Origin of the sequence: Neobacillus cucumis (assembly GCF_002860255.1) — a bacterium.
GTDB classification, from domain to species: domain Bacteria; phylum Bacillota; class Bacilli; order Bacillales; family Cytobacillaceae; genus Neobacillus; species Neobacillus cucumis_A.
On record NZ_PGVE01000064.1, the window covers coordinates 115,344 to 230,686 of the forward strand.

General features: G+C 37.2%; 123 protein-coding genes and 1 other annotated feature (2 of these 124 cut by a window edge). Of the genes, 43 read left to right on the forward strand and 80 right to left on the reverse strand.

Annotation, left to right across the window (positions count from 1 at the left end):
• A protein-coding gene (locus CVD27_RS17075; protein WP_101649099.1) for a UvrD-helicase domain-containing protein crosses the window boundary here: on the forward strand, positions 1-1,060 show its 3' portion. 1,241 nt of this gene lie to the left of the window's left edge; 1,060 of the gene's 2,301 nt are visible here — the last part of the coding sequence; the start codon falls outside the window, past its left edge; it ends in the stop codon at positions 1,058-1,060.
• A gap of 22 nt (positions 1,061-1,082) precedes the next feature.
• Here the strand turns inward: CVD27_RS17075 and CVD27_RS17080 are convergent, their stop codons facing one another.
• From CVD27_RS17080 to CVD27_RS17110, 7 genes are all read right to left on the reverse strand, one after another.
• The gene (locus tag CVD27_RS17080; RefSeq protein ID WP_101649100.1) at positions 1,083-1,337 is read right to left on the reverse strand and encodes a stage VI sporulation protein F; all 255 of its coding nucleotides are present in this window, start codon (positions 1,335-1,337) and stop codon (positions 1,083-1,085) included.
• 175 nt (positions 1,338-1,512) lie between these two features.
• On the reverse strand, positions 1,513-1,629 hold the full coding sequence (locus tag CVD27_RS17085) for a YjcZ family sporulation protein (RefSeq protein WP_101649101.1): 117 nt from the start codon (positions 1,627-1,629) through the stop codon (positions 1,513-1,515).
• Positions 1,630-1,738: 109 nt separating this feature from the next.
• Complete coding sequence (gene spoVAE / locus CVD27_RS17090) at positions 1,739-2,095, reverse strand: stage V sporulation protein AE (RefSeq protein ID WP_101649102.1); 357 nt, start codon at positions 2,093-2,095, stop codon at positions 1,739-1,741.
• A 4-nt stretch (positions 2,096-2,099) separates the two neighbouring features.
• Positions 2,100-3,125: a stage V sporulation protein AD gene (spoVAD, locus tag CVD27_RS17095; protein WP_101649103.1), complete on the reverse strand. Its 1,026-nt coding sequence runs from the start codon at positions 3,123-3,125 to the stop codon at positions 2,100-2,102.
• The gene (gene spoVAC, locus CVD27_RS17100) at positions 3,126-3,602 is read right to left on the reverse strand and encodes a stage V sporulation protein AC (protein WP_101649104.1); all 477 of its coding nucleotides are present in this window, start codon (positions 3,600-3,602) and stop codon (positions 3,126-3,128) included.
• A 16-nt stretch (positions 3,603-3,618) separates the two neighbouring features.
• Positions 3,619-4,086 carry a YhcN/YlaJ family sporulation lipoprotein gene (locus CVD27_RS17105; RefSeq protein ID WP_101649105.1) on the reverse strand — a complete coding sequence of 156 codons (468 nt, stop codon included), beginning with the start codon at positions 4,084-4,086 and terminating at the stop codon, positions 3,619-3,621.
• A 312-nt stretch (positions 4,087-4,398) separates the two neighbouring features.
• Complete coding sequence (locus tag CVD27_RS17110; RefSeq protein ID WP_101649106.1) at positions 4,399-4,752, reverse strand: DUF1360 domain-containing protein; 354 nt, start codon at positions 4,750-4,752, stop codon at positions 4,399-4,401.
• 143 nt (positions 4,753-4,895) lie between these two features.
• Here CVD27_RS17110 and CVD27_RS17115 point away from each other — a divergent pair, with 143 nt between their 5' ends.
• On the forward strand, positions 4,896-5,411 hold the full coding sequence (locus CVD27_RS17115) for a CotY/CotZ family spore coat protein (protein WP_101649107.1): 516 nt from the start codon (positions 4,896-4,898) through the stop codon (positions 5,409-5,411).
• 102 nt (positions 5,412-5,513) lie between these two features.
• Here the strand turns inward: CVD27_RS17115 and CVD27_RS17120 are convergent, their stop codons facing one another.
• The 3 genes from CVD27_RS17120 to CVD27_RS17130 form a co-directional block, all read right to left on the reverse strand.
• Entirely contained in the window at positions 5,514-6,023 is a 510-nt protein-coding gene (locus CVD27_RS17120; RefSeq protein WP_101649108.1) for a CotO family spore coat protein, read from the reverse strand.
• A gap of 114 nt (positions 6,024-6,137) precedes the next feature.
• A complete protein-coding gene (fabI, locus tag CVD27_RS17125) occupies positions 6,138-6,902 on the reverse strand; it encodes an enoyl-ACP reductase FabI (RefSeq protein WP_101649109.1) in 765 nt (254 codons plus the stop codon).
• A gap of 108 nt (positions 6,903-7,010) precedes the next feature.
• Entirely contained in the window at positions 7,011-8,870 is a 1,860-nt protein-coding gene (locus CVD27_RS17130; protein ID WP_101649110.1) for a monovalent cation:proton antiporter family protein, read from the reverse strand.
• Between the two features lie 98 nt (positions 8,871-8,968).
• On the opposite strand from CVD27_RS17130, the gene prpE reads away from it, so the two are divergent.
• A complete protein-coding gene (gene prpE, locus CVD27_RS17135; protein WP_101649111.1) occupies positions 8,969-9,706 on the forward strand; it encodes a bis(5'-nucleosyl)-tetraphosphatase PrpE in 738 nt (245 codons plus the stop codon).
• Positions 9,707-9,749: 43 nt separating this feature from the next.
• On the opposite strand, the gene CVD27_RS17140 is transcribed toward prpE, so the two are convergent.
• From CVD27_RS17140 to CVD27_RS17155, 4 genes are read right to left on the reverse strand one after another with little or no spacing between them, the layout of a single operon-like run.
• Entirely contained in the window at positions 9,750-10,652 is a 903-nt protein-coding gene (locus CVD27_RS17140) for an RluA family pseudouridine synthase (RefSeq protein WP_101649112.1), read from the reverse strand.
• Positions 10,653-10,669: 17 nt separating this feature from the next.
• Entirely contained in the window at positions 10,670-11,464 is a 795-nt protein-coding gene (locus CVD27_RS17145) for an NAD kinase (RefSeq protein WP_101649113.1), read from the reverse strand.
• 44 nt (positions 11,465-11,508) lie between these two features.
• Positions 11,509-12,147 (reverse strand): GTP pyrophosphokinase, encoded by a 639-nt coding sequence (locus CVD27_RS17150; RefSeq protein WP_101649114.1) that lies wholly within the window; start codon positions 12,145-12,147, stop codon positions 11,509-11,511.
• Positions 12,148-12,204: 57 nt separating this feature from the next.
• Positions 12,205-12,573 carry a UPF0738 family protein gene (locus tag CVD27_RS17155; RefSeq protein WP_101649115.1) on the reverse strand — a complete coding sequence of 123 codons (369 nt, stop codon included), beginning with the start codon at positions 12,571-12,573 and terminating at the stop codon, positions 12,205-12,207.
• Positions 12,574-12,730: 157 nt separating this feature from the next.
• Between CVD27_RS17155 and CVD27_RS17160 the strand changes: the two genes are divergently transcribed.
• The 3 genes from CVD27_RS17160 (at position 12,731) to CVD27_RS17170 (ending at position 14,721) form a co-directional block, all read left to right on the forward strand.
• A complete protein-coding gene (locus CVD27_RS17160; protein WP_101649116.1) occupies positions 12,731-13,321 on the forward strand; it encodes a CYTH domain-containing protein in 591 nt (196 codons plus the stop codon).
• Positions 13,322-13,448: 127 nt separating this feature from the next.
• Positions 13,449-13,859: a globin domain-containing protein gene (locus CVD27_RS17165; RefSeq protein ID WP_101649117.1), complete on the forward strand. Its 411-nt coding sequence runs from the start codon at positions 13,449-13,451 to the stop codon at positions 13,857-13,859.
• Positions 13,843-14,721 (forward strand): ClpXP adapter SpxH family protein, encoded by an 879-nt coding sequence (locus CVD27_RS17170; protein WP_374703081.1) that lies wholly within the window; start codon positions 13,843-13,845, stop codon positions 14,719-14,721. Before CVD27_RS17165 ends, CVD27_RS17170 begins: the two co-directional genes overlap by 17 nt.
• A 690-nt stretch (positions 14,722-15,411) precedes the next feature.
• Here CVD27_RS17170 and pepF read toward each other — a convergent pair.
• The 5 genes from pepF to spxA all read right to left on the reverse strand — a co-directional run bounded on the left by pepF (position 15,412) and on the right by spxA (position 21,595).
• Positions 15,412-17,232 carry an oligoendopeptidase F gene (gene pepF / locus CVD27_RS17175; RefSeq protein WP_101649118.1) on the reverse strand — a complete coding sequence of 607 codons (1,821 nt, stop codon included), beginning with the start codon at positions 17,230-17,232 and terminating at the stop codon, positions 15,412-15,414.
• 133 nt (positions 17,233-17,365) lie between these two features.
• Entirely contained in the window at positions 17,366-18,559 is a 1,194-nt protein-coding gene (locus tag CVD27_RS17180; protein ID WP_101649119.1) for a competence protein CoiA, read from the reverse strand.
• A 106-nt stretch (positions 18,560-18,665) separates the two neighbouring features.
• Positions 18,666-20,177, reverse strand: a complete 1,512-nt coding sequence (gene cls, locus CVD27_RS17185) for a cardiolipin synthase (protein ID WP_101649269.1) — start codon at positions 20,175-20,177, stop codon at positions 18,666-18,668.
• 75 nt (positions 20,178-20,252) lie between these two features.
• A complete protein-coding gene (mecA, locus tag CVD27_RS17190) occupies positions 20,253-20,924 on the reverse strand; it encodes an adaptor protein MecA (protein ID WP_101649270.1) in 672 nt (223 codons plus the stop codon).
• Positions 20,925-21,199: 275 nt separating this feature from the next.
• Positions 21,200-21,595: a transcriptional regulator SpxA gene (spxA, locus tag CVD27_RS17195; RefSeq protein WP_101649120.1), complete on the reverse strand. Its 396-nt coding sequence runs from the start codon at positions 21,593-21,595 to the stop codon at positions 21,200-21,202.
• Between the two features lie 563 nt (positions 21,596-22,158).
• Here spxA and CVD27_RS17200 point away from each other — a divergent pair.
• Positions 22,159-22,344 (forward strand): hypothetical protein, encoded by a 186-nt coding sequence (locus CVD27_RS17200; protein WP_101649121.1) that lies wholly within the window; start codon positions 22,159-22,161, stop codon positions 22,342-22,344.
• Positions 22,345-22,388: 44 nt separating this feature from the next.
• Here CVD27_RS17200 and CVD27_RS17205 read toward each other — a convergent pair whose 3' ends face one another.
• The 5 genes from CVD27_RS17205 to CVD27_RS17225 all read right to left on the reverse strand — a co-directional run bounded on the left by CVD27_RS17205 (position 22,389) and on the right by CVD27_RS17225 (position 28,172).
• The gene (locus tag CVD27_RS17205; RefSeq protein ID WP_101649122.1) at positions 22,389-23,330 is read right to left on the reverse strand and encodes an ABC transporter ATP-binding protein; all 942 of its coding nucleotides are present in this window, start codon (positions 23,328-23,330) and stop codon (positions 22,389-22,391) included.
• Positions 23,331-24,401: an ABC transporter ATP-binding protein gene (locus CVD27_RS17210; RefSeq protein ID WP_101649123.1), complete on the reverse strand. Its 1,071-nt coding sequence runs from the start codon at positions 24,399-24,401 to the stop codon at positions 23,331-23,333. It abuts the gene before it with no gap.
• Between the two features lie 17 nt (positions 24,402-24,418).
• On the reverse strand, positions 24,419-25,447 hold the full coding sequence (gene opp3C, locus CVD27_RS17215) for an oligopeptide ABC transporter permease (RefSeq protein WP_101649124.1): 1,029 nt from the start codon (positions 25,445-25,447) through the stop codon (positions 24,419-24,421).
• Entirely contained in the window at positions 25,444-26,376 is a 933-nt protein-coding gene (opp3b, locus tag CVD27_RS17220) for an oligopeptide ABC transporter permease (RefSeq protein WP_101649125.1), read from the reverse strand. Before opp3b ends, opp3C begins: the two co-directional genes overlap by 4 nt.
• Positions 26,377-26,486: 110 nt before the next feature.
• A complete protein-coding gene (locus tag CVD27_RS17225; RefSeq protein WP_101649126.1) occupies positions 26,487-28,172 on the reverse strand; it encodes a peptide ABC transporter substrate-binding protein in 1,686 nt (561 codons plus the stop codon).
• 223 nt (positions 28,173-28,395) lie between these two features.
• On the opposite strand from CVD27_RS17225, the gene CVD27_RS17230 reads away from it, so the two are divergent.
• Positions 28,396-28,761 (forward strand): hypothetical protein, encoded by a 366-nt coding sequence (locus tag CVD27_RS17230; protein WP_101649127.1) that lies wholly within the window; start codon positions 28,396-28,398, stop codon positions 28,759-28,761.
• Between the two features lie 47 nt (positions 28,762-28,808).
• Positions 28,809-29,059 (forward strand) — a binding site (T-box leader).
• 48 nt (positions 29,060-29,107) lie between these two features.
• On the forward strand, positions 29,108-30,100 hold the full coding sequence (gene trpS, locus CVD27_RS17235; protein WP_101649128.1) for a tryptophan--tRNA ligase: 993 nt from the start codon (positions 29,108-29,110) through the stop codon (positions 30,098-30,100).
• Positions 30,101-30,637: 537 nt separating this feature from the next.
• Here the strand turns inward: trpS and CVD27_RS17240 are convergent.
• The 4 genes from CVD27_RS17240 to CVD27_RS17255 all read right to left on the reverse strand — a co-directional run bounded on the left by CVD27_RS17240 (position 30,638) and on the right by CVD27_RS17255 (position 34,716).
• A complete protein-coding gene (locus tag CVD27_RS17240; RefSeq protein ID WP_101649129.1) occupies positions 30,638-31,384 on the reverse strand; it encodes a YjbA family protein in 747 nt (248 codons plus the stop codon).
• 135 nt (positions 31,385-31,519) lie between these two features.
• Entirely contained in the window at positions 31,520-32,314 is a 795-nt protein-coding gene (locus CVD27_RS17245; protein WP_101649130.1) for a DUF2268 domain-containing protein, read from the reverse strand.
• 180 nt (positions 32,315-32,494) lie between these two features.
• Positions 32,495-33,733 (reverse strand): beta-ketoacyl-ACP synthase II, encoded by a 1,239-nt coding sequence (gene fabF / locus CVD27_RS17250; RefSeq protein WP_101649131.1) that lies wholly within the window; start codon positions 33,731-33,733, stop codon positions 32,495-32,497.
• Positions 33,734-33,783: 50 nt separating this feature from the next.
• On the reverse strand, positions 33,784-34,716 hold the full coding sequence (locus CVD27_RS17255; RefSeq protein WP_101649132.1) for a beta-ketoacyl-ACP synthase III: 933 nt from the start codon (positions 34,714-34,716) through the stop codon (positions 33,784-33,786).
• A gap of 205 nt (positions 34,717-34,921) precedes the next feature.
• On the opposite strand from CVD27_RS17255, the gene CVD27_RS17260 reads away from it, so the two are divergent.
• A complete protein-coding gene (locus tag CVD27_RS17260; RefSeq protein WP_101649133.1) occupies positions 34,922-35,197 on the forward strand; it encodes a hypothetical protein in 276 nt (91 codons plus the stop codon).
• Positions 35,198-35,216: 19 nt separating this feature from the next.
• Here the strand turns inward: CVD27_RS17260 and CVD27_RS17265 are convergent, their stop codons facing one another.
• From CVD27_RS17265 to CVD27_RS17280, 4 genes are all read right to left on the reverse strand, one after another.
• On the reverse strand, positions 35,217-35,417 hold the full coding sequence (locus CVD27_RS17265; protein ID WP_257984406.1) for a ComZ family protein: 201 nt from the start codon (positions 35,415-35,417) through the stop codon (positions 35,217-35,219).
• A 22-nt stretch (positions 35,418-35,439) separates the two neighbouring features.
• Positions 35,440-36,387: a BMP family ABC transporter substrate-binding protein gene (locus CVD27_RS17270; RefSeq protein ID WP_101649134.1), complete on the reverse strand. Its 948-nt coding sequence runs from the start codon at positions 36,385-36,387 to the stop codon at positions 35,440-35,442.
• A gap of 165 nt (positions 36,388-36,552) precedes the next feature.
• Positions 36,553-37,389, reverse strand: coding sequence for a hypothetical protein (locus CVD27_RS17275; RefSeq protein ID WP_101649135.1), 837 nt, complete (start codon positions 37,387-37,389; stop codon positions 36,553-36,555).
• Between the two features lie 80 nt (positions 37,390-37,469).
• Positions 37,470-38,192, reverse strand: a complete 723-nt coding sequence (locus CVD27_RS17280; RefSeq protein WP_101649136.1) for a hydrolase — start codon at positions 38,190-38,192, stop codon at positions 37,470-37,472.
• A gap of 183 nt (positions 38,193-38,375) precedes the next feature.
• Here CVD27_RS17280 and CVD27_RS17285 point away from each other — a divergent pair, with 183 nt between their 5' ends.
• On the forward strand, positions 38,376-38,561 hold the full coding sequence (locus CVD27_RS17285) for a YjzD family protein (RefSeq protein ID WP_101649137.1): 186 nt from the start codon (positions 38,376-38,378) through the stop codon (positions 38,559-38,561).
• Positions 38,562-38,603: 42 nt separating this feature from the next.
• On the opposite strand, the gene clpB is transcribed toward CVD27_RS17285, so the two are convergent.
• Both clpB and CVD27_RS17295 read right to left on the reverse strand, forming a co-directional pair.
• Positions 38,604-41,207 (reverse strand): ATP-dependent chaperone ClpB, encoded by a 2,604-nt coding sequence (gene clpB, locus CVD27_RS17290; RefSeq protein ID WP_101649138.1) that lies wholly within the window; start codon positions 41,205-41,207, stop codon positions 38,604-38,606.
• 119 nt (positions 41,208-41,326) lie between these two features.
• Positions 41,327-41,506, reverse strand: coding sequence for a YjzC family protein (locus tag CVD27_RS17295; protein WP_101649139.1), 180 nt, complete (start codon positions 41,504-41,506; stop codon positions 41,327-41,329).
• A 273-nt stretch (positions 41,507-41,779) separates the two neighbouring features.
• Between CVD27_RS17295 and CVD27_RS17300 the strand changes: the two genes are divergently transcribed.
• A complete protein-coding gene (locus CVD27_RS17300; RefSeq protein ID WP_101649140.1) occupies positions 41,780-42,472 on the forward strand; it encodes a Crp/Fnr family transcriptional regulator in 693 nt (230 codons plus the stop codon).
• 35 nt (positions 42,473-42,507) lie between these two features.
• On the opposite strand, the gene CVD27_RS17305 is transcribed toward CVD27_RS17300, so the two are convergent.
• From CVD27_RS17305 to CVD27_RS17315, 3 genes are all read right to left on the reverse strand, one after another.
• Positions 42,508-43,236, reverse strand: coding sequence for a YwiC-like family protein (locus tag CVD27_RS17305; protein WP_101649141.1), 729 nt, complete (start codon positions 43,234-43,236; stop codon positions 42,508-42,510).
• 196 nt (positions 43,237-43,432) lie between these two features.
• Complete coding sequence (gene mobB, locus CVD27_RS17310; RefSeq protein ID WP_257984407.1) at positions 43,433-43,942, reverse strand: molybdopterin-guanine dinucleotide biosynthesis protein B; 510 nt, start codon at positions 43,940-43,942, stop codon at positions 43,433-43,435.
• Between the two features lie 17 nt (positions 43,943-43,959).
• The gene (locus CVD27_RS17315; RefSeq protein WP_101649143.1) at positions 43,960-45,225 is read right to left on the reverse strand and encodes a molybdopterin molybdotransferase MoeA; all 1,266 of its coding nucleotides are present in this window, start codon (positions 45,223-45,225) and stop codon (positions 43,960-43,962) included.
• 395 nt (positions 45,226-45,620) lie between these two features.
• On the opposite strand from CVD27_RS17315, the gene ric reads away from it, so the two are divergent.
• The gene (ric, locus tag CVD27_RS17320; RefSeq protein ID WP_101649144.1) at positions 45,621-46,319 is read left to right on the forward strand and encodes an iron-sulfur cluster repair di-iron protein; all 699 of its coding nucleotides are present in this window, start codon (positions 45,621-45,623) and stop codon (positions 46,317-46,319) included.
• Positions 46,320-46,384: 65 nt separating this feature from the next.
• Here the strand turns inward: ric and moaA are convergent, their stop codons facing one another.
• Positions 46,385-47,401: a GTP 3',8-cyclase MoaA gene (moaA, locus tag CVD27_RS17325; protein WP_101649145.1), complete on the reverse strand. Its 1,017-nt coding sequence runs from the start codon at positions 47,399-47,401 to the stop codon at positions 46,385-46,387.
• Positions 47,402-47,795: 394 nt separating this feature from the next.
• On the opposite strand from moaA, the gene CVD27_RS17330 reads away from it, so the two are divergent.
• Entirely contained in the window at positions 47,796-48,494 is a 699-nt protein-coding gene (locus CVD27_RS17330; protein ID WP_101649146.1) for a Crp/Fnr family transcriptional regulator, read from the forward strand.
• Between the two features lie 58 nt (positions 48,495-48,552).
• Here CVD27_RS17330 and CVD27_RS17335 read toward each other — a convergent pair whose 3' ends face one another.
• Both CVD27_RS17335 and CVD27_RS17340 read right to left on the reverse strand, forming a co-directional pair.
• Positions 48,553-49,680, reverse strand: a complete 1,128-nt coding sequence (locus tag CVD27_RS17335) for a TIGR04053 family radical SAM/SPASM domain-containing protein (protein WP_101649147.1) — start codon at positions 49,678-49,680, stop codon at positions 48,553-48,555.
• A 185-nt stretch (positions 49,681-49,865) separates the two neighbouring features.
• Positions 49,866-50,174, reverse strand: coding sequence for a metal-sulfur cluster assembly factor (locus CVD27_RS17340; protein ID WP_101649148.1), 309 nt, complete (start codon positions 50,172-50,174; stop codon positions 49,866-49,868).
• A gap of 312 nt (positions 50,175-50,486) precedes the next feature.
• On the opposite strand from CVD27_RS17340, the gene CVD27_RS17345 reads away from it, so the two are divergent.
• The 3 genes from CVD27_RS17345 (at position 50,487) to CVD27_RS17350 (ending at position 51,783) form a co-directional block, all read left to right on the forward strand.
• The gene (locus tag CVD27_RS17345; protein WP_101649149.1) at positions 50,487-51,296 is read left to right on the forward strand and encodes a Cof-type HAD-IIB family hydrolase; all 810 of its coding nucleotides are present in this window, start codon (positions 50,487-50,489) and stop codon (positions 51,294-51,296) included.
• 147 nt (positions 51,297-51,443) lie between these two features.
• Positions 51,444-51,596, forward strand: a complete 153-nt coding sequence (locus tag CVD27_RS28235; protein WP_180960333.1) for a hypothetical protein — start codon at positions 51,444-51,446, stop codon at positions 51,594-51,596.
• 1 nt (position 51,597) lies between these two features.
• The gene (locus CVD27_RS17350) at positions 51,598-51,783 is read left to right on the forward strand and encodes a DUF3813 domain-containing protein (protein WP_101649150.1); all 186 of its coding nucleotides are present in this window, start codon (positions 51,598-51,600) and stop codon (positions 51,781-51,783) included.
• Between the two features lie 69 nt (positions 51,784-51,852).
• On the opposite strand, the gene CVD27_RS17355 is transcribed toward CVD27_RS17350, so the two are convergent.
• Positions 51,853-52,695, reverse strand: coding sequence for a YitT family protein (locus CVD27_RS17355; protein ID WP_101649151.1), 843 nt, complete (start codon positions 52,693-52,695; stop codon positions 51,853-51,855).
• 117 nt (positions 52,696-52,812) lie between these two features.
• Between CVD27_RS17355 and CVD27_RS17360 the strand changes: the two genes are divergently transcribed.
• Positions 52,813-53,661, forward strand: a complete 849-nt coding sequence (locus CVD27_RS17360) for a DegV family protein (RefSeq protein WP_101649152.1) — start codon at positions 52,813-52,815, stop codon at positions 53,659-53,661.
• Positions 53,662-53,702: 41 nt separating this feature from the next.
• On the opposite strand, the gene CVD27_RS17365 is transcribed toward CVD27_RS17360, so the two are convergent.
• Positions 53,703-53,834 carry a DUF3941 domain-containing protein gene (locus tag CVD27_RS17365; protein WP_081810752.1) on the reverse strand — a complete coding sequence of 44 codons (132 nt, stop codon included), beginning with the start codon at positions 53,832-53,834 and terminating at the stop codon, positions 53,703-53,705.
• Between the two features lie 71 nt (positions 53,835-53,905).
• Positions 53,906-54,769: a CvfB family protein gene (locus tag CVD27_RS17370; RefSeq protein ID WP_101649153.1), complete on the reverse strand. Its 864-nt coding sequence runs from the start codon at positions 54,767-54,769 to the stop codon at positions 53,906-53,908.
• 259 nt (positions 54,770-55,028) lie between these two features.
• On the opposite strand from CVD27_RS17370, the gene CVD27_RS17375 reads away from it, so the two are divergent.
• Complete coding sequence (locus CVD27_RS17375; protein WP_101649154.1) at positions 55,029-55,520, forward strand: YajQ family cyclic di-GMP-binding protein; 492 nt, start codon at positions 55,029-55,031, stop codon at positions 55,518-55,520.
• Positions 55,521-55,670: 150 nt separating this feature from the next.
• Complete coding sequence (locus tag CVD27_RS17380; protein ID WP_101649155.1) at positions 55,671-56,543, forward strand: SDR family oxidoreductase; 873 nt, start codon at positions 55,671-55,673, stop codon at positions 56,541-56,543.
• 32 nt (positions 56,544-56,575) lie between these two features.
• On the opposite strand, the gene CVD27_RS17385 is transcribed toward CVD27_RS17380, so the two are convergent.
• Positions 56,576-58,075, reverse strand: coding sequence for an alpha-amylase family glycosyl hydrolase (locus CVD27_RS17385; RefSeq protein WP_101649156.1), 1,500 nt, complete (start codon positions 58,073-58,075; stop codon positions 56,576-56,578).
• A gap of 125 nt (positions 58,076-58,200) precedes the next feature.
• A complete protein-coding gene (asnB, locus tag CVD27_RS17390) occupies positions 58,201-60,048 on the reverse strand; it encodes an asparagine synthase (glutamine-hydrolyzing) (protein ID WP_101649157.1) in 1,848 nt (615 codons plus the stop codon).
• Between the two features lie 234 nt (positions 60,049-60,282).
• Between asnB and CVD27_RS17395 the strand changes: the two genes are divergently transcribed.
• Positions 60,283-60,846, forward strand: coding sequence for a DUF2777 domain-containing protein (locus tag CVD27_RS17395; RefSeq protein ID WP_101649158.1), 564 nt, complete (start codon positions 60,283-60,285; stop codon positions 60,844-60,846).
• Between the two features lie 36 nt (positions 60,847-60,882).
• On the opposite strand, the gene CVD27_RS17400 is transcribed toward CVD27_RS17395, so the two are convergent.
• A complete protein-coding gene (locus CVD27_RS17400; RefSeq protein ID WP_101649159.1) occupies positions 60,883-61,914 on the reverse strand; it encodes a ThiF family adenylyltransferase in 1,032 nt (343 codons plus the stop codon).
• Positions 61,915-62,119: 205 nt separating this feature from the next.
• Here CVD27_RS17400 and CVD27_RS17405 point away from each other — a divergent pair, with 205 nt between their 5' ends.
• Positions 62,120-63,949: an aldehyde ferredoxin oxidoreductase family protein gene (locus CVD27_RS17405; protein WP_101649160.1), complete on the forward strand. Its 1,830-nt coding sequence runs from the start codon at positions 62,120-62,122 to the stop codon at positions 63,947-63,949.
• A gap of 44 nt (positions 63,950-63,993) precedes the next feature.
• Here CVD27_RS17405 and CVD27_RS17410 read toward each other — a convergent pair whose 3' ends face one another.
• The 4 genes from CVD27_RS17410 to CVD27_RS17425 form a co-directional block, all read right to left on the reverse strand.
• Positions 63,994-64,266, reverse strand: coding sequence for a hypothetical protein (locus CVD27_RS17410; protein ID WP_101649161.1), 273 nt, complete (start codon positions 64,264-64,266; stop codon positions 63,994-63,996).
• Position 64,267: 1 nt separating this feature from the next.
• The gene (locus CVD27_RS17415) at positions 64,268-64,540 is read right to left on the reverse strand and encodes a ubiquitin-like small modifier protein 1 (protein WP_101649162.1); all 273 of its coding nucleotides are present in this window, start codon (positions 64,538-64,540) and stop codon (positions 64,268-64,270) included.
• 175 nt (positions 64,541-64,715) lie between these two features.
• The gene (locus CVD27_RS17420; protein ID WP_101649163.1) at positions 64,716-65,075 is read right to left on the reverse strand and encodes a YisL family protein; all 360 of its coding nucleotides are present in this window, start codon (positions 65,073-65,075) and stop codon (positions 64,716-64,718) included.
• A 94-nt stretch (positions 65,076-65,169) separates the two neighbouring features.
• Positions 65,170-66,078 (reverse strand): fumarylacetoacetate hydrolase family protein, encoded by a 909-nt coding sequence (locus CVD27_RS17425; protein ID WP_101649164.1) that lies wholly within the window; start codon positions 66,076-66,078, stop codon positions 65,170-65,172.
• 190 nt (positions 66,079-66,268) lie between these two features.
• Here CVD27_RS17425 and CVD27_RS17430 point away from each other — a divergent pair, with 190 nt between their 5' ends.
• The 6 genes from CVD27_RS17430 (at position 66,269) to CVD27_RS17455 (ending at position 68,345) form a co-directional block, all read left to right on the forward strand.
• Positions 66,269-66,490 (forward strand): spore germination protein, encoded by a 222-nt coding sequence (locus CVD27_RS17430; RefSeq protein WP_101649165.1) that lies wholly within the window; start codon positions 66,269-66,271, stop codon positions 66,488-66,490.
• A gap of 18 nt (positions 66,491-66,508) precedes the next feature.
• On the forward strand, positions 66,509-66,754 hold the full coding sequence (locus CVD27_RS17435) for a spore germination protein GerPB (RefSeq protein WP_101649166.1): 246 nt from the start codon (positions 66,509-66,511) through the stop codon (positions 66,752-66,754).
• 115 nt (positions 66,755-66,869) lie between these two features.
• Positions 66,870-67,496 (forward strand): spore germination protein GerPC, encoded by a 627-nt coding sequence (gene gerPC, locus CVD27_RS17440; protein WP_101649167.1) that lies wholly within the window; start codon positions 66,870-66,872, stop codon positions 67,494-67,496.
• Entirely contained in the window at positions 67,493-67,699 is a 207-nt protein-coding gene (locus CVD27_RS17445) for a spore gernimation protein GerPD (RefSeq protein WP_101649168.1), read from the forward strand. The genes gerPC and CVD27_RS17445 overlap by 4 nt, the downstream gene beginning before the upstream one ends.
• Positions 67,680-68,069 carry a spore germination protein GerPE gene (locus CVD27_RS17450; protein ID WP_101649169.1) on the forward strand — a complete coding sequence of 130 codons (390 nt, stop codon included), beginning with the start codon at positions 67,680-67,682 and terminating at the stop codon, positions 68,067-68,069. Before CVD27_RS17445 ends, CVD27_RS17450 begins: the two co-directional genes overlap by 20 nt.
• 57 nt (positions 68,070-68,126) lie before the next feature.
• Complete coding sequence (locus CVD27_RS17455; RefSeq protein WP_101649170.1) at positions 68,127-68,345, forward strand: spore germination protein; 219 nt, start codon at positions 68,127-68,129, stop codon at positions 68,343-68,345.
• Between the two features lie 38 nt (positions 68,346-68,383).
• On the opposite strand, the gene addA is transcribed toward CVD27_RS17455, so the two are convergent.
• The 5 genes from addA to CVD27_RS17480 all read right to left on the reverse strand — a co-directional run bounded on the left by addA (position 68,384) and on the right by CVD27_RS17480 (position 77,988).
• Positions 68,384-72,160, reverse strand: coding sequence for a helicase-exonuclease AddAB subunit AddA (addA, locus tag CVD27_RS17460; RefSeq protein WP_101649171.1), 3,777 nt, complete (start codon positions 72,158-72,160; stop codon positions 68,384-68,386).
• A complete protein-coding gene (gene addB, locus CVD27_RS17465; RefSeq protein ID WP_101649172.1) occupies positions 72,153-75,647 on the reverse strand; it encodes a helicase-exonuclease AddAB subunit AddB in 3,495 nt (1,164 codons plus the stop codon). The genes addA and addB overlap by 8 nt, the downstream gene beginning before the upstream one ends.
• A gap of 155 nt (positions 75,648-75,802) precedes the next feature.
• Complete coding sequence (gene lepB, locus CVD27_RS17470; protein ID WP_101649173.1) at positions 75,803-76,357, reverse strand: signal peptidase I; 555 nt, start codon at positions 76,355-76,357, stop codon at positions 75,803-75,805.
• Positions 76,347-77,012: a TVP38/TMEM64 family protein gene (locus CVD27_RS17475; RefSeq protein WP_101649174.1), complete on the reverse strand. Its 666-nt coding sequence runs from the start codon at positions 77,010-77,012 to the stop codon at positions 76,347-76,349. Before CVD27_RS17475 ends, lepB begins: the two co-directional genes overlap by 11 nt.
• Before the next feature lie 22 nt (positions 77,013-77,034).
• Positions 77,035-77,988 (reverse strand): LCP family protein, encoded by a 954-nt coding sequence (locus CVD27_RS17480; RefSeq protein ID WP_257984408.1) that lies wholly within the window; start codon positions 77,986-77,988, stop codon positions 77,035-77,037.
• Between the two features lie 248 nt (positions 77,989-78,236).
• Here CVD27_RS17480 and CVD27_RS17485 point away from each other — a divergent pair, with 248 nt between their 5' ends.
• Positions 78,237-78,602 carry a hypothetical protein gene (locus CVD27_RS17485; protein WP_101649175.1) on the forward strand — a complete coding sequence of 122 codons (366 nt, stop codon included), beginning with the start codon at positions 78,237-78,239 and terminating at the stop codon, positions 78,600-78,602.
• Positions 78,603-78,607: 5 nt separating this feature from the next.
• Here CVD27_RS17485 and CVD27_RS17490 read toward each other — a convergent pair whose 3' ends face one another.
• Positions 78,608-79,168, reverse strand: a complete 561-nt coding sequence (locus CVD27_RS17490; protein WP_180960334.1) for a competence protein ComK — start codon at positions 79,166-79,168, stop codon at positions 78,608-78,610.
• A gap of 196 nt (positions 79,169-79,364) precedes the next feature.
• On the opposite strand from CVD27_RS17490, the gene CVD27_RS17495 reads away from it, so the two are divergent.
• On the forward strand, positions 79,365-79,601 hold the full coding sequence (locus CVD27_RS17495) for an IDEAL domain-containing protein (protein ID WP_101649177.1): 237 nt from the start codon (positions 79,365-79,367) through the stop codon (positions 79,599-79,601).
• 76 nt (positions 79,602-79,677) lie between these two features.
• On the opposite strand, the gene CVD27_RS17500 is transcribed toward CVD27_RS17495, so the two are convergent.
• From CVD27_RS17500 to hemE, 8 genes are all read right to left on the reverse strand, one after another.
• Positions 79,678-80,949 carry a M48 family metallopeptidase gene (locus tag CVD27_RS17500; RefSeq protein ID WP_101649178.1) on the reverse strand — a complete coding sequence of 424 codons (1,272 nt, stop codon included), beginning with the start codon at positions 80,947-80,949 and terminating at the stop codon, positions 79,678-79,680.
• 151 nt (positions 80,950-81,100) lie between these two features.
• The gene (locus CVD27_RS17505; protein WP_101649179.1) at positions 81,101-81,877 is read right to left on the reverse strand and encodes an enoyl-CoA hydratase-related protein; all 777 of its coding nucleotides are present in this window, start codon (positions 81,875-81,877) and stop codon (positions 81,101-81,103) included.
• 73 nt (positions 81,878-81,950) lie between these two features.
• The gene (locus CVD27_RS17510) at positions 81,951-83,546 is read right to left on the reverse strand and encodes a fatty acid--CoA ligase family protein (RefSeq protein WP_308301803.1); all 1,596 of its coding nucleotides are present in this window, start codon (positions 83,544-83,546) and stop codon (positions 81,951-81,953) included.
• Between the two features lie 95 nt (positions 83,547-83,641).
• On the reverse strand, positions 83,642-84,631 hold the full coding sequence (locus CVD27_RS17515; RefSeq protein WP_101649181.1) for a lipoate--protein ligase: 990 nt from the start codon (positions 84,629-84,631) through the stop codon (positions 83,642-83,644).
• 16 nt (positions 84,632-84,647) lie between these two features.
• Positions 84,648-85,382: an MBL fold metallo-hydrolase gene (locus CVD27_RS17520; RefSeq protein WP_101649182.1), complete on the reverse strand. Its 735-nt coding sequence runs from the start codon at positions 85,380-85,382 to the stop codon at positions 84,648-84,650.
• Positions 85,383-85,464: 82 nt separating this feature from the next.
• On the reverse strand, positions 85,465-86,907 hold the full coding sequence (gene hemY, locus CVD27_RS17525; RefSeq protein WP_101649183.1) for a protoporphyrinogen oxidase: 1,443 nt from the start codon (positions 86,905-86,907) through the stop codon (positions 85,465-85,467).
• Between the two features lie 37 nt (positions 86,908-86,944).
• Positions 86,945-87,877: a ferrochelatase gene (hemH, locus tag CVD27_RS17530; protein WP_101649184.1), complete on the reverse strand. Its 933-nt coding sequence runs from the start codon at positions 87,875-87,877 to the stop codon at positions 86,945-86,947.
• 146 nt (positions 87,878-88,023) lie between these two features.
• Positions 88,024-89,070, reverse strand: coding sequence for a uroporphyrinogen decarboxylase (gene hemE / locus CVD27_RS17535; protein WP_101649185.1), 1,047 nt, complete (start codon positions 89,068-89,070; stop codon positions 88,024-88,026).
• A 246-nt stretch (positions 89,071-89,316) separates the two neighbouring features.
• On the opposite strand from hemE, the gene CVD27_RS17540 reads away from it, so the two are divergent.
• Positions 89,317-89,811, forward strand: coding sequence for an antibiotic biosynthesis monooxygenase family protein (locus CVD27_RS17540; RefSeq protein ID WP_101649186.1), 495 nt, complete (start codon positions 89,317-89,319; stop codon positions 89,809-89,811).
• A 133-nt stretch (positions 89,812-89,944) separates the two neighbouring features.
• Entirely contained in the window at positions 89,945-91,342 is a 1,398-nt protein-coding gene (locus tag CVD27_RS17545; RefSeq protein ID WP_101649187.1) for a hypothetical protein, read from the forward strand.
• Positions 91,343-91,359: 17 nt separating this feature from the next.
• Here the strand turns inward: CVD27_RS17545 and CVD27_RS17550 are convergent, their stop codons facing one another.
• Positions 91,360-91,995: a phosphatase PAP2 family protein gene (locus CVD27_RS17550; RefSeq protein WP_180960335.1), complete on the reverse strand. Its 636-nt coding sequence runs from the start codon at positions 91,993-91,995 to the stop codon at positions 91,360-91,362.
• A gap of 147 nt (positions 91,996-92,142) precedes the next feature.
• Between CVD27_RS17550 and CVD27_RS17555 the strand changes: the two genes are divergently transcribed.
• Positions 92,143-93,318 (forward strand): M20 family metallopeptidase, encoded by a 1,176-nt coding sequence (locus CVD27_RS17555; RefSeq protein WP_101649189.1) that lies wholly within the window; start codon positions 92,143-92,145, stop codon positions 93,316-93,318.
• A 19-nt stretch (positions 93,319-93,337) separates the two neighbouring features.
• Here CVD27_RS17555 and CVD27_RS17560 read toward each other — a convergent pair whose 3' ends face one another.
• From CVD27_RS17560 to CVD27_RS17570, 3 genes are all read right to left on the reverse strand, one after another.
• Positions 93,338-94,060 carry an EcsC family protein gene (locus CVD27_RS17560; protein WP_101649190.1) on the reverse strand — a complete coding sequence of 241 codons (723 nt, stop codon included), beginning with the start codon at positions 94,058-94,060 and terminating at the stop codon, positions 93,338-93,340.
• A 90-nt stretch (positions 94,061-94,150) separates the two neighbouring features.
• Entirely contained in the window at positions 94,151-95,362 is a 1,212-nt protein-coding gene (locus CVD27_RS17565) for an ABC transporter permease (protein ID WP_101649191.1), read from the reverse strand.
• Complete coding sequence (locus CVD27_RS17570) at positions 95,355-96,095, reverse strand: ABC transporter ATP-binding protein (protein ID WP_101649192.1); 741 nt, start codon at positions 96,093-96,095, stop codon at positions 95,355-95,357. Before CVD27_RS17570 ends, CVD27_RS17565 begins: the two co-directional genes overlap by 8 nt.
• A gap of 641 nt (positions 96,096-96,736) precedes the next feature.
• On the opposite strand from CVD27_RS17570, the gene CVD27_RS17575 reads away from it, so the two are divergent.
• A complete protein-coding gene (locus tag CVD27_RS17575; RefSeq protein WP_101649193.1) occupies positions 96,737-97,156 on the forward strand; it encodes an HIT family protein in 420 nt (139 codons plus the stop codon).
• Positions 97,157-97,312: 156 nt separating this feature from the next.
• The gene (locus CVD27_RS17580) at positions 97,313-97,840 is read left to right on the forward strand and encodes a tryptophan transporter (protein ID WP_101649194.1); all 528 of its coding nucleotides are present in this window, start codon (positions 97,313-97,315) and stop codon (positions 97,838-97,840) included.
• A 58-nt stretch (positions 97,841-97,898) separates the two neighbouring features.
• Here CVD27_RS17580 and CVD27_RS17585 read toward each other — a convergent pair whose 3' ends face one another.
• Complete coding sequence (locus CVD27_RS17585; protein WP_101649195.1) at positions 97,899-98,087, reverse strand: hypothetical protein; 189 nt, start codon at positions 98,085-98,087, stop codon at positions 97,899-97,901.
• 172 nt (positions 98,088-98,259) lie between these two features.
• Here CVD27_RS17585 and CVD27_RS17590 point away from each other — a divergent pair, with 172 nt between their 5' ends.
• Together CVD27_RS17590 and CVD27_RS17595 are read left to right on the forward strand one after the other, a co-directional pair.
• Complete coding sequence (locus CVD27_RS17590; RefSeq protein WP_101649196.1) at positions 98,260-98,622, forward strand: YtxH domain-containing protein; 363 nt, start codon at positions 98,260-98,262, stop codon at positions 98,620-98,622.
• A gap of 173 nt (positions 98,623-98,795) precedes the next feature.
• Entirely contained in the window at positions 98,796-99,371 is a 576-nt protein-coding gene (locus tag CVD27_RS17595; protein WP_101649197.1) for an HTH-type transcriptional regulator Hpr, read from the forward strand.
• 10 nt (positions 99,372-99,381) lie between these two features.
• Here the strand turns inward: CVD27_RS17595 and CVD27_RS17600 are convergent, their stop codons facing one another.
• The gene (locus tag CVD27_RS17600) at positions 99,382-99,720 is read right to left on the reverse strand and encodes a DUF1878 family protein (RefSeq protein ID WP_101649198.1); all 339 of its coding nucleotides are present in this window, start codon (positions 99,718-99,720) and stop codon (positions 99,382-99,384) included.
• A gap of 263 nt (positions 99,721-99,983) precedes the next feature.
• Between CVD27_RS17600 and CVD27_RS17605 the strand changes: the two genes are divergently transcribed.
• A complete protein-coding gene (locus CVD27_RS17605; protein ID WP_098529757.1) occupies positions 99,984-100,163 on the forward strand; it encodes a hypothetical protein in 180 nt (59 codons plus the stop codon).
• A 100-nt stretch (positions 100,164-100,263) separates the two neighbouring features.
• Here CVD27_RS17605 and CVD27_RS17610 read toward each other — a convergent pair whose 3' ends face one another.
• Together CVD27_RS17610 and CVD27_RS17615 are read right to left on the reverse strand one after the other, a co-directional pair.
• Positions 100,264-100,356 carry a YjcZ family sporulation protein gene (locus CVD27_RS17610; RefSeq protein ID WP_040204450.1) on the reverse strand — a complete coding sequence of 31 codons (93 nt, stop codon included), beginning with the start codon at positions 100,354-100,356 and terminating at the stop codon, positions 100,264-100,266.
• 33 nt (positions 100,357-100,389) lie between these two features.
• The gene (locus CVD27_RS17615) at positions 100,390-100,476 is read right to left on the reverse strand and encodes a YjcZ family sporulation protein (protein WP_180960339.1); all 87 of its coding nucleotides are present in this window, start codon (positions 100,474-100,476) and stop codon (positions 100,390-100,392) included.
• Positions 100,477-100,699: 223 nt separating this feature from the next.
• On the opposite strand from CVD27_RS17615, the gene CVD27_RS17620 reads away from it, so the two are divergent.
• Positions 100,700-101,575: a peptidylprolyl isomerase gene (locus CVD27_RS17620; protein ID WP_101649200.1), complete on the forward strand. Its 876-nt coding sequence runs from the start codon at positions 100,700-100,702 to the stop codon at positions 101,573-101,575.
• 93 nt (positions 101,576-101,668) lie between these two features.
• Here the strand turns inward: CVD27_RS17620 and CVD27_RS17625 are convergent, their stop codons facing one another.
• The 4 genes from CVD27_RS17625 to CVD27_RS17640 all read right to left on the reverse strand — a co-directional run bounded on the left by CVD27_RS17625 (position 101,669) and on the right by CVD27_RS17640 (position 107,217).
• Positions 101,669-101,857 carry a sporulation YhaL family protein gene (locus tag CVD27_RS17625; RefSeq protein ID WP_101649201.1) on the reverse strand — a complete coding sequence of 63 codons (189 nt, stop codon included), beginning with the start codon at positions 101,855-101,857 and terminating at the stop codon, positions 101,669-101,671.
• Positions 101,858-101,980: 123 nt separating this feature from the next.
• Positions 101,981-102,925 carry a 3'-5' exoribonuclease YhaM gene (gene yhaM / locus CVD27_RS17630; protein WP_101649202.1) on the reverse strand — a complete coding sequence of 315 codons (945 nt, stop codon included), beginning with the start codon at positions 102,923-102,925 and terminating at the stop codon, positions 101,981-101,983.
• 55 nt (positions 102,926-102,980) lie between these two features.
• A complete protein-coding gene (locus CVD27_RS17635) occupies positions 102,981-105,980 on the reverse strand; it encodes an AAA family ATPase (protein WP_101649203.1) in 3,000 nt (999 codons plus the stop codon).
• Positions 105,981-105,996: 16 nt separating this feature from the next.
• A complete protein-coding gene (locus CVD27_RS17640) occupies positions 105,997-107,217 on the reverse strand; it encodes a metallophosphoesterase family protein (protein WP_101649204.1) in 1,221 nt (406 codons plus the stop codon).
• Between the two features lie 462 nt (positions 107,218-107,679).
• Between CVD27_RS17640 and CVD27_RS17645 the strand changes: the two genes are divergently transcribed.
• Positions 107,680-107,865: a YhzD family protein gene (locus CVD27_RS17645; RefSeq protein ID WP_101649205.1), complete on the forward strand. Its 186-nt coding sequence runs from the start codon at positions 107,680-107,682 to the stop codon at positions 107,863-107,865.
• A 34-nt stretch (positions 107,866-107,899) separates the two neighbouring features.
• On the opposite strand, the gene CVD27_RS17650 is transcribed toward CVD27_RS17645, so the two are convergent.
• The 4 genes from CVD27_RS17650 to CVD27_RS17665 all read right to left on the reverse strand — a co-directional run bounded on the left by CVD27_RS17650 (position 107,900) and on the right by CVD27_RS17665 (position 111,870).
• The gene (locus CVD27_RS17650; protein WP_101649206.1) at positions 107,900-108,691 is read right to left on the reverse strand and encodes an enoyl-CoA hydratase; all 792 of its coding nucleotides are present in this window, start codon (positions 108,689-108,691) and stop codon (positions 107,900-107,902) included.
• 115 nt (positions 108,692-108,806) lie between these two features.
• The gene (locus CVD27_RS17655; RefSeq protein ID WP_101649207.1) at positions 108,807-110,318 is read right to left on the reverse strand and encodes a coproporphyrinogen III oxidase; all 1,512 of its coding nucleotides are present in this window, start codon (positions 110,316-110,318) and stop codon (positions 108,807-108,809) included.
• Positions 110,319-110,534: 216 nt separating this feature from the next.
• A complete protein-coding gene (locus CVD27_RS17660) occupies positions 110,535-111,404 on the reverse strand; it encodes a Cof-type HAD-IIB family hydrolase (protein WP_101649208.1) in 870 nt (289 codons plus the stop codon).
• Positions 111,405-111,522: 118 nt separating this feature from the next.
• Positions 111,523-111,870, reverse strand: a complete 348-nt coding sequence (locus tag CVD27_RS17665) for a YlbF family regulator (RefSeq protein WP_101649209.1) — start codon at positions 111,868-111,870, stop codon at positions 111,523-111,525.
• 149 nt (positions 111,871-112,019) lie between these two features.
• On the opposite strand from CVD27_RS17665, the gene CVD27_RS17670 reads away from it, so the two are divergent.
• The 3 genes in view from CVD27_RS17670 to CVD27_RS17680 are tightly spaced (at most 1 nt apart) and all read left to right on the forward strand, a layout consistent with a single transcriptional unit that may run on beyond the window.
• A complete protein-coding gene (locus tag CVD27_RS17670; protein ID WP_101649210.1) occupies positions 112,020-113,399 on the forward strand; it encodes a YheC/YheD family endospore coat-associated protein in 1,380 nt (459 codons plus the stop codon).
• A gap of 1 nt (position 113,400) precedes the next feature.
• On the forward strand, positions 113,401-114,504 hold the full coding sequence (locus tag CVD27_RS17675) for a YheC/YheD family endospore coat-associated protein (protein WP_101649211.1): 1,104 nt from the start codon (positions 113,401-113,403) through the stop codon (positions 114,502-114,504).
• Positions 114,482-115,343 carry the 5' portion of a YheC/YheD family endospore coat-associated protein gene (locus CVD27_RS17680; RefSeq protein WP_101649212.1) on the forward strand. It continues 503 nt past the right edge of the window, so only the first 862 of its 1,365 coding nucleotides appear in the window; the start codon lies at positions 114,482-114,484; its stop codon lies off the right edge, out of view. The genes CVD27_RS17675 and CVD27_RS17680 overlap by 23 nt, the downstream gene beginning before the upstream one ends.

The window sequence follows — 115,343 nt, forward strand, 5'->3', positions numbered from 1 at the left end:
TCGTTCTTCACATGAAATTGTTTCAGCCGCTAATCAAATGATTGCTTTAAATAAAAAACGCAGATTGAAACGAATGGAAGCTCAATACGCTTCTGGTATTCAACCTCAGCTGTTTTTTCCATTTGATGAAGAGGAAGAAGCTACGATGATTGTAACAGATATCCAGGAGAAAATTTCAAAAGGTGCGAAACCTGGAGACTTTGCCATTCTTTATCGAACTAATGTCAGTTCACGGGCGATCTTTGAAAGATTAGCCGCCTCGAACCTGCCTTTTAAAATTGATCAAGATGCTGAAGCCTTTTATGATCGATTTATTATCCGAAGTGCCTTAGCCTTTTTAAAGGTAAGCTTAAATGAAGATGACCCAAATGCACTGAACGATTTATTACCTTTATTATTTTTAAGACAAACCGTCTTAAAGGACATAAAGGCTGAGAGTATTCTAAAGGATTGCAGCCTCCTGGAGGCACTTTCACATATAAAAACGGCGCATGCTTTCCAAGAGAAAAAATTAAAAAAAGCAGTCGTGCTCATACGTGGGCTGAAGCATTTATCCCCTGCTGCTGCCATTGAACAAATTGAGAAGGAAATTGGATTTCTTGATTTTATAAAAAAACGAGGGAATGAATCGAACAAGCTTGAAAAAGGTTCTGATGACCTGAAGGATTTAAAAGTAGCTGCCAAAAGTTTTACAGCCATAGAAGCATTGTTAGAGCATGCTCAGCATATGTCTGCCATGAATAAGGAAATTAAGAATATGAGCAGGCATTTCGCCGATGCCATTACACTTAGTACGATCCACCGTGCTAAAGGCCTGGAATATCAAGCCGTTTATCTAGTCGGAGCAGTTGATGGCAGTTTGCCCCACGATTTTGCCCTTGAATCTTACCGCGCGGGGGATGATGCCCCGCTTGAAGAAGAAAGAAGATTATTCTATGTAGCAATGACTAGAGCAAAGGAGAAGCTATTTATTTCTATTCCGAATTATAGACGGGGAAAAAAGGCTCATCGCTCCAGATTTTTAGCTCCCATCAATAAAAAGAGAAAGACCAATTTGTAAGAACAATTGGTCTTTCCTCTTTTTATTTTTTATTCATCATATTGGCAATTGTATTAAAATCAAGCGACTTGCCATCATTAACGATAGATTTTACAATTTGGTCTTCCATTTCTTTGCTTACCGGTTTATTGGCGATTTGCGATACCCTCTTAATGACATTACGGACTGTTTTCTCATCTTTGAAATTCGCGTTTTGTAAGGAATTAGCTAAATCAAAAATATCTTTCATATTTACGCCTGTTTTCTTTTCAATGTTCTTAAAGAACCCATTATCCATGTTAAATGTTCACGCTCCTTCATAAACTACTTTATTCTATGAAGGATGAGAAAAAATGTGATGAAATGGAATGAAAACCCTGTTTATGGTACAACAGCTTAGATCCTAATAAATAATTTACATATGTACAGAAAGGGCTGGCCTGACTAGGCCACCCCTTCCTTATCATTGTCTATTAATAGAAGCTTGCGCCAACAATGATTAGAAGGATAAATAATACTACGATAAGCACGAATGTGGAACCGTAGCCATAACCTCCGCCGTAGCCATAGCCGCAATATCCGAAGCCCATTGACTGTCACCTCACCTTCGGTAATCTCATTAATAACATATGAAATTACCTTATCATGTGTACTAGGCATGACAGCCTATTGGGAATATTGGCTATAAAAATGAGCATTTCACCCTTTTGGCTTAAATATAAGTGCTCCGATAAACCCAAATATAATGGCAGCGGAAATTCCGGAACTTGTCACTTGGAACATTCCTGTTAATACGCCTATAATCCCGTGTGCGTCAGCATCCTGTAGCGCTCCATGAACAAGTGAATTTCCAAAACTCGTTATTGGAATCGTGGCCCCAGCACCGGCGAAATCCATTAGTGGCTCATATAAACCAAATCCATCTAATACCGCTCCCATTACTACCAGCAAGCTCATTGTATGACCTGGTGTAAGTTTAGCAACATCAAATAACAATTGACCTACAACACAAATTAACCCGCCAACAACAAATGACCAAAAAAACATCGCAAGCATGGACTCACCTCTTTTCACCATTCATCTCAATTGCGACCGCATGGGCAATACATGGAATAGATTCTTTTTGCTGAAAGCTTAGCGGGGACAATAACGCTCCTGTTGCTGCGACTAATATACGTTTATATGTGCCCTTTTTCATTTCATTTAGTAAATGGCCATACAAAACAGTTGCAGAACACCCAGCTCCGCTTCCACCTGATTGAACAGGCTGATCACTTTTGTACATCATTAATCCACAATCCTGAAATTGATTTTTCTCCAATTTCAAGCCGCTTTTATTTAGTAATTCAAAGGCAGTATTATGACCAATTCTTCCTAGGTCTCCAGTTACAATCAAATCATAATAAGAAGGATCTATTTGCAGGTCCCGAAAATGTGCAAGGATGGTATCTGCAGCAGCAGGAGCCATGGCCCCGCCCATATTAAATGGATCTGATAATCCCATATCAATGACTTTTCCTATCGTTGCGGAGGTTGTAACCGGATGATTTTTTCCAGGTTGATTCGGTTCAATAAGTGCGGCACCCGCACCTGTAATCGTCCACTGTGCAGTCGGTGGCTTCTGACCGCCATATTCAGTTGGATAACGGAATTGCTTTTCCACAGCAGAATTATGGCTAGATGCACCAGTTAACACGTAGTTGGCGCCTTGGTGATTAACAACAAATGACGATAGTGCTAAGCCCTCCATGGAAGTGGAGCAGGCACCAAAAAGACCAAAGTAGGGTATCTGCATGGTCCTTGCAGCAAAGCTGGTTGGGGTAATCTGATTAATTAAATCACCGGCAAATAAAAACTGTACTTGTTCTTTTTGAATATTCCCTTTTTCTAAAGCCACCTTCATCGCTTCTTCTAACAATAAACGATGAGCTTTTTCGTAGGATTCCTGTCCCATCCATAAATCATCGTATAATAGATCAAAATCTTTCGCCAAATTCCCGTTCGCTTCAAACGGTCCCCCTGTTACACCTGTTGCAGTAATCATTGGCCGATTTTCAAATACCCATGATTGGTGCCCCTTTAACAATTACAAAACCCCCCACATGACAAGTAGCGTCCTAATTAGTGCAACAACAAAAGCAGAAAATACTCCGAATAAAATAACTGAGCCAGCAAGTTTGAACATATTTCCTCCTACACCAAGGACAAATCCTTCCGTCCGATGTTCGATAGCTGCAGAAATGACTGAGTTACCGAAACCTGTCACAGGTACTGCACTCCCTGCACCGGCAAACTGGCCAATATGGTCATATACACCTAACCCTGTTAAAATCATCGAGAAGAAAACCATTGTTGCGACGGTTGGGTTCCCAACATTCTGCTCGGTAAAATTAAAGAAATATATGTAAAAATAACTAACAGCTTGGCCAATCATGCAAATAAGACCGCCAACCCAAAATGCCTTGATACAATTTTTCAGAACTGGACGCTTCAGTTCATGTTTTTGTTGAAGTGTTTGATAGCTTTTCTGCTGAGGGGTCATTTTTTTCTGCTTGTTAGCCATTCTGATACATCCTTTCTTACTTCATATCATCTGTCATCTTAACAATTTCATTTAATCGTTTTTCAGCTTTTGAGTGAGATAAACGTCCGGATTTCATCCCTTCATTCAGCCTCACGGCCTCCAGGAAGATCTTATAGTCGCTAGAAACCGTAAAGTTTTCCTTCGAATATTTTTCTTCCAGCTTTTTATTTATACTCTTTTCGATACTTTTCATTTTAAAGCGGTGCAAGTGCTTTACCTTATAGGCAACTAAAGTATCTTTCTTCCCTTTTACGACCGCGACGTCATACAGTTCCGGTAAAGAACTTACATCTTTTTTAATATCCTCTACCTCATCAGTATTTTTTTTTCGCTCCGTACTTAGTGGGGCCGGATTTGTTGTTTTCATTAATGCCATTTGGCTCTCTTTATTCGTCTGGTTTTGCGAACATGCCGTCAAGAATAATAAACCCAAACATACAATCAATTGATATGCAGCTTTCATATGCTCACTTTCCTTGTCCCGTTAAGTGTTTGAATCCTATATTAGTTTTTTCGATATATAGCAAAATTATGACTGAATAACTTTTTGAACCTAATGAAAAAAACTGCCAGATTTTCCAGCAGTTTTTTTTCGTTACTTTGTTGTTTTTTTTCCACAGCCGCAGCCTTTATTCTTCTTAGTAGTAGTAGCTTTTCTTACAGGCTGTGTCATTTGTTTGCTTTGTTTTTTATTGTTCATTTCTACCATCTCCTTTAATTACTATACTACTAGTTAGAATATGAGCCGATTATCAACCTTGTCTCCACGAAAGTATTATTTTTCGATAAAATATTGGACAAATAATTCTAACAAAGATGCCAAACCTGCAACAGCTAAAATTAAGATAATTAGTCCAGAAAAATCTGGGCAGATATAATAAAATCCAACAATAAAGGCAGATGCCCATACCCCGGTACACCAATAACAACTAAGCAGTTCACCTATAAACTTTTTAATCCCTGTTTTCTTTGGAACGTAATAGACGTCCACCTCTCCATCATGTTCCTCTTTTACTTCATCAAAAAATGGTTCTCGAATAAACTCAAAAATTTTATCAAATACAAGCAATCTCGTCAGCCGAAAACTTGCTAGTGATAAAATGAGCAAAGTTAAAAAGGTTATGCTCATATCGGCGAATATCCTTTCTGAAAGTAATTAGATAGTTGACCAGCCTAATTTTGACAAACAAGGCGTTTGTCCGTTACCCAAAAGTACACTTTGCAATATGTTATTACTGTAAGATATATCACGGATTAAGGAGGAAAAAATTAATGGGTTGTGGAAAACATAATAACAACTTTAGCAGTGAAAACTGCGTATGCGAAGTGGTTCGTGCGATTAAAGATATTCAAGATAATGCAATTCAGCCAGAGGAATGTACTGAGTGTACCAGCTGTTTCACTGAGCCGCTAGGATCGATGGTGTCACCAACAAGGAGAGATCCAGTTGATACGCGTGTATTTGTTCTAAGTACTGCTGATGGTACTCCATTTCATGCATTCTTAACGGATGAATGTGATGCATGTGTATCTATCTTCTTCCGCGTAGAAGAAGTATTTGATAACTGCTGTGCTACCCTTCGTGTGTTAGTACCTGGTCATCGTGACAATAACGGCCAATTTGCTCCAATTAACCTTGTTTCAAGTGGAGACAAATGCTGCATCGATCTTAAAAAGGTTTGCCAAGTTGACAGATTCCGCGCAACTAGAGATTGCATCACTGTTGACCTAAGCTGCTTCTGTGCAGTACAGTGTATCGCTGATGTTAACCTTGGAATTTGCAATTAAGAACGTAACACAGGTCAAGTCTATCATTAATAAATTTGGAATAAGCATATAACAAATGAGCCAGTCGTAAAATCGGCTGGCTTTTTATTTGTTTTTAGGTTTTTAAGTTTTAATACCTATCATGATCACATTAGTTAATTGCTCTAATGGGATTGTATTATATGTTTGATCGTGGAATCGTACGGTTACATGTTTGTCAGTGTATTCTGTTAAATAACCTTGTATATTCCCTTCTGTAGTATAAAATACGCATGGTACAGGTGGAAGAACTTTTGGAAAGTTAATGAGATAGTCTAAGCGTTCGAACAGGTCCATCTCTTTAAATGGTTTCACCCTTTTTAGTGAAGACCTCTTATTTCCCTTAGGTTTAACAGTTGGGATCACTTCTTTGGGTTCAGGCTTAACCACTTCTTCAAGAATAAGCTCCTTTTTATCAAGGGATATCGTTTTTTCACTTTCCTCTTCCACGGGCTGTAGCTGTGGCTGCTCCTCTTCGGTTATTTCCAGCTCCCTTCGACTTGTATACACTTCTTGCATATTATTATTAGAAGGAGCTCTATTAAACGCTTGATGGATATATAACAGAGGACCCTGACTTTTCTTCGTCGACAAGCATATTCACCTCCTCGTTACGTAATCCCACACGTTATATATATGGAGATATGCCTATCTTGGTTCATTTAGAAAAACAAAAAAGCCTGCTAAAAAGCTAGCAGGCTTGGTTTATTATAGAATATGGTAACCGGAGTCAACGTGGATATTTTCACCCGTAATCCCGCGGGATAGATCACTGAATAGGAATAGAGCAGTGTCACCGACCTCTTCTGGAGTAGTCGTTCTGCGTAATGGTGCTTTTTCTTCAATCTCATTTAAAATTGAATTGAATTCACCAATAGCCTTAGCAGATAAAGTACGAATCGGACCTGCTGAAATAGAATTCACACGGATGCCTTCTTTTCCTAGGTCAGAAGCTAAATAACGGACACTAGCATCCAAAGAAGCTTTCGCAACACCCATAACATTATAATTTGGTATAGCACGCTCACCGCCAAGATAGGTTAAGGTTACGATGCTGCCCCCTTCTGTCATTAACGGACGTGCTTCTTTAGCAACAGCTGTTAACGAGTATGAACTGATATTTTGGGCAAGAAGGAATCCATCTCTGGATGTGTTGATAAATTCACCCTTTAAATCTTCAGTTTTTGCGAATGCAATACAGTGTGCAACCCCATGAATTGTACCCACTGCTTCTTTAATCTCTGCAAAACAGGCAGCTATCGCTTCATCACTAGTTACATCACAGGGCAGAACTAAAGTTCCCTCGGCCTCTAAAGAGTTAGCTAAATCACGAACACTGCTTTCAATTCTTTCTCCTGCATATGTAAAAATTAATCTGGCCCCTGCAGTGTGAAGCGAACGGGCAATTCCCCAAGCAATACTGCGTTTATTTGCTACACCCATAACAACAAATGTTTTTCCAGAAAGATTCATATTGGAATAGTCCTCCTACTATAATTACATGATATTAGTACTTGGTACTAATTTTACACTAATTCACTATAATTGAAAAGGTTTCGATACTATTCTTTCCCAAACTCTTTAACAGATCTCACAAAATTCCAATTCCCTTTTCAATTCATCCACATACTCTTTTGACCCGGTTACAATCAAGCGGTCACCCATTTGTAATTCTGTATCACCATGTGGAACAATGGAATCTTTTCCTCTAAATATACGAACAAAAATGACATCACCCGTAAAAGGAAATTGACGTAACGGCATTCCACTAAAGTGTGTATTCAGCATAATAATTTCATACAATCCTGTCTCTTGATTCGTTAAGATATTGATCACCGTTGGCGATTCAATTAACGCCCGAAGTAAGGTCTTAGTTGACATAAAGGAAGAGAATACTTCAATATTTTGTTCGCGTAAGGATTGCTCTAGTTCTGGACTTTCAATTCGGGCAATCACCCTAGAAACACCTTTATTCTTAGCCGCTATGGATAAACTAGCATTTTGTTTTTCATCACCTGTTAAAATGACAACAATCTCTGATTGAAACACATTCGTTTTCAAAAGGGTTTCAAGGGAATAATCCGGTATTTCTACAACCTCAAAAAGTGAATCAGCAATCTGTTTATCCGATTTTTCCATTATCGTATGATATAGAACAGGATCATACAGTCCCGACTTTAACTCTTGTGATAAAGACATGGTGACCGTGTTTACTCCTAAAAATGCTACGCTAACCTTTCTATTTGCCACCGCCTCCATTGGAAAGAGCTTTTTAAAGACCATCGGTGTAAAAATTGACGTGATAACAGCAACTAATATCAAAGTACCGCTCATTTGTGGTGTAATTACTTCCATCCTTTCACCAATGGTTGCAGCAGCAATGACAAGGGAAAGCGTAGAAGTAAGCAAAAATCCGGAAGAAATTACTGTTTTAGTATCATACCAAATTTTTAAAAGATAGACTGGAACAAGCTTTGATAACAACAGTCCAATCAATAAAAGCGGTATAAGTAAAAGCAGCTTCTTATCGCTAAAGAGTGACCAAACATCTAGATTCACACCGATCATAACAAAGAAGATTGGAATTAAAAAACCGTAGCCAAAAGAATCCAGTTTATGAACCAACTCCTGATTCGGAGAGAGTAAAGAAACTAAAACCCCTGCTAAAAAAGCCCCAAGAATATTCTCTGCACCAACGGTTTCCGACAACCCTACTAATACAATAATGAGCGTAAAAACCGCCCTTGTACCAATTTGGACAGTCCCGGTTGATAATGTTTCTATAAAGGTCCTTGTTTTGAACATCTTTCCAATAAAATAAAGGATTACCCCCGCGCCAAATAAAATTAAGAGCAGCCAAGTGTTACCATGTCCAGCCTCATAAATAGAAACAAAAACGGCTAATAAAATCATCGTGACCAAATCCGCAATTACTGCCACAAGTAAAATAATTTGTCCAATCACCGTTGTCATCAAATGAGCTTCTTTTAAGGTTGGAACCACCACTCCTAGGGAAATGGTTGAAATAATCAAGGTCATCAAAAAGGCATTGTCAATAAATCCTGCAAGGACAAATAAATAAGACAAACCTAAAGAAAATATAAAGATTCCAGAAAAAATGGCAGTAGCCGCAATGAAGGTATTAGGTTCCTTTTTTCCATTCGCAGGTACTTCCCGTTTTTTGCTTCCGCTAAAAGCGGTAAAATCAATTTCCAGGCCGCTTAAAAACATAAGGAAAATGAAGCCAAGAGTCGAAAGGGTAGACAGCCAGGCATCCTGATGGACTATATCTAAGCCGCTTTTTCCTATAATAAGACCCATAATAATTTCAGCGACTACTACCGGAATAAAATTTAATTTAAATCGATGCAATATAATAGGAGTTAAAAATGCGGTCGTCACAACTACAAGCAGGGAAATAACTGAAACATGTTGTTCCATTGTTTATACCACCTTTCAAAACTAAACTAGAGTTTCCTTCTTATAAAAGAAATCGTTTAAACTAAAAATAAACACGAATATACAGAGGGGGCATTCCTATGAAAATTGATATTATCGGTGACATACACGGTTGTTTTAATGAATTTAAAGAACTAACTAAAAAGCTTGGTTACAGCTGGGAGACTGGTGTACCAGTCCATTTGGAAAATAGGACACTCGGCTTTGTTGGTGATTTAACCGACAGAGGCCCCAATTCACTTAGGGTCATTGAAGCTGTCTGGGAACTCGTCAATCACAAAAAGGCCCATTATACACCAGGAAATCATTGCAATAAGCTATACCGTTTTTTTCTCGGTAATAAAGTCCAAGTGACACATGGTCTTGAAACAACGGCTGCCGAATATGAATCATTATATAAGGGAGAACAGCAATCCATTCGTAAAAAATTTATGGAGTTGTATGAAAAAGCACCACTTTATTTAGTATTAGACAATGGGAAGCTAGTTATTGCCCATGCTGGAATTAAAAAGGAATATATTGGCCAAACACATGGAAAAGTAAAGGAATTTGTCCTTTATGGAGATATTACCGGTAAGAAAAATCCTGATGGAACACCTGTTAGGCTGGATTGGGCAAAAAATTATAATGGTGATGCCTGTATTGTCTATGGTCATACCCCGGTGAAAGAACCACGTGTTATTAATAATACGTACAACATTGATACAGGAGCTGTTTTTGGCAATAGGCTGACGGCTTTACGGTATCCAGAGATGGAATTAGTGTCTGTTCCTTCTACTATGCCATACATTGAGGAAAAATTTAAACAATTTGATTGATTGAAGAGTATTTTTCAGTAGGGACTAAAAAGGCTGACCCTTATCAATTCAGGTCAGCCTCTAAGATGTTATTCATATCTTCTGGAAATGAAGCCGAAAAAGACATTTCCTCATTATAGAAGGGGTGATGAAATTGAATCTTTTTACAATGAAGGGCCTGCCGCTTGATTAACGACGGATCACCCCCGTACAAATCATCTCCCAGTAAGGGATGTCCCATGAAGGACATATGCACTCTAATTTGATGGGTCCGCCCTGTTTCAAGTTGGAGCTCAATATGGGTAAAAGCAGAATGCCTTTTAATTACCCGATAATGAGTGCAGGCATATTGACCATCTGAGCGTACTTCCCTTTCAATAATGCTATCTTCTTTCCGGCCAATCGGTTCTATTATGGTACCTCGCTCTTTAGCTAGTACGCCGCCCGCTAAAGCCTCATAAGTCCTTTTTACCCGCCCTTGCTGCTGCATTTTACTAAATAAATGATGAACATGACGATGTTTGGCAATCAATACGATCCCAGACGTGTCACGGTCAAGCCTTGTGACAATATGGGAGGTAGCCTGAATTCTCTTACGTTGATAATAACCAACCAAAGCATTGGCAAGACTTCCATTTGGATGTTCACGAGATGGGATTGTATTCATGCACGCTGGTTTGTTTACCACCATTAAAAATTCATCTTCATATAAAATTTTTAATGGGAGTTCCTCAGCTCTTACTCCCTCACTCGGAATTTCAGGAGGGAACTTCACTATCAACGAATCGCCTGCAATCAGCTTATACCTAACATTAACTTCCTCATTATTAACAAGAATGGAGCCGCCTTTAAATTTTATATCTGTTAGAGCAATTCGCGATATCTCTTCTTTTTTTAAAAAGTCCTTTATTTGTAACCCTGAATTGTTCTCATCAATAATCCAGTTTAATTTAAAACGTGCTGGCATTTAAAAAATCCTCCGGCCTAATCAGAGATAAATGAATCATGGACCCTTTTCCAGAAAGGAAACGGTCTAAAGCGGGCAAACCGAATTTTTTCTTCCGGTACCCTATATTGAATCGATTTTACATCCTTATGAAGCAGTGTCAAATGATCAATAGTAACCTGAAAATCAGATTTTTTTACAGGTTTTAACATACAGGTATGATGTGACGGAAGGATTAGCGGTGAACCCACAGTTCGAAATACCCTGTTATTAATCGATGCCATTTCAGCCACTTGTATGGCTGAAATAGACGGATGTATTATGGCACCGCCAAGAGCTTTATTATATGCGGTACTTCCTGATGGAGTTGATATACACAGTCCATCACCACGGAATCTTTCAAAATGCTGCCCTCGTATTTCTACATCCATAACAAGTGTTCCCTCAACACTTTTAACAGTTGATTCATTAAGCGCTAAATAGCGGGACTCTTTTCCAGCATGCGTGTAACGGATAATAACCTCAAGAAGCGGATACTCTACAACCTGGAATGGAGTCTTCGCAATCGCAATCACCAATTTTTCAATTTCATCTGGAATCCAGTCTGCATAAAATCCCAGGTGCCCCGTATGAATTCCGACAAAAGCTGTTTTACTAAGCCGGCTGCTATAACGGTGGAACGCATAGAGAAGTGTTCCGTCTCCTCCTATGGAAACAACAATATCAGGTTGGTCTTCATCATAAATGAGATCAAAATCGAGTAGATAGGTCCTCATTTTATGCATTAATATATTGGACTTTTGATCTCCTTTTGAAGTAATCGCAAATTTCATTTTATTTTCTCCTTACAAATGAACTTTCAAAGGCGGACTTCTTGTTATTTTTTTTCTTCTTTGGTTGATTCTTTTTTTCTAGTAAAAAATGCTTGAGCTTCTTGGATTTCACCGCGTATTAAAGACATTTCCTCATCAAGACGAAAAGCGGCTTCGGCAGCTCTTTGTAATCTCATTTTGATATCTGAAGGAAATACCCCTTTATACTTATAATTAAGCGAGTGTTCAATTGTCGCCCAGAAATTCATGGCCAACGTTCTTATTTGAATTTCTGCGAGGATTTTCTTTTCCCCATGTATGGTTTGAACTGGGTATCGGATAACCACATGATAGGAACGGTACCCGCTCGTTTTTTCGTGAGAAATATAATCTCTTTCTTCAACAATTTCAAAATCGTTACGAATTCTTAATAAATTTACCACGGTATGGATATCATCGACAAACTGACACATAATCCGCATACCTGCGATATCCTGCATTTCCTCTTCTAGTCTTTCAAGCGGAATCCCTTTTTGGTTTGCCTTATCAAGTATACTTGCAATTGGTTTTACCCTGCCTGTTACAAATTCAATCGGTGAATGAGTAGAATCTAGCTCATACTGCCCCCTCATTCCTTTTAATTTAACCTTCAATTCCGAAACTGCCTGTTTATATGGGGCTAAAAATTGTTCCCAATGCTTCATGATTCCACCTCGAAGAACTTTATTGTTTAGAAAGGAGAAAAATTTTTTCAGCTTATACTAAACAGATAAGAAAAATCCCTCTACTTTGCTTACAAATTCATCACCATAATTACTGTTGCCTTTAATATTGCTTAGCACATATTCTAATTCATCGTGAAAGTTTATAAGTTCGATTTGTTCCAGATTCGTTTTAATTAGTACAGGTAGTTTTTGATCAAGTGCAGCTTTTAAATAGGACCAGAGATTTTCTGGTAAAACAATATATGTATAGTCATCCTGGTCCTCCATTAGATAAACAAATGCACTATTGTCTGAATCAACAAGAATTTGTTCTCTTGGCATTAATCCTTTAATGGAATCATCAGTTTCAAAAATTAATTTATTATCGTTCATGATTGCTGTTTCAATTATTATTTTCTTCTTCATTATTAAACCTCCATCTTTCACCTTCCTATTTTAGCATAATCAGACCATTTCTCCCAAGGATTGCATTTTTAAAAGTAAGCCCATTATCAGAAACTAGACAGCATCTAAAGCTCGTAGGTATGATTAAATCATCATTAGTTGTAAAGGGAGATTTAATATGACACAAAATATTGAAATTGAGTTTAAAAACATGCTCACAAAAGCAGAATATGAAAGAATTTTATCGGAATTTAACATTGTAGAAAATCAAATCATTACTCAGGAGAACTTTTACTTTGATACACCTGCTTTTGCATTAAAAAAGGCCAAGAGTGCACTAAGAATTCGAAAAATAGGAATGAACTATATGATGACCCTCAAACAGCCAAGAGAAATCGGACTGTTGGAGACGAATCAAGTGTTAACTAGCGAGGAAGCATCTGAAGCAACTAATAAAGGCAGACTGCCTAATGGCCAAATTAAACAATTAATCGAACAAATCCATATCCCTTTTGCCAGCATTGAATACTTCGGATCTCTAATTACCAATCGAGTAGAGTTTCCTTATAAAGATGGGATACTAGTGTTGGATCACAGTCTCTATCTTCAAAAAGAAGATTATGAAATGGAATATGAAGTAGTAAACTATCAAGAGGGACTTAAAAACTTTCAAACATTACTTGAACAATTTGGGATTCCAGAACGAAGAACAGAAAATAAAGTTCACCGCTTCTATAATCAAAAATATAGGCAGAGTAAAACTTTCTAAAGTAAACTTTGCCATACATAATAATTGTATCTAACTTAAAAATCAGTCCTTTCAAGGCAATTCATTTGAGATATGAAAATGGCATTGTTAAAATATGAATACAATATAGATGAAAGGAGTTGTCAACATGAATGAGAAAAAGCTTACACCATTTGAAGAGATTGGTGAAGAAAAGCTGTACCGTCTTGTCGACACTTTCTATAGCCTTGTTGCACAACATCCTGACCTTGCACCCATATTTCCAAATCAATTCTCAGAAATTGCCCGAAAACAAAAGCAATTTTTGACTCAATATTTAGGAGGTCCTCCTCTGTATACACAAGAACATGGTCATCCAATGATGCGTGCACGTCATTTACCATTTCCCGTTACACCTACTCGTGCAAGGGCTTGGTTATCTTGTATGAACCAAGCAATGGATATTATTGGATTAGAAGGGCTGATAAGGGAAGAATTTTACGCACGGCTATATCTTACAGCCCAACATATGATAAATACGCCAGACGTCGGTGAGATACCGGGTGAAAATCGTGAATAATCCTTCATCACCTGTTCCCAAGAAACGATCTAACGGCAATGATAAAAAACCTATCGAAATATATATGTTTATTGATCCATTATGCCCTGAGTGTTGGGCACTTGAGCCAATCCTAAAAAAACTGCATGTTGAGTATGGCAGATACTTTTCCATTAAACATGTATTAAGTGGACGGTTAGCTAACTTAAATTTAAGTAAAAAAAAGAACTATGAGAATATCGCTCAAGTTTGGGAAAAAACAGCAAGCAGGTCGGGAATGTCATGTGATGGCAGCCTTTGGTTAGAAAATCCGATTGACAATCCTTATATGGTCTCCATAGCGATTAAAGCTGCGGAATTACAAGGAAGAAGAGCGGGCTTACGTTTTTTTCGCAGAATTCAGGAAATGTTATTTTTAGAAAAACAGAATCCCTCAAATTTTGAAGTTTTAAAGGATTGCGCCAATAGTTGCGGATTAGATGTAGGAGAATTCATGAAAGATATACATTCCGACAGTGCTGCAAAAGCCTTTCAATGTGATTTAAAGATAACTTCAGAAATGGATGTAAATGAAATCCCTACCCTAGTATTTTTTAATGAAAATATTGAAGATGAAGGGATTAAAATTGCCGGTTCCTATCCGTACGAAGTATATGAACAAATACTTGAAGAAATGCTCTCTGAGAGACCTGAAAAATCATCACCGCCTCCATTGGAATCATTTCTAAAGTTTTTTAAATTTGTCGCTTCCAAAGAGATTGCTGTTGTTTATAATATGTCAATTTCACAAATTGAACGGGAAATGAAAAAGCTTTTGTTGAAGCAAGTAGTCGAGCAGATACCTGCAAAGTACGGTACTTTTTGGAGATATATTGATGAATAGAGAAATGTCATTAATGTCGATTGACATTTCTCTACTTCAATACCAAGAAATTAACGGATAAAATGAAAATGCCTTACAGCTCCGGAGCTGTAAGGCATTTTTCTATTAATACGAACAAAGGGGATGGGAGAAATTTTTCACGGTCAAACAAAGGGGTATATGTTTGTTGTGATCAACTTCACGTATAAAATATATCATGCGAAATAAGCAATTGACAATAAGTTTGTGTTTTTTTTCACAATATTGTCATAAAGTAATAAATCCACCAAATGGACAATAGACTTCTAATAATAAATCAAAAGGTGGAATCTACTTTGATTAAATTACCTTATATTCTCATGTGTCTTTTTATTCTTATTGCCTTTTTTCTTAACCTTCTAGCATTGATGAACATTTTCCCAATGCTGTTGAGTGCCCCCATTTTGTTTATATCTATACTCATCTTAGCTATTTATTTGAATGACCGCAGACGTTTCAAAGGTTTTTAAAAGGATGAAGCCTAAGGCTCCATCCTTTTCATTTTAAGAGGCTCTTTTCGTAAACTTTGTTGCTTTTGAACCATGGTAAGAGACCTTTTACTATGTTTCAGGGCAATTTTCGCAAAAGTTCTTACGAAAAGATGCCACGAAGCATATAGTTATACGGGTCGATGAACTTTTACGAAAAACAACAATTTATGCGAAAATAGCCTTAAGATAACAGCTTTTCTAGTTCATTTAATTTTTCTTCAAATACTTTACATGCATCCTTGATTGGAGCAGCACTTGTCATATCTACCCCTGCTTTTTTCAGTACTTCTATTGGATAGTCTGAGCTTCCTGCACTAAGGAATTCTTCAATATAACGCTTCACAGCTGTTTCTCCTTCTTCGAGAATCTGCTTGCTTAATGCGGTTGCAGCACTAAATCCGGTTGCATATTGATAGACATAATAGTTGTAATAAAAATGAGGGATTCTTGCCCATTCTAGACCGATTTCTTCATCAAGGACAATATCTTCTTCGCCATAATACTTCTTGTTTAATGCATAATAAGCATCAGTTAAAGAATCAGCCGTCAGTGCCTCGTTATTTTGAGCTTTTTGATGGATTAAATGTTCAAATTCAGCGAACATAGTTTGGCGGAATACAGTTCCCCTAAAGCCTTCTAAATAATGATTCAATAGGTAAATTCTCTTTTGCTCATCATCAATTGTCTTTAATAAATAGTCATTGAGAAGTGCCTCATTACAGGTTGATGCAACTTCCGCCACAAATATCGAGTAATTGCCATATGGGTACGGCTGATTTTTACGTGTATAGTAACTATGCACAGAGTGGCCAAATTCATGAGCAAGTGTAAATAAATTATTTACATTATCCTGCCAGTTCATCAAGATATATGGATGCGTACCAAATGCCCCCGATGAATAGGCACCACTGCGTTTTCCTTTATTCTCGTGGACATCCACCCAGCGGTTTTCGAAGCCTTCTTGTAGAATGTTCGAATATTCTTCCCCTAACGGCGCAAGACCCTTTATAACCAAATCCTTTGCATCCTCATACTTGATTTCCATCTTTACATCTTTCACTAAAGGTGTATATAGATCATACATATGAAGTTCTTCAAGTCCGAGTACCTTCTTCCGAAGCTTTACATAGCGATGCAGCAAGTGAAGATTCTCCGTAACGGTGTTGACTAAATTATCATAAACACTTTCTGGAATGTTGTTCGCTGAAAGTGCGGCATGTCTAGCAGAGTCATACTTACGAATTCTCGCATTAAAATTATCCTTTTTAACATTGCCGCTTAAAGTACTCGCAAAGGTATTTTTAAAAGCCCCATATGTCTTGTATACAGCCTTAAAAGCGTCTCGTCTGACACGTTGGTCAGCACTTTCTAAAAAGCGGCTGTAACGTCCATGCGTCACTTCCACCTCTTCCCCGTTTTCATCTTTAATGGTAGGGAACTCTAAGTCTGCATTATTGAGCATACCAAATGTATTACTCGAAGCATCCATTACTTCACTCGCTTCAGCAAGTAATGCTTCCTGCTCCGCACTAAGTACATGCGGTCTTTGTAAATTAATTTCTTCCAGTGCATGTTCATATAATTTTAGTTCTGGTTTCTCATTTAAAAAACTATTTACTTTTCCCTCATCAATTGATAATATTTCCGGAACAATAAATGCCAGTTGACTCGCAGCTTGGGAATAAAGGTTCTTCATTCTATCGTCTAAGCCCTGGTAAAAAGAGTTGGTCGTATCTTGGTCATAGCGCATATGTGAATATGTATAGAGCTTGCCGATTCTTTCTAATAAATGGTCCTGAAACTGAAGTGCTTTATAAAGAGTCTCAGCACTTTCTCCTAATTTTCCTTCGTATTCTTTTATACCAGAAATTTGATTTTTAACCTCTTGAAATTCTTTTTCCCACTCTTGATCACTTGCAAAGATATCTTCTAATTTCCATGTGTCTTCAACAGAAATTTCGCTTCTTGCCGGCAGCTGCTTTACTTTTGTTTCATTTGCCATCATTCATCCTCCATTCATTTCACTTGGAAAAACTTACTATTAATTTATTCTCCCTTTTTGGCTCATTTCCTTTAAAAACCTCCTCCTATATTATACCCATATGTTGATTATTAGTATTAAATTCCCCCTTCTATCACTTTAATAAGGTACAACGATGCTGAGTTAAGAAATTCTTCTTATCTTCTTCCCTTTCACTATTAGACCTTGGGATTTTGATGGGTTTCTGCAGTATAAAGCCCCTATCACTTTTCCTAGTTAGGATGTCTAACTTAATAAGAAGCTGTAGATACTCCAATAAAGCTGTTATAGGTTGTATATTCTTCAGTTGTGGAAGGTTTCGAAGGATGATCTGCTTATTTTGAATCCGCTTTTGTAATGAATCATTAACTTCCTTTATCGTGATTAAATCAAAAGGAGTCTTTTTAGCTAAAACATCAAGAAATAAATAGGTTTGCCATATAAAAGGAGGGGTTTGAATAAGGACGGAATGTTCGACAGGGAGGCCAATTTCAGGAGGCAGAAGAAAGAGGTTTAATCCTCGATTATAGACTTCTTGGAAAAATAACTTATGCTGGGTATGCGGATGAAGTGCCCAATTAAAAATAAATTTATCCATCTCTTTATTCCAACTATTTAGGGAAGGGGGATGGTTTTTCATAGGATCAAGAATGGAATCTAGTTGAATGGTTTGAAGTGGAAATGAAGATAAATGTACAAACGAATTTTTGATGGAAAAGGAGGTAATCGAATCTACTATTTGAAAGTGACGATTTTCGGAGCAATAAGCGGGTATATATAGTCTCCCAGCTGGTGAACTTCTTAAAAATGAATATTGAAAGTTTGACAAAGAGATAAGATCTTTCCGTTTTTGATGAAGGTGTTTACTAGACATTACCCATAAGGGAATGTAACTATTCTCAAGATAGACACTGGTTCTTTTACTAAAAATCTTATCTGGTAATAATGAACACTGATACTCTAACGCATACCTTTGACCTTTATATTGAAACATAATGTCGGGGCGTTGCTGAATAGTAGGGTCATAAAACTCTAAAATGGAAGATATCTCTTGTTTAATAAGCCATTGAAAAAGCTGGCGTTTTCCTTCTAGATGTTCATAGGTTTCATTCTCGTAAATTTCACCGCATTGGCTGCCCTGATGATGGGCAAAATGGAAAATTCTTTGATCACCTAATTTTAACACCACTTTTTCCTTACAGACTGGACAAACAAATTCTTCCTTATTACGTAATAACAAAAGGGTTTCTTTACTATAATCGTAACCAAGGCAAATCTTTTTACCTGTTTTAGTTATTGCGGTTAACAATTTGCTCCCCTCCTTTTACATATATTAATTCGACTCACATCTACCATATCCCTTTTTTAAAAAAAGAAAACCCGCCTTTTTCTGACGAGTTTCTACATTATTGCTATTAAAGCAGTGGTGATAATAATCTAGCAGTTGATTCTAAAATTCTAAATCCAATATGCCTTTGTTGGAAGGTATCCAAATCAAGTTGTCTTGCATATTTTAAATCATTGATGTACTCATCAACTAACTTTTGAGTACTATTTGTTCGGTACAAAAACGCATTTACTTCAAAATTTAAGTGGAAACTCCTCATATCCATATTTGAAGTCCCAATTGAAGCTAATTCGTTATCAACAATAACAATTTTACTGTGCATAAATCCACGTTGATATTCATACACCTTCACACCTGCTTCAAGCAGTTCCGGAAAATACGATCTTGATGCATGAAAAACGATTCGTTTATCAGGTTTGTTTGGCACAAGCAATCTCACATCAATCCCACTTAGTGCAGCCACTTTGATCGCAGAGAATATATCTTCATCCGGGATAAAATAGGGGGAAGCAATCCAAACAGATTTTTCAGCGGATGCAATCATAGAGAAAAAGATATTTTTAATAACGCTCCATTCATTATCAGGGCCTCCAGCAATTAGCTGTACACCACCATGCCGTATGTTATCTATTTGCGGAGAAAGATACTCCGCTGTTAAAAAACTATGATTGGTCATGTAATACCAATCCTGCAAAAAGATTAGCTGTAATGTTCGAACGGCTTCACCTTTAAGCATTAAATGCGTATCTCGCCAAAAGCCGATTTCTTTATTACGGCCTAAATATTCATCACCAATGTTCAAACCGCCAACAAAGCCAATCGTCCCATCAATAACAATAATTTTCCTGTGATTACGAAAGTTAAATTTGTTATTCAAAAAAGGAAGTCTTACTGGCCCAAACGTAACGGCTTCGATACCTGCATTCCTTAAATCATTAATATAACTTTTAGAAAGCTGCCAGGAGCCAACGGCATCATAAAGAAACCGAATCCTTACTCCTTCACTTGCTTTTTGAATTAATATTTCTTTAATTTCCTGACCAATCCGATCATGGCGGACAATATAGTATTCTAAGTGTATGTGATGTCTTGCCCTTTTTAATTGTTCCACAATATGGTGAAAAGTTTCATCTCCATTGGTTAAAACCTTTGTAGAGGTATCAAAGGAAATAGGACTATTCCCTAGTTTTTGAGCCAAGTGAAATAGTTTTCCCTGATGCTGGCCCATTAAACTCAACTTCTCCTGGCTTCTTGGATCATCCTCACCTTCCACTGTTAAAAATGCCTGCTTATCAAGAAAGTACTTTTTTCTGAACATCCTTTCCTTCCGATAATTACGCCCAAATAAAAGATAAAAAATAAATCCAATAAGCGGAAAACTGCCTAATACCACTAACCAGGTAATAGTCTGTGTAGGGTGACGATTTTCAAGGAAAATGACAAACCCGATAAAAATGACAGACAAACTAATTAAAACACTCAAAAATCCGAAAATGCCGCTTTCCAATTGATCTTTAAAGAAAAACAATAGTCCGGATAAAACTGCTAAAAATAATAACACCCTTACCGTGTTTTTCAGTGTACTCACCTGCCAAACAATCAATTGTAACATAAGATAAAAAGACCGATTTCAAATGTGAAATCGGTATAATTATTAGCTAAAATATTTACGTAATTCCGTGAAAACATTCTTTGGAATAATCTCTTTTCCATATTCTTGAATTCGATGAATCGTCAACTGTGTTTCATAGCCGTATTCCAGTAGGACACTGAGAATATCATCAATTTCATCTTCTTCATATAAATCTTCTGGAAATTCAGTATATAAATAATACTTTCCTTCAAAGTGATAAAGCTTTGTATCTAAATTATCTAAACCTTCTCGATTCGATAAACTAATAATATCCTCAAAATCCTTAAAGGCAAGAAGGAATTCCAAAGTATCTTCCTCAAGCATTAATTCATCTTCATCTGAATGATGAGGTGTAAAATGTTGATCAAGCAACTCTTCTATTTTATCATCAACGGGAATGTCCTTTATTTTGTCATTAGGGATAGGGAGCTCAAACTTTTGTCCGTCTTTTGAAAGTTGGGCCTTTGTAACAAGAACCTCTAACCCTTTATCAAGTGCTTGGACTTGAATCCATAGTGGGCCTTCAACGACAAAATCCTCCTCACCATGAACTTCATCCATCATTTCCCAAAAGAGTTCCTCACTGCGTTCCCGATTGTACCAAATTTCTTCGCGATCAAAGCCTCTCTCCTCAATATCACCATAGGAAATGTAGAATTTCACAGTATATTCGTCAATTCGTTCAATCTCCAACATAACCTCTCCCTTCCGTTTCCATATTGAAGGGACTAAATACCCCCAAGCAGATAATACTATTATGATTTACATCTAAAAAAGGAAATACTCTTGTACTTTCATTTTATGACAAAAGTACTTAGATGGGAAATAAAAAACAATAAAATCTTAAAAACCGTTAGTTAGCCTAATGATTAATATAAGATATTCCTTTTATAATAGCAAAATGAGTAATAATTTACAAATTTAATGCGTATGACAAAAAAAGACCTTCCTAGAGAAGGTCTTAGTATTTAGTTAACCATTTTCTGCGCTTCACGCAATTGAAAAGTTCTAACTCTTCTAGGCAAAAAGCGTCTAATTTCATCTTCATTATAACCAACTTGTAAACGTTTCTCATCAATAATAATTGGTCGGCGCAATAAACCTGGATTTTCTTTAATTAATTTAAATAAATCTTGCAGCGGCATTGCATCTAAATTTACATCTAATTTTTGAAATGTTTTTGAGCGAGTTGAGATGATTTCATCAGTACCATCTTCTGTCATTCTTAGAATTTCTTTAATCTCGTCCATTGATAGTGGCTCAGAGAAAATATTTCTTTCTTTGTATGGAATTTCATGCTCTTCTAACCATGATTTTGCTTTTCTACATGATGTACAACTTGGTGAAGTGTATAGTGTTACCATCCGTTCTTCACACTCCTCTTTAATTTACATACTTGTAATTTCTTATATAGTCATGTACCCAATTTTATTGTGGAAGAAACCCTTTTCGTAATTAAAATAATTATAAATAAGTAATTTCTATCATAAATTATACACCACTGTTTTAAAAAAAGGTATCCCTTTTTAAAAAATAATATCGACAAGGAGCTCTTCCAATTCATTAGATTTTCATTATATTAGACGAATATTCTCCTAAAAAGTTTCATATTTTTTATTATAGTGCATGCAAATTATAATAAATATTACTTTCAATAGTAAAATGTTCGTAATCAGCATGTATTCTCTGTGGGTATTTTAGAATATAAAAGAATGATTCCTTTTACTGCCTTCATTGTATTAGTCATTTCTTAATTTATTCTTAACATCCATTCTCAATTAAACGCCATTTAGTGAAAACGTATTCATTTTAAAATAACTTTCTCTTTTTTTTACTTTCATTAAAATGTAAGTTCTTTTAAAATATAGGTAAGGGCAAAAATATAAGTTAAAACTTTCTTTCATCACTCACAACTGGAGGGTTTATAATGGGAGCATACATAACAGATTTAACAATGGTTGCCATACTAATTATAGGTATTACTGCTTTTATGGGAGTAATAACCAACGGCATAGGAGAAAAAATCTTTGGCGGTAAGAAAAGAACTCAATTTACCAGTGAAAGTGCAAAATACCAAACTGGCTGGAAAGCAGTCGGAGGTAAAAAGAATTAGATACTAAAAAAACGATCTCAATTATAAATCGAGATCGTTTTTTCTTATTTCTTAGAATTAGCTTGATATTGTTTAAATTCTTTTTCTGAACAAAGGACAAAGTGACCAGGCGTGACTTCCCTAAATTCAATAACCTCATTGTCAGCATAATTGTGGCTTGCTGGGTCATAGGTTTTTCGTTTTCTAGTCCGCTCACTAATTGGATCTGGAGCTGGAATAGCAGATAATAGTGACTGCGTATAAGGGTGAAGAGGATTCTTATAAAGCTCATCTGCAGGTGCAAGCTCTACCATCTTACCGAAATACATAACACCGATCCGATCACTAATATATTTAACCATGGATAAATCATGCGCAATAAACAGATATGTTAACCCTTTTTCTTTTTGAAGCTTTTTCATTAAGTTAACAACCTGTGCTTGAATCGATACATCTAATGCAGAGATTGGTTCATCAGCAATAATAAATTCAGGCTCAACTGCTAGCGCTCGAGCAATTCCAATCCGCTGACGCTGCCCGCCACTAAATTCATGGGGATAACGGTTCGCGTGTTCTCTGTTTAAACCAACTGTTTCCAGTAGTTCATAAACACGGTTCATCCGATCTTCCTTGTTTTTTGCCAATCCATGAATATCAATCCCCTCGGCAATTACATCTGCAATTTTTAACCTTGGGTTTAATGAAGCATATGGGTCTTGGAAGATCATTTGCATTTTTCGGTTAAATTCTTTTAATTGCTTTTTAGATTTTTTCCCATGGACATTTACACCATCGTATAACACTTCTCCACCTGTAGCATCATATAATCGAATAATAGTTCGACCAGTAGTGGATTTTCCGCAGCCTGACTCACCAACAAGGCCCATTACCTCACCTTTGTATATATCAAAGCTGACATTATCAACAGCCCTTACTTCATTTGGTTTTCCAGGATTGAAATATTGCTGTAAATTTTTAATTTCAAGTAATTTCTCACTTTGTGCCATCTATTTCTCCCCCTTTTTCCCAGGGAATTTACCTGCTCCAACTGTACCTACATATTGACTCTGACGTCTCTTAACCGCTTCAGGCGGCTCTACCTTTGGTGCATCTGGATGTAATAACCATGTAGCTGCATAGTGTGTATCTGAAACTTTAAAGAATGGAGGTTCCTGCTCCAAGTCAATTTTCATCACATATGGGTTACGTGGTGCAAACGCATCACCTTTTGGAGGGTCCAATAAATCCGGTGGAGTACCTGAAATTGAAAATAATTCCTCATCGTCTGTATCCATATCCGGCATTGAACTAATAAGTCCCCATGTATAAGGATGCTGCGGATTATAAAAAATTTCATCCGCTGTACCAATTTCAACTATTTTACCACCATACATAACTGCCACACGGTCGGCGACATTTGCCACTACACCTAGATCATGTGTAATAAAGATAATGGAAGTATCAATTTTCTTTTGTAGATCCTTCATTAATTCTAAGATTTGCGCTTGGATAGTTACATCAAGTGCAGTTGTAGGTTCATCAGCGATTAGAATCTTAGGGTTACATGCTAATGCAATGGCTATAACAACCCTTTGTCTCATCCCGCCTGAGAATTGGTGTGGATATTGGTCAACACGAATTTCAGGTTTGGGAATACCAACAAGTTTTAAAAGATCGATCGCTCTTTCTCTTGCAGCATGTCTGCTCATATTTTGATGTTTAATAAGCGGCTCCATGATTTGGTTACCAATTTTCATCGTCGGATTTAACGAAGTCATTGGATCTTGGAAAATCATTGAGATATCTTTTCCGCGAATTTTTTGCATCTCTTTATCTTTTAACTTGGTTAAATCCTTGCCTTCAAAAAGAATTTGGCCGTTTTTAATTTCTGAATTGTGTTCAGGAAGTAAACGCATGATTGATTTGGTGGTTACAGATTTTCCGGAACCTGACTCACCTACAATGGCTAACGTTTCTCCATTATATAAATCAAAACTTACGCCGCGGATAGCTTTAACTTCACCCGAAAACGTATGAAAAGAAATATTCAAATCCTTTACTTCTAAAACTTTCTCCATTTATATCCACCTGCCTTCTAATCACGCATTTTTGGATCCAATGCATCACGTAATCCGTCTGCAACAAGGTTGAAGCATACCATGATTAACGCAATCATAATGGAAGGAATAATCATTTGATATGGAAAAGCAATCATTGACTTAAATCCAGCATTTACTAATGTACCTAAAGATGCATGTGGTTCTTGTAATCCTAACCCAATAAAGCTTAGAAATGCTTCAAAGAAAATAGCATTTGGGATGGAAAACATCGTATTTATAATAATGACACCAAACATATTCGGAATCATATGTTTAAAAATAATAGACGAATCTGAAGCACCTAAAGTTTTAGCTGCCAGAACAAATTCTTGACCTTTAAATTTTAATACTTGTGCACGAACCACACGGGCCATACTAGTCCATCCCGTAATGGTTAAGGCAATTATAATTGGGATAATACCCGGTTTTAATACGAGAATCATCAAAACAACCACAATTAAGTTTGGTATGCCCACTATAATCTCGATAATCCTCTGCATTATACTATCTGTCCGACCACCCAAATAACCTGAAATGGCTCCATAGGCAACCCCGATGGCCATATCGATTAAAGCTGCCATGAAGGCAATAAATAACGATACTTGTGTGCCTTTCCAAACACGTGCAAATTGGTCACGACCTAAATTATCCGTACCAAACCAATAATATTCATCCACCTTACGGACTTCGTAGGCGTTATATTTAGTTCCATCTCTTCTACTCAAAGTACCGTCAAACGGAAGCCAGTGAACATTTTCTAATCCTTGAATGCGTGGTGGCAAGTTATTATGTTTAGTGTTTTGCGTATCGTAGGCATATGGTGTAATCATCGGTCCCACAAAGGCCATAATAATCATAATAACCAAAATGATCATGCTGACTACTGCACCTTTATTTTTCCTGACTCTTAACCATGAATCCTGCCAGAAATTCAAACTAGGTTTAGCGATTTTTTCACTTTTTGATGGATCTATATGGGCAGGAGCGAACATATCTTTTGTGAGATTTAATTCTTTGTTGCTCATTTAGATTTCCCCCCCGATACACGAATACGTGGGTCGATGATTCCATAAAGAATATCAACAATCAAGATAACAACGATAAATAGTACAGCAAATAAAATATTTGTTCCCATAATGACTGGGTAGTCGTTCATATTAATAGATTTAACGAACTGCTCACCAATTCCTGGAATCCCAAAGATTTGCTCAATAACTAGGGAACCAGTCATTAAGCTGACTGCTAATGGCCCTAAGACAGTTACTACAGGAATAAGGGCATTTCTTAATGCATGCTTAAAGCTAATTTGCCAACGGCTTGCACCTTTAGCTTTTGCCAAGGTAATATAATCAGACCCTAAAACCTCAACCATTTCCGTACGCATAAAACGTGCTGCGATTGAAATAGGGAACATTGCTAATGCAATAGTAGGAAGAATGGTATATTCCGGACCTTTCCATAACATTACCGGAAGCCAGCCTAATTTAACCGCAATATAATATTGCATTAATCCTGCAAAAATAAATGAAGGAATAGATTTTCCAACTACTGCGATAAATGTAGCACCATAGTCTACCCATGTATTTTGCTTTAAAGCCGAAACCACACCTAATAAAATACCTAAAATTGAACCAACTATCATTGCCTGCAAACCTAATTGAGCTGAAGGTCCAAGACGATTAGCAATAAGTTCTGTTACTGGGGTATTATCAAATTGGAAGGAAACTCCTAAATCCCCTTTTACCAAATTCACCATATAATTAAAATATTGAACAGGCACGGGGTCGTTCAAGCCATATTTATCCAACAGAATATTTCGCTGAACTTCAGTTAGTTTTTCGAAGTTATTAAAAGGACTACCAGGAATTAGCTTCATGAGGAAAAAAGTAAGCGATGTTACAACAAAAAGTGTAATGATCATATAGCCAACACGTTTTAATATATATCTGACCATGCCCACACCTCCTAATTAGTTAAATTTTCGACATTTTACGACAATTCTCGTACAGGTAAAAAGAGAGTATATTCTTTAAAATATACTCTCTTTTTATTTAATTATAGTTACTATTTTGAGATTTTAATCCACTGGTAACTATAGTCAGGTCCAAATGCATGGTGAGCAAAGCCTTTAACCTTTGGATTGATCAAGATGTTAACAGAACGTTGGTAAAGTGGTGCAATTGCTGCATCGTCCTCTAACAAGATTTTCTCTGCATCTTGAAGTGCTTTCCAACGGTCTTGTGGCTTAGCAACAAGATCTTCGTTAGCTGCCTTGATTAACTTATCAAATTCAGGGTTGCTATAGCTCATGTGGTTTTGTCCACCGCCAGTAACCCAAAGATCCATGTAAGTCATTGGGTCAGCATAGTCTGGTCCCCAACCACCCATTAATAGATCATAATCTTCAGCATCTTCACGAGCGATACGGATTTTGAATGGTACAGCCTCAATTGTAATCTTTAGTCCTGGTAAGTTCTTTTCTAATTGATCTTTAATAAAAGCATCAGTAACTTTTGAAGTTTCAGTATCTTGACCAACATAAGTAAACTTTACTTCTTTTAGACCAGTTTCAGCAAGTCCTTTTTTCCAAAGTTCAGCTGCTTTTTCTTTGTCAGTTTTTAAGTAAGTTCCTGCAGTATCACGGAAATCTTTACCATCTAAGTATGAGAAACCTTTTGGAACTAAGAAGTCAGCAGCGATTGAACCGTTTGCTAATACATCATCAACTAAAGCTTTTTTATCAACAGAAAGTGCAATAGCTTTACGGATGTTAACATTTTTCAATGCTGGGTTCTTTTCGTTCATTTTTAACCACCAGATGGATGGCTCTTGGTAACGAAGTAAATCTTTTTGTCCTTCAAATTGTGAAAGGATCGCAGCTTGTGCTAATTTTGGTGTAATATCAGCTTCGCCAGCAGTATAGGCATTTGCAGAAGCTTGTGGATCTTTAGATACGTTAAAGTTAATCTTTTCTAGAGTAACAGTTTTCGCATCCCAGTAATCAGCGTTCTTTTCTAATACCCATTCAGTTCCTGTAGGGCCATCCCACTTAGTCATTTTAAATGGACCATTGTAAAGTAAGTGAGCAGCATCCTTCGCATAATCTGCGCCTTGTGCTGTAACATACTTTTCATTTTGTGGGTAGAATAATGGGAATGTTAAGTATGATTCGATATATGGAAGAGCTCTTACTAGAGTAATTTCTAGAGTATTATCGTCTAATGCTTTAATACCTAGATCTTCTAATTTAGCTTTTCCTGCAACGATTTCAGATGCATTTTTGATCTTGCCTTCCATGAAGTATGCGCCATATGGAGCAGCTACTTTAGGATCGATTGCACGTCTCCATGCAAATACAAAGTCATTAGCAGTAACAGGGTCACCGTTAGACCATTTTACATCTTTTTTCAATTTGATAGTGATAACTGTTTTGTCATCATTATAAGTTGGCATGCCATCAGCAACACCAGGAATAACTTTTTGATCAGGATCCAAACGATATAGACCTTCGTTTGTTGCATTAAGTGTTGTAAAACTTAATGTGTCTTGAGACATTACACTGTCCATAGAAGGAATTTCAGCAGATTCCAAAACATTTAGTTCTTGTTTATCTGCTAATTGTTCTGCATTACCAGTGTCTTTGCCGTCAGACTTACTTGTGTCTTTCTTATCACCGCCAGAACATGCCGCTAAGAACATGCTAAGTACTAGTGATAGTACTAAAAGTAGTGAAAGTTTTGATTTCTTCACTAGTAGACCTCCCTTTTCTATTATTCTGAAAAATTACTACATTCTCTATTATACATATTTTCAACAAATTGTACATTACTTTTTGAAAATTAATTTTCATTATTGAAACAATTATTACGTAAGCGTTACATTAGCCTATAATATAATTTAGACTTATACGGTAATTTCTTGTATACTATTCATCAGTTTCACTTGATACATCAAGCATCCCAGGAGGTTATAAATGAGATTTAACTTCAAGAAAAATCTAATAATTTTCTCTATTACTCAGGCAATAATTGTAATAATTTCATTAATTTTCCACCATAATATTACACTGATTCACTATATCGATATATCTTTTTTTATTACAGCAGGGTTAATTTTATTATCTTTACTGCTCTATACCATCCATAGTGGATTTTACGATGTCATTTCTAAATCCTTTAATCTTGCCTTCTCCCGTGGAAGGGATAAAAGGAGATTTGATGACATACCTGGTTTATCTGAGTTAATTACTTTGGATGAAAAGCCCCTCCTTCTTCACGGAATTTTTAATGGCCTTTTAATGGCAGCTGCCCTTGTTGTCTATTATGCTCAACTAACTTGAAATAAATGTTTGCTTTCAGATATAATGTGACTAAACGCATATAATTTTTAAAAGCACTGATAAAGAGTAGTACGTATTTCCCTTCGATTCAGAGAGTTTGTGGCCGGTGAAAACAAACGCGAAAAAATACGGAATGGACTTTTGAGCTTCTGCCTGAACCTTTTATCATCTGATAAAACAGTAGGAGCAGACGTTTCCCTTGCGTTAAAAGGCTGTCAAAACATTTATAAAAGATGTTTTGACACTGAGTGACTCTTTTGAGTAATTAGGGTGGTACCGCGAACCATTCGTCCCTATAATTTTGGGATGAATGGTTTTTTTTATATATTTTTAGGAGGAAAAACTCATGAAGACAATTTTTTCTGGAATTCAACCTAGTGGAACTATCACATTAGGGAACTATATCGGAGCAATGAAACAATTCGTGGAATTACAACACGAGTACAACTGCTTCTTTTGCATTGTGGACCAGCATGCCATAACAGTCCCACAGGATCCGCAAACACTTAGAAAAAATATCCGCAGTTTAGCCGCATTATATCTTGCTGTCGGAATTGATCCGGAGAAAGCAACGTTGTTTATTCAATCTGAAGTTCCTGCTCATGCACAGGCTGGATGGATTATGCAATGTATTTCTTATATCGGAGAATTAGAGCGGATGACACAATTTAAGGATAAATCTTCAGGTAAGGAAGCTGTTTCGGCAAGCCTGTTAACTTATCCTCCACTAATGGCAGCTGATATCTTACTATATAATACAGATCTTGTTCCTGTTGGCGAAGACCAAAAACAGCATTTAGAACTAACAAGAGATTTAGCTGAGAGATTTAATAAGAAGTATAATGATATCCTTACAATCCCTGAAATCAGCTTACCAAAAGTTGGGGCTCGGATAATGTCACTGCAAGAACCGACTAAAAAGATGAGTAAGTCGGATCCAAACAAAAAAGCGTTTATCACTCCTTTAGATGAGCCAAATCAAATTGTTAAGAAAATTAAAAGTGCTGTAACTGATTCGGATGGTATCGTTAAATTTGATACTGTAAATAAACCTGGTGTTTCTAACTTGTTATCCATATATTCCATCCTTGGTGGAAAATCTATAGGAGAACTTGAAGAAATGTATGCTGGAAAAGGCTATGGGGATTTCAAAGGGGACCTTGCGGAAGTTGTCGTTGACTTCTTGAAACCCATTCAAGAAAGATACTTCAATTTGTTAGAATCAAGTGAACTTGATGACATTTTAGACCGTGGAGCTGAAAAAGCAAACCAAGTAGCCTTAAGAACTCTGAAAAAGATTGAAAATGCGATGGGACTTGGCAGAAAGAGAAGAAGATAAGAGAATCAAATGAGTTCTTGAACAGGTTCTGGAGATTGACTATTCTCAAAGTCAATGCTTCAGGCGCTTCGCTTTCCCCACACTTACCCGTAAGTGTCCTAACTAAGGGGTATTGATAGTAAAAGCTAGAGGTCATCTGCTGGAACTGTCCTCAATGAGGGCTATTAAAGACAATAGTTAGAGGATTTTCGCTCGAACTGTCCTCAATGAAGGCTATTAAAGACAATTGTCAGAGAAAATCTGTTGGAACTGTCCTCAATGAGGGCTATTAAAGACAATTGTCAGAGAAAACTGTTGGAACTGTCTTCAAAGAGGGCTATTGAAGACAATTGTTAGAGGATTTTCGCTCGAACTGTCTTCACTGAGTCTATTGAAGACAATTGTCCGAGGATTTCGGCTCGAATTATCCTCAATAGGGATTCTTAAAGACAAAAGTCAGAGAAATTAACTGGAACATCCTTAATAAAGGCCATCAACTACAGCTAAAAGCCTGACGAGCAAAAGGTATGCAGGACATCCTTTTGCAGTCAGGCTTTTTTAGTTTACTTTTGGACCATGCTCCATCTCCCAAAGCTTTTCAAAGAAGGGCTGTCCTTTTATTAAGTTTTCACAGAAAGTTTCATGCCGTTTTGACCAGCCGTACTTTGTTTGTTCCAACAGTTGTTCCCAGGCTTCTTCAAAATTCATTTCTTGAATGATTGAATATTGCTCCGGACACCATTCCGTGTACCAATAGCGGACCTCCGCTTCATTATTAGATGTTAATAATTGATCGAGAGCCATAAATAGCAATTGTTTTAACTGTCGTTCTTTTCTTGTCAAACCTCTCATCAAGTCTGGTTCTGGTGATAGGATATGAAAGTCCTTTATTTTCGGCTGAGAGTAGAAATTGTATGGTTTTGCTTCATGCTGACTTATCATTTCGTAAACAAGCTGTTCCTGTCTTGGTATTAGTCTGCTTTTCCGGATTGGAATATTATAGCCGATCGTATCCACTGCTAATATTCCAGTACCATCTGTTACAACAAAGCAATAATCAAGTTGAATTCTCTCATGGTTTTTCCTTAAATATGCTTTTTGATAAATATCATCAAGAAGCTGTTGAGGTAACTCAGATAGATCATTCTCAATATAATCAAATAGAAGCGGCTCGACTTTAACCAGCGGGACTTGATCTAACAGCTCTACTCCGTCATCCTTCCGCCATTCATGAAAGTGGCAAACATTATATCCGTTTTCCTCACCTTCAAACCAATTTACCCAAACATCATGAAGATACAACATTATACAACCCCTCACTTCAAGAAACTGTTTGTCAATCAGTATGGGCAGACATCAGTTAAATTATTCCTTTATATATATTTTGCTCCAATCCTTTTAATATTTGGTCATCAAGTTAAGCTCTTCCTATAAAAGGTTTTACTTTAATTCAATATTTTTAAAATCATTTATATAACTATATGCAGATGTGGAAAATGATAATTTGGTAGAATAATGATTGTTTTTGTAATAATTTTCAATAATATAAAACCCTACTGCATATCCTAACAATTTAGGAATCCTGCCCCCGCCATATAGCAGTTCATCGTGTCCTCTCTCATTTTTCCTTTTATCAAGATCATTTTTTATATATCTATTCCAAAACTTTAATAACTCTTTTTCCGTATACATCCTGCACCACGCGGCTAAATATTCCCGTCCGCAATTTCTTAATACAGTATATTCTGCTAGTCCTTCAATTATTAAAGAGTCAAGTAAAGTGTAATCTTCTATCTTCTTATTTAATTGATTCATCCTGCAGGCGTGATGATATTCATGAACAAAAAGTGCTTCAATGTCCTTTAAATCATCGAGATTCGATAAAAATAAAAACAGTTTATCAGGGAACGTTACCCCTGCTTTTCCTTTTTCTTCTCTCCTAAAAAAACCTCCAGCCTGTGCGATTGGGAAAATAAAAATAGGGATATCCGGACCATTCCAACTATTTTTATATTTTGAAAAAATCTGTTCTACTTTTTCCCATGCCTGTTGTTGGATTAGCTTCATTTGACTATTTCTTGCGTATCGGGAAGGCTGGTACATACCGAAATTTATTAGTTCATGATATATTTCTCTCTTTGTTTTACCCTTAAAATAAGGAAGAAGTCTTTCACAAATTTTCAAGGGATTGTCAACATCCTTTTCAAGCCATGCATCAGTCCTAATGATCCCCATTCTTTCACCCCATTACAAAGTCCTTCTTTTGGTCAGTTTATGAAAAATGTTTAAAGAAGTTCTAAGATTAATGAGGAATAAGCTATGTTGATACTTACTCTAATCACATAGTAAAAAATCAACAATGTCTTTTAACACATAAAAAAAATCGGCCAGACATAATGTCTGACCGACTTTTTTTTATTCGTATTTTTTAAATACAATGGTAGCATTATGACCGCCAAAACCAAGGGAATTACTCATTACAGCCTTAATTTCCTTCGGGCGAGCCGAATTAACTACATAATCCAAATCACATTCTGGGTCTGGTGTTTCATAATTGATTGTTGGAGGTAAGATGCTATCCCTAATTGCCAATACTGAAAAGATTGCTTCTACTCCACCTGCAGCACCCAGAAGGTGGCCTGTCATGGACTTTGTGGAACTCATGGCTAATTTGTAGGCATGATCACCGAATACCTCTTTCACTGCAAGCGTTTCGAATTTATCATTATATTCAGTACTTGTACCATGAGCATTGAGATAATCAATTTCCTCTGGAGATAAACCACTATCATTAATGGCCATCTTCATTGCGCGGGCACCACCTTCTCCACCTGGCGCAGGAGCAGTAATATGATAAGCATCCCCTGTTGCCCCATATCCAACAATCTCTGCATATATTTTTGCACCGCGTGCCAAAGCATGCTCTAACTCTTCTAATACCACAATTCCAGCACCTTCACCAATGACAAATCCATCACGGTTTTTATCAAATGGTCTGCTGGCCGTTTTTGGGTCTGGGTTTGTGGACAGTGCCGTATTCGCACAGAAACCTGCAACGGACATCCTTGTAATTGGGGCTTCTGCTCCACCGGTTACCATAGCATCAGCATCGCCACGCTGAATAACTTTAAAGGCGTCTCCAATGGAGTTTGTTCCTGTCGCACATGCCGTTACCGTACATGAATTAAAGCCTCTTGCACCAAGTGTAATAGACACTTGACCAGTGGCCATATCTGGAATCAACATAGGAACAAAGAATGGACTGACTCGCTTATAGCCTCTTTTTTGGAAGATCTCAAATTGCTGTTCGAATGTTTCCATCCCGCCAATACCAGAACCAATCCATACCCCCACTCTGTGAGAGTTTTCTTCATTTATCGTTAAATTAGCATCCTGCACTGCCATTAAGGCAGATGCAACAGCAAATTGAGTAAAACGGTCCATTTTTCGTGCATCTTTTTTATCCATAAAAGCTTCCGGATTAAAATCTTTTACTTCAGCAGCAACTTTTGCCGGATATTCGTCAGCATTTACTCTAGTCATTGGACCAACGCCGGATTTTCCTTCAAGAATTCCTTTCCATGTGGTTTCAACATCGTTTCCAAGCGGTGTAACTGCTCCAATACCTGTAACAACGACCCTTCTCTTTGCCATTTAGACATCTCCTTTTCTAATCTTTATCCATTAAAATTATTAATACGATTTTATTTTCCCCAGCGGATTGCAATGGCGCCCCATGTTAAGCCTCCTCCAAAGCCAACCATTACAACTAGATCATCATCTTTAATTCTTCCTGCTTCTACATCTTCTATCATTGAAATTGGAATCGATGCAGCTGAAGTATTTCCATATTTGTTAACAGTCTTAGACATTTTTTCCACTGGTAATTCCAATCTCTGTCTTGATGCCTCCATAATTCGGATATTAGCCTGATGCGGAATTAAGAAGTCAACATCTTCTTTTGTTAAACCAGCTTTTTCAAGTACATTTATACAGCTTTCTCCCATTTGCCGAACCGCAAATTTAAAAACCTCACGGCCATTCATGATAATATATTCGTCTTGATATAGGTGTTTTGCGCCAGTTCCGTCCGCACCTAACTCAAAAGATAATATTCCGCGATTTTCGGAAACAGGTCCAATAATGGCCGCACCGGCACCATCACCAAATAATACAGCCGTATTTCGATCATTCCAATCCGTAATCTTAGAAAGTTTTTCTACGCCTACAACAAGTACGTATTTGTATACCTGTGACTCAATAAATTGTTTAGCTGTAACAATACCGTACATAAATCCAGCACAAGCTGCACTAATATCCATAGCAGCAGCTTTATTTGCTCCCAGCCGTTCTTGGATTCGGCAGGCCACAGATGGAAAAGGAGAATCTGGCGTAACCGTTGCTACTAATATTAAGTCTATATCCTCCGCTGTTATCCCGGCATCTTGGATTGCCTTTTGTGCAGCGGCAAATGCCATGTCGGATGTATTTTCATCATCCGCAGCTATTCTTCTTTCTTCAATCCCAGTTCTTGTTCTAATCCACTCATCAGAAGTATCCATCACCTTTTCTAAATCTTGATTGGTGATTACTTTTTCAGGTAAATATCTTCCCATTCCAACAATACCAGCTCTCATGATTCCATCTCCTTTAAGTTTGGTCAGACCTTATCTATTTTTTAGGATTAATATCAATTATTATGACTTGGTACTAATTTTATCAAATAAGTCCTAATTTAAGCAACTGTTTCTTCTCACTTATCATCCGCTAATGTACATACCTTTTATGTGTTTATTCATATTCTACAATAAGAGATATTTCTTTTGGGGAGGCAGGAAAAGGATGGCAGAATTTGAAGAGAGGAAAGGCTCTGATAAACAGGAAGAATGGGAAGAACAGATAAAAGAAGACAGGTTTAATAGTTTAATGTTTGGACCTAGTCGGAATAACAAAGGGCAAAGACCTCATCATGGTGAAGAATCAAGACAAAACCAATCAACCATTGATTATGAAGAACTTATGATGAATATTGATTCCTTGGTGGATTCGGTCCGAGGACTTAAGCCGCTATTTAATAAAGTTTACCCACATATTCAACAATTATGGAAAAAAAAATAAGCTGCCCACACATGGCAGCTTATTTACTTAAACTTTCTTTTAGAGCATCTGCTTTCCCTAGTTCATAAGCTTCCTGCATCACTTTTGTAAATAGATTCATAAAGGGCTGAATCAGGTCCATGGATAATTCGACCCCTGCTTGGTCTAATTGCTCTTTCGCTTCAGGTAAGTATTTCATCGCAATCTGCATAAATTGCAGTGTATTGTCTTGATCGTTCACAATATGTACTCCTTTTATAAAATTATTTAGGCAGCTCTCCTGTTTTCTTATAATGGTTAATTTGCCTATTCATTTCGTTAATAAATTCCTTTGAGACCAATGGACTGAATTTCCCGAGGGAAATAACGTTGTCTTGAAAATCATATGAGAGATTACCGGAATGTAACTTCCCATTGTTAAATTGCTCCGCAACCTTTACATACAATTTGTCGACCTGTTGGATGGTACTTGTTAAAACTGTTGACTCACCTAAATCGGACTGTTCGGAAACATAGCCAATTACATGTAACCCGCGCTCTTTAACCTGCTCAATAACTGGTACGTTAAATCCATCCCCTGCTGGGTAGATGACATCTACACCGTCATTCATCATTTCACCGGCCAATTGAATAGCCTTTTGCTTGTTATCCCAATTTCCTACATATTCAATGTTAACTTTGATATCTTTATCTTCTGCCATTGCACCTTGGTAAAATCCTTCAATTTCAGGCTGCCATTCATATGCGGCCAACACACCGACCTTTTTAGTATTAGACATATGGGCTGCAACCATTCCACCGAAAAAACCCATGGCATGGGATTTAAAGTTAAGACTTGTCGTGTTCTTGTGTTTTGCGTCACCATTAAAACTGACAAAGTGAATGTTCGGATAATCTTTTGAAATGTTATTAAAATATTCAGCGTACTCGGAACCATGACCAAATATAAGATTTACACCTTTTTGATCAAATTCTTTGACTGCCTGTTCCACAACTGCCTGAGAATTCATTCCTTCTTTATAGAATACTTCAACATTAAATTTTGATTGAATTTTCAACAGTCCTTTAAACCCTTTGGTTCCCCATACCTGGTCATTAACAGTTTCAGGTACTAATAAGCCAACCTTTTGTAACTTTCCTGTAGTTTTTGGTTCTCCACATGCCGCCAGCAGGAGAAGGCATAAAAGAATGATACAGAAACGGTTTAGCATTTATTGCAGCTCCTTTGTACGACACCCTTTCCATTATATACCTCAAATAGTAAAAAAACGTGTTTTTTCTCTCTATTTTAACCTTTGATGTATTAATTGAAAAGTCCTTCATCCCAACTTTTCAGTATATATAATAGGAATTAATTATTATTCAAACCCTTTACTTTATTTAATTAATCGCTCTATATTATTTAATTGCTTTTTTATAGAATCTGTGAAAGGTGTTATGTTTTTGATAGTAATTCGGTTTAAGGTTTTATCTACTTCTAATGGTTCGGACCGTATAGTATCTATTACCCCTTCATCTAGTTGTAATTGTGCTGCACACTGAAACCAGTAATTTTCTTGACCGCTTTCAATTAGATAGTTCAAATTGTGTTCCGTATTTGCGTGTTCGATTAATTCAACAATTTCACCTACAGCATCGTCTACAAATAAGATATCTCCAGTCCATTCCCTTTTATCTGCCCTAATTTCACCTTGGTCAAATTTTGCATTAAGCGCTTGTTGGAACATAAACACGGAAGGCTGCCATGGTCCATAAACAGCCGGTAAATAAAAAAACGTGTTACATTTCTCCAAATCATTTACTTGATTCATAATTGTCTCCAGTGTCTGTTCCTTATTCGGTTCAAGGAGCTGAATTGGCAGAATACATACAATCTGTGTCACCTGTTTATTTCTTTTTATATATTGCTGCAGTGATTTTATAACTGAATCCCGTTGTAATATGACTTCCTTATTCAACACATATAAATCGTAAAGTGAAAGAATGAACGTGGTATTAGCCGTGTCCTTTTCGCTGTAATCATCCAAGGCTGACAAAGCAATTTCTTTATAGTTAGCATTCCTGCCTACCTCTAGTCTTTTCTCTTCTAAAAATGGGGTATGGCTGCTTTGATCTATATGAATGCCAATAACCTCTAATCCCTTGTTTAAGAGCATACTCCCTATATGAAAACTTATAAAATCATACATACCAAAAATAATAGCCTTGTCCATAACATCTTCCTCCCCAAAATAACCTTATTGAATCCTATGCGGTTTCAAAAGGAAATATTTCTTTTGGGGAGTCTTAGCCCTTAAAGTACTGCTTCATGATTGTTAAAGCACTTGATAAACATTTTACCTAGCTGCGGTTTTTTTTCAGGAAGAATGAAGGTTGGATTAATTTTAGGGGATTTTATTATCTTTTGATAAAGTTTGGATTGAGTATATGATTTGCCGCCTGCTAAAACCTGTATAATCGTAACAGGACAATCAAAATCAAGATTCACAATTTCATCCATGTTAAAAATATCGTTTTCCAATGTCGATTGGTCCATTTTGTGTGCTTCGGTTAATTCCCTCATTAATTTTTTATAAAAGAATTTATGTTCTTTCTCTAATTCTAAATGGTGTTTTAAAGAAAGAATTGGATTTAGCAGGACTACTGATCGGATGCTTCCCTTCATCTTTTCCAATAGCTTAACTGCTACTAATGCCCCCATTCCTTCTGCCAGCACGTGGATTTTATTATTAAGAATTTCACTTCTGATTACATGCTGATATAACCTTTGAGCAAGCTCGACAGCCTTTTCGCTACCCCAGTGTCTCCCATACAGATTTGAGGAAAAAATGGTGTACCCGGCATCCTTTAATTCATCGATAATTGCCAGTTTCCCTTCGTTTTGAGTCCAAAAGCATTTGCTTTCGTCAACAAAATGCCTTTCATCTCCAATAATTAAGATCCCAAATCCTGTAGGCTTTTCGGGGTAATGAACGATATTCCATTGGGTATCCATCTGAAAATTACGATTCTCCATCGCTAAATCTCCTTTTACAAATTTCCTCAAGGTATTGTATGCCGTTTCACAAGAGATGAACGGGAGTTTGCCCATATTTTTAGAACTTGTAAACATAAATCAGAAAATTGTTTTTATATATATTTTTTCAGCATTGTATGGTAGTATTTAAAGTAATGTATAATAAGTAAGAGGTGAAAATCGGTGCGTATTTTTTGGACTTTTTTCTGGTCTTTTCTTTTAGTACACATGCTTACATATGTTGTGAGTTCAATGACAGAAGGTGCAAGTTATAATTTTGCACAAGGTTCTATTTCAGCTGTTGTAGTAACCGTTTTAATTCTTATTGTTACTTCAATCATCCCAAACGAACCTGTACAAAAGCATTAATAAAAAAGGTCTTCCAAATGAGGGAGGACCTTTTTTCTGTTTTTACAACTTCTCTCGTACCTTTACAGCTACTTCACCATTCTCCACTGTAATTTCTACTGTTGATTGATCGTGTACCCTGCCTGCAATAATTTCACGGGCAAGCTTGGTCTCAATATTTCTTTGAATATACCTTTTTAATGGTCTGGCCCCATATATAGGATCAAATCCGTTAAAAGCAATAAATTCTTTTGCATCCTCACTTATTACAATATCAATTTGCTGCTGCTTCAATCGATTTTGCAGGTCATTTAGCATCTTAACAACAATATTTTTTATCTCTGCTAAAGATAACGGCTTAAAGAGGATCGTCTCATCAATACGATTTAAGAATTCTGGACGGAAGTGAGACCTTAACTGACTCATTACCTTGTTTCTTGTTTCATCTGAAATTTCAACCTCATTTTCGCTTCTTTCTAGCAGGAAGTGAGAGCCAATGTTAGAAGTCATGATAATGACAGTATTTTTAAAATCAACTACCCGCCCCTGGGAATCAGTGATTCGGCCATCATCAAGTGCCTGCAGAAGAATATTAAATACTTCTGGATGAGCCTTTTCTATTTCATCCATTAAGATAACAGAATACGGCCGTCTTCTAACTGCCTCTGTTAACTGGCCCCCTTCTTCATAACCGACATAGCCCGGAGGTGCACCAATTAAACGGGAAACAGCGTGCTTTTCCATGTATTCCGACATATCTATTCTTATTATATGCTCTTCACTATCAAATAAGGACTCAGCTAAGGCCTTAGCAAGTTCTGTTTTTCCTACGCCAGTCGGTCCTAAAAATAAAAATGAACCAATGGGGCGATTTGGATCCTTAATACCAGCCCTTGCTCTAAGGACAGCATCTGATACCAGGTTAACAGCCTCATTTTGACCTATTACTCGTTCATGAAGAATGGATTCTAATCTGAGCAGCTTTTCTCTTTCCCCTTCGACTAGCTTAGAGAGCGGGATTCCTGTCCATCTGGAGACAATACTCGAAATTTCATCCCCTGTTACTTCTTCCCGGAGCAAGCGCTCATCCTTTGCAGCCTTTTCCTCTAACTCTTTTAGTTCTTTTTCCACTAGCGGAATCTGTCCATGTCTTAATTCAGCGGCCCGGTTTAAATCATAGCGGTCTTCAGACTGCTGGAGCTCCCTACGTAGTCTTTCAAGCTGCTCCCGTTTCTCCTGTAACTTTTGAATACTTTGTTTCTCCTGCATCCATTTCGCCTTCATCACATTTGCCTGCTCTTTTAAATCTGCGAGTTCTTTAAATAGTACTTCAAGTCTTACTTTACTACCTTCATCACTTTCTTTACGAAGTGCCGCTTCTTCTATTTCGAGCTGCATGACTCGCCGTGTTACTTCATCAAGCTCGGTTGGCATGGAATCAATTTCAGTACGAATCATCGCACAAGCTTCATCTACAAGGTCGATTGCCTTATCAGGTAAAAAGCGGTCTGTTATATAGCGGTCCGATAATGTGGCAGCAGCCACCAAGGCATGATCGTGAATTTTCACCCCATGATGGACCTCAAAACGTTCCTTTAGTCCCCTTAATATGGAAATTGTATCCTCAACATTCGGTTCCTGGACCAGTACTTGTTGAAAACGACGTTCAAGCGCAGGATCTTTTTCAATATATTTCCTGTGTTCGTCAAGAGTTGTAGCACCGATACAATGCAGCTCCCCTCTAGCAAGCATTGGCTTTAACATATTTCCGGCATCCATTGCACCTTCAGTCTTACCTGCACCAACAATGGTATGAATTTCGTCGATAAACAGCAAGATACGACCTTCGCTTTTCTTAATTTCATTTAAGACCGCTTTAAGGCGCTCCTCAAATTCGCCTCGAAATTTTGCACCGGCAATTAATGCACTCATATCTAATGAAAAAATAGTTTTATCTTTAAGTCCTTCAGGAACATCTTTTCTAACAATTCTTTGAGCAAGTCCCTCAACAATTGCAGTTTTCCCTACCCCAGGTTCACCAATTAAAACCGGATTATTTTTTGTTTTCCGTGATAAGATCCGGATTACATTGCGAATCTCCGTATCCCTTCCGATTACAGGGTCAATCTTACCGGCTTTTGCATCGGCAACTAGATCACGGCCATATTTTTTTAGCGCATCATATCCTGCTTCTGGATTTTGTGAAGTCACCCTTTGGTTCCCCCTTATTTCTTTTATTGCATTTAAAATTATTTCAGGTGTCAGCCCATTCGCTCGAACGATTTTATTCATATTTGAATCATTTGCATAAACGGCAGCTAATAGCACGTGTTCCACAGAAATATACTCATCCGAAAACTTTGCTGCAAACTCCTCAGCACTTATGAGTAATTTTTGCAATTTTGCCGTAATATACAATCTTCCTTGTTCCACACCGCTCCCGGTTACCTGCGGCTTCTTCGCCAATTCTCCCAATATCAATTTCATTGCCTTTTCTTTTGGCAAACCGGTTTTTTCTAATATAGCCGTAATTAAACTGTCTTCCTGTTCAATCAGAGACAGAAACAGATGAAGTTCATCAATTTCTTGATGATTTTCTTTTATCGTTAATTTTTGTGCGTCCATGATCCCTTCTTGTAATCGCTCTGTCATACGGTTTAGGTCCACTTCCAACACTCCCTTTTGACCATTTTTGACCTATTTAAATATATTATAAAAAAATCTAATGAATAAGTAAAATATGACAGAAGAAAAGCCATCTTAAAAGATGACTTTTTTTAAAAATATTAAGGTTTACGAACATAGGTCCAAACACGATCATCGTTTGAATTCTCAGGAAATGGGTCCCCTGCTTTAAGTTTAATCTTTTTAGGGTTTGTTACATCGCTTCCTGAGTCACCCATTTCAATATAAAAGCCATTGTTAGGTGCTTTTTTACCTGCTTTAAACTGGTGATTTTGTCCCATACTTATCCCCCCTTTTCATTACATTCTTTATTATCTCCTTTTCCTGCATGAGCATTTAAGGGAATTTCTTTCAAATTCGTCATTAGTCGACACTATTTCCCGAGAAATACAACAATCTCACATCCATTTTTTGACGATTATATGAACTTATTCCACAATTATTGATAATTATTCTTTGTTAACAATATAATTATAGTATTATCTAGGGAATCTGTTTAACCTTGACTTGCATTTTTTGTAAATCAATTTTGTACCTTTAAAGGTGGTTATAGTATGCAGTCAGTAAAAGAAATGCCTGTTACGTTGTCACATCTCTTTGAGACGGTTCACCATATAAAGAAAATTGAAAAAGGTACATTTCTGTTTCGAGAAGGTTCTCAAGCTGATGAAATGTTTATTGTTCAAAGCGGGATCCTTCAAATAAGCAAAATCATTCCCGATGGAAGAGAGCTAACGATTCGAATGTGTTCCAAAGGAGATTTTGTTGGTGAATTAAATTTATTTTCTTCTTCTTCAAAGTATTTATTAAGTGCGCGGGTTGTAGAAAGTGGCGAAGTTGCTGTCATTATGAAAGATGTCTTAGAAGAAAAACTTTCCCAAAACACGGCTCTATCCTTTGAATTCATCCAATGGATGAGTCTGCAATTTCGAAAAACCCAAACCAAATTTCGTGATTTAGTGCTGCATGGTAAAAAGGGGGCATTGTATTCAACCCTAATTCGCATCAGCAACAGTTACGGAGTAAAAACAAATAGAGGTATTTTGGTGGAATTACCATTTACAAATCAAGAATTGGCGAATTTCTGCGGTACTTCACGAGAGGTAGTCAATCGGCTCTTAAGTGAATTAAGAAAGTCAGATGTTCTCTCTATCGATAAAGGGTCCATTACCATCCATGATATTGATTATTTAAAAAGGGAAATCGATTGTGAAGATTGCCCGATTGAAATTTGTAAGGTAGATTAATTAAGCAAAAAAAATCGGTCAAGCTGACCGATTTTTTAATGTAATATAATAATTTGAATCCCAAGTATAATAAAAATAATAGCTGAATTAATGATTTCATATACGCCAATCTGCAGTGGAGATAATTTTTTACCATAAAAGAAATAAGCACGAAGTAAGCTTGGTAGATAAGCAATGGACACTATCCAAAATCCGCAAATCCCCCACCCTGCCACTACAAGAAGATGATATGCCCATGAAATCCATTTGAACATATTATTTTTCTTCTCTCTTATCATGGTTTTCACATAGAACGTACAGCCCATAAAAAATAAAATAGAGGTTAGAAACGTAAAAACTATCGTATCGATGTTTTGAGAGCCTTCTCCTAAGTAACTGCTAGCAATCCCCGCAATAGAAAATGCAAAAATAGCACTCACATCATTCAAAAAGTCCCGATCTTTATTTTTGGATGTATAATATGCATTTATCACAAAAAATGGAAGCATCATTAGTCCAAACAGTACGATAGAAGGCCTTTTAAGAAGCGGGAACAACATCAGTACTAAAGCCGGAACGATATAAATAATAGTCCACTTAGTATAAAATTGAATTCTTTTCCTCTTAAATAAAAGGAGCATAGGGTAGGTTGCTAAGTATAAGAAAATCCAGCCAATAAAAAATGGTATGTCCTGCCATACAAATCCACCATTGATAACACCAAGCCAAAAAGGGATGATCAGCATTGCCCATGCTCCATGTTGTTTTGGTATAAATAGCTTCATATTTCTCACTCCTTTTTCCTTATAGCCCTACTATAAAAGAGCAGACCGAAAAAAAAAGTGAAGAGTATCACATTAAATATGAAAAAAAGAAGGCAATTTACCTTCTTAATTATTTTAACAAACAATATAACCCCTAAAAATATTATAATGAAACCCCTTAGGAATTGCTGTGATAAAAGTAACATAATTGACAATTTTAATAACTTTTTTCATCATTTTTATGAACAAAACCAGTAATAAATTCAGCTGCCCGCTTTATTATTGTTTTATCGTTAATAGAGAAGGCTGGATACAAGTTTTCAGTAATTAGGTCTTCATTCCAATAAACAATAGCACAAATATTGGTTAAAGATTTTAATAAATGCAAGTCCTCTTTTTCTTTTAATAAAAGTAGTTTAGGGTAATTTTTCTGTTTATACCCTTCAATTAAAATAACGTCGGGTTGAAAGAATTTCAGAAGTTCTATTTGGTCTTCCAGGCATAATTTCAGCTCGTCTGCCTGAAGAACCATTCTTCCACTTCCTTCAACAATTGAGGCAATCGCTCCTGAACTAATATGCCTTGTGGAGTCCTTTTGCTCAAGGACATCCGGCTTTCCACCATGTCCATGATGTTTGATAGTGACAGTTTTTATTCCTAGGTTTGTCAACGTTTCAATCAGTTGAGTAGTTATTGTCGTCTTGCCGCTATTTTGAAATCCTACCACTTGAAATATAAATGGCGCTACCAAGGCCAGACACTTCCAACTTGATCTTCAAGCAGCAATACTTCCACTTCCGTTCCTGCCATAAAGCCCCTTGTTCCTCCCGGAAGAATCATTAATGAATTTGCACCAGATAGGCTCATAATGATATTGGACTTGTCCAAACCACTTGGTGTAGATTTTAATCTACCTTCATCAATAAAGGTAGAACTTCTGACAAACCTTGTAAACGGATTTGCTTTAGGAAAATCAACCTCAAGTATTGTCTTTTCTTTTCGTAAATGAGGTTTTTTTGAAAAAAGTTGAGTCCTAATAATTGGGCGAGCAAACAGTTCAAACCCTACATAACAGGCTGAAGGATTACCTGATAGCCCAAAAAGGATTTTTCCATTGTAAACCGCCACAGTGGTTACACTTCCAGGACGCATGGCAACTTTATTAAATAATACCTCGGCTCCAAGTTTTTCGTAAATTGCTGGCAGGTAATCAAAGTCCCCAACTGAAACTCCCCCGGTTGTTATAAGAATATCTACTTCATTTAACGCATTAAAAACTGCTTCAAAACAAGTGTCAAACTCATCTGGCAGCTTTCCATAATAATGAACGATTCCTCCTGCACGTTCAATTTGAGCAGCAATCATATAAGAATTGCTATTACGTATTTTACCGGGTACTAATTCTTCTTCTACTTCTAGCAATTCCGTGCCAGTAGCAAACAGCCCAATAAGCGGTTTTTTGGCAACAGGAACTTCTTTATATCCAAAGGTTGCAAGCATGGCTTGTATACCTGGGTTTATTAATGTTCCTTTTTCTACGAGGACTTCTCCTTGTTTTGCATCTTCACCAATAAAAGAAACATTTGTCCCTTTGTCAATTTTTCTTTTAATTGACATATATGGAATTCCATTTTTTTCGTAATCCTTTGTTACTTCAAACATGACAACGGCATCGGCTCCATTTGGCATCATTGCACCAGTCATGATACGGACTGCTTGTTTTTCTCCGACTATTTTTTCGGAAACCATGCCAGCACCAATATGATCGATGACTTCAAATTCGACTGGATTTGATTGTGATGCTTCAAATGTATCGACTGATCGAACCGCAAAGCCATCATATGGGGCCCTGTCGAAGTGAGGTACATTGCTGGTAGCAATCAAATCTTCTGATAAATAACGACCATAGCTTTCATTTATAGAAACGTATTCTGTAACACCATTTAATTGGTGCTGCATTATTTGTTTTACCGCTTCTCCGATTGGAATGGGGTTTCTTCTTTCTAGCAAAAAAATCAGCTCCTGCCTAAAACGAGTAATTTTGTTAATTAGGCTATTTTCGCATAAATTGTTGTTTTTCGTAAAAGCGATCGACCCGTATAACTATATGCATCGTGGCATCTTTTCGTAAGAACATTTGCGAAAATTGCCCTGAAACATAGTAAATGGTCCTTTATAAGGTCTAACAACAACAAAGTGTTACGAAAAGAGCCTTTATTATAATGGATTATATCAGCTAATATTCATTATAGGTCTATAGAAGACTTGCAAACGTATCAAATGTCACAAATTAAGAGAAAAAGTAAAAAAACATAGCTGAAGTGTGATACAGGTCACCTAAAAAATTCCGTATTTCCATTATGCTTAAGTCAGAAACCATTCACTTTATCAAGGAGGATTTAAGCATGACTTTCACTATAACATCTGATTCATTAGTTAGAGATATTGTAAACGAAATTCCAAAAGCAAGTGATATTTTTAAGAAAAACCGCATAGATTTTTGCTGCGGCGGAAACATCCCACTCTCACAAGCAGCCGTTCAAAACGGTCTAAACCTAGAGAATATCCTTGAAGAATTAAAGATTGTTTTTGAAAAATATGAAAATACAGAGAAAGATGTAGAGGTATGGACAGATTCCGATTCCCATACCATCATTGATCATGTAATAACTAATTACCATCGTACTTCTGAGGAAGAATTAACCATGTTAAGCCCATATGTAACTAAGGTTGCACGCGTGCACGGTGCACATCACCCTGAGCTTGTGAAAATGAACGAATTATTTTATGAGTTCAAAAAGGAATTGCTTGAACATATGGCTAAAGAAGAAGAAATCGTGTTCCCACTAATTAAACAGCTTGCTGATGGTACTGCCCCAAATCCTGAGGAAGCCATCCGTATGATCGACGAGCTTGAAAAAGAACATGACCATGCCGGTGAACTCTTGCGACAAATTCGTGCCGTTACATCTGATTATGCCCTTCCAATCGATGCCTGTGGCACTTACAGACTAGTTTATGCCCGCCTTGAATCATTAGAAAGCTTGACCTTTATGCATGTGCATCTTGAAAACAATATATTATTCCCAAGATATCTAAGCTAATTTGATCACCCCGCTTTCATAGCGGGTATTTTTTTACAGAAAAATAGCTCTCTTTTAAAAGAGAGCTATCCGCCTATATAGGACATTTCGATTTTTTTGCGATTATTATTCGTTTCCGCGGTTCTTTCATCTGAATATCTATCATCCCGGCCATTCCATATTGCCGTAATCCGTTCTGTTATTTGTTCATCTGTCGCCCCATTTCTCATGAAATTACGAATATCATGACCGTTTCCATTAAACAAACAGGTAAAGATTTGTCCATTTGCAGACAGACGGGACCGAGTACAGCTTGAGCAGAAAGACTCCGAAACAGATGTAATAAACCCGACATTGACAGCCTTATCTTTATATTTGTAAAGTTTGGCTACTTCACCAAAATAAGCTGGTCCTACCGGTTCTAGCTCAAACCGTTCTTTCAATAAATGATATATTTGTTTTTTAGTTATCACATCATCCATTTTCCAGCCGTTTGTTGAACCTACGTCCATATATTCAATATAGCGAAGCTCTAAACCATGTTCTTTACAGTATTCGGCCATTGGAATAATTTCTGTATCGTTTAAACCCTTTTTAACAACCATATTGATTTTGACTCCGAGTCCAGCCTGTTTGGCTGCCTCAATACCCTCGAGTACAGGGGTGGTACCTACTCCTCGCCCATTAATTTGACCGAACAATTCATCGTTTAACGAATCAAGGCTGACATTTACCCGTTTAAGACCAGCATCTTTTAATTCTTTTGCAAATTTTGGAAGCAAAACACCATTAGTTGTTAGACCGATATCACTAAGTCCTTCAATGGCTGAAAGCTTTTCCACTAATAGAGGCAGGTCCTTTCGAAGCAGTGGTTCACCGCCTGTTATACGTATTTTTTCAACACCTAAACTAACAAATATTTTCCCCAAGCGTTCAATTTCCTCATAAGTTAATAATGCACTTCTAGGCAGAAATTCAAAATCAGGACCAAATTTCTCCGCAGGCATGCAGTACTGACAACGAAAGTTACAGCGGTCAATAACGGAAATTCTTAAGTCATGCAGGGGTCTATTTAATTTATCTTTAATAATGGTTCTCTCCAAAAATATCAACTCCATTATATTAAAAGGAAGCTATATGGTTAGTGTAACAGGTTTTCAAAGTAAAGACTGTTAATTTATTCACTATATACATTCATATTAACTACTCTAATCTTAACAGATGTTTATCTTTGAATAAATGATTGTTTTGGAAAGTATCTCTTCGTAATGACCTTATATGAAAAGCAACAATCTATGCGAAAATAGCCTTGGAAGTGATCTGTCGCTATTTCTTTCATTCCCTTTGTTTTAAAATACAAACGGTTTTAGAAAAAAATCCCTTTAGGTTTTCACTATATTGTCATTGTTTACTCCGTTTTATGAACCTGTCTTAAGTTAGAATAAGATTACAAATAAAAATGCGGATATTGTATATAAATATTACGAGGGGAAGAAAATGACGTTGACTATAAAACCCACCCATTCAATTGAAATAAAAGAATTACTAACGTTTGCTGATCGGAAGTTTAGAAGTGAGAGGGGAACTTTTCTCTTTCAAGAAGGAATGGCAGCAGAAGAGCTTTATATTATTCTTTCCGGCAAAATTCAAATCAGTAAAATTACTTCGGATGGACGTGAACTTTCGTTACGGATTTGCGGAGCAAACGATATTTGTGGTGAATTAACTTTATTTACTGACAATCCCAAATATTTGTTAAGTGCAAAAGTTCTTGAAGAAGGCGAAGTGGCTGCCATTAAAAAAGATATTATTGAAAGTGAGATATTCCAGAACAGTAAACTTGCGTTTGAATTTATGAAATGGATGAGTGACCACTTTCGTAAAACTCAAACTAAATTTCGTGACCTTGTATTAAATGGCAAACGAGGTGCCTTATTCTCAACACTAATTAGAATGTCAAATAGTTATGGCATCCAGAAAAATCAGGAAATTTTAATTGACCTTCCTCTTACCAATCAAGAGCTCGCTAATTTTTGTGGGACCTCCCGTGAAAGTACGAACCGAATTCTAAGTGAATTAAAACGAGACAAAATTATTTCTGTTAAAAAGGGGAAAATCTCCATTTTAAATTTACAATATTTAAAGGACGAAATTGGCTGTGAAAACTGTTCGGCTGTATATTGCAATATTGAATAGTTATAATTATTTTATATACAAGGCTGTCTCGCATTCCGAGGCAGCCCATTTATTTATATTAATTTTTTTCCTGTTTCTCTCTTAATGCTTTTGGAACATAGACGCAGAATGGTTCACTCTCAAGGTAATCTCCTGTCATTGCATATGCTCTAGACCTAGAACCACCACAAACGTAACGGAACTCACACACACCGCATTTTCCTTTAAAGCCGTCTGGATTTCTTAATGCCTTAAAAATGGGTGATTCACGATATATTTCTGCTAATGGAGTTTCTCTAATATTCCCAGCTTTGACTGGTAAAAGTCCACTTGGATATACATCCCCAATATGGGATATAAACACAAAACCATTTCCATCATTCACACCTTTAGGAGCCCTTCCAAGACCGTCAATCGAACCAGTTAAACCTTTTTCAGTTAAGGCACTTAAATAATCAATCTCATTGTTTTTTTCCTTTGCTTCACGCATTTTCTGCTGAATAACAACACGGCGGTAGTGCATGGCCTCCGTTGTTTTTATATCGAAAGAAACACGTTTGCTTAAGTCATATAGCCATCTTAATACTCTTTCATGATCCACAGGTGAGATCATATCGCTCACTTGGCCTCGGCCAGTTGGAACTAGAAAAAAGACACTCCATAGTACACAATTTAAATCCTCAACCAATTTAGACATTTCTTCTAAGTAATCAACATTATATTTAGAAATAACCGTATTAATTTGAATAGGTATTTTCAGCTCATGCAGGTATTTTATTCGTTCCATTGTCAAAGCAAATGAACCAGCCGTTCCACGAAAATGGTCATGAATTTCAGCCGTTGGCCCATCAATACTGAAAGCCCAGCGTGAAAGTCCAACCTCTTTTGCCTTTTCAATTGCTTCTTTTGTAACATTCGGGGTAGCACTTGGAGTCATCGATACCCGGACTCCCTTTTCTACCGCATATTTAGCAATTTCAAAGATATCGTCCCGCATTAAAGGGTCTCCTCCTGTAAATACCAGGATAGGGTTATTCATATCATAAATTTGATCTATTAAGTTTTTGCCTTCTTCAAATGTAAGTTCACGTGGATCACGTATGTATTGGGCATCCGCACGGCAGTGCAAACATTTTAGCTGGCAAGCACGCGTTAATTCCCAAATTACAATAAACGGATCTTTATTAAAATCACGATTAAAAGACATTTGAAACGCCTCCCTAATCAGTCATTTTCCATTTCAATTAGCCTTGATTAACTGTATTATAATGTTGTTTATATATAAAAAAAGTGAATTACCTCACATGCTAGAAAATATTTATGTATCTTTTGTGACGAAAAAAACAGCAGATGAATGTATCTGCTGTTTTCATTATTATTATTTTTTTATCCTTAGCGAATTCCTAAAGCAATTTTTGCATAACGGGACATCATATCTTTGTTCCAAGGCGGGTTCCAAACGATGTTAACATCGACATCTTTAATTTCAGGAATATCTGCCAAAGCTCGTTTTACTTGGTCTACAATGGTACCAGCCAGCGGACACCCCATTGCCGTTAAAGTCATGGTGATCGCAGCTAATCCTTCTTCGTTCATATCAACATCGTAGACTAAGCCTAAATTAACAATATCTACACCCAACTCTGGGTCGATAACAAGCTCTAATGCGCCCATTATATTCTCTTTTAACTCTTCATTCATATGGTAACACTCCTTATTGACCTTTATTTTAATAAACGCTTAAACCTACCTTGCACTGCTTTTGGTTGGCCTATTCACTTGTGGTAAACTTTAACCTAAAGCATTTCAGTAAAATAAGTATATCTTTTTTAACCATTAGCTGGTGTGAATTTTTTTACAGCCTGGCTATTAAATTGTTAACATAGTAAGTACAGGAATATTTATCCGATACTTCCAATGAAACACTTTCGTAATGGTAGTGTATCATGTAGACAAAATTTTTTCTAAACCCAAGCATTATATAATTAAATTCTTAAAAAAGAAGGTGTCCAGGTGGCAGAAAAACATTTAATTGCATTAGATTTAGATGGGACATTATTAAAAGATGATAAAACCATTTCCCCTAGAAATAAGAAAATTATTGAAAAAGCGAAAGCTAATGGCCATATCGTAATGATTGCAACAGGAAGACCTTTCCGCTCTAGTGAGATGTATTACCGAGAGTTGGAATTAGATACGCCAATTGTTAATTTTAACGGTGCATTTACACATCATCCCCTCGACCAAAATTGGGGCTTTTATCATGAACCTCTTGATGTTAAGGTAGCAAAAGAAATTGTAGATGCATGCAGAAGCTTCCAATTTCACAATATTATAGCAGAGGTAATGGATGATGTTTATTTCCATTATCATGATGAAAAGCTATTAGAGCTCTTCAGCTTCGGAAAACCGAGGATCACAACAGGTGATTTGGCGAATTTTTTAACGGATTCACCTACAAGCTTGCTTATTCATACTGAAGAGGACCAGTTAAAGAAAATTCGTGATCACTTATCCGAAGTTCATGCTGAAGTCATCGAACAGCGGAGTTGGGCTGCACCTTGGCATGTAATTGAAATTATTAAGACCGGTTTGAATAAGGCTGTCGGGCTGAAAAAAGCAGCTGACTATTACGGGATTCCTGCCGATAGGATTGTTGCATTTGGTGACGAAGACAATGATTTAGAGATGCTGGAATACGCTGGTCATGGGATAGCAATGGGGAATGCCATTGCTCAGGTAAAAAATATAGCTAAAGGGGTTACTCTCAGTAACGAGGAAGACGGCGTTGGAGAGTATTTAGCGGATTTGTTAAATTTGTAAAGTTGAAATCATGTTTCATACAAGGAGTAAAAAAGTTCTTAATTTCGCCATTGTTTACCTAAATGAACCGGGAACGAGATGCGCATACTAGAATTGAGGCAGCAATGCTGTTTCAATTATAGCTTTGAGCATATTGGAGGGATTCGAATGGGTAAATCAAACAAATCAAAACGCTTTGTCCAACAAGGAGTGGATACAGTCAGCAAGCATGACGCTCGTATCCCATATCACATGACCTACGCTGAAGCGGAAGCTCAGAAGATGGCCAATGTGCGCGAATCCTCACTTGGAGGAATATAAAATGGGAAACCAATTGTTCCAGGAAGCCAGACGATTTGTTGAGATGGCGAAATCCGCCAGCCCTAATGACCTTGATTCTGCGGTAGCAAAGGCAAAGAACTCATTAAGTTCAGCTTATGCCAATTCCACTGTTGCAGAACAAGCACAGCTCCGACAAATGCAACAAGAGCTAGATCAGATTAGATAGGTAAGCAAAGCGCCCGTTTTAGCGATATCATCATCGCTAAAACGGGCGTTTGCTCATTATCGGAAGAATTTATTCCCTTCGAAAGAATCCATAGACTGCTGTGGTTTGAACGATATTCGTAAAAGCATTAGGGTCTACTTCTTGAATTATTCGTTCTAAATCAAAGAGTTCATATCGAGTAATGACAATCATCAGCATATCTCTTGTTTCATTGGAAAATGCACCTTTTGCAGGGACCATTGTAATTCCCCTGACTAATTTGGCATGAATGGCTTTTTTCATTTCATCTGCCTTTTTTGTAATAATCATAGCTGTTAACTTGGCGTGTCTGGTATGAATGGCATCAATTACCCTGGTAGAAGTATATAAGGTAACAAGAGTATAGAGTGCTTTTTCCCAGCCATAAAGAAAACCAGCCGTAATAATGATAATCCCGTTTAGGACAAACATATAGGGACCAACGGGTTTGTCCTTCATCCGGGAAAGGACCATTGCTATAATGTCAACTCCACCTGTTGAGGCACCCCATTTTAACGTGATCCCCACCCCAATAGCTAGTATAACCCCTCCAAAAACAGCATTAAGTAAAATATCATGCGACACTTGCTTGATGGGAATCATAGAAAGAAATAAGGAAGTAAGCAAAACACTAATAAAACTGTAAACTGTAAATGATTTCCCGACCTTTTTCCAGCCGAGAATGGCAACTGGAATATTTAATAGTAGTAATAAAAAACCCATGGAAACATGAATTGGAGTATAATCACTTAGTACCTTTGAGAGTAATTGAGCAACACCCGTAAAACCGCTGGAATAAACATTCGCCGGTATAAGAAATAGATTCATGGCGACAGCATTTATTAATGCACCGGCAATAACGATGACGATTTTTTTAGTTTGGAGCCAAAGCAATGGAACTCCCCCTCACTTATTGATTTACAAACTGAATGGTTCTTCATTAAAAAATTGTAATTTAAAGATGAAACCGATAAACTGAAATTAAATATGATTGGAAAGCAGGTGAGCTTTATGACAGTAAAAATACTTGCTGACAGTGCATGTGATTTACCGTTAAGTTTTTATGAAGAAAATAATGTTGTATTATTCCCACTAAAAGTACAAATTAATGACCAAGATTATGAAGATGTAAAAACCATTGATCCTAAAACTGTTTATAATGCTATAAAAAGCGGGGTTGTACCAAAGACATCTCAGGTTTCTCCCCTTTTATTTGAAGAAGTTTTTACAGAAATGGCTGAAAAGGATGAAGATGGCATTTATATCGCCTTTTCCTCTGGATTATCTGGTACATATTCAACCGCTGTTATGATTCTTGACCAAGTAAAGGAAAAATATCCAAACTTCCAATTAACCATTGTTGATACAAAGTGTGCATCGCTTGGAATTGGTCTTATTGTTTTAGAGGCGGCAAAACTTGCGCGTAATAATGCTTCTAAAGAGGAAATTCTAGCTGATGTAAGATATAGAAGCGAACATATGGAACATATATTTACTGTAGAGGACTTAGGTTATTTAGCAAAGGGGGGCAGAGTTTCTAAAGCATCTGCATTTTTAGGCGGCTTATTAAATATTAAGCCGATTTTAAATATGGAGGACGGGAAACTTGTTCCAATTGAAAAAATAAGAGGTCAAAAGAAAGTATTCCGTCGGATTATTGAAATTATGAAGGAACGGGGCTCAAACTTGAATGAGCAAATCATCGGTATCAGCCATGCAGATAGTGAAGCAACTGCACTAGAAGTAAAAGAGATGATTGTTAATGAGTTCCACCCTAAGGAAGTTTATATCTCTTCCATCGGCTCGGCAATTGGATCCCATACCGGTTCTGGAACTATTTCTATTTTCTTTTTAAAATAAATATTAGGTAAAAAAAAGAGCGGGGGTCCCCCGCTCTTTCATTATTTATGATCTGTTTTCTTTGAGTATTGATTTTTTCCTGCTTGGCGATTTTTTTCTCGCATCATATTTTTTTCATGCCGCAAGGCGTTATTGTCCTGTGCTTTTTTATCGTTATCAGAAGTGTGTGGCATATCCTTACTCCTTTCTAAATCTCTTGCAAGACTATTGTCTGTCATTTAGAAAAAGAGTATGTAAGGAAACCTTAATCTTTTTTTGCGTAGGTCCAACTGCCTTCCTGATAGATCTTTCCTTCTTTCATTAACTTGCCTAATGCCCGTTTAAAAGCTCCTTTACTGAGACCAAAACGTTCTTGGATATCTTCTGGCATACTTTTATCATTATATGGCATCGCACCATTTCGGCTCATCAAGTATTCATAGATGTGAGCTGAATCTAGATCTTGGGATTCCTCTTTTCTTGCAAGTAAGGATACATTGATTGTCCCATCTTCTTTAACATCAATAATCCGTCCTTCAACTTTTTGACCTAAACGAGGCTCGACCATCCGTTGTGATTCATGGATAAATCCTTTGAACCCCTCAATTGTGTAAACCCAGCTGCCGACCTTGGCAGTTCGATAAATATGCCCTTGTATATTCTTGTTAAAATCCTTTCTGGTTGCATCAATCGAGATGGATTGAATTACCTGGTCACTCGCCAACCGGGCATAAAGCAAGTTACTCCGATTTACCCTTAAAGTAATATAAACCATATCCCCTTCGTTCGGCCATACTGACTGGTGAGCAGGGAGATCGTCTGCACCTAACAAAATGTCCTTAGGAAGACCGATGTTTAAAAATACACCGATTTTCGGATTCGTATCTGTCACTTTGACCCAGGCATAAGTACCAACAGAAAGCTCCGGTATTGTCATAGAAGCGGAAATTCTTCCTTGAGAATCGGTAAATAAAAAGACCTCTACCTCGTCCCCTTCCGCCAATTCTTGCTGCGCTTGGTTTTTATGCAATAAAACATCCTCATTACCATCTGTTAAAAAATATCCGAAATCCGCAATTCGAGCGACGGTTAATATAGTAGTTTGACCAATATGTTCAGTTAAAGACATTTTTTCTAACTCCTTTTTTTCTATGTTAAGGCGCTTCCGCTTTTCTTCTTGTCTAGCTTCAGCGCCTAGGGGCTCGGGGTCATAAGCCAATCCGTCAAGAAGGTTAAAGAACAACCTTCTCGCCGGCTCGGCTTATGCCTGTCGCCCCTAATCAAGGCGCTTCCGCTTTTCGTGCTTGTTTGACCTGCTATATTTTACTATAATGTACCCGTAAAGGGAAACTTTAGCAGCAATGTATCAAAATATTGGAGGGATGGCTATGTCTAAAGACAGCTCATTTGATATTGTATCCAAAGTAGACTTTTCTGAAGTCACTAATGCTATCACGCAAACCATGAAAGAAATTGGGACACGCTATGATTTTAAAGGTAGTAAAAGTGAAGTAACGCTCGATAAAGAAGAACTTGTTCTTGTTTCCGATGACGAATATAAAATGGACCAGTTAAAGGACGTCTTATTTAGTAAATTAATTAAGCGTGGCGTTCCGGTTAAAAATCTCGATTACGGTAAAATTGAAAAAGCTTCTGGAGGCACTGTTCGGCAGCGCGCAAAGCTTGCCCAAGGAATCGATAAAGAAAACGCAAAAAAAATTAATACTATTATTAAAAATAGCGGCGTAAAAGTAAAAAGTCAGGTGCAGGACGACCAAGTCCGGGTAACCGGCAAAAGCCGAGACGACCTGCAAAAAATTATTTCTTTAGTTCGCGATGCTGACCTAAGTATTGACGTTCAATTTATTAATTATCGATAATAAAAACTCAGGACAATGACGTTTTACTGCTCATTGTGACGGGTAATATTAAAGGCGTAAGGAAATCATCCTTCGCCTTTTTTATTTTTGACATGAATTTGGCTATTTTTTCTCACACTAACAGTGAATAAACATTGGGAGGTTAAGAGAATGAGTAATAACCAACAGCAACAAAAAAATACCTTTCCGCCACAGCATCAGAATCACCAGCCTGGGGTAGAAAGTGAAATGAATCCTCGTCCGGTTTCAGTAGATTCTAATTATAAACCGGGCGGAAAATTAGCAGGTAAAACTGCGATTATTACGGGTGGTGACAGCGGCATTGGAAAATCCGTTGCTATTTATTTCGCAAAGGAGGGTGCTGATGTCGCCATTGTTTATCTAGAAGAACATCAAGATGCTGAGGAAACAAAGCAGCTAATTGGAGCAGAAGGCCGTAAATGCCTGCTATTCTCAGGTGATATCGGTTCAGAAGATACTTGTAAGGAGATTGTCAACAGTACCATCAACCAATTTCAGAAATTAGATATTCTTGTGAACAATGCTGCTGAGCAGCATCCACAGGAAAGTTTGTTAAATATTACATCTGCCCAGTTGGAAAAAACCTTCAGAACCAATATTTTTTCCTTCTTTTATATGACAAAAATGGCTCTGCCTCATTTAAAAAAGGGAGCATCAATTATTAATACTGCTTCCATAACAGCTTATCATGGAAATGAACAATTATTAGATTATTCAGCTACTAAAGGAGCGATTGTCTCCTTTACACGATCTTTAGCAATGTCTCTGGCAAAACAGGGAATACGTGTAAATGGGGTCGCTCCAGGTCCAATTTGGACTCCTCTAATTCCTTCCACATTTCCTGAGGATCAAGTAGCGGCTTTTGGGTCAAATACACCGCTGGGGAGAGCAGGACAGCCTCATGAATTAGCACCGAGCTATGTATTTCTGGCCTCCGATGACTCTTCGTATGTAAGCGGCCAAATGATCCACGTAAATGGCGGTACTATTGTGAACGGTTAAAAAAATCGGCGGAAGATCTTCCGCCGATTTCATTATTCTGCTTTTCTACCGCGTTTAATAATTAAGAATACGAAGATTAAAGCCAAGATAACCACACCGACCAAAGCGGCTATGAAGGGGAAGTTCAACCCGCTTTTTTCAGTGAGCACATAGATTTCTGAATTATCACGGTCCACAATTAAGATATATTCATTATTGTGATTTCTTACCAGATCACCTGCAAGTAAACCGCGAAGCTCCTTATCGGGAGCTAATTGTTTGTCCGTTAACATCACCTTTTGTGATTTTGTTGAATTGTTTATCGCAATAATAGACGTTTCCCCTTTATAGACACGCTTATATACCACCATTCCTCCTTTATCATAAAGCATGTCCATTGTCCCTCTTGTTAAGGAAGGCAGCTGGTTTCTTAGTTCGCCAACCTTGGTAGTATAATCAATTAGATCTTTTTCAGTTCGGAAGTTCATTTGCCTGCGATTATCAGGAGTTTTCCCACCTATTAATGCAATATCTGTCCCATAATAATAAACTGGAATTCCTGGAGTTGTATAAAGGTATGTCAAGGCCGTTTTCCAACGAGAACCTGGAAATTGCCGATTATCCACTATATCCGTTGTAAAGCGAACGGTATACTCATTATCAAAGAAATTTGCCATTAATTCAGGTTTGGCAGCCTTAACTGAACCTGAGTTTACATTTGAAAAAGACTGATTAGTTGTGGCAAATGCCTTTCTTAATTTTACACTTTGGGCATAATTAAACACGCTGTCAATCCCAGTATTCTGATACTTTACTGCATCTATATCAGTATCTTCTGATGGCACACCCATTAAGAAAAAGTTCTTTTTCTCTTTCTTAACTGCTTTTGAAAAATCAGTCCAAAAGCTTAATGGAACTTGATTAACCGCAGGCAGACTATATCCGTCAATATCTGTTTTGTTAATCCACCATTTTGCAGACTCAATCAGATATTTTTTTACTTCAGGGTTGTCCTGATTCAGGTCAGGCAATCCATCCACCCACTCGTTTTCCCCATCAGACTGATTCTGTTTAGGATGATACCAGTTCTTTTTGCTAGGATCATTTACCCAAGGATGATCGAGAGCGGTATTATTTGTTACAAAATCAATAATTACCCTCATCTTCCGCTTATGTGCTTCTTTGACAAGCTTTTGAAAGGTATTGATTGAACCGAAATGCTCATCCGTTTTATAAAAATCCTTTATCCAATAACCATGATAGCCATTTTTGGTATTGTCAAAGATGGGAGTTAAACGAATGGATGTAAAACCCATATCATGTATGTAATCTAATTTGTCAATAATCCCCTGAAAATCACCGCCATTATAAGCAAATGGATCTTTTGCATTTACATCCATATCATCTTTTATATCCCCATCATTAAATCGGTCTACCATTATCGAGTAAATAGATTCATCCTGCCACAAACGATTTTCCTTTTTTACTGCTGCATGGGCAGGCAGAGACGAACATAGTAAAAAGGTTAAAAATAAAAGCGTTATTTTTTTCATACGTTTTCCTCCTCTAAAAAAGGAAGAGGTAGGCTCCCTCTTCCCAATTCTCATTTTAATCTAATAGCGTTTTTATTCCAAATTTTTATAATAAATTTTTGAATAATAGAGCTTTGATCTTTGAATTAATTAACCATATTTATATTATAATTTTTAAACCAGGTATGGAACTGAATCAAATAGGCTATTAATTGCGGCCCCGTCATGAGCTGGCCGAACCACGGTTCCTTAAATGAATCCCCGCCTGATTCTACGATACTTTGTAATTGTTCCTTTTGGAAAAACTCATGCAATACCGAGGATTTATCCTGTAAGATTGCTTCCATCCATTTTTGGATAGCAGCTGTATATTCAGGATTATGTGTTTTTGGATACGGGCTTTTCTTACGATAAAGAACTTCTTCTGGTAAGATCCCCTCAAAAGCTTTACGCAGAAGTCCTTTTTCCCTGCCTCGATACATTTTCATATCCCACGGAATATTCCACAAATATTCCACAAGCCGATGATCCGCAAATGGCACCCGTACCTCAAGGCTTGCCCCCATACTCATCCTGTCTTTTCTATCGAGTAAGGTGGTCATGAACCAAGTCATATTAATATAAAATAATTCTCTTCGCTTAGCTTCTTCAAAGCTTTCTCCTTCTAGTTTAGGAGTTTCTGCAATGGCTTGTTGATATTGCTCCATGCAAAATTCACTTAATTTTAATTTATCACGCCAATAAGGCTTTAGAAGATTCTGGCGTTCATTAACGGAACGCATCCATGGAAAACCTGGCCTCTCTAAATCCTGTTTTCGATGAAACCATGGATACCCCCCGAAAATTTCATCCGCACATTCTCCAGACAAACTAACAACGAAGTCCTTTTTAATTTCTTTACAGAACCAGAGTAAGGAGGAATCTACATCCGCCATTCCAGGGAAATCTCTAACGGTTGTGGCTTCTACAAGATCATGAACTAATTGTGCTTGTGAAATGGTCTTATTGTGGTGTTGAGTAGCAAACGTATCTGTCATCATTTGTATGAATGTTCCGTCTGCATCTGGCTGAAATTCATTCGAAGTGAAATACTGGTCATTACCTTCATAATCAATCGAATAAGTATGAAGCTGCCCTTTTCCTTGGTCCTCAAATCCTTTTGCTGCAATTGCCGTAATAATACTTGAATCGAGTCCGCCAGATAAAAAAGTACATAGTGGTACATCGGAAACTAACTGTCTTGTCACTGCATCCGTCACTAAATAACGGACCTTCTCTGCTGTTTCCTCCACACTTTCTTTATGTTCCTCACTTTTTACATTCCAATAACGCCAAATCTTTAAACCGTTTCGTGAAAAAGTTAAGGCATGGGCAGGGCGGAGTTCTTTCACCCCTTTGAAAATACCAGACCCCGGTGACCTTGATGGGCCTACCCCAAGAACCTCGGCCAGCCCTTCACGGGTGATCTCTGTTTTCATTTCCGGGTGAGCTAAAATAGCTTTTATTTCCGAGGCAAAAATGATTCCCTTTTGATGTTCTGTGAAAAATAAAGGCTTAACACCTAGGCGGTCTCTTCCAATAAAGAGCTGCTCCCTTTTTGGATCCCAAATGGCAAAGGAGAAGATTCCATTTAAATGATTTACGCACTCTTCCGCCCATTCTATATAGGCAGTTAACAGGACTTCAGTATCAGAATGACCTTTAAAAGAATATCCTTTAGTAAGAAGGATTTTGCGAAGATCTTCAGTGTTGTATAATTCCCCATTATAGCAAATGGTGTAATCAAAACCTTCTTTGTGTTTGGTCATTGGCTGTCTTCCCCCTTCAGGGTCAACCACTATTAGTCTTTTATGACCAAAGCCAGCATGTATATCATGCCAGATATTTGTTTCATCTGGACCTCTTTTTGCCAATGTATTCGCCATTTTCACAAGGGTTTCTGTTTCGTTCTTTATTGCTTTATTAAAATCTACCCATCCTGAGATTCCGCACATTCGCATCTCACTCCCTTACAAATAAATAACTGAACAGGTATTACATGCTCTATACTATTCAGCCCAGATTAAATGGTTAATTGTCCCAAATAGAATGGTACAAACACAACAAGGAAACACGGTTTCTTAGAAATAAAAAATTTTTATACTTAAGTTTTAGAAATAACCAGGTTATAAAAACACAAGAAGATGTCTAAAAAGAAAAATGAAAGCAACTGTGCACGGAGGTTAGTGATGAATCGACAACAGCGATTAAGACTATATGATTTTCAACAGCGAGCTTACAATGTAGGAACAGTCGAACAAATAAATGATCAATGGATATTTTTCGATGAAGAGTCTGAAGAAGCAACAATGTTAGATGACTTTATTCATCAAGAGATAGAGGTATTCCGGTTAAACCGATGGAAGAAAGGTATTTTGAGTGAACCCGGAAAAGTTATTTGTGGGAAAGAAGCGATTATGCTTCGTGATCACGACACCATTAGAATGAGAAAACACTTAATTTACTCTCTTGAGAGACTTCTGGATGGGGTGAATGATGACGCCTTTTTTCAGTTTGTAACGACCTTAAATTCTTTAAACTTTTCCATTTACGATTGCATCTATTGTTACAACCATTTATCTTTTTTATCGGACGAAAATCGAAAAGATGGGGTAAATTTTATGGTGTTTGATAACCAAGAGCAAATTTGTAATGTTCAGCATCATTTCTGTTATTTTGAAAAAGTTAATGACCGGTTTGAATTCACGTTAAACACCGGAAAACGATTAGTCATTGAAAAAATGATTTCATAAAAAGAAGGCTGGGACACTCCCCCAGCCTTCACTTATTTAACTACCTATGTACTTTGAGTATAGCTGTTTGGCTATAACAATATCATTAGTCCCATGGATGAGGACACGGCCATCTTTAAAAACCACTATAGAAAGTTCTTCATTCGGAGAAAAACGAAGTAAAAATTCATTAAATGATACTTTTCCACTTTTTTGAAGGTTTGCAGCTGTCCTTTTTAAATCTAACTCGCCTTTATGTTTGGGACTGATTTGGACTGTATCACGCCCGCAAAGCGTTGTGTATGCAACCTGTTTGCCGGAAGAACGATTTATAAAATCAAATTGGCCTTGCCCGCAAGCAGGACAATTTGGATTCTTTCCTTCTGAAATTTCCATTTGCATAGTTGAATGGTCCCAAATATCAATTTGCTCAAGATTAGGTGTTGTTTCGGCTCCTAAAATTACTTTAATGGTTTCCATTGCCTGATATGATCCTATGATATCGGTTAAAGGTGACAATACCCCCACTGTATCACATGTCTCTCCATTGCTGCTCGGAACATGTGGGAAAAGACAACGGTAACAGGGGGTTACCCCTGGCTTGATAACAGCAAACATTCCCCGCGAACTTACCGCGGCTCCATGTACCCATGGAATCCTATGCTTTACAGCTACATCATTTATTAAAAAACGAGTCATAAAATTATCCGTTCCATCGACAATTACGTCCATTCCAGATAATAGCTCTTCGGCATTGTCAAGATTTAAATCGGCAATAACCGCATCTACCGTAACAGCAGAATTGATCTCCTTTAACCTTTTTTGAGCGGCAATTGCCTTCGGAAGCTGCTTGCGCGCATCCTCCTCCGTATAGAGCATTTGCCGCTGCAGATTGGACCATTCTACTAAATCCCGATCAATCAGCCTTATGTACCCAATCCCAGACCGGACCAGATGATTAGCAATTACAGTCCCAAGTGCACCGGCCCCAATAATGGCTACCCGGCTCCCCAGCAATTTTCTTTGCCCTTCTTCCCCAACTGCTTGAAAAAGGATTTGTCTTGAATACCTGTCTAAATCATTTTTCATGAGCTCCCCTCTTTTCTACCCACAATCCAGTCAGTTTAATTTTATCTTAACAAATAATTGTCTGATATAACTAAATATTTTAATTTTAATAAAACTAGAAAAATTGTATAATAGAAATTAAATAATTAGCAAATTTTGGAGAAATCTCTTGACTTCCTAAGTTAAGAGATTCAAATAAAAAGGTAAACAGAAAAGAGGGGAATTTATGAGTATTGGCGGTTTCAAAAACAAAGAGGTTCTAGTTGATTTAACAAGTGGAACAGTAGACTACAGAGCTATCAATGAAGAGGATGCCAGAAAATACATAGGCGGCCGAGGTCTCGGTGTCAAATATGTATTAGATAACGGCCCGGAAGTGGAGCCATTATCTGCTGAAAACATCTTATGTTTTATGACAGGACCGGTCACCGGAACACGTTCATCCATGAGCGGACGTCTTTGTGTTGTAACCAAATCTCCACTTACGGAAACAGTTACAGACTCACACATTGGCGGCTGGACCGCTGCACGCTTAAAATGGGCAGGCATTGATAACCTCATTTTTAAGGGGAAAAGTGACAGACCCGTTTATCTTTATATTGAAGACGGTAAGGCCGAACTTCGGGACGCCTCTAATTATTGGGGAACTAGCACAAGAGCTTTTATTCAGGCTATGAAGGATCAATATGGTGAACAAGACTTAAGTGTAATGACCATAGGTCAAGCTGGGGAAAATACTGTTCGTTTTGCTTCCTTTATTAATGAACACGATCGTGCAGCCGGCCGTGGCGGTACAGCAGCAGTGGCAGGTTACAAAAAATTAAAAGCAATTGTTATTAAGGCAGCGCAAAAGGGAAATATGCCGGCACCTAAATTAGAGGCCGAATATAAAGAAGCCAATAAGAAAGCGGTTAAAGCGATATTAGACGGAGGTTTGACTGCACCAAATAAAGGTGGCTTATCTGTTTATGGTACCAACGTGTTAACAAATTTGATTAATGAAGTTGGAGCTCTTCCTACTAAAAACTCGCAGCTTACTCATTGGGATGAAGCGGAGAAACACAGTGGTGAATTTGTTAACACACATCTTCGTGTCGCTAACAATACCTGTCATGCCTGTCCGGTAGGCTGCAAAATTGAAGTGGAAGTAAAGACAAGCAAGTATAAGACACGTGTTGAAAGTGTGGAATTTGAATCTGCCTGGTCACTTGGCTCCAACTGTCTTCTAAGTGATGCGGAGGCTATTTCTTATTTAATTGACCGCTGTAATGAATACGGCCTCGATACGATCGAGCTGGGTCATTGCTTCTCAGTAACAATGGAAGCGTTTGAAAAAGGAATTATTTCTGAAGAATTAATCTGGGGTGACGCCGACTCCATGATTGAGTTAACTAAAAAAATTGCTCTTCGTGAAGGTTTTGGCGGCATTCTTGCTGAAGGTCCTGCACGCGCAACAGCTTCCTGGGGGGCACCTGAGCTTTCGATGTCTGTTAAAGGTCAATCAATTCCTGCCTACGATCCTCGAGGAATCCAAGGGATTGGGCTTGGTTATGCGACTAGTAATCGCGGGGCCTGTCACTTACGAGGTTATACAGTAGCCAGTGAAATTGCAGGTATTCCTGAGCCAACTGACCGTTTAAAACCGGAAGGAAAAGGTGAACTATTAAAAATATTCCAAGATATGCTGGCCTTCTCAGATTCTATGAATATTTGTAAGTTCTCATCATTCTCCGAAAATGCTGAGCATTATGCTGAACAATACAGTACGATGACCGGAATCCCAATGACGGCTGATGACGTCATGAAGGCTGGGGAAAGAATTTATAATCTTGAGCGTTACTATAATAACCTTGCCGGTTTTAATCAACGCGAAGATGATTTCCTTCCAAAACGATTTACAGAAGAACCAGCATCTGGGAACAGTGCAGGTCATGTAAGCCGGATGGATATCATGCTAGAAGAATACTATCAAGTCCGCGGCTGGAAAGATGGTTTAGTACCAGAGCAAAAGCTTCGGGAATTAGGAATTATTGATTCTGAGAACCAGTTAGTTTAGTATATAAAAAAGCATCTGCGATGAAATGATTCGCAGATGCTTTTTTAACCGCCAATTCGAGTGGTTTTATACCGATAATGCATAATAATCTCATTTAGTTTATCTTCATTTTCCGCTATAAAACGGACTTTTACTGCATTAACTTTAAAGATGGCCGTAAATGAAATTTCTTCTTCCGATCTTATCTGGCCGCTCCATCCCACAGCCTCAAATATATATGGAAATGTATCCGTTACCCTTTTTGCCCCAAGTTCTTCAAAATACATGCCGAGATGGTCTATATTTATACCACGGAACTCTAAGTCTCTTTCTGCCATTTTACCCACCGGCAACTGGCGGAAAGAGGGCAAATTGATCTTCTTCTTTCACTCTTGTTTCAACGTCTTCAAGATGGATAATATTCCTTCCGTTCACGTACACATGAACAAACGGTAGCAGCGTTCTTTCTGACGTAAAAATTTCGGCCTGTAGATCCGGAAACATGTCTACCATTTTATCTAAAACATCGATTACTCGATCACCTTTCGGCTTGACCTCTACCGTAACCCCTCCGCAAATTTGCCGGAGATTCGCAAACACCTTGACAAGCATATGTATCTCCCCTCCCTATATTTAAATATTAAAACCAAACTGGGATGTTGTCACTAGTAGAGCATAAAGAAGCCAATTAAAATAACAAATTTCTATTCCTCAGCTTTCTTTACTGATTTTGTCCCTTTAGATAATAATAAAACTGCCGAAAATTCCACTCCGGCAGTTTAAATCATTATGGATGTAAAAATGACATTGGTAATTTTACAAATCCTAAATATAGTACTAATAACCATGCTACAACAAACTGAATCCAAAAAGTTGAGGTTCTCCGATTATTAGCAACGCGGCCAAGGATCATTTCGAATAACCCGATAATCCATAATCCAACAACCGCCTTTAAAATGTACCATACATCAATTTTGTAGACTGAAAAAAGAAGACCTGCACCTGTAGCGATAATCAATAAGTATAGTACTCTTAAAATCATTTGAAGGATTTTAGCGCCCTTTGTTTTTCCCTTTTTAAATAATGAAATGGCCACAAAGAATAGGATAAGTGCTAAAAACCATGCGGTAATATGTGCATGAATCACAGTAATTCCTCCTTATGTATGTCCTGCTCGAACCTATCATACCATAGGAGAACTCAAAATACGAAATTAAGCTAACTTACTTAGAAAGTTCGATTTATTTTTCAATCACATTCCTTAATGTTCCAATTTTCTCAATCCGTATTTCCATTTGATCTCCCGGCCGCAAGAACTTAGACGGCTTAAAACCCTTGCCAACGCCTGCCGGTGTACCCGTCGCAATAATATCCCCAGGTTCAAGTGTCATTCCTCTTGATAAAACAGAAATTACCTCTTCAATCTGAAAAATGAAGTTTTTCGTATTAGAGGTTTGTCTAACTTCTCCATTGATCCTTGTTTCAATATCTAGTCCATTGGGATTCGTAATCATACTTTTATGAACAATCCATGGACCGAATGGACAGGTAGTATCCAGACTCTTTCCAATAAAAAATTGTTTATGCCGTGATTGTAAATCCCTTGCTGTAACATCATTTATAATACTATAACCAAATACAAAATCTAATGCTTCTTCTTTTTTTATTGCTCTTCCCCTTTTTCCGATAATGACGGCTAGTTCCCCTTCATAATCAAGCTGATTTGTTACATTTTGATGGTTTAAAACTAGCTCATTGGGTCCAACAACTGTTGTTGGTGCTTTTGTAAATACCATTACATGTTCAGGGATATCCTCTACGCTTCCCATTTCAATTGCATGTTCGGCATAATTTTTTCCAACACAAAAGATATTCTTCTCTGGCCTTGGAATTGGTGCTAATAGGGTCACTTCTTTTAGCGGCAGGTACAATTGACTTGCTGCTCCTTGCTTTTCAATCCAGGCAAGCAAATCATTTACTTTTTCAATAAACGTATCCCCTAAAGCAATACACTCCGTCATAGATGCAGGAAAATCACTTTTCCCACCTCTTATTTCTTCTGCTTGATTTAATAAGAGCACACCTGTTTCCTCATAGTCTACGATTCCAACAAAGGTTTGATCTTTATAAAATGCAGTTACAAACTTCATAAATATTTCCCCCTCTAAGAATGAACCATTATTTATATAATAAAATAAACAGAACTATCCAACAAATATTTTGGGCAACTGATTCACATTACAACTGCCTAGTCATAGGATAATAAGAGCCTATATGGGCAAAAGCTTAAACTCTGCCATAATTCTGATTTAAAATTTGAAATGTAAAAGGGTGTTGTCTATGCCAGCGATTGTTGGAGTTGCACAGGTTATTACACTTGGGAGCAGCTCTGTTTTTCACATTGGGGATGTCTATAAAATCATGCCATTTGCTACTGCAAAAACATTTTCTGGGGCTGGTTCGTTTAATACGGGGGAACAATTAAACGTTAATAACCAATTAAGTTCAACAAATACAAGTGATCCAGATGTCATTGATCAAAACAATTTCCTTAATATGTAATGAACGGAGGATTAAAAAATGAACTTTTATATCCAACAGTCCATTCATATTTATTTAATTAAAATAGGAGGTATTACTAACTCCTCTGTTTTACAAATCGGCAGTGCTGGTATTATAAAACCTCAAGCCAATCTGTTTAATACCGGGGGATTTACACAACCTGCACCACCTGGGATAAAACCCGAAGGAGCTGGTGGAGTTCTACCTTCTTCACAAATATTAGCACCTTCAGTACCTCTCCAAGCCGCTGTAAGAACTACTTAAAAAAATGGGATAATAAGATAACTTGTCCCTAATGAACTTATTTAAATTATGCAAATCAAGTTGTGGTTGTGCATATAGTTAAAAATAAGGGATTAAAGTGGGCGAGGTGAAGCAAATGTATCAGGATTGTTCCCAATATCTACAATGGATGCAAATGAGTATTCAAGCCCAGGAAAAAAGAATTGCTGCATTAGAACAAGCAATACAAAAATTACAGCAAGATTTCCAGCAGGTTAAAGAAAAACCTACGATTCATGTAGATCGAATTGAATATAGCTTTGATCAATTGAAAGTAGAGACCCTTGAGGGAACCTTAAATATTGGTTTAAATCCAAATGATTTGTCTAATATCGAGGACTTTGCTGTCCAAAACCAGTCATTAAATACTCCAAGCCCCAATCCTCCGAAAGAGCAAATGCAGCGATCGATAAAAATTGAAGAAGCTATTTATCAATATTTAGAAACTGAATTACCACAAATAATTTATGATGCTCAAAATAGGTTAGCCATTCAGCCAAACGATTCTTACCTAGCTTTCATAAAGGAAGATATTATTCGACAGCTGCCTAGCAGAATTGACCACCATCTAAAAGTGAATAGTGCAAAAGTTCGATCGAATGAGAATGATCATCCTTCAATCGATGAAGTTGTCATTCATTCAATCAAGCAGGAAATCCAAAATGGAGTATGGACCTTTTTAAATAACCTGCCTGAAAATATGAAAGGAATGAAGCCAGAATGAATTTCGAAGTTTATAATCACATCCTTCATGTTGAGAATATTAAAGTTATCGGGGTTGCGAGCTCCTCGTTATTACTGGTGGGCGATGCAGAAACCATACAGTTGGCCTCTGTTTTTGATACCCCCGCTGAATCACTAATTATAGGGCCATTTGTCCCTCTAGAACAGGACGTGACGCCTGGCTATGCTAGCCCGAATCTCTAGTGTCGACACTTTCAAGAACACAATTGCTTCGTTCTCATCTGTTGTTCAACTTGGTGATTCATGCATCCTGAATGGATTTTCACGGGCACTTGCTGTTCAAAGGGAAGCTGAAGTATTTTTCGGGAACGAAGGAAACTTCCCTTCTTATTCCATTTTTAGAATGCCGCTCGCATTCCCTCCTATTACTGAGACTATCTCTTATATAAGACACAATCGAACTCCAATCATTAAGGCAAATAATATTTATGTTACTGCTGTTTCCAACTCATCGATTGCCCATATTGGAAACACAAAACATGTATCGATGGAAGTAAGGATTAAGCATATCCGACAACTCCTGCCACATGGACATGAACAAGAAATGACATAAAGCATATGTTAATGTATGGCCTATCACTGTAAGTTAAAATAGAAAAGGATGTTTTTCATGCCAGCAATTCTTGGTCCAGTACAAATTGTAAATGTAGGTGGAGGAATTGTACAATTTGGTGATACTGTTTATATCTCCCCGAAAAGCAGTTCTAAAACAAATGCTGGCTCGGGTGCATTTAATACTGGTGGAATAATTGTAACGAATAATGGCTTAAGCGGAACGAATGTACTTGATACCAATTTAATTGATCAGCCAATAGCGGGGAATAATTAAAAATGACATAAACCATAATGGTCTATGTCATTTTTTATTTAATCTACTTTTAATACGTGTGCACCATCAAAGAAAAATAGATATCTTTCGGCAACATCTCTTTTCCAAATCTGTTCAATGGCTTTAGTATATAAATTAATTTGCACTTTGTAACGATCTTCAAGGATTGATTTAGCCTGTTGGAAACCGCCTTTATATCTGTCTGTTATTCCGTCTGATTTAAAGTCTATTAACACTAGACCATTTTCATCCTCTAAGATACAATCAATAATCCCTTGTACGAAGACAGATTCATCTCCTTCATTCCAATCAGGATAAACCTCTCTTGCAGGCAAGGAAACCGTAAAGGGGACTTCTCTGTGAACGGCTTTTGCATAAAAAAACCTTTGTCCCAATGATGAAGTAAAAAATTGGGCAATTAATTTTGCATCAATGACTTCACTCTGTTCTGCTGTTAACAGTTCATTGTTAACCATCCAGGCTAACTGTTCCACGATGGCATTTTCATTGACTTCTTTTGTCAAATCCACATGCTGCATAACCATATGCATTGCCGTCCCCCGTTCAGCAGGGCTTAATTGTTTTTCCTGCATAAACTTCGGCCGTTTCAAAATAGATTTACTGAATCGCCCTACGAGTTCTTTACTGCTATATTCATCCGTGAATTCCCGGACGCGTTTAATTTCCGATACAGTTTGCTTAGAACGGTGGCTTGCGGATCCTGGGAAAGGATATTCCCATGTAAGCCGTGCATGAATTTTTTCTGCTAAGTTCGATTCAGATGGCATTTGCTCAAAATTTTGAACCCTATTTAACCATTCATCTTCTTCATTCTCTATTGTAATAGCCTCTTTTTTTATTTCATCCGCATGCTGAAGTGTTATTTTCCAAATTGAAGGATGGTTAGAAATTTCCTGTGGAATCTGTAAACTTCTTTCTCCTTCATCAAGGAATTCATGGGAAGTTTGATGGCGCATTAACGATGGTCCAATCCAGTCAATATAACTCATTGCACCGGCCCGTTCATAGTCTTTTAATAGCCACTCGGTATTTGTAGAAACATCTCGCCATTTGTCAATTTGTTTTCCTGCATCTTTTAATGTTGCAGTTATATAGAGCTTTTCCTTAGCCCTCGTCATCGCAACATAAAGAACGCGCATCTCTTCGGCCAGCATTTCCATCTTCTTCTTCTGTTTAAAGGCGATTTGAGGTAAAGAAGGATAGGAGATACGCTTTGAAGCATTTACATATTTAGATGCAAATCCAAATTCTTTATCAAGCATATATGGTTTACGAATATCAGTCATGTTAAAATTCCGGGCCATCCCAGCCATAAAAACAACCGGGAATTCTAATCCTTTACTGCTATGGATAGTCATAATTCTGACAACATCTTCTTGCTCGCCCAGTGCTCTCGCAGCCCCAAGATCATCTCCTCTTTCCATCATCCGCTCAATAAATCGTAAAAATCGAAACAATCCACGGAAAGAAGTCTGTTCATACTGACGTGCTCTGTCGTATAAAGCTCGTAAATTTGCCTGACGCTGCTTACCGCCAGGCAGCCCGCCAACAAAGTCATAAAATTGAGTATCACGGTAAAGCTGCCAGATTAGCTCAGAAAGTGAACCTTGTCTTGCCAAAGAGCGCCACTCTTTTAATAGGTCAAAAAAGATTCGAACTTTTTCATAATATGGTTCATTCACTTCATCGGTATTACTTAAACAAAAGGAAGAAACAGCCTCCCAAAACGACCCACGCTTTTTGACTATCCTTATCTTTGATAATTCTTCTTCATTTAGTCCAACAATAGGGGAGCGGAGGACAGAAGCAAGCGGGATATCTTGATATGGATTATCAATAACCCGTAGAAGAGACATCATGATGGATACTTCTGTCGCCTCAAAATAACCAGTAGATAAATTTGCATAAATAGGTATTCCTTGCTGTTTGAACTCCTCCATAAATTGCGGTGCCCAGGTCATAGACCTTAAAAGAATAACTACATCCCGATACATTAATGGTCTTTCCTTTTTTGTTTTCGTATTATATACAGGTGAACCACTCGAGATTAATTCTTTAATTTTTGCTGCAATAACCCTCGCTTCAAGTTGAGACTGTTCAAGGTCCGCTACATCGAATTCAACCACTTGTGTATCATTTTCTGGTTCTTGTTCTTCAGGGGTTTGACTTTCAGCATTTTGGTCAATTAGTATTAACTCTACCGGATATTCCCTCTCTTCAGAATATGGTGCACCGTTTCGGAGTTCGGCCGCCTCGTCATACTGAATTTCTCCTACTTTTACCCCCATTATCTGCTTAAATAGGTAATTAGTGGCATCAAGTATCTCTTTCCTGCTTCGAAAATTTTGAGCAAGATCAATCCGGAGTCCTGACACGGAACCGTCCACAGTGAAACGATTATACTTGGAAAGAAAAAGCTGTGGTTCAGCTAAGCGAAAACGATAAATTGATTGCTTAACATCTCCTACCATAAAGAGATTACCCGTTTCCTCCTCATCTTTTGCTACCAGCTTCAAAATGGTCTCCTGCACCATATTCGTATCTTGGTACTCGTCGCAGTAAACCTCTTTAAAATGACGGCGGTAAGCAAGTGCCGCTTCGGATGGAAGGAATTCGCCATTCTCTTTGACTCCTTCTGTTAAAATAGCAAGACAATAATGCTCAAGATCGTTATAATCTACTAGACCCTTTTCCCGTTTAGCTTTCGCAAAACGTGTTGAAAACTCTTTTACTAAATAAACAAGGGTATCAATTAATGGACGCATTTCTTCCATATCCCGCAGAAAGCTTTCAGGCCGGCGAGAAAAAAGTTCGTCCTTTATACCTTGAATTTTTTTCTTTGCTTTGTCCCGAAGTTTTTGCGCCTTTTCAGTTAATTCCTTGTCATAGTGATCACCTTTTACCTGTTTAGCTCTAGAGAAAGACCATGTTTGCATGGCCTGGTAAAGCGTGTTCCATGAATCCTGCTCTGCTGACATCAGAGTATCAATGACTTGCAAATCATCTAAAAAGTTTTCTGCACGTGGTGCCGGGCCATTTGGAAGTTTGGTGAGTTCAAGAGCTTGATTAATCATTTCTTTTGCAGCTTCTAATTGCAATTTAATATCAAAAAGAAGTGCACCGATAAAGGACAGCTCCTCAATATTTGATACTTTCTCCACTTGATACATAGAAACCATCGTTTCTAAGTAACTATCTGGAAGAGGATTGGACTGAGCAAAGTCATAGATGGAACGAACGATATCCATTAAGGCCGCATCACTGCGATCACTTGTAAAGGAATCTACTAAATTAAAAAATGCCTCATTTTCCTTTTTTCCATATTCCTCTTCAAATAATTCTTCCATTACTTCATCCCTAATTAATTGGGCCTCTGTTTCATCAGCGATTCGGAAGCCAGGATCGACATCGATTAAATAATAATACTTACGGATGACTTCCATACAAAAAGAATGCAGAGTGGATATGGTTGCCTTATTTAATAAACTAAGCTGTTTGCGTAAATTTCTTGACTCAGGATTTTGATCAATCGCTTTTTCAAGCGCCTCACCAATTCGATGCCGCATCTCGGCGGCAGAAGCACTTGTAAACGTTACTACTAATAATTGGTCAACATCGATCGATTCATCTTTAGAAAGGATTTTTTGGATGATCCTTTCCACAAGAACTGCCGTTTTACCTGAACCTGCTGCTGCGGCAACAAGAATATCCTTATCTCTGGCTGCAATCGCCTTCCATTGATCATTCGTCCAGGTAACTCCTTCTGGCTTTGGAGGAATCACAATACTATTCATTTCCAGAAACCTCCCCTTTGATCAATTCCATCACCTCATCCTTAGAATGGGGTGTAAGAATCCGATAATGATTGCTTTCAATAGATTCATCAAATTGACAAACCGATTTATAAGAACAAAAAGTACACGGTGTTTTATCCTTTAATTTAAATGGTGATATATCAATTTTTCCGTTAATAATGGCGTTACCTGTTTGCTTATAGATCGACCGAACGTGGTTTCTAAGCCGGTCAAATTCTTCTAAACTTGCAACTTTCGATCTTTTAGATAAGTTACCATCTTTCTTGATTCCAGCTGCTACAATTTGTGAGTCCCCTGAATCAAGAGATTGGTCCATCAGCTGGATGACCTTTTGATCACTTAGCATTAACCCATTCATTTTAAACTTTTTCATTATTTCCTTTTCAATTTCATCAATAGTGAGCATTTTCTTTGTATTAATAAAAGGATTATGAACATGAAAGTAAAGGACTCCAGCTGGGCTGGCTTTCATTTCAACCAATTCATTTGAATGTGTCATGACGATGTCAAGGTAGGTCAGCATCTGCAAAGCTAAACCATAGTATACTTCTGTCATATTTACATCTTTTTCACTTGATTTATAATCTATTACCCGTAAGAAGACATGGTCATCTTCTCCATTCGCTTTATCAATCCTGTCAATTCGTCCAGCTAATTCCATTCTTTTTCCATTCTTTAATGCAAAAGTAAGAGGGGGCAATTCCCCATTCGGTCCAAAACCTAATTCTAAACCTATTGGAGAGAATCCACTTACCTTTGCATGGTCACTTAAAACGATAGATGCACGGGTAATAATTTGTTCTAGCTTTCGCTGAATATAATGGTGCCTCTCGGAGCTTAATAAAATTTCATTTTGCAGTTTCGGCGCCAAGGTTTTGACAGCTTCTCTTGAAAGATGTTCACATTGCTGACGAGTTAACTCAGCCCAAGAGATATTTTGTTGGTTTACTGTTTCGGCAATTTGTTTTAAAGCTGCATGGAATAATTCTCCAATATCCGGTGCTTCTAAACGGAAAATTTGCCGTTCGCGAAGCTTTAGCCCATGCTGGGCAAAATGCGAAAAAGCACAGCCATTATATAATTCCATTCTTGAAACACTTGCTTGAATAACATCCCCATATAATGCATCCGCAACTTCAGAGGATAACTGGACCGTGCTGTTTGTATAAAAAAGACTGGATAATACTTTTTTGGCCTTATTTTTCCATGGGCTATTTAGATAGTAGTTATACACATCCCACCACAAATCAGCGATCGGATAGTTTCTCTTTTTCAATTGCAGTTGTGTGTTTAAGTAGGATAAGGTGGTTGTAAAATTAGACACAAACCCCAATTGCCCCTCCTCTTCAAGTTCTGAAGGGTCTGCAACATAATAAGCTTCTTGAAGGTCAGGAAACATATCCTTAAGACGTTTAATATAAGACGAAGGAATTAAAGCTTTACCTTCATCGTTGGCAAGCGGATAGCTAACATAAAGAAACTCAGATGGTGCCGTAAAGGCTTTATAGGCAAGGAAATTTTCATCTAGCAGGCGGGTACGGCTGCTTGGCGCTACATTCATTCCTGCTGCTAACAGCAGTTCTCGGTCCTCATCCGAAAGAATGCCGTCATCAGAGATTTTTGCTGGTAACACTCCTTCAGTGACACCAACAACAAAAACAATCTTTATATCATTTAATCTCGATTTTTCAAGGTCCCCTATTAATACTTGGTCGAGTGCAGGCGGAATAAGTGAAAAATGTAAGGAATCAAAACCCGCTTCTAAAACTGCAGCAAAGTCTTGTAAACTAACTTGCTCATTGCCTAATATTTCTACATATTGATCGAGAAGGTCAACTACAGCGTTCCACACTTGTTCGTGTTCACGCATTCTTACAAGATCACCATTCTCCTCAGCAGCTATTTTCCAATTTTCAAGTTTATCTGGTATATCCAATTCTTCCAAATATAAATAAATTGCCTCGCAAAGCTTACGTCCAGTATCAGCTTTTTTCAAGCGTCTGGACAAACGTAATATGGGTGCTGTAATGAGAAGTTTTAATTCATTTAATTCATTCTCAATTTCTTTTTCGGCGTCCGTTTGGGCACCTCCCGTTGATTCCAGCCCTCTTATCCTCCGGTATAACCAACGGTCCTTTTTCGTCCATTTGCTGCCATTAATGCCATAGGCTAAACAATAATTCTCAAGCCTGTCCATCTTTTCACGCATTTTAGAAGCATTTTCCCTTAGTGGATACAGCAATTCTGTTTTTACCGCTCTAAATACTGGTTCATAACGCCAGAAAGAGTTAATGATTTCAAGCGTGGAACGAATTAATTCAATTAAGGGATGATTGAGCATTGTCCTTTTCTGATCAATAAAATAAGGAATTTGATAATCGTCAAAAACCGGTTCGACAATTTCATGATAGTCCCCGCCATTTCTGATTAACAAAGCGATATCTCGGTAACGGTATCCACTTGATTGAATGATATGACGGATTTCCCGTGCAATTCCTTCAATTTCTGCCCTTCTATTAACAGCCTGGCTAATTTGAATCTCAGTTTTCCCGTGAAGTGGTAATGCTGGACGAGTATCAAAATATTTTTCTAAATGATGTAAAGAAACAGATGTCCATTTTCGTTGTTCCGTTAGTGTAATTGGATCTTCTATATCGATACCGTTTGTTTTAGCCATATCATAAAGGCTATAACAGGCATCAGCCGATGCGCGGAACAAATCGAGTTCATCTGGTGTAAAATCAAAAGCCATTCGGTCTGTAGTCATTGCAATTGATACACGTTTACACTGTTTCATTAATTCTGAGATGATTTGATACTCCTGCGGCGTAAAGCTGTAAAACCCATCTATATAAATTTCCGCTTCTTTAAGGTAGGATGAGACTGAAATTTTTTCTGTCAAAAGGCGGAAGTAATCTTCTGAATCAATGTATTTACCAAAGACTTCATCTTCAAATTTGGAATAAACCTTTTCTAAATCAGTTAATTTATCATGCAAGGCTTTGGAGGAAGTGCTATCCATTTCAAGCTGAGCTGATTTTTGAATTAACTCCTCCGGACTGATACAGTACCGCTTAAATTCAGTAATCATTTGTTCAAGCTGCTGGACAAAGCCATTTTTATCAGCCGACCGCTGAAAAATGTTTAAGTTTTCTTTTTGTTCATCTATAACTCTACGAATTAACATGTTCATACCAACACTGCTTAAATGAGTACGGGTTATCCCGCCTGTCTCCTGTAGAATTCGCCATGCTAAACGTGAAAAGCTGAATACCTGGGCCCGAATCATTCCGCCGATACGTGAGTCTGTCGCCAAACGATATTCCGTTAAAAATGTCATTTGTTCTGGAACTATATAAATAATTGGGCTGCCTTCCGGATTTTCTACTAGACGGTCACGTATTTCATTAAGTAACAATGCGGTTTTTCCACTTCCAGACCGGCCGGTAATCATTCTTAATGCCATAAGTAAACCTCCTTTTCGCAAGTACTTTGTATCTCTCATTCTATCACAAAAGAGCACAAATGTTTGGATTTTCACCAACGAGTTCAATCCAAAAGTGGTAGAAAAATGTAAAATAAAAAAACACGATTTATCAAATCGTGTCATCTGAAACTTATTTAAAAATGTACGTTTATTTCATTCAGTGGCCAATAGCGTAAATCAACTTTACCGACAACCTGACTAGCGTTTATAAAGCCAAATTGCCGGCTGTCCCAACTGCCTAGGCGGTTATCCCCAAGAACGAATAATTTCCCCTCAGGTACAGTATTTTCACCAGTTATTTCCTTCAAACTAAAATCTCCTGTTAACTTTAAACCAGGGGATTTCTTTCTATAAACAGCTAAGAATGGCTCGTCATATTTGTGACCGTTAATATATAATGTATCCTCGCGATATTCAATTTTATCACCCGGCAGCCCGATAATACGCTTTACAAAGTCTTCTTTAGCATTAGCATGAAAAACAATCACATCAAACCTGTTTAACTCGCCTACCTGATAACCAAGCTTATTGACTACGAGTTTGTTCCCGTCCTGGAGAGTCGGCATCATTGATTCGCCTTCTACGATATAATTAGAAAAGAAAAAAGTTCGAATAAACGCAAAAATAATGATTCCTATCGCAAAAGCCTTAACCCATTCCATACCTTCTTTTTTCCATTCAATCTTCATGGACGCTCCTCCGTTTCTCCTTCTCTTTCTTTCTATCTATTTCACCATTATGGTCAATTTCCACTCGATTATTCATTCTACTTTCAATTCTTTTCCCTACTAACCAGAGAATAAACATTACAAGCAAAACAATGACCGTTCGAAGAGGCTTAGTAATCAACGAATTAAGATCATAACCGATAAAGCTCATTGTAAAAATCATTACCATCTTTCCAATACTCACTGCCAGCATGTACTGAGCAAAGCTAATTCTTGAAAGACCAGCAACAATGTTTACAACCGCTGATGGGGTAAATGGAAAACACAATAGTAAAAAAAGTGGCCCAAACCCATGACGTTCTAGCCAATCCATGAGCTTACGGACTTTAGGATGCCTGGGTAAAAATGATAATAACTGTTTTTGACCAAACCTTCTGACTAGAAAGAAAACTAGCATAGCGCCTGAACAGGCCCCTAGCCAGGAATACAAAAAACCAAGCCAAAGTCCAAAGGCATTGGCATTTGCCATGACAAATACAAATAAGGGGAGAAAAGGAAGAAATGCCTCCACTACAACCAACAATATGCCTGGAATCGGTCCTAGAGCCTTATACTCTTGTATAAGGCTCATTATATGTTCAAGTGTAAACCAAGCTTTAAGTGATTCGAAGTCCATCACGCTTTCTCCTTTTTTTATCTTACTTTGTAATAAATTGATGAAGAGCCTCTTTATTTTTCTCCACATCAATATCAAGTACCGCCCCTTCTCCGCTGATTCTCTCTTCAGTAAAGCTATTATCAACGGGAATCCGAAGGGTCTCAATATTTTGGTCACCTGAAAGGAAATCCTTGGCCATAGATACCCCATCCGTCGTAGCCATATTGGTATTTATATAAGGTGTAACTACCCCAATTAGTTTAGGGAGTTTAGCAATGGTTTTAAGACCACTTAATTGATCCTTTATAGCCTTTATAGCTTTCTGTTGTCGTTCCACACGACCAAAGTCACCAATTGCATCATGACGAAAACGAACGTAACTCAGCATTTGGGCTCCATTTAGTCTTTGCAGTCCTGGTTGTAAAGGCGGATAAATATTGGTTGACATTTTCTTTTCAACATTCATCTCTACGCCATTTGGAAATAATTCATCAATCAGCTGTACAAAGCCTTGAAAGTCAACAATAGCGTAGTACTGTAAATCTATATCAAAGTTGTGCTTGATCGTTTGTCGCATTAATTCAGGGCCGCCGCGTGCAAAAGCAGAGTTAATTTTATGCTTAGTATGACCTGGAATGGCGACATAGCTGTCTCGCATAATCGATGTTAATTTGAATGTCCCCTTGTCTTCGTTATAATGTAGAATCATAATCGTATCAGAACGGGACTTTTCATTTCCTCTAGCATCACTTCCAAGCAGAAGAACATTTGTATCTCCGTACTGATCTTTCTGCCCTGCAAAATCATAAACCACCTTAGCAGTTTTTTTATCTTGATTCATTTTTTTCAATGACTGATTAACGCCTTGTTTGTATTGATAATAAGCGTAGCCTGAGACTGCTGCAATCAACAGCAGGAATACAAATAAAATGGACGGCCATCTCTTCTTTTTCTTTTTCTGATGTCGATCAGCTCGCATTTGTTTATCATCCATTCGTCTAATTTCCCTTCACTTAATATGACGATTTTTTCTTTTTTAGTTTTCTCATTTTAATTCATTTTCCCCTATCGAATATCCTTCTATTAATAAAAACTTTCTCATAACTTGCCGTATTTTTGCAACAAAGAAAGCTCGTCTAATGACAAGCTTTCATAAATTGATCCCTATTGCATTTATTAGTCTGATTTTGTTAAAATTAACAAAGAACACTTGTTCGTTTTTTTAGAAAGGATGGAGTAAACATGACAAGAATTCCTGAAAATGACCGGGACATCATGGAAAAGGCTATATATTTACCGATGGTTTTAATTGTCCTTAACCGAGATTTAGCTGTTGTAGAAAATAGTCCTTTTAAACTTAAGAAGCCTTATTTGAATTTAATTGAAGAAACGATGAAGGAAATCCAACGAGAATTAGCCGAGGTTAAACAATACATGCAGAAGAATAAAATGAAGGTAGTTGAAATAAAACGGGATGATGCTTTTACGATGTACATGTTTATCTACAAGGGCTACGAAGAAAATCATAATTATTTTAATCCGCGGATTCGAAACAAAGTCCAAGAATTATTAGAAACATACTTTTCAAAAAGACACCTATCCCGATAGGTCATTTATTTTCTTTTATTCAAATAAAGCTCACTGCTTTCTGAAGCCTTTGAATTCTTAGGACCGTGAAGAAATAAAATTAGTTTTTCCTTATTAAACTCGACCCTTTGCATTAGCTTCATTTGTAAATAGGAAGTCCTTAACATTTGGGTATTAAATGTATTATAAGAAACAGGAAAAATGTTGGAATGATTATTTCGGAAAATGACCATTGTTTCCCGTGCGGAAACACGCCGATAGTCTTTGATATGCTCAGCAAAAAACCAAATACATTTAGGGTTTTCTGGAGAAGCCGTACAAAATGTATAGATGTTATTAATGGGTTCTATCACGATTGGGAGTTTTCGTGAGTAGTCGATCAATAGCCTTGTTCCTTTCCTTCTTCCTTCATAATCAACACCATAATATGCGCAGCCTTTTTGAATAATACTAAATGGTTTTAATGGACAAAGAATTTCCTCTTCGACTTCCCCAATTAGTGAGTATACTCTATTCCCATACTCCTGGGGTTTTATATACATGGTACAGGAATTCACTATGTAATCACCGGTTTGTTTCTGCGTCAAAATCTCAACTCCTTTAATACAATTCATCATCGACCATATTTTACCACTCTTCTCCTGTTAACTTCCTTAATTTCTTTAAATGTTCCTAAAATATTCACAATCATTTGTCAAGAAGAAAACAATCAGAAAATTATAAAAAGTATTGATATTATGCAAAAAACCCCATATACTTTAAAAAAGCTCAGAGGTGATTTTCATGAATGACAAGTCATACTCAGAATTAATGAAGAGTGGTGCCATGAAACGAACTCGCATGAAAGAAAACTTTGTCCAGGATTTATACATTGATATGTTGTTATCAGAAATCCAATTGAATGTTGAAAAAGAAAAGTTACTTCGTAAAATTGACATGGCCATTGACACCCGTGATAAAAAAACTTTTCAGGTCCTTTCTATTGAGCTTAAAAAAATTAATAAACGATTCGGAACTTAAATTGTTAACCGCCGATTATGGCGGTTTTTTATGTGCAAAAAAACAGCCAAAGAAATACTTCTTTGGCCTTAAATACTTATTGATTGCGGTGCTTAATTTCATATTCTTCTAACATGGAAATTCTGTCTAGCATCGATGGATGTGTATATCGGAATATCTTCACCAGAAACGGCGGGTTAACCTCGCTTAATCCAGATCGGGTTAATTCTTGGAAAGAGCTGATTGCAGCCTCTGGATTTTTAGTCATCTCGATGGCATACTTATCAGCCCGCGTTTCCTCATAACGTGAAGCGAGATTAGTCAGTGGACTGGCTGCAAATAAAAGCATAGATAAAATCATAAAGAATAACGGCAATGAACGTATGTCTCTTACATCGTCAATTTTAAGTTCCTTCCCCCACTTCCTTACTGCCCAGTTCATTATTTTATAAGTTAGATAAAGTCCCAGCAGTGAAAGAAGTAAATATCCCGCTATTCCAAAATAAATATGTTTTTCGACGTAATGGCACATTTCATGAGCCATGATAAATAAAATTTGATTATCATTTAACCTGTTAAGTGTGGTATCCCAAAGGACAATTCTTGCATTCGAGCCAATCCCTGTGACATAGGCATTTAAAGCGTTGGTTTTATCTGCCATGTTCACCTCAAACACATTCTTTGCCGGAATATCTGCTTTCTCAGCTAAGGTTAAAATCTTTGTTTCCAACTCCTTATTTTGCAAAGGATAGAAGTCATTGTACAAAGGGTCAATGACTACTGGCTGCAGAAACATCATAAATAAAGTAAAAGGAACAGATAACAGCCAGCCATATAGCCACCAGCGCTTTTTGCTTTTCTTCATTAACCAATAAAGGACTGGAACAATAATAAGCCATGTCGCGTAGTTAATCCAGAAGTCAATTAATTCATCCTTCATCCAACTAGTGAAAGTTTGGGTTGATATATGATAGGTTCTAGATAAAGAATAACTAATATAGCTCAAAGGAAAAGTAGCTAAAAATGCAAACAAGGATAACCATATTAGATAAATCGGCATTCGCAGCATCTTGTACTTTGCAGACTGATCAGCCCAGCGCTTAAAGGCCTTTGAAAAACCAAATAATAGAATGAGAAAATAAAAAAGCCATTCAAACGGAGTGGATAAAAAGAACAATAAATTTCTTATTTTTGAATACTCTCCACTTAGGTCTAGCTCCCTCCCATTAAGGAACGTTGATGGGTCTGCTTTTGAGCCTTGATATTCAAACGGTAATGAAGCATCCGCAAAGTAAAATAAATACCAGTAAAAAAACAATCCATATAAACAAAAGGCCAAAACTGCATAGACCCCCATTTTTCTGACCATGTTTTGTCCCCCTTTTTGTACAGCCTCTCTATACCTAGTTTAGTTTAAAAAGTTGGATTTAGAACTAGAGTTAATGAAAACGTACTTTATGACTGTTATATAAGTAGTCTTTGAATAACGAAATAAAAAAACACGGTGCAGAGGCACCATGTTATTTACCTTGGAACAATGGTTTTCTTTTCTCAGAAAAAGCTTGTAATGCTTCAATCCGATCCTTTGTTGGAAGTGTAACCTCATATGCCTTTCGTTCAATTTCCAGACCGGTATGTAAATCTGTATTCATTCCATTTTTAATAGCAAACTTAGCCTGCTGTATGGCAATCGGTCCATTAGCTAAAAGCTGTGAGCAAAAAGCAAAACATTCACTTAACAAATGGTCGGATTCTACAACATTTGTTAAAATTCCATAATCACGTGCCTCTTTTGCTGAAAGCCTGCGTGCAGTAAGAATCAGTTCCAATGCTTTCGCCTGCCCAATTAGTCTTGGCAGCCGTTGTGTACCGCCTGCCCCTGGTATAATCGCCAGACTCGTTTCAGTTAATCCCATGACTGCATGATCAGCAGCGATCCGGAAATCACAGGCTAGTGCCAGTTCCATTCCCCCGCCAAATGCAAAACCATTTATCGCCGCAATAGTTGGCTGAGGCAGCTGGTCAATTTCATTAAAAACTTCATTAATTTTATATAAATTTCGTTTTACTTGACTTTCCGTTAAATGTTTCCTTTCTTTTAAATCCGCTCCTACACTAAAAGCTTTCTCTCCTGCTCCGGTAAAAATCACTGCTCTTACTTCTTGATTGACCCGGATGGTTTCTATTTTTTCTTTTAATTGGAGTAACGTGTCATGATTAAACGCGTTAAGGGATTCTATACGATTAATGGTGATTACTGCGATATGATTATGAACCTCAAGTAATATTTGCTTCATTTTTCTACCTCCCCTATTAAAGAATTCTAAAAAGGCAGGTAAAATGCCTGCCTTTACAAGAAAATTTTAATGATTAATGATTAACCTTCTGTGAGAGTTGATGTTTCAAAGCCCGTCTTAGGATTTTTCCTGTCGTATTTTTTGGAAGTTCATCTAAAAATTCAATGGTTGTTGGCACTTTATATTTGGCAAGATGCTCTCGGCAATATTCTAGAACCTGTTCTTTTGTTAATGCAGGATTTTTGCTGACAACATAAGCATTAACTGCCTCACCTTGGTTAGGGTCAGGTACACCAAGTACAGCCACCTCGACTACATCGGAATGATTGTAAATGACTTCCTCCACTTCACGAGGATAAACATTGTAGCCGCCTACAATAATTAGATCCTTCTTCCGATCCACGATATAAAAGTATCCTTCCTCATCCATTCTTGCCATATCACCAGTGTGAAGCCAGCCATTTCGAATCGCAGCAGCAGTTTCCTCAGGCATTTTATAATATCCTTTCATCACATTTGGTCCACGAACGATCAGCTCTCCCACATGACCTGGAGGTACATCTTGCCCCAGTTCATCGACAATTTTATTCTCAACCCGGAGTATAGAAGTACCAATAGAGCCCGGCTTCCGCGGCCTGTCAAGTGGATTAAAACAGGTTACAGGTGATGCCTCCGATAATCCGTACCCTTCTGAAATGAACACATTAAATTTTTTCTCAAAATTCTTTAATAATGCAACCGGAAGGGATGCCCCACCGGAAATACATAAACGTAAGGAATTAAAATCTGCTGGATTACCTTCAGGATATTGATATAGGAAATTATACATGGTTGGAACACCAGCAAAAATTGTAGCGGTAAAATCCTTAATTAGTGAGAAAACTTCTTTTGGGCTAAATTTAGGTAAAATTACTATTGAAGCTCCGCTTAGTAAAGGAGCATTTAAAGCAACAGTCAAACAAAAAACATGAAACATTGGAAGAACAGTAACGACTTTGTCATCTGGATTTATTCTTAAATAACCTCCCACATCTCTAGCATTGCTATATAAATTTTTATGGCTTAACATGGCACCCTTTGGTTTCCCTGTCGTACCCGAGGTATAAAGAATAATTGCAACGTCCTCCTCTCCAAGAACAGGACCTTGGAATGAAGACTCACCAGAGGAAATTATATTTGTAAACGATTTCATTTTAGGGTAAACTGACAGCTTCTCTATCTCTAAATGTATTTGGCTATCTGGCTTTGTTTCACAAAAAATATAGTGTTTGATTTCGGGTAATAAGGAATGCATTTTCTCCGCTAATGGGATGGCTAAATCAAGTGCAACCACTGCTTTTACGTCTCCATTTTTTAAGATATAGCCAATTTCATCTGCAGTGTAAATAGGATTAACAGGAATAACGGTTATCCCTAGCCGCAGGGCTCCATATAAACTTATAACAAAATGTGGAGAATTTCCAAGCAACAGGGCAATGTGATCTCCCTGTCTTAATCCTAATTTTTCTAAACCCGAAGCAAACTTTTGTACTGCATCATCTAATTCAGCATAAGTACTCATTTGTCCCATAAAATAATAAGCTGGTTTTTCGGAAAATTTCTTGGCTGTTTCTTGAAGCAGAGCTGAAAGATTCATCGTTTCCCTCCCCATGAATGAATAGTCATTCATAATAAATTTTCTAAATATATTATATTGCCTGAATTTTACGTATTCAAGTAAAACTTTGTAAAAATAAAGCGATGTCTAAACGACATCGCTTTAAGTTAATAGATTAAATCAATGAACTCTTCTTTTGATACATTTCCAAAATAGTGCCTCGTATCTACAACTGAAAGAGTCCGCTCAATTTCCCTTTTGTCATAGCGGCTCCCTGTTAATTTATTCTCAATTTCACTTACCTCTCCTACACCAAAAAAGTCACCATATATTTTACAGTTCTCAATTATTCCCTTATTCACCTCTAAGCGGACATCAATCGATCCTACAGGGAAACGATGTGAATGTTGGAGGTTAAACTTTGGAGATTTTCCATAATTCCATTCCCAGTTTTGGTATCGTTCTTTAGACAGTTGGTTAATTTTCTCCCAATCATTTTCAGTTAAAACATATTCTGGTATATGATCTTGTTCGCCAAAAATATTCTTTAACAGCAGGGAACGGAATTCTTCAACACTAATCTTTTCAGTTAGAAACTCAGCTATGTTCGCTACACGGCTGCGCACAGATTTAATTCCTTTTGATTCGATTTTATCTTTTTTAACTTTTAAGGCTGATACCACGTTTTCTAATTCAGAATTTAGCATCAAGGTACCATGACTAAACATTCTCCCCTTTGTTGAAAATTGGGCATTACCTGAAACTTTTCTGCCCTCAACTTCCAAATCATTTCTACCGCTCAACTTTGCGTTTACACCTAATTTTTGAAGTGCTTCCACCACTGGCTCCGTAAACTTACGGAAATTATGAAAGCTTTCTCCGTCATCTTTCGTAATAAAACTAAAGTTTAAATTTCCGAGATCATGGTAGACTGCACCACCACCTGATAATCTGCGAACCACATGAATTCCATTTTTTTCAACGTATTCCGTATTGATTTCCTCAATCGTATTTTGATTTTTCCCAATAATAATGGACGGCTCATTTATGTAAAACAATAAGTAAGTTTCATTTATATCAAGGTTCTTTAAGGCATATTCTTCAATCGCCAAATTAATGCGAGGGTCAGTCATCCCCTTATTATCGATGAATAACATCTTCAACTTCCCTTCTTTATAGTGAAATAGATTGAAATTCCTCTGCAAGTTTTATTATACCGCTATATTGAACGGATGCCTCTGTAATAAGCTCACCTAGGCTTCCATAATGAGGCAGATGGGTCAAAATTAATTGTTTAACCTCTGCCTTTTGTGCAAGCTGCCCTGCCTCAACACTATTCATATGGCCTGCCGACCTGCCATTTTGATTACCGTAGAAGTTACATTCACATAAAAGCACATCAGCGTTGCGGCTAAAATCAATAAATTCTTCTTTAAATGAACTATCACCAGTATATACAAGAGTCTTCCCTCCTGCCTCAATTCTCATGGCGTAGCAAGGAACCGGGTGATTAGTCTTTAAAAATGATAGTTTAAATGGTCCTGCAGTAAGTGTGCCTTCCGGGTCATAGGCATGCCCTTTTGTAATGGTTTTATAGGTGAGTTTGCTAAATTCATGCTCATTAAATGAATGCCCATAAATAGGAAGAGTGGGAAGCTCATTACCAAGGAACCCCTGAATTAATCGAGCATGCTGCAAAACCCCAATATCTGCAGTATGATCTGGGTGATAATGAGAGAGAATCACGGCATCCAATTCCTGTGGTTGAATGATATTTTGCAATTTTGAAAGCACCCCGCTGCCACAGTCAATTAATAGTTGAAACCCATCATGTTCTAATAAGTAGCCTGAGCTTGCTTCATTCTTTTTTGGATAACCGCCCCAATAACCGATAATTGTTAATTTCATATTTATTTCCTCCAATTCTTAGTCTAACTTTAATATACTCAAAAACCTCCAGGATTCACGAGATAGAAAAAAGAAGCTGACCTTATTGAACAGCTTCTGGATTGATTATATTTACTTGTAAATAATTTAATACGTCTTGAACAGCAGCTTCTCCTTGATCTATACAGTCAGGAACCCCTACTCCTCCATAAGAGGCGCCAGCTAAGAAAACCCCGGGTAGTTCCTTTTTTAATGACTCCTGTAACGCTGTTAAACGTTGTTTGTGTCCTACAGTATATTGCGGCATTGAGTTTTTCCAACGTGAAACAATTGTAAATTCAGGATTCATTGAAATATTCATTATCTTTTTTAGATCATCAAGAACAGTTTTTAAAATCTGGTCATCTGATAAATCAACGATTGTTTGATCCCCAGCTTTCCCCACATAACAGCGGAGCAGTACCTTTCCTTTTGGAGTGGAGTGTTCCCATTTTTTATGAGTCCATGTACAGGCTGTAATTGAATAATCACTATTCCTTGAAACAACAAAGCCTGTTCCATCGAGATTATCAGTAATAGCTTCCTCAGGAAACGCTAATGCAATCGTAGCGACTGATGTAGATGGTACAGATTTTAACGGATCAAAGAATTGATAGTCAGAAAAAAAAGATTGCGTAACCTGATGTGGTGTAGCAGCAATAATACAATCCGCTTTTACCAATTCGCCATTGTTAAGAAATATTTCGTAAAAATGCCCTGATTTCGTTATTTTATCAACACGATGCCCTTTTAAAATGTTCTTGGAATCTAGCTTAGCCTCTAATGCCTCGGCAAATGATTGAAGACCTGTTTTAAAGGTTAAAAAGCCGCCTTTTTTCTTCTCCTTTGAATCCTCTTTTTTTATCTGGGAGGGGGCAGATTTTTTCATCCCAATAATCAGGCTGCGATATTTTTGTTCTACCTCATAAAATTGAGGAAAGGTAGACATCAGACTTAGTTGATCAATGTCACCCGCATAAATGCCTGATAATAATGGTTCAATTAAGTTTTCAACTACCTCATCTCCCAACCGTCTTCTGAAGAATTGTCCGAGGGATTGGTCTTTTCCACGTACAGAACGCGGCAAAATAAAATCTGCCGCTGCTCTTACTTTACCGGGAATGGAAAAGAGGCTGGTAGTAATAAAGGGTCCAATTTCCGTTGGTATTCCCATAATCGATCCGCCGGGCATGGGATGAAGTTCTTCGTTCGCAAGAACATAGGATTTACCTGTAGAATTAGGGACTAATTGATCCTCCATCCCAACTTCCTTTGCCAGCCTAATGATACTAGTTTTTCGCGCTAGAAAAGAGTCAGGACCTCGTTCAATTATATAACCGTCTTTTATGACGGTTTGTAATTTGCCGCCGAGACGGTGTGAAGATTCAATAAGTTGAATTTCGATGGGGAGCTTCTGGTCTTGAATCGTTTTTTGCAAATAAAAGGCCGAAGTTAGCCCAGCTATTCCTCCACCCACAACTACAACTTTCTTTTTATCCTCCGCCACGGACGTCACCTACTTCCATATAAAATCCTATCTGAAGCTACTCCGCTATCCTTTTTAAGATAACTGTTGCTAAGCAATCAATAAATTCCTCTTTCGCATTAGGCATTTCAGGACGATAATACTTTGCCCCTAATTGATCCGTTACTGTTTTACATTCTATATCATTGTCATAAAGTACTTCTAGATGATCACATACAAAACCTACGGGTGCATAAACGAATGATTTGTACTGTTTCTGGTTAAACAGTTCTCTTGTTAAGTCCTGAACATCGGGCCCAATCCATGGTTCAGGTGTATTGCCTGCACTTTGCCATCCAATTTCATAGTTTATGACTCCTGCTTGATTCGCAATTAAATCAGCTGTTTCTTGAAGCTGGCTTGGATACGGGTCACCAAATTGAAGAATTTTCTCCGGTAAACTGTGGGCAGAAACAATTAATACTGCCTGCTCCTTTTCAGCTTGCGGCATTTGGTGAAAAATTTGTGATATTTTTTCGGACCAATAGTTAATAAATTTAGGTTCCTTATACCAGCTTTCAATTGTCCTAATTTTAAGATCACCCAATTTTTCAGCCTCTTCGACCGCTCTTCCATTATAGGATTTAACACTAAAGGTTGAGAAATGAGGGGCAAGAACAATACTTACAGCCTCTTTAATACCATCTTCATGCATTTTTTTTACGGCATCTTCAATAAATGGTTCGATATGTTTTAAACCTAAATACATTTTAAATTCGACTTCATCTTGAATGTGATTCAGATGTTCTTCAAGCTTTTCAGCTTGATCTAAAGTAATCCTAGCTAAAGGAGAGATCCCCCCAATTGCTTCGTATCGATTCCGAAGATCGTCGATCAATTCAGGTGTTGGCTTACGGCCATGGCGGATATGGGTATAGTATGGTACTAAATCTTCTAATGTATATGGGGTACCATATGCCATAACTAATAACCCCATTTTTTTCTTTGTCATCTATCGCACCTCATTTTAAGTCCTAAAATTTTCATTTTTATTTAAAAAGGCATTATAGGCTTTGTACCCTTTAATGCCTTTTAAAACACTTATTATATTGTGCCAAAAAATTGGTTAGCTTGCCATTTTTAAGATTCATTTAATAATCAGCGGCTTAATTTTGAAGCTGAATACTCGTGAATAAAGGATGTTAATCTTTTCAATGTATCTGGATTCACTGAAGGAAATACACCATGACCTAAATTAAAGATATAACCTTCTTGAGCCATTCCTTGGTCTAGAATTTCTCTTGCCCTCTCTTCAATTACTTCCCAAGGTGCCAAAAGAAGGGCGGGATCAAGGTTGCCCTGTACGGTTTTATGAATACCCATTTCTCTCGCCTGGCGAATTGGCAAGCGCCAGTCTAAACCAACTACATCCAGTGGAAGATCATTCCATTCTAAGGCAAGATGACTTGCGCCTACTCCGAACATAATAAATGGAACATTCTCCTCTTGTAAGGATGTAAAAATACGATTCATGATAGGTTTGATGAAATAACGATAATCTTCTACATTCAAGGCTCCAACCCAGGAATCAAAAATTTGAATAGCTTTTGCCCCAGCCTTAATTTGTGATTTTACATATGTAATAATCATATCCCCTAGTTTATCCATTAGAGCAAACCAGGCCTTAGGCTCAGAATACATAAATGCTTTTGTCTTATTATAGTTTTTGGATGGACCGCCTTCAATCATATAACTAGCTAGTGTAAACGGCGCACCAGAAAAACCAATTAGTGGAACAGTTAACTGTTCTTGTGTTAATAATTTAATCGTATCCAATACGTAAGGAACATCTTCTTCTGGATGTATTTCGCCCAATTTTTCTACATCAGCTAATGAGCGAATGGGTTTATCTATAACCGGTCCAACCCCGCCCTTTATCTCTACATCTACACCAATGGCTGGTAGCGGTGTCATTATATCTTTATATAAAATGGCAGCATCAACGTTATATTGCTCAACAGGTAAGCGTGTTACATAGGCACATAGCTCGGGCTGATGAGTTATTTCAAATAAAGAATACTTTTCTTTAATTGCTCTATACTCCGGCTGCGAGCGGCCGGCTTGACGCATATACCATACAGGTACGTAATCTGTCTTTTCACCTCTAGCGGCTTTTATGAATGTTTCATTAATTTTTCTTGTCATGAAGAATGTCCACCTTTCAAAGACTGTCTGTTTTCCATTGTAATATAATGACCATAAAAATTAAAACGATTGGAATACATAGCTGTCTTCACTATATCCATTTATCCTCTTTCTGTATAGCGTACGATATAATCTGTCAAAAAAAAGTCGTTTTTAAATTAGTAAATTGGTCTAAATAATATAGAGAGCATACTGTAAATGAATATGTATAGAATAATGAAGATTTATTTTTAGGGGTGAAAAAAAATGAATGTTTATATTGCAACAGGAACATTAGACTTTTTAAAGAAGATTGAAAAAAAATATGCCAATGAGCAAATGTTGGCTATGTTGAATGAAAATGGGGCAATACTTCTTCATGAAACCAATGGTCAGACTGTCTTTAACGAACCACGCAGGTTTGAGGTTCTGGAATCTTATGGGTTGCTAAAAAAAGAGGGATTTGTTGTAATGAATAACATTTCCGTTACTAATGAAGGGCGTCCCTTATTTGAGCACCAGTTTAAACAAATCGCTGGAACGGTAGTAAACACTCAAGGGTTAACCGCGCTTCGATTACTTCGCCCATTATCCTCTAATCCGTATATTATTATGACCGTATGGGAAAACAAAGTCTTGTATCAGAATTGGCAAAGTTCCAATAAAACTTTTGATCAACTTAAAGTAGCTTTCGACGGGCAGCATAACATATTCACAAGCGTACCTAATACAAACAAATATACCATTGCAGAAAATGATTGATTTTTTATTAAAATGGAGTCTTTGCTCCATTTTTTTTATTTCTCCATTTCACCACTTGATATGAATTACATATTCTGTATTACATCACAAAAAAGGGCTATAGCCCTTTTTAGATTAGAAAGGAGGATTTAACATGCTTATAGAACTTACAGCCCTTCATTGGATATATGTTGCCTTTATTATTCTAATCATAGGTTTTATGGTCATGAGAAGGGACACAACCATTGTTTGTATTATTGGTATATTCATAATTGCTCTGACAGCTACAGGCAGTTTAAGCCATTCCGTCAGCAGTATCTTTAACAGTTTTAGTTATGCTATTACAGAACTATTATCTACCATTCTTGTTATTTCGATTATTGTTGCGATGAGCCATACACTAACCTCTACCGGGATTAATGATGTGATGATTTCACCCTTTCGAAAATTAATCCGCAATCCAGGTCTTGCCTATTGGACCATTGGGATATTAATGATGGTTATTTCTTGGTTCTTTTGGCCATCTCCGGCGGTTGCCCTGCTAGGCGCTGTCCTGCTACCAGTGGCAATAAGAGCTGGACTTCCTGCACTCGGGGTAGCCATGGCCATGAACTTGTTCGGACACGGGATTGCATTATCAGGTGACTTTGTCATCCAAGCAGCCCCTAAACTTACGGCGGATGCTGCCGGACTTCCTATCCAGGATGTCATTGATGCCAGTATTCCATTAGTCTTTATTATGGGGGCAGTGACCACAATTACAGCCTTCTATTTTTTAAAGAGGGATTTGAAACGTGGAACCCTTCAAACATCTTCTTTCATAATAAAAGATTTGTCCGGAGAGGACGGTAACAAACCCGCTCTTTTAACACTCAACCAAAGACGTTTCTTCGCCATATTGGTCCCAATTTTATTTGCCGCAGACGTAACATCCATGTCCATACTTGATTTAAAAGGTGGAGATGCAACTTCCTTAATTGGTGGAACCTCTCTCCTTATTCTTCTTCTTATTTCCCTCACCACACATAAAAACAAAGGTCTTGAAAAGACAACTCAATATTTAATTGAAGGTTTCCAATTTGGATTTAAAGTGTTTGGACCTGTGATACCAATTGCAGCATTCTTTTATTTAGGTGATAGTGGTTTCACAACTATCATTGGAGATTATTTACCGAAATCTTCTCAAGGAATTGTTAACGATTTAGGGATCGCTCTTGCAAACATTGTTCCACTAAGTAAAGAAGTGGGTGCAGTTACACTCACCACAGTTGGGGCGATTACCGGTTTAGATGGTTCTGGATTCTCCGGGATTTCACTCGCTGGGTCCATTGCTAGTCTGTTTGCAGCAGCTATTGGAAAAGGTGCCGCAACACTTACTGCCCTTGGTCAAATTGCAGCTATCTGGGTAGGCGGCGGAACCTTGGTGCCATGGGCCTTAATCCCCGCAGCCGCCATTTGTAATGTCGACCCGTTTGATTTGGCTAGACGAAACCTCATTCCTGTCGTAGTTGGTCTAGTTGTTACAACTATTGTCGCAATGTTTCTTATCTAAAAATAAGAAGGCCCGCATCAGCTGGGCCTCTTTTTCGTATAGCGCTGTTTAAAGTTTTTATATAAAATGATCCAAATAGACGCCCAAATAAAGCCAAAGGCATACCCTCCTATCACATCAGAAGGGTAATGGACATGTAATATAATTCTACTTGCCCCGATCAAGAGTAATATTACTGACGCTAAAATTGAAAACAGCCATTTGGCCTTTTTCATTTGGATAGCTTCACTTAGTAAATAAACGCTCGTAAAGTAAAGCACCATTCCCACCATCGCATGACCGCTGGGAAAACTATAACCTTCAGCCGGAGCTAGGTACTCTAATTCAGGCCTTGGACGGACAAACAAATCCTTTAATAATTTATATGCTTCATTCCCTAAAGCAAGCGATAATGCCAGCATGGCCGCCCCGGGATAATTCCTCTTTTTTAACAGTAACCACACTAACATAACCAACGCTACAATGCCAATCCCTATCTTATCACCCATCTCTGTCACTGCACTAAAAAATGGAATAAACTTAGGAGGTACATGTGAAAACAACCCAGCTATAAAGGCATCCATCCAAAAAGTACTGTGTAAAGCCACCTTAATAGATATGTACAAAACAATTAAAACAGCGATTATTAGAAAAATAATTGATTTATTTTTCATAAACATCCCCCACCCCTATGACTCTCTTTTTCTGCATACTTTTAAAAGTATAAAAAAAATCACTTTAAAAATCTATATAATGATATTAAAAGTGTTAAAATTGTTTGAAAATACATTCTTATATTTTACTTATAAGGGGGATGACATATGTTGAAAAATCTATTTACTAAATTAGAAGGTTACTATGATGAAATGATCTCCATTCGGCGCTATCTCCATCAGCATCCTGAATTATCCTTTCAGGAATATAACACGGCTAAATTTATTCAAGAATATTACGAGAAATTAAATATAGAAGTTATAGGTCAAGTCGGCGGTAATGGGGTGGTGGCAAAAGTTTATGGTAAAAAACCCGGCAAAACAGTGGCATTACGTGCAGATTTTGATGCTTTACCGATCCAAGATGAAAAGGATGTTCCATATAAATCCTTAGTACCAGGTGTCATGCATGCTTGTGGACATGATGGACATACAGCCACCCTTCTTGTTCTTGCGAAAACAATCTATGAGCTTAGGGATGAACTGGAAGGGAACTACGTATTTATTCATCAACATGCCGAAGAATATGCACCAGGCGGGGCCGCGAGCATGATTGAATCAGGCTGCTTAGAAGGGGTAGATGTCATTTTCGGTACACACCTATGGGCAAGTGAACCGACTGGTACGATCCAATACCGAACAGGCCCAATTATGGCAGCAGCAGACCGTTTTGAATTAGAGATCCAAGGAAAAGGCGGTCATGGAGCACAGCCCCATAAAACTCGAGATGCCATTGTTACAGCTTCACAGCTTGTTATAAATCTTCAACAAATTGTCAGCCGCAAGGTTAATCCAGTTGATGCAGCGGTTGTAACGGTTGCCTCATTTATAGCTGAAAATGCCTTTAATGTTATTGCTGACAAAGTAAAGTTAACTGGGACAGTTCGTACATTTAATGAAGAACTAAGACAGTTTATTGAAGAAGAAATGGAAAGAATTATTCATGGTACATGTTATGCATCAGGAAGTTCCTATCAGTTTGACTTTATTAGAGGTTATCCTGCTGTAGTTAACCATGAAAAAGAAACCGAGTTTCTCATCCGTTGTGCACAGTTTGTTTCGGAGGTCCAAACAATCGAAGAAACAGAGCCGCAAATGGGTGGAGAAGATTTTGCTTATTACTTAGAAAAGGTTCCAGGCACTTTCTTTTTCACTGGTGCAAAACCAAAACAAGGAGAAGATGGTTACCCGCATCATCATCCAAAATTTGATATTGATGAGAAAGCCATGTTAATTGCAGCTAAAACACTAGGCTCTGCTGCATTGAATATCCATAAAGAGTAAATATTTAAAGCCCCTAACTTTAAAGTTCAGGGGCTTTCTGCAGCAGTCTTAAGCGGTAACAATTCATTGCTGTTTCTCCTAATGTTTTTAAAAGATTATTATTTGCATAGGCTCCCACAAACGCCCCTATTCCTGGAACAAGCTGAAATAGTTTGGCAAGGTCAATATAATCCCTATATTCCTGCTGAAACTTCCGCCAATCCATTTCTACAAGTTCTTTCTTCCTCATTTCCCATTGTTCAATTTCTGTTAACGTATTTTTACGAATTTCATTGCTAGAAAAAGCTAATTGAAATACATGAAGTATAAATAATCTCTCTTCATATTTCCTTGTATCAAATCCATAAATCGCAGCTGCCTCAAACAAAAATTTCATTTTAATTGTTAAGAGTAAAGGAAAATCGGCAAGCCCCAACAAAATCCCGCCAGCCCCTGTTCCCGCTCCTTCTACAACAGCTGTTTTTTGATAGACAGCTATCTTTTTTCGAATGAGTTCATCTTTTTCCATTAAGCTTAACCCGTTAGCCTGGTCTTTATTGGTCGTGAGCTGCGATCCCAATAATGTAGCCTTTACCATAGCCTTTATGCTTTCTGTCATCATTTCGTGAACCTTTTCAGGTATCCATTCATTTATTTTGACTTGGGCTTTTTTCGATAACCGATTCATCATCCCTGAACGTCTTATTAGTCTTCTTTTCCATTCCTGTACCTCTTCGAAGACATTTACTTCATATTCATTCAATCGGCCCCACTCCTCTCTATTTATATTTATGTTTGAATACGGGAGTAACCAACCAATAGTTTTAAAAAAAATCCCCATTAAGGGGATCTGTTATTTTTTCAGACGGCTTTTACTGTAAAAATAGACGAAGAGATAGCTAAACACCAGCCCTAAACCTAAAACAAGCAGAGAATACAGCCACTCTCCCTTTAGCAAAATCGATAAAGCAAAAATAAGAGCCTGAAACACTAAAATGATCAGTAAAAGAAAATGAAAGGAAGCAGTCTTTTCTTTCTCTGAAACTGGATATAAATCAACCCAAAGCTTATTTTGATGGTGATTCCATAAAGGCAGCAACTGAAATCCTGTTAGGTATAAAAACAAAATGGTAAGTATTAGTTGTCCGATTCCAAACGAAAGAAAATAGATGGAAAGGACTCCAATGATTGTTAAACGGACAAACAGTCCAAGATAGTCCGACGACCGCAAAAATGTCCTTGAGAACAGATACAAATAAGTTTTTTCTTGTCTAAATGAAATTTTACTGATAAACAAATCAAGGTATTTTCTTCTTTTAACCGTAGCCTTTAATTTTGGTACATCCGTAAACAAATTGGCCAGCCGATAAAAAGAGGCCATTCTCTTTTCTTCTGCCTCTATTAGCAGGTCCCATTTTAACCCCATTTTCCGTGTCCTAACATGAAAGGAATAATAATAAAAAACCATAATTAATCCGATTACCAAGAGTATTATAAGATTTGCCTGTTTAAACAAGAGGTAGGAAAATACGGCATTTGTTAAATATCGGACAAGAAAATCCCATCGATGAACAACAGAGTCTACATAAAATTGGATTTTCCAGGCAGCCGCTAAATTCCATGCTTTTATCAGCAGCAAAACAAGAAAAAAAGGAATAAATAATCCGAAGCCATTCCCGCTGACGTGCGCATACATTGGCATTAAGACAGCGAAAGCCAATAATAGGATATATCCTTGAAATACGAAGCTGGCTATCCCGGAACGCAGGAAATACCCTTTTAAGTTATCCTCTAGCGGTAGTAAAAACACCTTGTCCGCTTCTAGTAAAAAATTGTAAACAGGACTATGCGTTAAAAATATTCCGAGTATGACTGCTAGTATCAACGCTGCCGGGAAACTAGATGAAAGCGTCTTAATCCATTCTTGGTAATAAAAAGCGGCGGACCCAATTAAAAAAAGTAACACAATGACAAGATGACCGTTGAAGATGTAACGTAAATATCTTCCTAAATCCTTCATTCGACCGCCGGCGCGGTCTCTCCACAGCTTATTTTCATCAAACATAATTTTCTTCCTTTGTTAATTGAATATACAAATCATCTAAAGAGGCTGTCGGCATTGAAAATTCTTTCCTTAATTCGGAAAGTGTTCCTTTGGCCCGAATTTTCCCTTCGTGTAAAATAACGAAACGATCACAATACTTTTCAGCTGTCGCGAGAATATGGGTGGACATTAGTATACCTGCACCGTTTTCTTTCATTTTTTTCATTAAATCAAGAAGTGATTGAATACCTAGCGGATCAAGGCCAACAAATGGTTCATCTACTATATAAAGGGATGGCTGAACCAAGAAGGCACACATAATCATCACTTTTTGTTTCATTCCTTTTGAAAAATGGGCTGGAAACCAATTTAATCGTTTTTCCATCCGAAATTCCTTTAGCAATGGGGCAACCCTTTCCTTATATGTGGATTCCTCTAATCCATAAGCCATGGCTGTTAACCTCAAGTGCTCCTCCAAGGTAAGTTCCTCATATAATACTGGGGTCTCAGGAACAAATGTAAATAAACGGCGGTAGGCTTCTTTATTATCTAGAAATGACTGACCATTAATTTTAATGATACCTTGATGTGGTTCCATAAGCCCTATAATATGTTTAATGGTGGTACTTTTCCCTGCCCCATTTAAACCAATAAGGCCGACGATTTCATTTTCGCTTACTTCAAAGGAAACATCCTTTAAAACGGGATTTCTCGTATACCCGCCAACAAGATGATCAATAGTTAATAAAGCCATATTTTAAACGTCCTTCCGTCACAGTTTATCGCTTTCACAAACAATTCTTTCACGTACGATGATTTATAACCGTGGATTCCATTTTTTCTAATTTTATCAAATAACTCCTGATAAAAATAGGAATTCAATTTTTCATAAACTTTTTTGAATAAAACTTTATGAAACGGACATCATAATATTCGAAGGGGAAATAACTTATTCCGATGAAGTGATTTCATCAAAATTTGAGATGAGGTGTCTGTCAAAGACAATTTCCTTTCAAACAAGTGAGCTTCTATTCGTTTTAAAAAGGGGATGGTTGTTTTGTACAATGTGCATGGTAACCATTTAGAGTTCAAGTAACACCAGCTGTTTATCTAAAATAAACTGCAAATGAGGTGTTTACCGCAGATCACGACCCGTTTTTAAAGGTTAGGTAACCAATAAAAACATATAGGGGATGGTCAGCTTGAACAATGATGTATCTTTATAAAAAAACACTTTACAAAAAATGAGGTGTTTATCAAAGAACATTCCTATTTAATGAACGCAGTTTGAAGCATTCCCCTTCGGGAAGGCAGGATTCCACGCGGATCCTGTCTTTTTCTTTTACGCTTAATTATGGTAAAATAATACAAACATTTTTAAAAGGGGCTGTATTTATGAGTAATTGTATATTTTGTAAAATTGTTAATGGAGAAATTCCAGCAGCAAAAGTTTTTGAAAATGAACATGTTTTGGCGTTTTTAGACATCAGTCAAGTGACGAAAGGACATACTCTTGTTATTCCAAAAGTACATAAAGAAAACCTTTATGAGCTTACACCTGAAATTGCCAGAAACCTTTATGAAGTGGTACCTTCTATTGCCAATGCCATTAAGCAGGAATTTAATCCCATTGGTTTAAACTCCATTAATAATAATGGAGAGCACGCGGGACAATCTGTTTTTCACTTCCATTTACATTTGATTCCGCGCTATGGCAAAGGTGACGGCTTTGGGGCAGTTTGGAAAAATAATCAAAGTGATTATACCCCACAAATGTTACAAGACTTGGCTGCTAAGATAAAACAACAACTTTAGGTCAATTTTTTCTATCTAAACAATAATTTTCTGAAAATTATTTCTTTATCAATATTATAGTAATATGGTATAATGAGTATAAGTTTTTCGCTGTAGGCAATGAGTGCACTGCAGGAAAAACCAAATAGTTTAGAATAGCAGAGGAGAGATGAGAAAATGAATACAAAGAATCTGGTGGTTTTAGCACTTTTGGCGGGAATAGGGGTCGTTTTGCATACAGTAATGCCTGCTTTTCTTAGTATTAAACCGGATATGATGCTTGCCATGATGTTCTTAGGAATTATTCTTATTCCGGAAATTAAAAGTGTCATGCTGCTTGCAATTGTAACTGGTGTACTTTCTGGCATCACAACAAGTTTTCCTGGTGGTACAATACCGAATATTATTGAAAAACCGATTACTGCATTAATCTTTTTTAGTTTATTCTTAGTACTAAACAAATACCGTAATTCAATTATTAGTGTCGGGGTGTTAACAGCAATCGGTACATTGATCTCAGGAAGCGTGTTTTTAGGAGCAGCCTTTTTTATCGCAGGCTTACCTGCCCCATTTACAGCGTTATTCGTTGCAGCTGTATTACCGGCAACTGTACTAAATACTGTCGTTATGGTTATTTTGTATCCAGTAGCTCTATCGATTGTAAAGAGAACTAAATTAACGTCAGCTTCCGTGGTTCAAAAGTAATACACGGGACCTTTTTAAGAAAAGAACCCGATTGGGTTCTTTTCTTAAATTCCTTCTATTAAAAATTAGAAAGCATCAAAGCAATTAACAAAAAAATTGCGCCAAATCCGGCGAGTCCCGCTGCCCTTTTCTTTAACACTTGTTTAGGTGGATACACACCAGGTCTTTTTAATTTTACTAAATAGTTAAAAGTACTCAAAAGCATCAAAGCACTTAATAAAAAAAACACCACAGATGCAGTTTTCATTCCTTTGCCCCCCCTGTAATAATCAATTTTCGAACAATAGTTGTAACTATTTATATGTTTTACCGTCCATTCATATGAAAATCTTGATTAGGGGAAACGTAAAAGGGATTACTATACAAAAAAACTATATCTTAATTTAAATTTAGTTGCCTATCTGGAGGAAGTAAGTAAAATGAAAGCAAAACCTTTTCTATACGGATTTATGACCGGAGGACTTGCTGCAGGAATTAGTATCTTACTAGCTGCACCAAATTCAGGCAAAGAAACCAGGGGTAAGATCAAAAAGAATTCCCGGCTTGTTCTTGAACAACTACAAACTCTTAAGAACAACTTATTAGACTTAAAGAGTTCTGCCTTACAGGCAACAAAAGAAGGGCGTGCACAAATTTCTACTTTTTTATCTGAAGTTAAAATTGCTCTAGCTGTTTGGGAAGAAGAAATTCGTCCTCAACAGCAACAGATTCAGCGAGAAATTTTTGAAATGAAAGAAACCATAGAAGAATTAGAAGAACAAATTTTAGATAATAGTAAATAAAACTCTAGTGTTTACATTCTGAAAATTCTTTTATCAGTAGATAATTCACAAAATTTTTAAAAATCAAGATAAAAATTGCATGATTTCTAAAAATTTTGTGAATTTATACTTTATTAATTTTTATTTTATTGGCATAATGAAAATAGAGAAATTAAAAGTAGGTGAAAATGGGGATGACTGAGAAACAATATACGTTAAAGGAAGCGATGATTTTTAGTCAGCGAATTACACAATTAAGCAAAGCGCTATGGAAATCAATTGAAAAAGATTGGCAGCAATGGATTAAACCCTATGATTTAAATATTAATGAACACCATATTCTCTGGATCGCTTATCATTTGAATGGAGCTTCCATCTCAGACGTTGCAAAATTTGGAGTCATGCATGTCTCAACAGCTTTTAATTTTTCAAAAAAGTTAGAAGAACGAGGATTGCTGAAATTTTCAAAAAAAGAAAATGACAAGCGGAATACCTATATTCAACTTACAGACAAAGGTGAAGAGATTCTTCTTAAATCAATGGAAACGTATCAGCCAAACGGGAATGCAGCTTTTTCAGGGGCATTACCTCTTCGGGATTTATATGGCAAGTTTCCTGATATTATTGAGATGATGGCCATTGTCCGCAATATTTATGGTGAAGATTTTATGGAAATCTTCGAGCGTTCCTTTCATAATATTGAAAGTGAGTTTGTTGAAGAAAATGGCACATTGAAAAAGGCTAACAAAACGGAACAAGAACTCGTTTAAAGCTCCTGCCCTATAGGTACTTCTGTAACTCCTGAAAAAGAGGCTCAAATAATTTTTGCTGCAAGCATGCCTTTACGACTTCTTCTATTCTTAGATTAGCTGGCAACGATGCTGATAAAGCCTTCAGAAGCGGATGGAAATAAACATAACCCTCCGCTTTTTGTTCTGCCAGTTTCATGCTTATCTTTTCACACAACTGATAAAAACCATTTACTTCCTGCTCCGAAACCCCGTTTTCAATAATTAACCTATAAAAATGATTGTTTGGATTGTTTAGCAAATTTACTAATAGCCTCTGATGAAATTCAAGAAGATTTATCCTGTGCAACAGTAAATCATGTTCATTCATATTTACCGCCTCTTTCAATTCCTTACTTTATCTATGTTCATTATTCACCTTTTGAAGAGATGGGTAAACCTTTTTTTACTCAAGAAGCAAAAATAATTTCCAATTCTACAAAACTTCCATTCTTTTTTACTATCTTTTTTTAATTTTTTTTGTTATTGTATATAGAAAAGCGGAAGCAATCAATTAAAGCCATTTACCAGTGATATTTTTTAATTTACATTGCTGGGAAATATAATAGTAAACCATCTGGGAGGGAATCATCGATGATCTCCATTTTTATTGTCTTTGCCATCTTTATTTTATTCTATGTAAACAAAATGACCAACTCCCTTTGTATCCAAAAAGAGATACCAGAGGAGAATCAGCATAAGGTTTTCCGTACCATTAATGTACTTATAACCATTTTATTAATTTCATCCTATTTGGAAATCTTATATACATAATCCAAAGAATGAATGTTGGATATGTAAATAATAAACCTGTAACGAAAAAAAAGCGAAGCGATGAGTAAAGGCTCATCGCTTTTTGTTTTATTATACTTTCTTAGTAAATCCAAGAAGCACCAATGATAATCAATAAGATGAAAAGGACTACAACTAATGCAAATCCTCCACCGTAACCTGCACCACCAGACATAATTTAACCTCCCCTCTTTGTCATTTTGTTAAATTAATAAACCCAAGAAGCCCCAACAATAATCAATAGGATGAAAAGGACTACAATTAGGGCAAATCCTGCTCCATATCCTCCACTCATCATAAAACCTCCTTTTTCATTTGCTAAGATATACTATTCATGAAGGTTTAATTTCGTTTAGGCACTTAGCTTATTTTTTATGGAAAAGTCCACGAGGGTTATTTTGTTAGAAATTTCTATAAACACTTACACTTATATTTTTGCAGGTGTACCCATTTATGTTATAGTAAACATTGTGGACAACCTATTTCACAGAATTTAACTATTTAGGAGAGATTTCAGCATGAAAAAATGGATATTAGCCCTTACTATGGCTAGCGGTGTACTTGTACTAGGTGCATGTAATCAAGCCGGCTCTGATAAAGTGGCAGAAAGTAAGGCTGGGAATGTTACTCAAGAAGAACTATACAATACAATGAAGGACAAATACGGCCAACAAGCCCTTCAACAACTTGTATATGAAAAAGTCCTTTCTAAGGAGTACAAAGTAACCGATGCAGAGTTAAATGCAAAAGTGAGCGATTTGAAGGAACAGCTTGGTTCTAATTTCGATGCTACCCTCGCCCAATATGGTTATAAGAACGAAGCAGACCTTAAGAAAACCATGAAACTAGGTATGTTACAAGAAAAAGCTGCTATGAAGGATGTTAAAGTAACTGACAAAGAATTAAAGGACTATTATGCTTCGTATCAGCCTGATATTAAGGTTCGTCACATCCTTGTGAAAGATGAAAAAACAGCATTGGATGTTAAGAAACAACTTGATGGCGGAGCAAAATTTGAGGACCTTGCAAAAAAATATTCAACCGATACGGCTTCAGCTCAAAACGGCGGTGATTTAGGTACCATCAATAATACGAATAAAGATCAGTACGATGCCGATTTCATTAAAGGCGCTTATGCTCTTAAGGTAAATGAAATTAGCGCACCAGTAAAAACTCAGTTTGGTTATCATATCATTCAAGTTACTGAGAAAAAAGAGAAAAAGTCGTATAATGAAATGAAGAAAGATATTGAATATCAAGTGAAATCTTCAAAATTAACAAGCGATGACATTAATAAAGCGATGCAGCGTGAACTTAAAGCAGCTGATGTTAAAGTCAACGACAAAGACTTAAAAAATGCTCTAAATGCTACAACAGCAACACCTGCACAATAATTAAACAAGCGAAGACATAAGAAAGCGGAAGCACCGACTCGGGCTTCCGCTTTTGTTCTTTATTCTATAATTTTTGGTGCCATTTCTAACCTTTTATTCACCTGGTGCTCTCAATTCCTCACGCTTTTCCTTTTCACGTTCGAGCCGTTCAAGATAAATTTCTCCTTCACGCTCTATGTTTTCCATTTCTAATTGTCGCTCTTCCCGGCCTGTTTTTATTGCCATAAGAGCGCTAATTACAATTCCTGCCACTACTGCATAAATCCAAATAGGTATCGTCAATGTCTTTTGCCTCCTTCGCTAATGGTTGTCCACTTATAATTCTTTTTACTACAACATATTTCATACAGGTGAAAAATATTCGTTTATATACAAAAAAATAACCCTTAATGGGTTATTTTTTTGTTATTTGTGGAAAACCGGTTTATAAAAGGATCGGTTATCTAAAGCAAATATGCGTTCAGTAAACTCCCCTGGCTTGACTCTTTCTAACGCACGATCAAGCATATTCATTTTTGCATCCAAATTATCAATATAATGAAGGATTTCCGCTTCTTTTATTAAAGGTGGTTTAGGACTTCCCCACTCAGCTTTACCATGATGACTTAAAACTAGGTGCTGAAGGATTAATACTTCTTCACCTGAAATACCTAGTTCCTCAGCTGCTTTTCCAATCTCAGTAATCATGATGGTAATGTGGCCAAGTAAATTTCCTTCAATCGTATATACGGTTGAAATCGGACCTGAAAGCTCAATAACCTTTCCCATATCATGCAATATAACCCCAGCATAGAGTAAATCCTTATCAAGACTAGGATATAAAGACGCAATCGCTTTGGCCAAGTCCAGCATACTAATAACATGAAATGCAAGTCCTGAAACAAATTCATGATGGTTTTTGGTTGCTGCCGGATATTCTAAAAAAGCCTTTTGATGCTTTTTTATTAGATGACGAGTAATCCTTTGGATATTCGGATTTTTCATTTCAAAAATATATTGTGTTAACCTCCCCGCCATTTCTTCCTGACTAAGGGGTGCTGTCTCAAGGAAATCTTCAAGCTTTACGCCATCAGAAGGGCCTGTTTTCCGAATTTGGCGGATTTTCAACTGGCTTTTACCGCGGTAGTTTTGGACATCACCAAGGATTTTTACAATTGTCTGTGCTGCATAATTCTTTTCATCTTCTGCCCCGGCATCCCAAAGCTTAGCCTCAATTTCCCCGCTTTGATCTTGCAGTATTAGTGTCAAAAAAGGCTTTCCGTTACTAGCAATGCCTTTTGTCGAACTTTTGATGAGGAGGTATAATTCGACCTGTTCCCCAACGTCATACTGTAATATACCTTTGCTCAACCTTTCCACTCTCCCCTCTGATAAATAGAGTATAACATATCCAGCTACTACTCTATTAAGTAACCTGAACAGTACCTTTTTCCAGACAAAGTATATGTTCTCTTTGAAAATGTGATAGTAAATGGTTATGACAAGTAAAAAAGAGTATCTGATTTTGTTTCAAGCTTTTAAGAAGCTCAATAATCTTTTTTGTCCTTTTGGCATCAAAATTAACAAAACTATCGTCAATGATAATAGGAAATTGATATTTTTCATAAAGGGTCGTAGCCAAAGCCAAGCGAATGGAAACATATAACTGCTCTGTAGTCGCTTGACTAAGTTCATTTGCCTCAAATAGGGTATGATCATCACGTTCAACTAGAAAACCAGTCCCAGTTTTTTGCAAATGAATTCTTTTATAGCTGCCATCAGTTAGAAATGACATGTATTCCTCTGCTTTTGACAACATTCTTGGCAAATGCACATTCTTATATTTATCAATTGTATTCGATAAAATTTCTTGTGCCAAACGAAACACGGACCATTCTTTCGCTGCCTCTTCTAATTCAAAGTTTTTCTGTTTAAACTGATGGAGAATGTTTGAATACATTCCTCCCTCTTCTAGTACTTGAATCTCATAATTAAGAGCGGCATTCTCATTTTGATTATTTTCCAGCCTTACTTGTATTTTTTGTACTTCAATCTCCCACTGCCTTATTAATTCGTCACTCTCGTGAATAGACAAATAGACTTCCTGTTCCTCTTTTGAAATAAATGAATATTGTAGTTGGTCTTGCAGATGACGCTGCCTATCGAGCAGCTCTTCCCGCTTTTTTGCTTTTTCTCCCAATTCATAGAATTGCTGCTCTGAATTTACATTTGCAGCAAGTAAAAGTTTGTTATGTTCTGTTTGTAAAAGTTCTAGTTCCTGCACTTTTTGTTTTAAATCTGCTTTAAGTTCTTCCAGCTTATTGGCTCTCTCATGGCTCTTAATTAATTTTTCATGTTCTTCCTTTAGCTTATTTCTTAATAAATAGGCTATATTATGTAAATCATGGCCTATTTCTTGTAAAAAACGATTTCCAAAAGAGCTTATACCTTCCTCAACAACAGACTGTTGATGTGTGATTTGTTCTATCTTTAGGATTAGTTGCTTTTTATCTCGACAGATTGATTTATACTGTTCAATATACTCAAAAGCCTCAGCTAAAAAACTGGCTCCAATGTATTCCGGTATATTTAACTCTTTACTTATCGAGAAAAGTTTTTCTTTGTTTTCTGCTGCCGTCAATTCCCAGTCCTCAAACTTAGAAATAACTTTCTCATATTGTGATTGCTGCTGTTTTAACTTCAGTTTTAACAGTTGCAATTCTTGTCTCCTTTGATTGTCTAAGGTTAATCGGTTCTCGAGTGTTTTAAAATCCAGATATTCTGCAGTTTGGAGATTTCGCTGTAATGCTTTTTCCTTTTCTTTTAAACTATTGATTGTCTGTTGAATGTTCCCTTCATTTGTCTGCTTTGTTCCTTTTACTAGTAGGAATACAAGACTTATACACCCTACTAAGCCAACAGCTAACAGGAACCATTGCTTAGTAAATATCCCGTATAAAAACACTCCGAATAATATCAATTCAAAGAGAAGTAACTGAAGCTTTCTTTCACCTTTTAACTTGATATTTGCAGCTTGTTTTCGTTCATTTTCTAGTTGAAAAAATGCAATTTTGTCCTGTATTGTTTTTAATTCCCATTCGAAACTTTTTTTATCATTCTTTTGATTTAATTGTTCCTCTAATGGTATTCTCTCTATTTGTGGCAGGATTTTATTTTCAGCAAAACGAACTTCTTTCTCTATATCTTCAAGAGCTTTTTTTTCCTCTTGGTATATCTTTTCTAATTCTTCCTTCATTTCTTCCAGCTTTTGTTTTTTACGTGTTACTGTTTCTACTTGGTTTTTCATATAAATATTTGTATTGATATGTAAGATTTCTTCATCAGTTAAAGGCAAATGAAGCTTTTCTCTAGTGATGGAAAGCTGCTCATCATATTCTGCGAGTTTCCGTTCACTTTGCTGTTTCTCCATCTTCGCTTGTTCGATTATTGGAATTTGGTCAAGTAGTTTTACTATAACTGGCTCGTTAGTAAGCAGCTCAGGATCGGGTTGAATATCCACTAATTGCTCTTTTAAATTTTCTACTCTATTAGTGATGCTTGTAATCTCTGCTTTATAAGGATGAATTAGCTGATTAATTTTTTCAATTCTTTCTATCCCACGGGCAGGAAAATCAACTTCTCCCAATTCATTTAGCGTCTTTTCTGTCCAGCGTTCTTCCTTAACTGCTGATTCGATTCTCTTCCATTCTTTCAATTTATTGATCTTCTCGGTCGTTTCCTGAAACGCACCACTAATTTGAAGCATCTCCCGACTCAAGGTTTCCTTTTTCATTAACAGCTCATCGTATTCATTATTTCTTCCTGCGGCCTTCTTCAATTGGACCTTTAAATCATTGAGTTCCTGTAATTTTTCATTTAAGATTGGTTTCTTTCCGGAGGGCTTAAAACGAGCATCTAATTCTCTCTGCAAAAAACTTTCTGCTTTAGATAGCTGCTCTGTCCCCAAGGTTCCAGCTGAAAATAAAAACTTACCAATTTCTTCTCCCTTCATTTGATGGATGTTTTGCAGTCCTTGTAAATTAAAGGAGAAAACTGCTTGGAACAAGCTCTTATCAAAGTTTCCAATCAAGTTTTTAAGGAGCTCTTCACCGCCGATAGCCCCATTATCCAACATGACCTTTACATCCCCTGCAGCTTTACCCTTTACACGTTCAATCACAGCAAATCCATGTTCTTCGTGATAAACTCTAAGCTTTCCACCGTATTTGGTACTATGTTTTGGTTCATAGCGGAGATCAGATGAATGCTTTGTAGGGAAACCAAATAAAATCCCATGAATTAAGGCCATTAAGGTTGATTTTCCCGCTTCATTCTCCCCGTAGAATATTTGAAAATCTGAAAGAGATTTAATCACTACATTTTCCAACTGACCGTATCCATATATGTATATTTCAAGAATTTTCATGCCTCTCCTCCTTTAATTAGGCCTGATAAAGTAATTCAATTAATAACTTTTCTGCCTTTTCAAGCAATTCATCTTTCTCTGCCTCAACTAAATGTGGTAAGTATTTTCTTCCTAAGTTATGCTCATATAAAGGGGCTAAGGCTTGATCCGTTTGGTCATAATGTTTGATCGTCTCAAATAGCTCCCCATAAAAATTTGCTTCTGTTTTTAATTTATCTTTATTAATCATTAATTTTTCCGTCAAACTCAAGTCAGCCGTCCAAACAAAAGACTCCTCTTCTCTTTCGTCCTCTAATAAAAGTTCTAGTAATTCACTATTACTGCTTCTTTGTTCGCGAACATCTTCGAGCTGCGTATTTTTCAATGTAAGGGAAAGTAACGTTCCAATACGTTCCTTTCTCACAGTATTAATAGCCGATTGACATAAATGGTAAAGATCATCAAAGCTTACTGCTGTCGCAGCATCGACAGTTACATCTTCCCAAATAATATCGGAAGCTTCTATAAAGTCCAATTGTGCCTCTGAATCTTTAAAATCCACATAATAAAATCCTTTACTTCCAGACTCTTTCTTATTTCTCCCTTGAATATTACCCGGATAAATAATAGTCGGGGCCAAAGATAATACAGCACGTTTGTGAATATGCCCTAAAGCCCAATAGTCAAAATTTTTCTGGATGAGGTCCTTTAAGGTAAATGGGGCATAATTGTCATGCTCTGTTCCAGCACTTTCATTTCCGTGCAAAATGCCAATATGGTAATCCGCGCCATCCAATTTACAATATTCATCAATTTTCCGATCATACACATGTCTTGTTCCATAACTAAAACCATAAAGATGGACAGTGGCACCGCTTTTTGTCTGCAATACCTTGGTTTCAACCTTGCTGTTAAAAACATGAACATTTTTTGGCATGTCAAGATTTACCCAAGAACCATTTAAATGATCATGATTACCATGGACAATATAGACAGGAATCTTTTCATCGTTCAGTTTCTCCATTTCCTTTCGAAAACGAGCTTGGGCACGTATGCTGCGGTCCTCGCCATCATATATATCTCCTGCAATGATTACAAAATCGACTTGCCGCTCTATCGCAGCAGAAGTTAATTTTTTTAATGCTGTAAAAGTACTCTCTTTTACTCTATTAAAGATATTTTCAGGCAAATGCTTTAATCCAACCATCGGACTATCCAAATGCAGATCAGCGGCATGTATAAACGATATCTTTTTCATAAATTATTCCTTTCACTGTCTTTTCTCCATTGTAGCACTTTTAACACAAAAATGCGAATGCATGTTCTAAAACTAAAGAGCCTTACCAAGTTTGGTAAAGCTCTAATAAATTATTGATTTTTGGTTAATTGTAATGCCTTCTTAATGTCTTTATAGGAGTTAGACTTACCATACATTAATACACCCCCACGGTAGACACGGGCCCCAAAGACAGCAAGTATTAGGGATTGTTAAAGACAAATCATTGACGGCTGTAGAACTTCCAAATCGTTTGGAAACGTGCTCAAGTTTAAGAACCATATTACGCACTCCATTTCTTCTTTATTACGAATATACCATAAATTGGTTTCGGATTATTTTTTTGAAAAGTTAATTGAATTGTGTGAAAATATAAAAGAAGTCGATTTCCATACGTTGTGCATTGCTCTTTATTATATTTGATTAATCAAGGGGGAGTTATCGATGAAAACTTATAAACTAACAGCCTTCGAAGCAAATGGTGAAAAACTATTAGATGAAAGTCTTCTAGCAGAAAATGATGAGGCTGCAAAGAAGCAAGGGGAACAATTGTTATCAGAGAAGCAGCTATTAGAAAAAACACATCGGTTAACCTCACCTAGCGGCAAGCTTTTGCTGTTTCACTCTTAAAGCAACAAGGAAGCCCTTGGGCTTCTTTGTTGCTTTATCTTCCAATAAAATTTGGTTTCCTTTTTTCAATAAATGCCCTTATTCCTTCTCGGTGGTCAAGCGTTTCTCTCATTTTTTGCTGGCCGTATTTCTCTAATTCCAGTACTTTTAATAACTGTGGGCGATTCTTCTCTGCCATTATTTTTTTTGTTTTAATCATAGCCTGAACCGGACGACTTAACCAATCTTGAACCCTTGCCTCCAAGGATTCCTGAAGTTCATCTTCTGCCACTTCTTGAATTAATCCCAGCTTTAATGCCTCATCAGGAGTTAATTTATTACCGTCCCAAATCACCTGCTTGGCCTTGGTTTCACCTAATCTTTTTTCTAAAAAGAAGTGGGCACCCCCATCCGGAATCAAGCCAATTCCAATAAAATTCATTGCAAGCTTACTTGTCTTATCCGCAATTATGTAATCAGTCGCCAAAGCTAGACTAAATCCGAGGCCAGCTGCTGCACCGGAAACCGCACTAATAGTTAGTTTCGGAAGGCTGTACAAAGTAATAATCAATTCACTAATCCAATCCATTACAGGAAAGAAATCACTTTCATTCATGTTTGAAAGCATTGTTTTTATATCTCCACCCGAAGAGAAGGCCCTTCCTTTTCCTGTTAAGACCACAATATCTACCTTATCGGACACACTAATTTCCTTTAGCTTACAAACTAACCCCTTTATGACATCTATATCCAATGCGTTTAATGCTTCCGGCCGGTTTAATTCAATCGTCGCAACACGCCCATTCACACGTAAATTCACCTTATCCGTTACAAAATTAATTGACATGGGACATACCCTCCCTTTTTACTCACTCACTTTCATTATATATGGAAATGGAGAGAATAAATACAAAATTTCAAAAATTATAGAAAATTTATCCAATAAAAAAACTCCCGCTTTTTTAAGCAGGAGAGTTTTTTTCTGAAAATAATTCATCTAAAATGTCTAGTTTATCCTGTGTATATGCTTCGAAGTTGTCATTATAAGATTTAGGGTCCTTTGGATTGGCAAAATGAGTGATTTTCCCAGATACCGGATCAATAAATTTGCTTGCAGCCCCACAGCCAAGTCCAATAATGGTCTGTTGTTCTTCCATAATCATAATATTATAAATGCTTTCCTGGTTAGGGAACGAATAACCTACATTCTCTAAATTTCCAAGGATATTCTTTTGCCTGTACAAGTAATATGGTACATACCCGTGATCTTTGGTCCACTTCTCCGCAAGCTCCATCATTTTTTCCACTTCTTGACGCGGAGCCACCTTATACTTTTCCTTATTTTTCGTCATTTCGGATGCACGTTTAAATGACAATGTATGCACTGTCAATGACTCAGGCATCAATTTCTTTGATTCCATTAAGGAATGGGTGAATTCCTCGAGTCCCTCTCCAGGAAGACCAATAATTAAGTCCATGTTAATATTATTCATACCCATTTTACGAGCCATATGGTACTTTTCTATTGTCTCTGTAACAGTGTGATGTCTGCCAATTGCCTTTAATGTTTCTTGTGTATATGATTGTGGATTTATACTAATTCGGTCAATATTCCACTTTTTAAGGACTTCTAATTTTTCAGGTGTAATGGTATCTGGCCGTCCTGCTTCAACTGTAATTTCACGAATGTTTTCAACATCAGGGAACGATGTATACATTTCTTCGTAAAGCATGTCCATTTCTTCTGCTGTGATACTCGTCGGGGTACCTCCTCCATAATAGACCGTTGTAATCTTAACACCTTTCTCCTTTAGCCAAGCACCAACTTTTCTCATTTCATAATGCAGCCCGCCCAAGAAAGAGTTTACAGATCCTTGTCTGCCGTTTATAGCATAGGCAGGAAATGTACAATAGGCGCACTTTGTCGGACAGAACGGGATACCTATATAGATGCTGACTTCCTTTTTCAGTGAGTAAAGATCAGGTACGACAGCAAGCTGACGATCAACAATATGCTGCATTAACTCAATCTTCTCATCACTAATTAAGTAATCCTCTTTTAATTGCTGATGCGCTTCTTTTAGTGGAATTCCTTGCTGGACTTTTCGATGAAGTAATTTTGTAGGTCTGACACCTGTTAAAATTCCCCATTTTTGTATCATACCTGTCCAGTCCTGAAGTACAGTTAAATAAACATGAGCCACCGCATGCTTGATTTGCTTAAATTGTTCCTTTTCCATCAGTGATCCGTTTAATTCTTTTTGGTAATTAGCGACATGTACCTCTCCGTTCTGGTCCTTCAATTCAGCAGAAACTGCTATTAAATTTTTCACCTGTAACGTAAACTTTATTTGAACATCAGCATCGCTTTGCTCAGCCATGATGATTTCAGATTCCTCAAAAAATAAATTGGCAATAAGCTGCATTTGCCGGTTAAATCTTTCATCCTCTATTCCAATAATCGAAATTCGCAAAGTTTATCACCTTTCATTTAAAAAGCACAAGTACCTTTATAATTCTAGGCTGCTTGTGCTAGACATTACTAAACTCTCTTAAGTGTACAAAATCAAGAAATTAAGGTCAATATGGGAAAAGTGGAAGCGCCTTGACCAAGCTTTGAGCTGGACAATTTTCAAAGTTCACTTGAAATAGAAAAAGATATCATGGCTTTACCATGATATCTCTAGTTCTCAATTCTTAATAATCTTCATTTTCCTTAAAAATTCAATTGGCTGCTGTTTACGGAAATGTTCCTTTACCATGTAGGCGACACCCTGTTCATTTTTCGATCTTGTTACCCAATCGGATGCCCTTTTTACTTCAAAATCCGCATTCCACATTGAAACGCCAAGTCCGGCTGCTTCAATTAATGGAATATCATCCAGGCCATCTCCTATATAAACCATTTCACTTCTCTTAATGCCAAGCTGATTTCCTAAATAAGATAATCCAGTAAGTTTTGAAACTCCCGATGGAACAATATCAAGCCTTAGTGAATCCAACTGAATCACTTCAATCTCCGAAAACATTTTTCTTAATGCCTGAACCGAATCCTTAAGGTCCCGCTCATCTTCAAAGTAAACTTCTATTTTAGGTGGGGACACTGGCTGGTCATGCAAGTATTCACTCAGAGAAGATACAAATTGCTGGGAATAGAAAACAGGATCGCCAGATGTAAATACTGTTTTAGCCAGCAGTTGATTATTGAGCTTTAATTTATTTGCTAACGAAAACTGCTCATGCACTAGACGAATTTGGCATGGCATTGCTTCTAAAAAACGGATTGTATCGTAAGTAATATCCTCATTGATTCTTTTGACATATACTGGCTTCTCCACGTTACTTGCTATAAAAGCCCCTTGGTGAGTAATAAGAGGTGCTGTTATTTTTAACGCCTTTGCCACCTTCTTAGCCGAAGGAAAGCTTCGCGAAGTAACTAGTGTTACATAGATTCCTTTTTGTTGAACATATTCGAGTGCTTCCTTTGTTGATTTATGAATTTTTCCATTTGATTGTAGAAGCGTTCCATCAATATTTAGCGCAAGCAAGCGATAAATCATTATGTTGCCCCCTGTTCTTGGTGAATTACCTTTATATCACTTTTATGACCTTTCACCCACATATAGAACAAAAAGCGAAAGCCCCCGGGATTAAAGAACCCGAGGGCTTTCATATGAATCACAAATTTCCGTATAAATCTTCCAATGGTTTCATAATAATTTTGTTTAATTCACCAATGATCATGCTCATTCGCTGCTCTGCTTCCATAAGCCCGGCAATTTTTTGATTTTGCTGAACAAGAGCGACGGTGGATTGTGCCTGTTGAATTTCCTGCTCAGAGATGTTTTGGCCCATCATCTGTTTTTGCTGTAAATTCATTTGCATCTGGCGGAATTGATCAAACATTTGTTTTGCTTGAGGATCCATATTTACTTCGTTATATGCCTGCTTTAATTGTGTATACTCAGGACTTTGACGAATTGCTGTTTCTAACGCATAGGCGGAATCATATAAATTAACTGCCATTTAAGTCACTCCTTTTTATATAAATATCTTAACAACTATAACAAACTATTCAATTAAATGCGAGAATGTTCAAATCACCTTTCCGCCCTTATTTACATAAATTACTTATATCAACTAATGCCCATCATTCTAGAAAATGAGGAGTGATTATGTCTTTTTCGTTAACCCCTATTCAGATTCAACCCGTAAAAGTAAAAGAAAAAGATTCAAACGTTATTCAAATGTCAGCCCATTTGTTTAAAAGGCTGCAATTAAATAAACAACAGGAGCTGAACTTATCTATAGGTCGAAAAAACACACCCGCAATCGTTCAAATAGAAGATTTACCTAATAACATTATCCATCTATCTGAAGAATTAATGAAATACTTTTACCTCCCCATACAACCCCTTAAATTTCAAGCAATCGTTCTTCCCGATCATCTGACGTTAAAACTGGGACCTATCGCAGCTTTATTAACAGATTCCATTGAGAACAGAAACGATGGAGCCTACTTTCGTTCTATTCATTTGTTTTGTGACGAACTAGAGCAAGGAATAAGGGAAAAGGGCGGATTTTTCTATGTGTTTTCTTATGATCAGTTTTTAAATGAGGGATTTTTTTTAGAAAACGGAAAATGGGTCAAGGCACAGCTGCCTGCCCCTGATGTAATTTATAATCGAATTCATTCAAGGGTCCTAGAGTATAAAAAAGAATTTAAACATTTCCGAGAAAAACTTAACCAATTGTTCATTCCATTTTTTAATGACCGCTTTCTGTCAAAGTGGGAAGTCTACGACCATCTAAAAGATGAGACGCAGCTAGATTCCTATATACCGGAAACAAAATTATTTTCAAAAGATCATTTTTATGAATTGGCCCAAAAGTATGAATCGCTTTTTCTTAAACCAATCCATGGAAGTCAGGGAAGAAATATTATAAAAATAAAACGTGAACCGGATTCTCATTACTCCATTGAAACCTCATTGAAATCCTTGCCAGCTAACTTCGGAGAACAGTTCACCTTAGATGAATTATTTCGACAAATCAAACCACTTATTCATAATCGAATTTATATTATACAACAAGGAATCCCGCTGATGTCATATCAATCAGCTTCGATGGATTTCCGTGTCCTATGCCACCAGAATTTGCATAACCATTGGATTGTTACCTCCACAGTCGCAAGGATTGCAGCTAAACAAGAGTTTGTCTCTAATTTATCAAGAGGTGGTACCCTTACAAGACCATTAATAGCACTAAGAACAGTTATGAGCGAAAAAAAATCTATGGAAGTACTAGCCCTAATGAAGGAATTGGCACTTGTAACTGCTGGAATTATAAGTGAAAGTTCACAGGGCATCATGGGAGAACTCGGTATCGACATCGGTGTGGATCAAGATGGGAAACCATGGCTGATTGAGGTGAATTCTAAGCCATCTAAAAACTTTGAAGATGGTTTAACAAAAATAAGACCATCTGCCCGAGCTATTATTCAGTTTTGTACCATTCTAGCATTTGATACAGCTGTTTTTAAGGAGGATTTATAAAGTGATAACATTCGGTATTATGTCCTTAAATCTAGAAAGTGAAAATTCATATATAAACGAAATTGCATGTCATGCTGAATCCTTAAGTATGGAGGTTTTCAGGTTTATTCCATCCGAAATTAATCCCCATACGCTTCTTGTTAAGGGGAGGAAATTTAACCCAGTAACAAAAAACTGGAGGGATTGTGAAGCTCCCATCCCAACCATCGTTTATGATCGCTGTTTTTACGGAGAGGATGAGCATTCCAAACAATGCCTTCCAATTGTAACCTGGTTAAAAAGCCGAAGTGATATTATCTTTTTAGGCTATGGTCTGCCTAATAAACTCGAATTATACCAGGTCTTAAAGAATACCCCACTATCATCCTATTTACCTCAAACACAAGCAGTTTTAGATGTTGACAGTGTTTTAAGTGAATTGACAGCAAAGCACAAAGTTATTTTAAAACCAATCAACGGTTCGCAAGGTTACGGAATCTATTACTTAAAAAGAAATGAAAAAACCATTCACGTTAAAACTGAAAAGCAAAAAAGGATTATTTCACGTATATTTCCCAATGAGGCCAAGCTCGTTCAATGGTTGAAACAATTATTAAAACAGCGTAACTATTTACTACAGCCATATTTGGAGCTCTCTAATAAAGAACACCAGCCTTTTGATATTCGTACCCTCTTGCAAAAAAACGAGCGGGGGCAATGGAAGGAACAGGGGCGTGGCGTTAGGATTGGAAGTACGGGAGGTATTTTATCAAACCTGGCTGCAGGTGGGAGTGTAATTACCTTTAAAGAATGGATCACTTCCTTGAAGCCATCAAAAGGAGAGTATATACAGCAAGAGTTAGATTATATATTCGACATCCTTCCCTCTACCTTAGAAAAAAACTTTATGCCGCTGTTTGAAATAGGTATCGATATTGGTATCGCCAAGGATGGTTCCATATGGATACTAGATATCAACTCCAAACCAGGCAGGAAAGTTCTACTATTCACAAATCCTGAATTAAAAGACACCCTTTATACTAAACCACTGCTTTATGGAAAACATCTTTTTGAGACAGGACCGACGGAAAGGAAGGTCTATTATGAGAAAACATTATCTCATTGAGGTCGCACAAAATGACCAATTAATTGTCTTTTGTCCTCCGAATTTAATTGAAGATAAACAGATTAAAAGAATTGCCTTTGGTTCAAAATCAATGGAAGTTGAGTTCCTTCCCCATCCAGACCAAAATGACCGAATATCTATCAGCAGGAAAATACAAGAAAGAATTCAGTTTCCTAATTTCAAAGTACCCTTACATGCCTTCCTAGAGAATGAAGTTCTCTATATCGGTCCATTAGTCGGTATTTTTACAGCAGGATTTACCTCATACCCTGACCAGCCCATAGGTGAACGAACTCAATTTTTTGCTAAACTTCTCTCTGTCAATCGGTCTGTCGGTGCCCTTCCATTTGTTTTTGGCGAACAGCATATTGATTGGAAGCTAGGAACGATTGAAGGATATTTCTTTCACGAAAACAAGTGGAAAACAGTGGATGTGCCTTTCCCTAATGTCATCTATGACCGATTACCAAATCGTAAAAGTGAGGAAAATCCTAAATTAATTAAGGCAAGAAATCGTCTTCAAAAGGAGTACTTGATCCCATGGTACAATCCTGGATTCTTTAATAAACTTGATATTTATGAAAGACTTCAGCAGGATTCATCTGTTACACCATATTTACCGGAAACTTATCCGTTTATATCCTTTTCCTCCATTGAGATGATGCTCTCTAAATATGGTCATGTTTTTATTAAACCCAAAAATGGAAGTCTCGGATATGGTGTTCATCAAGTCATTTATGACAAACATACAGATCATTATTATTGCCGCTATCAAGATGAAGCAGGCCAAAATCGTTTACGAAAATACTCCACTTTGGAACGATTATTTCAATCGGTGT

Coding starts and splice junctions, on each gene's coding strand:
- CVD27_RS17080 (WP_101649100.1), bottom strand. CDS start 1,337: ATGGATAATGGGTTCTTTAAGAACATTGAAAAGAAAACAGGCGTAAAT.
- CVD27_RS17085 (WP_101649101.1), bottom strand. CDS start 1,629: ATGGGCTTCGGATATTGCGGCTATGGCTACGGCGGAGGTTATGGCTAC.
- spoVAE (WP_101649102.1), bottom strand. CDS start 2,095: ATGCTTGCGATGTTTTTTTGGTCATTTGTTGTTGGCGGGTTAATTTGT.
- spoVAC (WP_101649104.1), bottom strand. CDS start 3,602: ATGGCTAACAAGCAGAAAAAAATGACCCCTCAGCAGAAAAGCTATCAA.
- CVD27_RS17105 (WP_101649105.1), bottom strand. CDS start 4,086: ATGAAAGCTGCATATCAATTGATTGTATGTTTGGGTTTATTATTCTTG.
- CVD27_RS17110 (WP_101649106.1), bottom strand. CDS start 4,752: ATGAGCATAACCTTTTTAACTTTGCTCATTTTATCACTAGCAAGTTTT.
- CVD27_RS17115 (WP_101649107.1), top strand. CDS start 4,896: ATGGGTTGTGGAAAACATAATAACAACTTTAGCAGTGAAAACTGCGTA.
- fabI (WP_101649109.1), bottom strand. CDS start 6,902: ATGAATCTTTCTGGAAAAACATTTGTTGTTATGGGTGTAGCAAATAAA.
- CVD27_RS17130 (WP_101649110.1), bottom strand. CDS start 8,870: ATGGAACAACATGTTTCAGTTATTTCCCTGCTTGTAGTTGTGACGACC.
- prpE (WP_101649111.1), top strand. CDS start 8,969: ATGAAAATTGATATTATCGGTGACATACACGGTTGTTTTAATGAATTT.
- CVD27_RS17140 (WP_101649112.1), bottom strand. CDS start 10,652: ATGCCAGCACGTTTTAAATTAAACTGGATTATTGATGAGAACAATTCA.
- CVD27_RS17145 (WP_101649113.1), bottom strand. CDS start 11,464: ATGAAATTTGCGATTACTTCAAAAGGAGATCAAAAGTCCAATATATTA.
- CVD27_RS17150 (WP_101649114.1), bottom strand. CDS start 12,147: ATGAAGCATTGGGAACAATTTTTAGCCCCATATAAACAGGCAGTTTCG.
- CVD27_RS17155 (WP_101649115.1), bottom strand. CDS start 12,573: ATGAAGAAGAAAATAATAATTGAAACAGCAATCATGAACGATAATAAA.
- CVD27_RS17160 (WP_101649116.1), top strand. CDS start 12,731: ATGACACAAAATATTGAAATTGAGTTTAAAAACATGCTCACAAAAGCA.
- CVD27_RS17165 (WP_101649117.1), top strand. CDS start 13,449: ATGAATGAGAAAAAGCTTACACCATTTGAAGAGATTGGTGAAGAAAAG.
- pepF (WP_101649118.1), bottom strand. CDS start 17,232: ATGGCAAATGAAACAAAAGTAAAGCAGCTGCCGGCAAGAAGCGAAATT.
- spxA (WP_101649120.1), bottom strand. CDS start 21,595: ATGGTAACACTATACACTTCACCAAGTTGTACATCATGTAGAAAAGCA.
- CVD27_RS17200 (WP_101649121.1), top strand. CDS start 22,159: ATGGGAGCATACATAACAGATTTAACAATGGTTGCCATACTAATTATA.
- CVD27_RS17205 (WP_101649122.1), bottom strand. CDS start 23,330: ATGGCACAAAGTGAGAAATTACTTGAAATTAAAAATTTACAGCAATAT.
- CVD27_RS17210 (WP_101649123.1), bottom strand. CDS start 24,401: ATGGAGAAAGTTTTAGAAGTAAAGGATTTGAATATTTCTTTTCATACG.
- opp3C (WP_101649124.1), bottom strand. CDS start 25,447: ATGAGCAACAAAGAATTAAATCTCACAAAAGATATGTTCGCTCCTGCC.
- opp3b (WP_101649125.1), bottom strand. CDS start 26,376: ATGGTCAGATATATATTAAAACGTGTTGGCTATATGATCATTACACTT.
- CVD27_RS17230 (WP_101649127.1), top strand. CDS start 28,396: ATGAGATTTAACTTCAAGAAAAATCTAATAATTTTCTCTATTACTCAG.
- trpS (WP_101649128.1), top strand. CDS start 29,108: ATGAAGACAATTTTTTCTGGAATTCAACCTAGTGGAACTATCACATTA.
- CVD27_RS17240 (WP_101649129.1), bottom strand. CDS start 31,384: ATGTTGTATCTTCATGATGTTTGGGTAAATTGGTTTGAAGGTGAGGAA.
- CVD27_RS17245 (WP_101649130.1), bottom strand. CDS start 32,314: ATGGGGATCATTAGGACTGATGCATGGCTTGAAAAGGATGTTGACAAT.
- fabF (WP_101649131.1), bottom strand. CDS start 33,733: ATGGCAAAGAGAAGGGTCGTTGTTACAGGTATTGGAGCAGTTACACCG.
- CVD27_RS17255 (WP_101649132.1), bottom strand. CDS start 34,716: ATGAGAGCTGGTATTGTTGGAATGGGAAGATATTTACCTGAAAAAGTA.
- CVD27_RS17260 (WP_101649133.1), top strand. CDS start 34,922: ATGGCAGAATTTGAAGAGAGGAAAGGCTCTGATAAACAGGAAGAATGG.
- CVD27_RS17270 (WP_101649134.1), bottom strand. CDS start 36,387: ATGCTAAACCGTTTCTGTATCATTCTTTTATGCCTTCTCCTGCTGGCG.
- CVD27_RS17275 (WP_101649135.1), bottom strand. CDS start 37,389: ATGGACAAGGCTATTATTTTTGGTATGTATGATTTTATAAGTTTTCAT.
- CVD27_RS17280 (WP_101649136.1), bottom strand. CDS start 38,192: ATGGAGAATCGTAATTTTCAGATGGATACCCAATGGAATATCGTTCAT.
- CVD27_RS17295 (WP_101649139.1), bottom strand. CDS start 41,506: ATGGGACAAAATCACCAGTTTAAAGCAGGTAAAAAAGCACCTAACAAT.
- CVD27_RS17300 (WP_101649140.1), top strand. CDS start 41,780: ATGCAGTCAGTAAAAGAAATGCCTGTTACGTTGTCACATCTCTTTGAG.
- CVD27_RS17305 (WP_101649141.1), bottom strand. CDS start 43,236: ATGAAGCTATTTATACCAAAACAACATGGAGCATGGGCAATGCTGATC.
- ric (WP_101649144.1), top strand. CDS start 45,621: ATGACTTTCACTATAACATCTGATTCATTAGTTAGAGATATTGTAAAC.
- CVD27_RS17330 (WP_101649146.1), top strand. CDS start 47,796: ATGACGTTGACTATAAAACCCACCCATTCAATTGAAATAAAAGAATTA.
- CVD27_RS17335 (WP_101649147.1), bottom strand. CDS start 49,680: ATGTCTTTTAATCGTGATTTTAATAAAGATCCGTTTATTGTAATTTGG.
- CVD27_RS17340 (WP_101649148.1), bottom strand. CDS start 50,174: ATGAATGAAGAGTTAAAAGAGAATATAATGGGCGCATTAGAGCTTGTT.
- CVD27_RS28235 (WP_180960333.1), top strand. CDS start 51,444: ATGGGTAAATCAAACAAATCAAAACGCTTTGTCCAACAAGGAGTGGAT.
- CVD27_RS17350 (WP_101649150.1), top strand. CDS start 51,598: ATGGGAAACCAATTGTTCCAGGAAGCCAGACGATTTGTTGAGATGGCG.
- CVD27_RS17360 (WP_101649152.1), top strand. CDS start 52,813: ATGACAGTAAAAATACTTGCTGACAGTGCATGTGATTTACCGTTAAGT.
- CVD27_RS17365 (WP_081810752.1), bottom strand. CDS start 53,834: ATGCCACACACTTCTGATAACGATAAAAAAGCACAGGACAATAACGCC.
- CVD27_RS17370 (WP_101649153.1), bottom strand. CDS start 54,769: ATGTCTTTAACTGAACATATTGGTCAAACTACTATATTAACCGTCGCT.
- CVD27_RS17375 (WP_101649154.1), top strand. CDS start 55,029: ATGTCTAAAGACAGCTCATTTGATATTGTATCCAAAGTAGACTTTTCT.
- CVD27_RS17380 (WP_101649155.1), top strand. CDS start 55,671: ATGAGTAATAACCAACAGCAACAAAAAAATACCTTTCCGCCACAGCAT.
- CVD27_RS17385 (WP_101649156.1), bottom strand. CDS start 58,075: ATGAAAAAAATAACGCTTTTATTTTTAACCTTTTTACTATGTTCGTCT.
- asnB (WP_101649157.1), bottom strand. CDS start 60,048: ATGTGCGGAATCTCAGGATGGGTAGATTTTAATAAAGCAATAAAGAAC.
- CVD27_RS17395 (WP_101649158.1), top strand. CDS start 60,283: ATGAATCGACAACAGCGATTAAGACTATATGATTTTCAACAGCGAGCT.
- CVD27_RS17400 (WP_101649159.1), bottom strand. CDS start 61,914: ATGAAAAATGATTTAGACAGGTATTCAAGACAAATCCTTTTTCAAGCA.
- CVD27_RS17405 (WP_101649160.1), top strand. CDS start 62,120: ATGAGTATTGGCGGTTTCAAAAACAAAGAGGTTCTAGTTGATTTAACA.
- CVD27_RS17410 (WP_101649161.1), bottom strand. CDS start 64,266: ATGGCAGAAAGAGACTTAGAGTTCCGTGGTATAAATATAGACCATCTC.
- CVD27_RS17415 (WP_101649162.1), bottom strand. CDS start 64,540: ATGCTTGTCAAGGTGTTTGCGAATCTCCGGCAAATTTGCGGAGGGGTT.
- CVD27_RS17425 (WP_101649164.1), bottom strand. CDS start 66,078: ATGAAGTTTGTAACTGCATTTTATAAAGATCAAACCTTTGTTGGAATC.
- CVD27_RS17430 (WP_101649165.1), top strand. CDS start 66,269: ATGCCAGCGATTGTTGGAGTTGCACAGGTTATTACACTTGGGAGCAGC.
- CVD27_RS17435 (WP_101649166.1), top strand. CDS start 66,509: ATGAACTTTTATATCCAACAGTCCATTCATATTTATTTAATTAAAATA.
- gerPC (WP_101649167.1), top strand. CDS start 66,870: ATGTATCAGGATTGTTCCCAATATCTACAATGGATGCAAATGAGTATT.
- CVD27_RS17445 (WP_101649168.1), top strand. CDS start 67,493: ATGAATTTCGAAGTTTATAATCACATCCTTCATGTTGAGAATATTAAA.
- CVD27_RS17450 (WP_101649169.1), top strand. CDS start 67,680: ATGCTAGCCCGAATCTCTAGTGTCGACACTTTCAAGAACACAATTGCT.
- CVD27_RS17455 (WP_101649170.1), top strand. CDS start 68,127: ATGCCAGCAATTCTTGGTCCAGTACAAATTGTAAATGTAGGTGGAGGA.
- addA (WP_101649171.1), bottom strand. CDS start 72,160: ATGAATAGTATTGTGATTCCTCCAAAGCCAGAAGGAGTTACCTGGACG.
- addB (WP_101649172.1), bottom strand. CDS start 75,647: ATGGCATTAAGAATGATTACCGGCCGGTCTGGAAGTGGAAAAACCGCA.
- lepB (WP_101649173.1), bottom strand. CDS start 76,357: ATGAAGATTGAATGGAAAAAAGAAGGTATGGAATGGGTTAAGGCTTTT.
- CVD27_RS17475 (WP_101649174.1), bottom strand. CDS start 77,012: ATGGACTTCGAATCACTTAAAGCTTGGTTTACACTTGAACATATAATG.
- CVD27_RS17480 (WP_257984408.1), bottom strand. CDS start 77,988: ATGGATGATAAACAAATGCGAGCTGATCGACATCAGAAAAAGAAAAAG.
- CVD27_RS17485 (WP_101649175.1), top strand. CDS start 78,237: ATGACAAGAATTCCTGAAAATGACCGGGACATCATGGAAAAGGCTATA.
- CVD27_RS17495 (WP_101649177.1), top strand. CDS start 79,365: ATGAATGACAAGTCATACTCAGAATTAATGAAGAGTGGTGCCATGAAA.
- CVD27_RS17500 (WP_101649178.1), bottom strand. CDS start 80,949: ATGGTCAGAAAAATGGGGGTCTATGCAGTTTTGGCCTTTTGTTTATAT.
- CVD27_RS17505 (WP_101649179.1), bottom strand. CDS start 81,877: ATGAAGCAAATATTACTTGAGGTTCATAATCATATCGCAGTAATCACC.
- CVD27_RS17510 (WP_308301803.1), bottom strand. CDS start 83,546: ATGAATGACTATTCATTCATGGGGAGGGAAACGATGAATCTTTCAGCT.
- CVD27_RS17515 (WP_101649181.1), bottom strand. CDS start 84,631: ATGTTATTCATCGATAATAAGGGGATGACTGACCCTCGCATTAATTTG.
- CVD27_RS17520 (WP_101649182.1), bottom strand. CDS start 85,382: ATGAAATTAACAATTATCGGTTATTGGGGCGGTTATCCAAAAAAGAAT.
- hemH (WP_101649184.1), bottom strand. CDS start 87,877: ATGACAAAGAAAAAAATGGGGTTATTAGTTATGGCATATGGTACCCCA.
- hemE (WP_101649185.1), bottom strand. CDS start 89,070: ATGACAAGAAAAATTAATGAAACATTCATAAAAGCCGCTAGAGGTGAA.
- CVD27_RS17540 (WP_101649186.1), top strand. CDS start 89,317: ATGAATGTTTATATTGCAACAGGAACATTAGACTTTTTAAAGAAGATT.
- CVD27_RS17545 (WP_101649187.1), top strand. CDS start 89,945: ATGCTTATAGAACTTACAGCCCTTCATTGGATATATGTTGCCTTTATT.
- CVD27_RS17550 (WP_180960335.1), bottom strand. CDS start 91,995: ATGAAAAATAAATCAATTATTTTTCTAATAATCGCTGTTTTAATTGTT.
- CVD27_RS17555 (WP_101649189.1), top strand. CDS start 92,143: ATGTTGAAAAATCTATTTACTAAATTAGAAGGTTACTATGATGAAATG.
- CVD27_RS17565 (WP_101649191.1), bottom strand. CDS start 95,362: ATGTTTGATGAAAATAAGCTGTGGAGAGACCGCGCCGGCGGTCGAATG.
- CVD27_RS17570 (WP_101649192.1), bottom strand. CDS start 96,095: ATGGCTTTATTAACTATTGATCATCTTGTTGGCGGGTATACGAGAAAT.
- CVD27_RS17575 (WP_101649193.1), top strand. CDS start 96,737: ATGAGTAATTGTATATTTTGTAAAATTGTTAATGGAGAAATTCCAGCA.
- CVD27_RS17580 (WP_101649194.1), top strand. CDS start 97,313: ATGAATACAAAGAATCTGGTGGTTTTAGCACTTTTGGCGGGAATAGGG.
- CVD27_RS17585 (WP_101649195.1), bottom strand. CDS start 98,087: ATGAAAACTGCATCTGTGGTGTTTTTTTTATTAAGTGCTTTGATGCTT.
- CVD27_RS17590 (WP_101649196.1), top strand. CDS start 98,260: ATGAAAGCAAAACCTTTTCTATACGGATTTATGACCGGAGGACTTGCT.
- CVD27_RS17595 (WP_101649197.1), top strand. CDS start 98,796: ATGACTGAGAAACAATATACGTTAAAGGAAGCGATGATTTTTAGTCAG.
- CVD27_RS17600 (WP_101649198.1), bottom strand. CDS start 99,720: ATGAATGAACATGATTTACTGTTGCACAGGATAAATCTTCTTGAATTT.
- CVD27_RS17605 (WP_098529757.1), top strand. CDS start 99,984: ATGATCTCCATTTTTATTGTCTTTGCCATCTTTATTTTATTCTATGTA.
- CVD27_RS17610 (WP_040204450.1), bottom strand. CDS start 100,356: ATGTCTGGTGGTGCAGGTTACGGTGGAGGATTTGCATTAGTTGTAGTC.
- CVD27_RS17615 (WP_180960339.1), bottom strand. CDS start 100,476: ATGAGTGGAGGATATGGAGCAGGATTTGCCCTAATTGTAGTCCTTTTC.
- CVD27_RS17620 (WP_101649200.1), top strand. CDS start 100,700: ATGAAAAAATGGATATTAGCCCTTACTATGGCTAGCGGTGTACTTGTA.
- CVD27_RS17635 (WP_101649203.1), bottom strand. CDS start 105,980: ATGAAAATTCTTGAAATATACATATATGGATACGGTCAGTTGGAAAAT.
- CVD27_RS17640 (WP_101649204.1), bottom strand. CDS start 107,217: ATGAAAAAGATATCGTTTATACATGCCGCTGATCTGCATTTGGATAGT.
- CVD27_RS17645 (WP_101649205.1), top strand. CDS start 107,680: ATGAAAACTTATAAACTAACAGCCTTCGAAGCAAATGGTGAAAAACTA.
- CVD27_RS17650 (WP_101649206.1), bottom strand. CDS start 108,691: ATGTCAATTAATTTTGTAACGGATAAGGTGAATTTACGTGTGAATGGG.
- CVD27_RS17660 (WP_101649208.1), bottom strand. CDS start 111,404: ATGATTTATCGCTTGCTTGCGCTAAATATTGATGGAACGCTTCTACAA.
- CVD27_RS17665 (WP_101649209.1), bottom strand. CDS start 111,870: ATGGCAGTTAATTTATATGATTCCGCCTATGCGTTAGAAACAGCAATT.
- CVD27_RS17670 (WP_101649210.1), top strand. CDS start 112,020: ATGTCTTTTTCGTTAACCCCTATTCAGATTCAACCCGTAAAAGTAAAA.